We start from the raw sequence: 113,543 nt of genomic DNA, 5'->3' as shown, positions 1-113,543 counted from the left end.
CGAGCGCAACGGTGCCCGCGATCAGCAGCGGATGCCACGTCACGACCGTCTGGCCCACCGTGGTCACATCACCCGGCGCCACGACGTCTTCACGGCGGTGGCGGTCGAGTTCGCGGCGCACGAGGCCGGTGGCATCACCGGAGGCGGTGCCTTCGGCATCCGACGGGCGACGCGTGTCGTCGTCCCCGGGCGCATGCGCGACATCGGCGCGCTGCGTCGACAGGGCCTGTCGGGCTCCCGGTGCGGGAGCTGCCCAGGCGCGGATGAGGCGGCCGCCGCGCGTGCGGATCGTGAGCGCGAAGCGGGAGTCGATCGCGTCGATGTCGCTCCACGGCACGCGGTAGGTGCGAACGATGTTGCTCACCTCGACGAAGCCTTCGGAGACGCGAACGAACGGGCGCAGGTACAGCAGCCAGGCGCCCCAGCCGAGCAACACGACCGGCCACGCCCAGCGGGCAAGGTCGAGCAGTCCGCCGTCTACGGCGATGAATACGAGGGCCGCTGCCGTGATCACGAGGGCAAGCGTGGCGATGATCATGCCGCCGCGCGGGCGAAGAGTGACCGGTTCGGGCATGCGCCCATCCTGACACGGGAGAACGAACGATGACTTCTGATCAGCCGCGCACGGGCGGACGCCTGGGACGCAAGGAACGGGCCGCGCAGACCGCCGCGACGTCAACGGCAGGCCCCGCACTGTCGGTATCGAACCTGGGTGTCGAGTTCTTCGTCGGCGGTAGCTGGGTCGCCGCTGCCAAGCACGTCAGCTACGACCTCATGCCCGGCAAGGTCCTCGCGATCGTCGGTGAGTCGGGCTCCGGAAAGAGCACCAGCAGCATGGCCATCATGGGTCTGCTGCCCAAGAACGCCCGGGTCCACGGGAGTGCGAAGCTCGCCGGCAAGGAGATTCTCGGTGCGCGCCCCGAGGCTCTGCGGAAGGTACGTGGCGAGGGCATCGCCGCGATCTTCCAGGAGCCCATGACGGCCCTGAATCCCGTCTACACCATCGGCTTCCAGATCTCGGAAGCGCTGATGACCCACCGTCCCGGAATGACGCGCAAGCAGGCCAAGGAGCGCTCGCTCGAGCTGCTCCGTCTGGTCGAGATGCCGGATCCGCTGAAGGCCTTCGACTCCTACCCCCACCAGCTCTCGGGTGGGCAGCGCCAGCGCGCCATGATCGCGCAGTCGATCTCGCTGGAGCCCCGTGTGCTCGTCGCCGACGAGCCGACGACCGCGCTCGATGTGACGGTGCAGGCCGAGATCCTCGATCTGCTGCGTAACCTCCACACGAAGCTCGACTCAGCCATCATCCTCATCACCCACGACATGGGCGTGGTTGCTGACATGGCCGATGACGTCATGGTGATGAAAGACGGGGACGTCGTTGAATACGGGCCTGCAACGCAGGTCTTCGGTGAGGCCGAGCATCCGTATACGCGCGCGCTCATGGCATCCGTGCCCCACCTTGGCCTCGGGGAAGCGCGGGCCGAGGAGGAGACGCGACGCGACGACTCGACCGCGGCTCTGCGGCTCGAGAACGTCTCGATCGAATACCCCAAGCGCGGCCGCGTCCCCGCCTTCCGCGCGGTCTCGGATGCGACCCTGTCGATCCAGCCGGGCGAGGTGCTGGGTCTGGTGGGGGAGTCGGGGTCGGGCAAGACAACGATCGCCCGCGCGATCGTTGGACTGGTGCCGATCGCCGAGGGATCCTTGCGCGTTGCCGGTCAGGACATGGTCGGCGTGAACCCCAAGGAGCTGCGGGCGGTGCGCCGAAAGCTCGGAATCGTGTTCCAGGATCCCGGGTCCTCGCTGAACCCGCGCTGGCCGGTCGGTGAGTCGATCGGTGAGCCCCTCGAACTGGCGGGCCGCGACCGGAAGGAGATCTCGCAGCGCGTCGAGGATCTGCTCGATCTGGTCGAGTTGCCGCGCGATTTCCGCAACCGGTACCCGCATGAGCTCTCGGGTGGGCAGCGTCAGCGCATCGGTATCGCGCGCGCCCTGGCGCTGGACCCCACGGTGCTCGTGGCCGACGAGCCCACCAGCGCCCTGGATGTGTCGGTGCAGGCGCGTGTGCTCGAACTGCTGCAGGCGATCCAGAAGGAGAAGCAGTTCGCGACGCTGTTCGTCACTCACGACCTCGCGGTCGTGGACCTGCTGGCTGACCGCATTGCCGTCATGCAGCACGGACGCATCGTCGAGCAGGGGTCGAAGGAGCAGATTCTGCGCAACCCGCAGGATGACTACACCAAGCGACTCATCGCGGCAGTGCCGGTCCCTGACCCGGCCGAGCAGCGCGAACGTCGCGAGGCTCGGGCCGCTCTCCTGGCAGAGCAGAAGTCCGCGTAAGGCGCTCGCGACCACCGTTCAGCGGTGCCTCAGCGCTCCTGAGATATCCTGGAGGGCGCCGGCATCCCGGCCGCCTCCCCACCCGCAAGGATTCCCTCATGGCGCATGCCCTCCGTTCGGACCTCCGAAACGTCGCGATCGTTGCGCACGTTGACCACGGCAAGACAACGCTCGTGGACGCGATGCTGCGACAGACCGGCTCGTTCGGTGAGCACGCGCACGTCGAAGAGCGCGCGATGGACTCGAACGACCTCGAGCGGGAAAAGGGCATCACGATCCTCGCGAAGAACACCGCGATCACCTACAACGGTGTTCACACCGAGGTCCCCGTGACGATCAACGTGATCGACACCCCGGGTCACGCCGACTTCGGTGGCGAGGTTGAGCGCGGCCTGTCGATGGTCGACGGTGTCGTGCTGCTGGTGGATGCCTCGGAGGGTCCGCTGCCCCAGACGCGTTTCGTGCTGCGTAAGGCCCTGGAGGCGAAGCTTCCCGTCATCCTTCTCGTGAACAAGACCGACCGTCCGGACGCCCGCATCGCTGACGTCGAGGAGGAGAGCCACGACCTGCTGTTGGGCCTTGCCTCCGACATGGTCGACGACGTGCCCGATCTCGACGTGGACGCACTTCTGGATGTCCCCGTCGTCTACGCGAGTGGGCGCGCGGGAGCGGCATCCCGCAACCGCCCTGCCGATGGCTCCCTTCCCGACAACGACGATCTCGAGCCGCTCTTCGAGGCGATCCTCGAGCACGTTCCGGCGCCGTCTTACGACGATGAGGCGCCGCTGCAGGCCTGGGTGACGAACCTCGACTCCAGCCCCTTCCTCGGCCGCCTCGCGCTGCTGCGCGTGTTCAATGGCACCCTCAAGAAGGGTCAGACTGTCGCGTGGGTGCGCCACGACGGTTCGCACACCAGCGCGCGCATCACCGAGTTGCTGAAGACCCGTGCGCTGGAGCGCTATCCGGCGGAGTCCGCCGGCCCCGGCGACATCGTTGCGATCGCGGGCATCGAGAACATCACGATCGGCGAGACGATCGCCGACCCCGAAGATGTGCGCCCGCTGCCGGCGATCACGGTCGATGACCCCGCCATCTCGATGACGATCGGCACCAACACCTCTCCGCTGGTCGGCAAGGTCAAGGGTCACAAGCTCACCGCCCGTATGGTCAAGGACCGGCTGGATCGCGAGCTGATCGGTAACGTCTCGTTGAAGGTCGTTGACATCGGCAAGCCGGATGCCTGGGAGGTGCAGGGCCGCGGCGAGCTGGCGCTGGCGATCCTCGTCGAGAACATGCGGCGCGAAGGCTTCGAGCTGACCGTCGGCAAGCCTCAGGTGGTCACCAAGAAGATCGATGGGAAGACCTACGAGCCCTTTGAGCATCTGACGATCGACGCGCCCGAGGAGTACCTCGGGGCCATCACGCAGCTGCTCGCCGCCCGCAAGGGGCGCATGGACAACATGACCAACCACGGCACCGGCTGGGTTCGCATGGAGTTCGTCGTGCCCTCCCGCGGGCTCATCGGCTTCCGCACCGAATTCCTCACGACGACCCGTGGCACGGGTATCGCCAACGCGATCTCGCACGGCTACGAGCCGTGGGCGGGTCAGATCGTGACGCGCCAGAACGGGTCGATCGTCGCTGATCGCTCCGGCGTCGTGACCCCCTTCGCGATCATCGCGCTCCAGGAGCGCATGAGCTTTTTCGTGCAGCCCACGGAAGAGGTCTACGAGGGCATGGTCATCGGTGAGAACTCGCGCAGTGATGACATGGACGTGAACATCACCAAGGAGAAGAAGCTCACGAACATGCGCTCCTCCACGGCCGACACGTTCGAGTCGATGACTCCGCCGCGCTTGCTGTCGCTGGAGGAGAGCCTGGAGTTCGCGCGCGAAGACGAGTGCGTCGAGGTGACGCCCGAGAAGGTGCGCATCCGCAAGGTCGTCCTGGACGCGACCGAACGTGGCCGTGCCGCATCGCGCCTGAAGCGCCAGGACGCCAACGCCTGATCGCAATCCCGGGAGGGATCAGTCCGCGAGGATCAGCTCCTGCAACTGCTCGAACAGATGCGCCGGCAGATCGGGGTCTGGTCCGGTGGCGTTGACCACGATCGCCACCGCCGTCGCGGATTCCGGGTGGTACATCGCGAGGGCCTGGTAGCCGAGACCGTTGCCCGTGTGGCCGATCCACTTGCCGATCCGGCCGATGCCGAAGCCGTACTCGTCGTAATACGGGCTCGCCGGATCAGGGGCCGTGTCGTGCCACTCCGACACCCGACGTTCCTGTGCCGAGTCTGACACGAGCGAACCCGTCCCCAGCGCCTCGGCCCATCCCGCCAGGTCGCCGGCCGTGCCGAACAGGCCGCCGGCTGCCGAGAACGCACTCGCGCGGACCGTGGGAAGTTCTTCCACGGTGCCGTCAGCATCCACCTGGAACGGCGTCGCGGCATCCTCGGGGGGCAGGGCGTTGCCGGGATAGATCACGGAGTTCAGTTCGAGTGGTTCCAGGATTCCCGTGCGGACGGCTTCAGGCCAGCTCTGGCCCGACGCTGTGTCGATGATCTGCCCGAGCAGGACCGTGTTGGTGTTCGAGTACTCGTAGCTGGTCCCGGGCGGGAACTCCTCGGGGAGGCCGGCAGTCAACCCGTACAGGGTCGTGTCGGTCCAGCTGCGCGTCCAGTCCTCGACCAGGAGGTCGACAAGCCCTGCCTGCGTCGAGTAGCTGGGGACACCCGAGGTCATCGTTGCCAGCTCATCGATCGTCGCGGTGGTTTCGATCCCCGTCCCCGCGGCAGGCGCTGTGGCATCGAGGTCGAGGATGCCGTCATCGGCGAGCTGCAGGATCACCGTCGCGACGAACGACTTGGTGACAGAGCGGTAACCGAACAGGGTTTCCTCCGTGACGGGCGTGCCATCGGCATCGGCGACCCCGGCCGGATAGACCGTGGTTACTCCATCCCGACGCACCGCGATCGCCCCGCCGGGGACGGAGGCCGCATCCAGCGCCGCAGCGAACGCCTCGCCGAGCGGCGCTGCCGGCGGCGTGGGGCTGCACCCCGAGAGGAGTGCGGCGACGAGCGTGGCCGTGGTGGCGCTGACAGCAGTGATGCGGGTGGCTCCCGCGAGCGAGCGCCCGCGGCGTCGGGTTCGGCGGGTCATTCCCCCAGCCTACGGCGGCGCGGGGACGCGCCACTGACAGCAGAAAAGGCTCGCGGACTGCGAGGATGGCGAGCATGCGGCACGGTGAGGAGCCGTCGGAACAGGGCGGAATGGACGCCGCGCGCGGCGCATGGCGCCAAGGCGTCGGCGTCGCGCTGGCCACGAGCGCCTACGGCGTGTCGTTCGGCGCACTGTCGGTCGCGGCGGGTCTCGACGTGTGGCAGACGTGTGTCCTCAGCCTCGTGATGTTCACGGGCGGATCGCAGTTCGCCTTCGTCGGCGTCATCTCTGCCGGAGGGCTGGCTGCCATCCCCGCAGCCGTTGCCTCGGCTGCCCTGCTGGGCGCGCGAAACATCGCCTACGGCATCCGGATGTCGACGCTGTTGCCGCCGGGACGGTTCACACGCATCGCGGCGCCGCAGTTCACGATCGACGAATCCACGGCCGTCGCCCTGGCGCAGGGCACACCCCGGGCCCGAACCGTCGGTTTCTGGGTCACCGGCATCGGCATCTACCTCGGCTGGAACCTCTCGACCCTCGCCGGTGCGCTGCTGGGTGATGTGCTCGGCGACCCGCGCGCGTACGGGCTGGATGCCGCGGCCGCTGCAGCCTTTCTCGCCCTGTTGTGGCCGCGCCTGCGCGGGAGACAGCCGATCGTCGTCGGCATCGCGGCGGCGGTGGTCGCGACAGTGCTGACGCCGTCTCTCATGCCGGGTCTTCCGGTGCTCATCGCCGCCCTCGTCGCAATCGTCGTCGGGTGGGCCGACTGGGGAGGCGGCGCGGCGAAGGGCGGCGCAGGGCCCGCGGGTGGCCCCGGCGTCGACAGCAGTCTCGGATCCGATGGCCTCGACGAACCCGATGATCTTCCCGAGCGGGAGGGGCTGCCATGACCCTCTGGAGCGCTATCGCGCTGGCATCCGTCATCTGCCTGGCTCTCAAGGTGACGGGGTATCTCGTTCCCCCTCGCCTGCTCGAGGCGCCTCGACCCGCGCGCATCGCCGATCTGCTCACCGTCGCCCTGCTCGCCGCGCTCGTCGCCGTGCAGACGTTCGGGCTCGGGCAGGAGATCGTCGTGGATGCACGGGTTCCCGCGATCCTCGTGGCGGCGGGCCTCCTGCTGCTTCGTGCGCCGTTCCTCGTCGTCGTGGTGGCGGCAGCCGCGGTCGCGGCGGCGCTCCGGTGGTGGGGCCTGGCGGTGTGAGGTTTCGCACAGAGGCGCCGCGATACAGTGATGCGGTGCCGCGCTTCTCGTTTCTTCGCCTTGCCGGGTGGGTGGTCGCGCTGGTCGTCGGGGTGATCTACGGCGCCGCGGGCACCGTCAGTCACGCGTACCGCGTGTTCGGTCTTCCGGTGGGCCTCGTGCTGGCCATGGTCGCCGCGGGAGCGGTCATCATCGCGGTGCGCGCGCTCACCGCCGACCGGTGGGCGGCCCTTGCCACGGGTCTGGGTGCGATGGGTGTCGCGATCGTCCTGTCGGGCACCGGGGCCGGCGGTTCGGTGATCGTGCCGCAGTCGATCCTGGGGGTCGTCTGGACGCTGTGGCTTCCCGCCGTTACGGCGTTCGTGGTCGCGTGGCCAGAGCGTGTCGATCGCGGCCGGGCCGTCCGGACAGCCGACTAGACTTGCTCTCGTGACGTATGTGATCGCCCTTCCGTGCGTCGATGTCAAGGATCGTGCCTGCATCGACGAGTGCCCCGTCGACTGCATCTATGAGGGGGAGCGCAGCCTCTACATCCACCCGGATGAGTGCGTCGACTGCGGCGCCTGCGAACCCGTATGCCCCGTCGAGGCGATCTACTACGAAGACGACCTGCCCGAGGAATGGCAGGACTACTACAAGGCGAACGTCGAGTTCTTCGATGACCTCGGTTCGCCCGGTGGAGCGGCCAAGGTGGGTGTGATCCCCAAGGACCACCCGGTCATCGCCGAACTGCCCCCGCAGAACCACTGACCCGGGTTTCGACCGATGGGCGTCGCCGATCTGGCCGATTACCCGTGGGACGCGATGGCGCCCTACGCCGCGCAGGCGCGCTCGCACCCGGATGGGATCGTTGATCTCTCGATCGGTTCGCCGGTCGATCCGACCCCGGACGTGATCGCTCGGGCGCTTGCGGCTGCGACTGACGCTCATGCGTACCCGCAGACCGTGGGGACGGTCGCGCTGCGCGAGGCGATCGTCGACTGGTATGCGCGCCGACGCGGGGTTCCCGGTCTCACGGTCGACAGCGTGCTCCCGACGATCGGCTCGAAGGAACTCGTGGCCCTGCTGCCGCTGCTTCTGGGACTCGGGCCGGGGATGTCGTTGTGCATCCGGTCGCGGCCTACCCGACCTACGAGGTCGGAGCTCGCGTGGTCGGCGCCACCCCGGTCGCCGCAGAGGATCCGGCACAGTGGCCCGCGCAGACACGGTTGGTATGGCTGAACTCGCCCGGCAACCCGGACGGCGCCGTGCTGGATGTCGCGGCCCTGCGCGCTGCTCGCGACCGGGCCAGAGAGCTCGGAGCTGTGCTCGCGAGCGACGAGTGCTACGCCGAGCTCGGCTGGGATTCGCCCTGGGACCACGAGGCGATTCCGTCGGCGCTGGACCCACGCGTGACCGACGGCGACAACACCGGCGTGCTGTCGGTGTATTCGCTGAGCAAGCAGTCCAACCTCGCCGGCTACCGCGCCGCCTTTGTCGCGGGGGACGCGGCGATCATCGAGCCGATGCTGACAGCGCGCAAGCACTTGGGACTGATGCCCCCGCTCCCGTGCAAGCTGCCATGGCCGTTGCCCTGGGCGATGACTCCCATGTGGCCCGGCAACGGGAGCTCTATCGTCATCGGCGCGGGCTCCTTCGCCCCGCCGTCGAGAGCGCGGGGTTCCGCGTCGATCGGAGCGAAGCGGGACTCTATCTGTGGCTCACCCGCGGTGAGGATGCCTGGGCCTCGGTCGAGTGGTTCGCGCAGCGCGGCATCCTCGTCGGACCCGGGATCTTCTACGGTCAGGCCCATACGCACCACGTGCGGCTCTCGCTGACGGCAACCGATGAACGCATCGCCGCCGCGGTCGATCGGCTCCGGGCCGGTTAGCGGGCAGGCGGAGCAGTCGGTGGGCCGCGCTGCGAGGTTTTCTCCATCGAAACTGTCCCCGCTTTGGCTGTGCGCACAGTAGGCCGGACCGACTACTAGGCTGTAGGGGCAGCCCGGGCACCGACACGTGCTTGGACGGCTCCGCGAGGCGACGAACCCGTCCCGGGGGCCGACGACAGCCCCAGACAATGCAAGGAGGCGCCGTGGACGACGCGCAGACCCCGCAGCAGAAGGCCATCCTGACCGTCGGTGATCGGACCGCCGAGTTCCCCGTGCTCCACGGCACCGACGGGGTACCGAGCATCGATGTCGCGACGTTCACGCGGCAGACCGGGTACACGGCCCTGGACTACGGGTTCGTCAACACGGCCTCGACCAAGTCGGCGATCACCTATATCGATGGGGATGCGGGCATCCTGCGGTACCGCGGGTATCCCATCGAGCAGCTCGCGACCCACAGCACGTACCTCGAGGTGGCGTGGCTGCTCATCTACGGCGAGCTGCCGACCCCCGATGAGCTCGCGGCGTTCGATAACCGCATCCGTCGCCACACGCTGCTGCACGAGGACCTCAAGCGCTTCTTCGGCTCGCTGCCTCCCACCGCGCACCCGATGTCGGTGCTCTCGGCGGCGACGGCGGCCCTGTCGACCTACTACGAAGACGAGTCCGATCCGCACAACCCCGAGCACGTCGAGGTCAACACGATCCGCCTGCTTGCGAAGCTTCCGGTGATCGCCGCGTACGCCCACAAGAAGAGCATCGGTCAGGCGTTCCTGTACCCCGACAACGGGATGAGCTTCGTCGACAACTTCCTCAAGCTCAACTTCGGTGTGCTGTCGGAGCTCTACGAGGTCAACCCGGTCGTCTCCCGCGCGCTTGAGCGTCTGCTGATCCTGCACGAGGACCACGAGCAGAACGCGTCGACCTCGACGGTACGCCTGGTCGGATCGACCGGTGCAAACCAGTTCTCGTCGATCTCCGCGGGAATCAACGCCCTCTACGGCCCGCTGCACGGCGGGGCCAACGAAGCTGTCCTGTCGATGCTCGCGCAGATCCGGGACTCCGGCGAGAGCGTGCAGCGCTTCGTGGAGCGGGTCAAGAACAAAGAAGACGGCGTCAAGCTCATGGGCTTCGGCCACCGGGTCTACAAGAACTACGACCCCCGCGCCAAGCTCGTCAAGGAATCCGCCGACGAGGTTCTGTCGGAACTCGGCGTTCACGACCCGCTGCTGGACCTGGCGAAAGACCTCGAAGAGATCGCCCTCAACGACGACTACTTCAAGGAGCGTCGCCTCTACCCGAACGTCGACTTCTACACGGGCGTCATGTACAAGGCGATGGGCTTCCCGACGCGGATGTTCACCGTGCTGTTCGCGATCGGCCGTCTGCCGGGCTGGATCGCCCAGTGGCGCGAGGCGATCGGCGACCCGCAGACGAAGATCGGTCGGCCGCAGCAGCTCTACATCGGTTCGCCCGAACGGAACTACCCGGGCGTCTGAGTCCGTCTGCGTCCTTCGCGACGCCTGGGCACATTCACGACACCTGGGTCCGTGCGCAACGCCTGAGTCTGGCATTCTGAACGGATGCCGAAACTCCTTGTCCGTGTCCCGTCACCGCTGTTGGCCGACGGGGAGCTGACGCACCGTGACCGTGTCGCTGCGGACGCCGGGCTCGCCCTATCGCAGTGGCGCGACTACGTCGCGGTGTACCGCGACCGCGGCTGGCAGATCATCGACGTCGAGGCGGCGCCGACACAGCCGGACGGGGTCTTCATCGAGGACGCCCTGGTCGTCTTCGACGACCTCGTGGTGATCGGCCGCCCCGGGGCAGAGTCCCGACGCGGTGAGATCGACACGGCCCGGGCAGCGGCGCGCACGCTCGGTCTGCCGATCCACGAGATCGAGGCGCCCGGCACACTCGACGGCGGCGACATCCTCAAGGTCGGTCGCACGGTTTACGTGGGGGCGTCTTCCCGGACGAATGACGACGGGTTCGCGCAGCTCGAGACTCTGCTCACGCCGCGCGGCTGGAAGCTCGTCGCGGTGCCGGTGACCCGCGTGTTGCACCTCAAGAGCGCGGTGACCGCGCTTCCTGACGGAACCGTCATCGGCTACGAACCGCTCGTCGACGATCCATCGGTGTTTCCGCGCTTCCTTCCCGTTCCTGAAGAACAGGGGACTGCCGTTGTTGTCCTCGATCCGTCGACGGTCTTGATGTCGGCGGGCGCCCCGCAGACGGCCGCGCTGCTTCGCTCGCGTGGTCTCACCGTCGTGCAGACCCCCGTAACGGAGTTCGAGAAGCTCGAAGGATGCGTCACGTGCCTCTCGGTGCGCGTGCGCCGCTGACCTCTCCGTTCCCCGTCGCGGCGGGTCGTGGCGCGCGGGTCAGGCGTGGAGGGCTTCGTTGAGGGTGACGCCGACCCCGGCGCGCCGCACGGCCTCGATTGCACCCGTGACGGAGTTGCGGCGGAATAGGATGCCGTTCTGACCCGACAGGGCTGCGCCCTTCACAGTGGGGCGTGCGCCGTCCGCACCGGTGGTCTCGTCGGGGAGCACGATCTTCGACCCGGCGGTGACATACAGGCCCGCCTCGACGACGCAGTCGTCCCCGAGGGAGATGCCGATTCCCGCGTTGGCGCCCAGCAGCGTCCGGGCGCCAACGGACACCCGGTGCGAGCCGCCGCCGGAGAGGGTGCCCATGATGGAGGCGCCCCCACCGATGTCGCTGCCGTCGCCGACGACGACGCCCTGGGAGATCCGTCCTTCGACCATGCTCTGCCCGAGAGTTCCCGCGTTGAAGTTGACGAAGCCCTCGTGCATCACCGTCGTACCGGGGGAGAGGTAGGCGCCCAGCCGCACACGAGAGGCATCCGCGATGCGCACGCCCTCGGGAGGACGTAATCGGTCAGCCGCGGGAACTTGTCCACGCCCTGCACCTGGATGCCGGCGCGCTGAAGCAGAGGTCGCCGCGCCGTCAGGTCGGCCGGATGAACAGGTCCCGCGTTTGTCCATGCGACGTTGGGAAGCGCGCCGAAGATGCCGTCGAGATTCAGATCGTTTGGCTTGACGAGCCGGTGTGACAGCGCGTGGAGACGGAGATACGCGTCGGGAGTGTCTGTCGGCGCCGCGTCGAGGTCGATCTCGATCTCAATCTGAGTGATGGTGACGCCGCGCGTCTCATCCGCGCCGACCGCCTGCGCGACGAGGGCACGTGCTGCCTCGTGAGCGTCCGCGGCATCGGCCAGAGCGCCGGGCTGGGGTGACGGGTACCAGGTGTCCAGAACCGTGCCGTCTGCCGCGACCGTCGCCGCCCCGATACCGCTGATCATCCGCTGTGCACTCATCGTTCCAGGGTATCGAGTCGAATCCGGGGTGCTGAGCCCGTGACGCGGCGCCGGTCGGAGCTTCGTGGCCCCTGGCTAGACTCGAAGGGTGCTGGACTTGACCTCGAACGCTGTCGATCTCACCCGCGCGATCTGCGACATCCCCAGTGTCTCCGGAGACGAAGGGCATCTTGCCGACCTCATCGAGCAGGCCGTCCGCGCCCTGCCGCACCTCGAAGTCATCCGCGACGGTGACACGATCATCGCGCGGACCCATCAGGGGCGAGAGCGCCGGGTAGCCATCGCCGGGCACATCGACACCGTGCCGATCAACGGGAACGTGCCCACCCGCACCGTCGACATCGACGGGAGGAGTTCATCTGGGGGCGCGGCACTGTCGACATGAAGGCCGGCGTTGCCGTTCAGCTCAAGCTCGCCGCGGACCTGGTCGCACCAAAGGCTGACATCACGTGGATCTGGTACGACCACGAGGAAGTCGCCGCCGCGCTCAACGCGCTCACGCGCATCGCCGCGACGCGGGCCGACCTGCTTGCTGCCGACTTCGCCATTCTCGGCGAGCCCTCGAACGGGCAGGTCGAGGGCGGCTGCAACGGCCACATGCGCGCGATCATCAGAACGCATGGCGTCCGCTCTCACAGTGCTCGTTCGTGGGTCGGGGAGAACGCGATCCACAAGGCGGCGCCGATCCTGGAGAGGCTCGCCGCCTACACGGCGCGCGAGGTAGCGGTGGACGGGCTCGTCTATCGGGAGGGGCTCAACGCCGTCCGCATTGCGGGAGGTGTCGCGGGCAACGTCATCCCCGATCTCTGCGAGGTCGAGGTCAACTACCGCTTCGCCCCGTCGCGAAGCGGAGCCGAAGCTGAGACGCATGTCCGTGAGGTCTTCGACGGCTTCGAGGTCGAGGTCATCGATATGGCCGAGGGCGCGCGGCCGGGGCTGGACGATCCGCTGGCGCAGGAGTTCGTCGCCGCCGTGGGCGGCCAGGCCCGACCGAAGTACGGCTGGACCGACGTTGCACGGTTCTCCGCCCTCGGCATCCCCGCCGTCAACTACGGCCCGGGAGATCCGCTGCTGGCCCACCATGACGAAGAGCGCGTTGCGGTCTCTCAGATCATGGATGTCGAGCGCGGGCTGCGTGCGTGGCTGACCTAAGCACCGAGCGCACACCCGCGACCGATCTGTCCGTGTGGGACAGAGGCGGACGCATCGTCGTTCGGCTGGCCATCCTCTACTTGGTGTGCCGGCTCGCAACCTTCGCTTTCTTCATCCTCGCAGCGACGCTCGCGGAGGAAGGAAGCCGGTTCGGTGCAGCGCCGGCGGTCTCCGACATGCTCCTGGGATGGGACGCGCAGTGGTACTGGTTCCTCGCCGTCCACGGATACCCCGCGGAGTTGCCGCTGACTGACGCGGGACAGGTCGCGGAGAATCAGTGGGCGTTCATGCCCGTCTACGCGTATCTCGCCGGTGCGCTCGCGCCGCTGTTCGGCGGCTCCTGGGGTGCGGCGGCGGTGATCATCTCGCTGCTTTCCGGGTTCGGCGCGACCTACGTGCTGTATCGGATCCTGCGACCGCGCATCGGCCCCTCGGCCGCCTACTGGGGCGCCGGCTTCTTCGCAGCCGGGCCGCTCTCGGCGCTCTTTGTCCTGGGGTACGCCGAAGCGCTCTTCTTGTTGTGGCTCTTCCTTGCGCTCTGGGCGGTGACGACCCGGCGGTATGTCTGGGTGTATCCGCTCGTGATTCTCATGGGATACACGAGACCCGGGGTCCTCGCGTTCGCGCTCTTTCTCGGTCTGTTCGGCATCTGGCGCTTCTTCTCGCGCCGCACGGAGCCGCTTCGAACACCCGAGATCATCCACATCGTCGCTCTTGGCGCGCTCGCGACCGTTGTCGGGTTCTCGTGGCAGGTGATCGCGGCTGTCGTCACGGGCGATCCCGGCGCGTATCTCGCGACCGAATTGGCCTGGCGACGAAACTGGCTGATCAACGATGAGGGGGTCTTCGTCCCCTTCGATGCTTTCGTGCAGGGCGCGGCCTTCTGGGGGCAGACGTGGGGGTGGGGCAGCGTCGGGGGAGTCATTGTGCTCGTGGTTGTTCTGGTCGGGATCGCTGCGGCCCTGCTCTGGGCACCTCAGGTGCGCGCGTTGGGACCGGAGATTCGGCTGTGGGCAGTGAGCTATCTCGTGTACCTGCTCGCCGTGTTCTTCCCCCAGTCGAGCATCTTTCGACTGCTCGTTCCCCTTTCTCCGCTGTGGGGCGCGTTCGCCGTGCCGCGCTCGCTCGCGTGGCGTGCCGGAGTTCTCGTTGTCTGCCTTGCCGGGCAGTGGTGGTGGATCTACAACATGTACGCGCTCGGCAACCGTTTCTGGCAAATCCCCTAAGCTTGACAGGTAGACCACGACGAAAGGGAGCCGCCATGGCAGCCATGAAGCCGCGAACCGGAGACGGACCGATGGAGGCCGTGAAGGAAGGTCGCCTCATCATCGTGCGCGTACCTCTCGAAGGCGGTGGGCGCCTTGTCGTCTCGGTGAACGACGCCGAGGCCAAGGAACTGTACGACGTGCTCGGTGGGGTCGTCGGAGCCGCGTAGCGCGAGCCATCCTCTCAACACACAGGGAAGCGGCCGGTCCTGTGACCGGCCGCTTCCCTGTGTGTTGTATCGGACCGCTTAGGCGTGTGCCAGGGTCGTCAGCTGGAGGAGTCCTTCGCGCGCGGTGTTGAGCGCGCCGAGAACGGCGGGGGATTGCGCGACCTCTTGGATCAGCGAACGGTAGGCGGTGGTGACATCGTCACGCTTGACCGGATCGGCAACGGCGCCGCCAGCCAGTACGCGCGGGATCAGCACCGTGCCCCCGGGGCGGACCAGTCGCAGCCCGTGTTCGACGTATTCGATGACGCCCTCGGGCTCGGCGTCGACGAGCACGATGTCGTAGGAAGCCTCGTTCATGCGGGGGAGCACCTCTGCTGCTCGTCCCGTGATGAACCGTGCTCGTGCCGGCGGCACCTTCGCCTGCGCGAACGCCTGACGGGCCGCCGCGAGGTGCTCGGGCTCGACGTCGATCGTGGTGAGGGTCGCCTGCGGCGCGCCGCGCAGGAGCCAGAGCCCTGAGACTCCGCCGCCGGTGCCGATCTCAACGATGTTCAGCGCGCGCCCGACCGCGGCGATCGTGGCGCACTGCACACCCACGGCGGCGCTGATCGGGTCGGCGCCGAGCTCGAGCGCGGCCTCGCGGGCGCGGGCGATGGACTCGGGTTCGACCGTCACTTCTTCGACGAATCGATTGACCGCGTGATCTCCCATGCACTGCCCCTTCTCTGAGGGGAAAGCCTACGTGCGCGTGCCCGGAAATCCGCTGAGGCGCGAGGGGTAATCTTGACCCATGTTCAACGGGATCACGATCGAGAAGCTCTTGCTGATCGGTCTGATCGCGGGGATGATCATCGGACCGCAGCGGCTTCCGCGCTACGCGGCTGCTCTCGGCCAGTTCGTTCGCCGCGCGCGGGACTTCGCCCGGTCGGCCGGGTCCCGCGTGAAAGAGGAGATGGGCGAGGACTTCGACGACGTGGATTGGCGCACGCTCGATCCGCGCCAGTACGACCCGCGCCGCATCATCCGTGAGGCTCTGCTCGATGACCCGCCGACGCCGCCCGTCAAGCCGCAGTCTGCGAGTATGGCCGCCGCGGGAGGGGCTGCCACCAGTACGGTCGCCGCGGGCCAGACGGCGACGCGCGCGACGTCGCCGTTGGCGGTTGGCGAGCTGCCGCCGTTCGACGCAGAAGCTACCTGAGCACCCGGGTCGGCGCGCGGTTGCACCTGATCAGTCGCCGCGATTCACACTCATCGGGAGGGGGCGACCCGACAGGCTGCGACCGGAGGCCAGAACCGCATCCGCGACCGCTCCGATCGCTGCCGCGGCGGGATCGGACGCATCGGTGACACGGTGAACATCCCCGGCGTCGCCGGAGGCCCGGAGGACGGGGCTCAGAGGAATCGAGCCGAGCAGCGGGACAGGTTCGGCATCCGTCTGCAGTTCGTGTGCCACGAGGGCTCCGCCACCCGAGCCGAACAGGTCGAGCACTGTGCCGTCGGGGAGGGTCAGCGGTGCCATGTTCTCCACGACCCCCAGCAGGCGCTGACCGGTCTGCCGGGCCACGAGGCCCGACCGGATGGCGACGTCGGCAGCCGCTCGCTGAGGTGTGGTCACGACGATCACCTCGGCGTGAGGGAGGAGCTGACCGACGGAGATCGCGACATCGCCCGTTCCGGGCGGCATATCCAGCAGCAGGATGTCGAGGTCGCCGAAGTGGACGTCGGTGAGGAACTGCTGCACGGTGCGGTGGAGCATGGGACCGCGCCATGCCACGGCGCCCAGCGGCGCCTCCCCGGCTCCGCGGCGCAGGAACATCCCAATGGAGATCACCTTCACCCCGTGCGCGACCGGGGAAGCATGAGGTCATCGATCCGTGTCGGCTGCGGTGGCGCGCCGTCGGGGCCGAGCAGACCGAGGATGCCGGGAATCGAGAACCCGTGGACGTCGGCGTCGATGAGGCCGACGCGCAGGCCCCGCGCAGCCAGGGTCGTTGCCAGGAGCGCGGTAAGGGTGGACTTGCCGACACCGCCCTTGCCGCTGGTCACGGCGATCACCCGGGTGAGCGAGTCGGGCCCAAAGGGCATCGATCGTGCCGGACGACCCGCGCGGAGCATCTCGGTGAGGCGGCCGCGCTCCGTGGCATCCATCACGCCCACGACGATGTCTGCCGAGGAAACGCCGGGCACCGAGAGGGTTGCCGAGCGAACGTCGGACTCGATCCGGGCGGCGGCGGGGCATCCCGCGACGGTCAGGGCGATCTCGACCCGCGCTGCCCCGTCCTCGACCCGGGCGCCCCGCACCATGCCGAGCTCGCCGATGGGCCGCCGCAACTCCGGGTCCATCACGGCCCCGACGGCGCGAGTGACCTCGTCCGCGGAACTCCCCGTGTGGCCGCCGGTCACGCCGAGCCGTCCTCGCGCGCCACGCTCGCGTCAGCTGTCGCTGCGGCATCGGTCTGCCGCGTCTCGTCGCGTTCGTCGAGTTTCTTCAACAAGGACTTCAGCTCGGTGCGCAGCGTGTCTCGGGTGACGACCTCGGAGGAGATCTCGGTCAGGGCGATGCGCAGGGCGACAATCTCGCGGGCGAGATACTCGGTGTCGGCGAGGTTGCGTTCGGCGCGCTGGCGGTCCTGTTCGATCTGGACGCGGTCGCGGTCATCCTGCCGGTTCTGAGCGAGAAGGATGAGGGGCGCTGCGTACGAGGCCTGCAGCGAGAGCATGAGCGTGAGGGCCGTGAATCCGTTGGCGGCGGAGTCGAACCGGAGGTTCTCGGGCGCTGCCGTGTTCCACGCGATCCAGGCGACGCAGAACAGGGTGAGAGCGACCAGGAACCACGGGGTTCCCATGTTGCGGGCGATCCACTCGGTGGCCCGGCCGAACCGATCGCGGGACGGCTGGGGCGTGCGGCTGCGCATCGGCATGCTCGAGCGGCCGCGGGGCGCATCCAGCCCCCGGGGTGAGCGCGCCATCACAGCTTCACCGGGCCTGTCCAGGGAAACGACACCGGTCGCTGCTCGGTGGAGTGCGAACGCCAGTCTTCGGGCAGCAGGTAGTCCAGCACGTCGTCGACGCTCACGACGCCCACCAGGCGGTGGACCTGATCGACCACGGGAACCGAGACGAGGTTGTAGGACGCGAGGATTCGAGATACCTCGGCTGCCGACGCGGTCGAGGGCAGCGGCTCGATCGTGTCGTCGATGAGCGAGCCGAGCCTTTCGTGCGGCGGGTAGCGCAGCATCCGTTGGAAGTGCACGGTGCCCAGGAACCGTCCCGTGGGCGTCTCGTACGGCGGCAGAGTGATGAAGACGGACGCGGCCAGGGCCGGATGCAGTTCGTGGCGCCGGATGAGCGCAAGCGCCTCGGCAACCGTTGCCTCGGCCGACAGGACGATCGGCTCACTCGTCATGAGACCACCGGCGGTGTCGGGGCCGTACTTCAGCAGTTCGCGGACGTCCTCCGCTTCCTCGGGCTCCATGAGGTCGAGCAGCTGCTCCGACCGGAGCGCGGGCAGCTGCCCGAGCAGGTCGGCGGCGTCATCCGGCTCCATCGCATCGAGGATGTCGGCGGCTCGCTCGTCGCCGAGCTGTTCCAGGATGTGGGCCTGGTCGTCCTCGGGCATTTCCTCGAGGGCGTCGGCAAGACGGTGGTCGGGGAGTTCTTCGGCGACCTCGAGTAGACGCGCGTCGGGAAGATCGAGGAGCGTGTTGGCCAGGTCCGCGGGCTTCAGTTCGCTCAGCGTCGCGACCAGCTGCTCTGCCGACGGTTCCTGCGTCGAATCGAGCCGCTCGGTCACGTCCTCCCAGCTCGCGAGGGTCGTCGGGCCCTTCGTGAACGGGGACGCGCTCGTGCGGGGACGCCGCAGGAAGAGCTGCCCGATGTCCCAGGCACCCAGCCGGTCACGCTCGATCGCAGCATCCTCGATGACGGCCTCTCCCGAGCCGTCGCGGAAGTACACGCGGCGCCCCAGAAGTTCCGCGAGGACGCGGACCTCGCCGCCGCGCTGCTGGAACCGGCGAACGTTGATCAGGCCCGTCGTGATGACCTGGCCCGGGGCGATCGAGGTGACGCGCCCGATCGAGACGAAGACGTTGCGCCGGCCGGGGATCTCGACCACGAGCCCCACCACGCGCGGCGGATCATCGGCGCGGTAGACGACCACGACATCACGGACCCGTCCGAGCCGGTCGCCGGCAGGGTCGAAGACGGCGCAGCCCGACAGGCGCGCGACAAAGACCCGCTGCGTGTTCACCCGTCCAGCGTAGCCCGCGCCCACCGCCGTCATCCGCGGCTGCGGGTAGTGATTCCCTCCGACTCAGCGGATGGAAAGACGTGACGTGGGAGGATGGACGAATGAGCATGATGGGGGGCCAGTTCGCCCGCAATCTCGAGGATGTCGGGCAGACCGTCGCGACCTTCGAGCAGTACGAGGCCGCGCAAAAGGCGGTCTCGAAGCTCATCGCGGAAGACATTCCAGCGCGCGAGATCACAATCGTCGGCCAGGGGCTGCGCTCGATGGAGCGTGTCACCGGCCGGCTCGGCTACGCGACTGCCGCGCGCTCGGGCGCGATCAACGGACTGCTCCTGGGCATGCTGTTTTCCGCCGTCTTCGTGCTGGGGATGCCGAATGTGCCCATCCAGGCCTTTGTCGGGGTGCTCTTTGTCGGTATCGCCATCGGGATGTTGGCGAGCCTGTTGACCTTCGCCATCGTCCGCCGTCGCCGCGACTATGCCTCGATCATGCAGTTCGTCGCCGACCACTACGACATCGCGGTCGCGACTGGCAGCGCGGGCAAGGCCCGCCAGGTGCTCGGCCCGCAGGCGGCAGCGCCGGCGACGCCGCGCACGCAGGTGGTAGCCCCGCCTCCCGAACGACCGGTCGCGCCGCAGGAGCCACCTCGCTACGGCCAGCGCATCGAGGACGTAAAGCCACCCGAGGCGCCCGTCGACCCCTCCGCCGAGGCATCAGCCGACGTATCAGCCGACACGGGACCCGAAGACGTCGAGGCGGCGGAAGCCCCTGGGGTCGACGCCGCTGGGGTCGAAGCACCTCAGAAGGACGACCGGGGAGCGTAGCGGCAGGTCAGCTCGCGTGCGGTGCCAGCCGTGCGATCCAGGCCTCGACCTCGTCAGCAGTACGGGGGATCCCGGCTGACAGGTTCACGGGACCGTCGGCGGTCATCAGCACGTCATCTTCGATCCGCACACCGATCCCCCGCAGTTCTTCGGGGACCGTGAGGTCGTCGATCTGGAAGTACAGCCCCGGCTCGATCGTGAACACCATGCCGGGCTCCAGGATGCCGTCGTAGTACATCTCGCGGCGGGCCTGGGCGCAGTCGTGGACGTCGATGCCGAGGTGGTGGCTGGTGCCGTGCACCATGTACCGGCGGTGCTGACCGCCCGTGTCGGCAGCGAGCGCCTCATCCGCCGTGACCGGCAACAGGCCCCACTCCGCCGTGCGGGCCGCGATGACTGCCATCGCCGCTTCATGGACCGAACGGAACGTCACCCCGGGACGGGCTGCCGCGAACGCGGCATCCGCGGCCTCGCGGACCGTTTCGTAGACGCGTCGCTGCACCTCGGTGAACCTGCCGCTGACCGGCAGCGTCCGCGTGATGTCGGCTGTATAGAGACTGTCGAGCTCGACTCCCGCATCGATCAGGATGAGGTCTCCCGGCAGCACGGCGCCATCGTTGCGCGTCCAGTGCAGGTAGCAGGCGTGAGGTCCGGATGCCGCGATCGTGTCGTATCCCTCGCCGTTGCCGTCGCTGCGGGCCCGCAGGTGGAACAGGCCCTCCACGATCCGCTCACCGCGGGGGTGCTCGGCGATGAGGGGAAGATCGGCGACGATGTCATCGAACCCGGCAGCTGTCACCGCGACGGCCTCGCGCATCTGCGCGATCTCGTCTTCGTCCTTGATCAGGCGCAGTTCCGAAACTGCGCGGGTGAGGTCGACATCCGTGTCAACGACGCGCTCGCCGTCGACGGGGCCGAACGCGGCGATGTGTTCGGTACGGATCCCAAGATCGGCGGCGACGCCCGCCAGAGCGGGTCGGGGTCCGATCCAGAACTCGCCGACGGATGCGTCGGCGTAGAACTCCGCTGTCGTGCGGTCGGCGCGCTCGCGGAAGTACAGGACGGCCTCGTGGCCACCGCCAGGAGCCGGGTCCATGACGAGGATCGCGCCGGGCTCGGCATCCGCACCCCAGCCCGTGAGGTGTGCGAAAGCGGAGTGCGCGCGGAACCGGTAGTCGGTGTCGTTCGAGCGCTGCTTGAGCTCACCGGCGGGAAAGACGAGGCGCTCACCGGGGAACGCTGCCGAGAGCGCAGCGCGTCGCCGCGCCGCGAAGGCTGCCCGGGGTCGGGCCGGCGGGAGCGTCTCCGGGCGCTCTGCCCACCCCGTCGAGATCGTGTCGAGGAAGCCCTGCGGGAACGGCTGCTTGCGGTTTACCGTCCCGTCGGTGCTCGCCGGGGTCGTCGTCGTCGCCTCGTTGTCGCCGGTCGTGCTCATTCGTCCAGTCTCGCACGCGCGGGTCTGGCCGGTCAGGGGGTTGCGGGCTCCAGTTGGACGACGAGCGGCCGGTGGTCACTGCCGCTGCCGTCCACCGAAGACAGCACGAGCGATCCGGTCACCGTCCACGCGTCAGTGGTCATGACGTGATCGATGGGCGTGCCGAGCAGGGGCGGCCACGCGGTGCTCCAGGTACCGACGGCGCCGGTGCCGCTGGCTGCAGCCGCATCCCGACAGCGTCCGAGCTCGCCGCCGTCCACGCCGAGCCCGCCGAAGTGATCGAGGGTCGCGTTGAAGTCGCCGGCCATGATGACGTTGTCGGCCGCGCACTGATCGCCGAGCCAGCGCAGGTCGGCACGCCAGTCATCCATATAGTCGGCTCGCGGGGCGACGGCGTGCGCAGCAACAACGATCGGGCCCGCGCCTGAGACGGGCATCGCGACAGCACTCGGGACCGTCGAGGTCGTGCTGGTGCCCTCGACGGATGACTCGATCACGGCGTAGTCGCCGAGGTCGGGGGTGATCAGCAGGGTCGTCGACCCGGCATCCCAGGGTGTTGAGGGGTCTTTCGCATGGTGGGCCCACATGGGGTGTCCGAGCTCGCGCATCTCGATCGCGACCTGTTCGCCCGTTTCGATCGTCGTCTCGGGGAGGGCGACGATGTCGGCATCCATAGCGACAGCCAGGCGGGCGATTTCATCGGCCGAGGTCGCCGGCCCCGCGGTGTTCCACGTCATGACGCGAATCGCCTCGTCGGTCTTCGCCGGCAGGCTGTCGGTTCCGATGCCGCGGTTGACCATCGTGGCACCGCCGGCGGCTGCGCCGACAACCGCGACGATCAGAATCGTGACGGCAAGCGGGCGAATCGAGCGGGCGAATGACGCGAACAGGGCAAGGATCGCGACCGCGGCGAGGGCGAGGACGATCACCCCGCGGAACGCGATGATCTGAGCGATCGGGGTCAGGCGTTCGACGCGGAAGAAGTCGGGAACGGTGATCACCGCGACCGCGGCGATCCAGATCACCGCAACGAGGATCCCCAGAGCCCGACGCACGATCGCGAGCCTACGACAGGGGTCTGAGAGAAGCGTACGAACCGCGCCGCAGAGTCGAGCGCAGCGAGCTGGGGGAGCGGCGCTACGCTCGAACGATGGATGACGAGCGGCTCTTCGAGGGACCCGCCGACCTGCACCTGCACTCGAACCAGTCCGACGGGACCGACGCGCCCGCCGACGTCATGCGCGCAGCTCACCGCCATGGCTTACGCATCGCGGCCCTGACCGACCATGACACGACGGCGGGCTGGGCCGAAGCTGCCGATGCTGCAGCCTCGCTCGGCATGATGTTCGTGCCGGGTATGGAGATGTCAGCACGCGACGACTGGCGCAGCGTCCACGTCCTCGCCTACCTGTTCGATCCCGATGACGGGCCGTTGCGCGCGATGACCGAGCGGGTGCGGACCTCCCGGCTCGAACGCGCGCGAATGATCTCGGAGCGGATCGCCCGCGACTTCGACCTGGAGTGGGAAGACATCCTCGCGCAGACCTCGGACGGCGCCACCGTCGGGCGCCCGCACATCGCCGACGCGCTCGTCGCGCGCGGACACGTGCAGGATCGCGAGGAGGCATTCCGCAGCATCCTGAGCCCCCGGAGCCCGTACTACGTCGCGCTGTTCGCGCCCGACCCGGTCACCGCTGTTCAGCTCATCGCGGCGGCCGGGGGTGTGCCGATCCTCGCCCACCCCGCGGGGCGTGCGGGCCCGTTCCCGGCGCCGCTCGTGACCCGGATGCTGGACGCTGGCCTTGCCGGCTTCGAGCTCGGCCACCGCGACAACACGGCTGCCGGCATCCGCCAGCTCGAGTCCCTGGTCGCCGAGCGCGACCTCATCGTGACGGGCTCGAGCGACTATCACGGCCTAGGCAAACCGAACGTTCCCGGCGAGTTCACGACCGCGCCAGCCATGGTCGAGCGCATCGTCGCCGCGGCAACCGGCAGCGCCCCGGTCTACCCCTAGGCCGACGCCCCGCGCCAACTTCGCAGAATCGCGCGAACGTCGCACTCTTGGGCCAGAATCCTGCGAGGTTCGTGCGATTCTGCGAGGTTCGGATGCCGGCCACCCCGCACAGCACAGCGCCCCGCCTCAGAAGAGACGGGGGCGCTGGCGGTGAGTGTCGGATCAGCCGAGGGCCTTGGCCTTCAGCTGGTCGTACTCGGCCTGGGAGATGGAGCCGGCGTCCAGGAGCGCCTTGGCGCGGGCGATCTCCTCGGCGGGGCTGTGGGCCTTGCCGCCGGCGACCGACTGGATGTAGGCATCCTGGGCCTGCTTGATCTGTGCCGCTTCCTTCATGGAGCGCTCACCCATACCGCGGCCTCGCGCGATCAGGTAGACCAGAGCCGTGATGAAGGGCAGGAAGATCAGGAAGACGATCCAGACGGCCTTCCACCAACCATTGAGCTTGTGGTCGCGGAAGAGGTCGCTGATGATCGAGAACAGCACGAACAGGTACGCAACGAAGACGAAGATCCACAGGAACCACCAGATGATGTCCCAGAACGAGCCCCAGAATCCCTGGTACTCGTATCCCGTCGTCACAGCTTCAAGAAATCGCATGACAGCCTTTCGGGGTTTGCGCGGCGCGATGCCGCAGCCAACACCTTAGCGTGACCGGTTATCCGATTCGAGAACCGGTCGTCATGTTCTCACGCGCCTGCGACAGCCGGTGCCGCGGAGCGGACGTCAGGCTGCGTCGGGACGGGGTCCGCGTCGACGACGGCGACGACGCGGCGTCGTCGTGCCGTCGCGGTGCTCGGCGCCCCCGCCATCGTGCGTGCCCGCGCCGTCAGCCGAGCGAGTCGGGGTACCCGAAGACCCGTGCGACCCGCTCGCGCCGGATGACCCGGATGAGCTGCCGCGCGACCGTCGACGACGTGACCCGGACCGACCGTCGGACGACCCGCCCTCGACCGTCGAAACGGTCTCGGTGCGGGGAGCCGTCACGATGCGGCCCTTTGTGCCTGCCGGGATGTCGAGATCGGCATACAGGTGCGGGCTCGAGGAGTAGGTCTCGGTCGGCTCCGGTTGCCCGAACTCCAGCGCCCGGTTGATGAGCGCCCACTTGTGCAGGTCGTCCCAGTCGACGAACGTCACGGCGATACCGGTGCGCCCCGCGCGGCCGGTCCGGCCGGCCCGGTGCAGGTAGGTCTTCTCGTCATCCGGGATCGTGTGGTTGATCACGTGTGTCACGTCATCGACGTCGATACCGCGGGCCGCAACATCCGTGGCGATGAGCACATCCTTCTTGCCCGCCTTGAACGCGGCCATCGAGCGCTCGCGTGCTTCCTGGCTCATGTCGCCGTGCACAGCTACGGCGGAGAAGCCGCGGTCTTGCAGTTCGTCGACGAGCTTCTGGGCCGCGCGCTTGGTGCGCGTGAAGATGACGGTCTTGCCCCGGCCCTCGGCCTGCAGGATGCGGGCGATGACCTCATCCTTGTCGAGCGAGTGCGCGCGGTAGACGAGGTGGCGGATGTTGGCCTGCGTGAGCCCCTCATCGGGGTCGGTTGCCCGGATGTGGATCGGGTTGCTCATGAACCGGCGCGCCAAGGTCACGATCTGACCGGGCATCGTGGCCGAGAACAGCTGCGTGTGGCGGACAGCGGGAACACGCTGGAAGATCTTTTCGATGTCGGGGAGGAACCCGAGGTCCAGCATCTTGTCGGCCTCGTCGAGGACGACCTCGGTCGCGTTCGAGAGGTCGAGCAGGCGCTGCCCGGCGAGGTCGATGAGTCGCCCCGGGGTGCCGACGACGATCTGTGCGCCGGCCTTCAGTTGCTCGATCTGGCCCTCGTATGCCTTGCCGCCATAGATCGCGACGACCGAGGTCGACCGGTTCTTGGTCAGCATGTCCATGTCTTCATAGACCTGGACGGCCAGCTCACGCGTGGGAACCACGATGAGCGCCTTCACGCCCGGCTCGGGGCTCAGGCCGAGCCGCTGCACGACGGGGATGCCAAAGCCAAAGGTCTTGCCGGTACCGGTCTTTGCCTGGCCGATGATGTCTTGGCCGGGAAGGCCCAGCGGAATGGTCTGCTCCTGGATGGGGAACGCGTCGACAATTCCGCGATCGGCGAGCGTATCGATGATGTCTTGATCCACGCCGAGATCGGCGAAAGTCGTCACAATAGAAGCCTGTCTGGCAGCCCTGCTGCCGCTGGTGTCGGATCCACGCCCTTCACTCAGCCGCAGGCGCGGGGCCCCGGTCCAATGCCGGAGACCTTTGTAGTCTACCGGCGAGCGCTGAAGGGCCCCTCGGAGCGGGTCTGCTCGGCGGGTCGCCCCGCGCTGGGCCTAGGCTGTGTGCGTGGTCGACTGGAAGTTCTGGCGTAAAAGCCGTCCGCTCGCCGCGACGCTGTCGTTGCGGTCCCGGGGCGACTTCGGCGATGCCCACCGCGTCGATTTCGAAGAGCTCGCTCCCGACATCGATGTCTTTCTGGGGCAGGCCGCCTACCTGCAGCTCGGGTTCTTCGAGACGCTGAGCGAGCTCATCGCGCTGACGCCCTCGCTCGAGAAGAAAGAGGCCCTCTCGCGCGCTGCGGGAGCGGCACTGACCAAGCACGAAGCTCTCGTGGGTCTCATCCGTGATCGCGGAGACGACCCGACTGCCCTCATGCTTCCTTTCCGCGAGCCGCTCGACCAGTTCCGCCGCGCTACCCACGGCGTGCGGCCGCAGGAGACGATGCTCTCGGTGCACATCATCGCGGGCATGCTCGACGACTTCTATCTCGCGCTGGCTGCCAGCTATGGCGACACGGGGCGTCGGGTCGCGCGCATCCTCGGCGCGGATGCCGACCGGCAAGCCGTCGTCGAGATCCTCACCGAGACGATCGACAGCGACGACGAGTGGCGCTCACTGCTGGCCATGTGGGGCCGTCGCCTCGTGGGCGACACGCTGTTGGTCGCCCGTGCCGCTCTTCGGCCGAAGCAGCTCCAGCTGCAGGACGAGCAGAAGGTCGAGCCGGTTTTCACCCAGCTCATGGCAGCGCATTCGCGCCGGATGGATGACCTGGGACTCGCGGCCTAGCGGGCCGCGGCGCGGTCAGGCGACGAAACCGACGCGGCGCGCCTCTTCGGTGCCGACCTCGACGTAGGCAAGTCCCGCGGTCGGGACGATGTAGGCGTTGCCGCGGACGTCGGTGAACGTGACGTGGGTCGCGCCGGAGTCCAGCGCCTGCGCGACGGACTGGCGCACGTCGGCGGCGGAATCGTTCGTCTCGAAGTTCAGCTCGCGACCCGAATTCGTGATGCCGATGCGAATCTCCACGTTCCCGCCTTTCTGATGCTGCCCTGCGACCGATGTCGTCGGCGCATGGCAACTCTACGACACCGTGATGTCCTCGGGCTGGGTAGCGTCGTTGTTATGGATTCCTCGCAGGCTCGTGTCGTCGCGGCGCCCGCGGATACCAGCGGTCTGGTGCTCGGCGCAGCCGGTACCGGCAAGACCTCCGCCATCCTGGCGCGAACCTCCCGGCTGCTTCGGGACGGCGAGGTGGGGCCTGATGACGTGCTTATCCTTACGCCGACGCGACAGACCGCGACAGACCTCCGCGACCGGGTCACCGCCGACCTCGACATTGCGACGCCGGGGCCGTTGGCGCGATCGGTCGCGTCGTTCGCGTTCCAGATCGTGCGGGCACGCGCCGTGGCAGCGGGCGATCCCCTCCCGCAGCTTCTGACGGCGCCCGAACAGGATGCCGTCATCGCCGATCTGCTCGAGGGTGACGAGGCTGACGCGGAGGACGGCGGCGCGTCTCGGTGGCCGGAGTCACTGGGCACAGCGGTGCGGCGTTCACGGGCGTTCCGGTCGGAACTTCGTGCACTGTTCGCGCTCGCGACCGAGCTCGGTCTCGCACCCGCCGACCTGGAGCGGCTCGGCGCCGAGCGGAACAACCCGGTGTGGTCGGCTGCCGGGTCGTTCTGGAGTGAGTACCGCTACGTGCTCTCGCGGCTTCGCCCCACCCACCGCGACCCTGCCGAGATGCTGCGCGAAGCAACCGAGATCCTCCATCGGGCCCCGGTCGCCGGAGTGCCGCGCGTGCTCATGGTGGATGACGCCCAGGAACTGAGCTGGGGCGCGGTCGCGCTTTTGGAAGCGGCGCGGATACGCGACATCGCTGTTCTCGCGTTCGGCGATCCCGATGTCGGTTCCGGTGCGTTCCGCGGCGCCGGCCCCGAGACCTTCGCGCGGCTGGCCTCGATGTTCTCCGAACGGTTCGTGCTGCAGCATCCGTATCGGTCCCGATCCACCCTCGTGCGCGTCGCGCGTACCGTCGCCGGGTCGATCGGGACAGCCGGGGCGGCCGGGCACCGTATGGCGCCGGATGCCGGGCTCCCACCGGCCGAGCGCGATGATGTGCCCGGTGCCGACGGCGAGATTTCGACGATGTGGGCATCATCGCCGCACGAAGAGTTCGACGGGATCGCCCGCGCACTGCGCTCGTGGCACGTCACCGAGGGCCTGCCGTGGCACGCGCTCGCGGTCATCGCGCACGACACACGCCAGGTCGCGCGGCTCACCGCCGAGCTCGCGGCGCGCGAAGTGCCGACCCGCGCGGCAAGTGCGGCCCGGCCGCTGGGAGAAGAACCCGCGGTTCGGGGACTGCTGCAGCTCGTGCGATTGGGGATGGCCCCGCCGAGCGAGCGACCGGCGGAGGAGCTGGCTGCGGCCCTGACCTCTCCCTTCGGCGGTCTCGACGCGATCGGGTTGCGGCGCCTTCGCGCCGTTCTGCGCACACAGGAATTCGCGGGGAGAGCAGGCGAGCTGCAGCCGAACTTCTCGCCGAAGCGATGGCGGAGCCTGCTGCGCTGCTGCTGATCGATACCCCGCAAGCGCGGACGGCGCACCGCCTTGCGCTCACGCTCGCGCAGATCCACGCCGGGGCGCGCCGCGGCGACTCGGCGCACGAGCTGCTGTGGACGGCGTGGGACAGGTCGCAGCTGGCGGGTCCCTGGCGTGAGCGGGCGCGTCTGGGCGGAGCGGAGGGGGCGGAGGCCACCCGCTCGCTGGATGCCCTTGTCGTGCTGTTCGCTGCCGCGAAGCGCTCCGCCGAGCGCGAGGACGAGGATCCGGCACGGTTTCTTGCCGACATCCTCGGCAGCGAGGTCCCGGAAGACTCTCTTGCGGGGACGCAGCGCCGTGACGTCGTCGAGATCCTCACCCCGGCGGCGTCGCTGGGCCGCGAGTTCGAGGCTGTCGTGATCGCGGCTGTCCAGGACGGCGTCTGGCCGAACACCCGTCTGCGCGGCAGTCTCCTCGACGGGTGGCGACTCGCCGACGAGTCCGAGGCGTGGCGCCGCGGTGGGGAACCGGTAGCCCTCGGCGTGCTCGATCGTCGCCGCAGCGTGCTGCATGAGGAGCTGCGGCTGTTCGAGCGCGCTCTCACACGGGCACGGTCCCGCGTGCTCGTGACCGCGCTGGATGACGAGGATCAGTCTCCGAGCGCGCTGTTCTCGTACCTCCCCGAGCCGCCACCACGCCGCGCCGACCGGCATCCGCTCACCCTCCGCGGCGCCGTTGCCGCCTACCGTCGACAACTCCTGGAAACGACCGACCCCCGGCAGTCGAGTATGCGGCCACCCAGCTCGCAGCTCTCGCCCGAGCCGGTGTTCCCGGAGCCGACCCGGACTCCTGGTACGGGGTTGCCGAGCGCACGGGCGCGGGCGGCATCCACGATCTGAGCCGGGCTCCGGTGTCGATCTCACCGTCCCGCGTCGAGGCCTTCGAGGAATGCGGACTGGACTGGGCGATTCGTGAGCTCGGCGGCGACGCCCGGACCTTCTCGGCGGGCCTCGGCACGATCTTGCACGCGGCGATGGAGTCTGCCCCCGACGGGACCTTCGAGCTGCTCGACGCCATCGTCGAGGAGCGGTGGGGTGAACTCGACTTCGAAGCCGATTGGCTCTCGCGGCAGGAGCGCCAGTGGGCGACGACGCTCACGGCCCGGCTCGCGAGCTACCTGCGCGCGTTCGCTGCACGCGGCGGCGAGGTGGCGGGTGCCGAGGCTCGTTTTCGCATCGCGATCGTGGCCGGCGGCGACGGCCCGCGCGTTGTCGCGCTCACCGTTCCGGGTGCGCCACCCGAGGGTGCTGTCGCGATCATCAGCGGCTCCATCGACCGCGTCGAGCGCTGGGTGGAACCGTCAGTCGCCGCGGACGGGAAGCCGACGGCGGATGCCGGCGCGCGGGTCGCGGTGGTTGATCTGAAGACGGGTCGATCCGAGGCCCGGGTATCGGATGAGAAGGTCGCGACTGATGCGCAGCTGGCTGCCTACCAGCTGGCCGTGGGAGCCGGAGCCGTGGCCGGAGCTGACGCCGGGGATCTCGTGGGGGCCCGTCTTCTGGTCCTGTCGAAGACCCTGAAGGGGACCGATTACCGGATCGCGCAGCAGCAGCCGCTGGACCCAGACACCCGGGGCGACCTCCTGGACCGGATCGTCGCGGATGCCGAGGCGATGGCCGCCGACAGCTTCATCGCCTACCCCGACGTCCACTGCAACGACGATCACTTCGCGGTGTGCCGGCTCCATACCGTCAAGGCGGTGAGTGCTCCGTGAGCGAGGTCGGCCCCGGTCGGCCCTTTCCTACCCCGCAGCTGTCGGCGCTGCAGATCGCTGAGCTCCTCGAACTGCCGCCGCCCACCGAGCCGCAGCAGCGCGTCATCGAAGCGCCCCTATCGCCGGTCCTGGTGGTGGCCGGCGCCGGAAGCGGCAAGACGGAGACCATGGCGGCGCGGGTCGTCTGGCTCGTCGTCAACGGCATCGTCCGCCGCGATGAGGTCCTCGGCCTGACCTTCACACGCAAGGCCGCCGGCGAGCTTGCCGAGCGCATCGATCGGCGCCTTGCCCGCATCGACGCGCTGACCCGCGAGGGCCGGATCGACGCGAGAGCCGAGACGGATGCCGAGCACATGCTCCTGCGTCCGCGGGTCTCGACCTACAACGCCTTCGCTGACTCCCTCGTGCGCGAACACAGTGCCCGGATCGGACGAGACCCCGACGCCGCGCTATTGAGCCCCTCAGCATCCTGGCTGCTGGCCAGGCGTATCGTGATCTCCTCCCGCGATCCACGGCTCTCGGACCGCGAAGACCGTTTCGGCACGGTCGTCGACAGCGTGCAGCGACTGGCCGGTGAGGTCCTCGATCACGGCGTCGACCTCGACGAGCTCGCGGCGTACGGTGATCGCGTCGCCCGCGGCATCCAGCCGGCGTGCAACCCGGCCCTGGCAGGCCCCGGCGACATCGAGAGATTCCACACCGCGATGAGCGCTCTTCCGGTGCTCGCCGGACTGGTCCGCGCCTACGCGCAGGCGAAGGCTGCGCAGGGAACTGTCGACTTCGCCGATCAGGTCTCGGGTGCGCTCGAGATCGTGACAGCTGCCCCCTCTGTCGCCGACGAGGTTCGCGGTCAGTACCGTGTCGTGCTGCTCGACGAGTACCAGGACACCTCGGTTCAGCAGACGCAGCTGCTGGCCGAACTGTTCGCCGACGGTGCTGTCATGGCTGTCGGCGACCCGCACCAGTCGATCTACGGATGGCGCGGCGCCAGCGCCGACAACCTCGCGTCGTTTCCCGCGGCGTTTGCCCGCAGCGTGGCCTGTACGCACGTCGCTCTCATGACCAGTTGGCGCAACGACAGCCTGATCCTCGACGCCGCCAACGCGCTGATCGCAGACCGTGGCACGCGCGGCATCCGGATTCCGCCTCTCGAACCCCGGCCCGGTGCGCCCGCGGGACGCGTCGGGCACGTGTACGCGAACACGATCGATGACGAAGCCGCCGAGGTTGCGGACTTCTTCGCTCGGGTGCGCGCCGAGCGTCACGTGGCGGGGAAGGGAGAGAGCGCAGGAGCCGCTGCGGCCGCGCCGCACTCGGGTGCGATTCTCTTCCGAACCAAACGCCACATGACGGTGTTCGCCGATGCGCTCGCCGAGCGCGGCATCCCGCACCGCATCCTGGGGCTCGGCGGGCTCCTCTCGACTCCTGAAGTGGTCGATGTCGTCGCCGTGCTGCGCGTCCTGGATGATCCTCGGCAGGGCTCCGCGCTCATCCGCATCCTCTCGGGCCCGCGCTTCGGGGTCGGGCTGTCTGACCTGGCAGCGTTGCGCCGTCTCGCCGACACGCTCGCGCGGCGAGCCGCCGACCTCACGCCGCTGGCGCCCGACGTGCTCGCCCGGATGCGGGACTCGGTCGGGCCCGACGAGCAGTCCTCGATCGTCGATGCCCTTGACAGGATCCGGTCGCTGCGGCCCGGCAGCGGGCTGCTCTCGGAGTTCAGCGCGGAGGGTGCGGAGCGGCTTCGCGGCGCCTCCGCCCTGTTCCACCGGCTGCGCGGCGTGCTGGGCGGCCCGATCCCCGAAGTGATACGAGCCATCGAGCGGGAGCTGCTGCTTGATATCGAGCTGGCTGCGAACGAGACCCGCGGTCCGGCGGGACTTGCGACGGCGCAGCTGCGCTCGTTCCTCGATGAGATCCAGGGTTTTCTGGCGGTCGACGAGCGGGGTTCGCTGTCGAGCCTGCTCGCGTGGCTCGATCACGCCGAAGAGACCGATGAGCTGATGCCGCGCACCGAGCCGCCCGAGCCCGGGGTCGTGCAGCTGCTTACCATCCACGGTGCTAAGGGTCTGGAGTGGGACGCCGTCGCGGTGGTCCGGATGGTCCAGGACGAACTGCCCGCCCGGCCCCGGTCGACGCAGGGATGGATGGGGTACGGCACGCTGCCGTACCGGTTCCGCGGTGACCGTTCGGCGCTGCCCGTGCTTGCCTGGGAGTCCGCGACCGACCGCAAGGCGCTGCGGGGCGCGATCACGGACTTCAAGGCATCCGTGAAGGAGCATCTTGCCGCCGAAGAGCGGCGGCTGGCGTACGTCGCGGTCACACGCGCACGCAGCGACCTGCTGGTGACCGGGTCGCGGTGGGGCGGGCAACGCGAGCAGCGTGCACCGAGTGTCTTCCTCGACGAGATCGCCACGGCCCTCGGGTGGGAATCCGCCGGTTCGCGTGACGACAGCGCGAACCCGTATGAGGGCCGCCGAGGCCCCGCGGTGGCCTGGCCCATGGACCCGCTCGGCTCACGGACAGACCGGGTTCATCGCGCCGCGCAGCGTGTCAAGCGCGTGCTCGAGCGGTGGCAGACCGACCCGGCCGACGAGCCGGACACCGATCCTGCCATCGTTCAGCTGCTGGCCGAACGTGATGAGCGTGCCGCGACGAGCCTGGGTGTCGGCGACGGGCCGCGGCGGGTCGCGGCGTCACGCTTCAAGGACTTCGTTGCCGAGGGCGGCGCGGCACTGGATGAGTTCGTTCGCCCCATGCCCGAACGTCCCTACCGCGCGACGACCCTCGGAACGCGCTTCCACGCCTGGGTCGAGTCCCGGTCGGGTCAGACCGGCCGCGGGCCGTCCATCGACGATGCGCTGTGGGAACTCGATCTGGGCGAGGACGACGGCCTCGCTCCCGCTGACGACACGGCTCCTGTTGACGGAAACACAGGGCAGGCTGCCGAGTCGGAGGACGCCGCCCTACGCCGACTGCAGGAGACGTTCCTGCAGTCGGAATGGGCCCAGCTCGCGCCGCTTGAGGTCGAGACCGAGATCGACATGTCGCTGCGCGGCGCGGATGGTGTTGAACAGATCATCTGCAAGCTGGATGCGGTCTATCGTCGTGAGGATCGCGGCGGACGGATCGAGATCGTCGACTGGAAGACCGGCGCTCCACCCCGGTCCTCGGTCGACCGGAGCACTCGGATGCTGCAGCTCGCGCTCTATCGCCTCGCGTACCACAAGCGCACGGGCGTGCCCCTGGATCAGATCGACGTCGTCCTCTACTACGTCGCCGACGATCTCTCGATCCGATCCGATCGGATCTACTCGGAACCCGAGCTCGCCCACCTCTGGAACGCTGCGCGGGCGGCCCGCGCGGGTTCATCCGCGTCGGAGCCGTCCTCGGACGCGGTGAGTGTCTCTCCGCCGGCCGCGGGCAGAATGATCGGCGCGGTGACCAGGTCGGACGAGGCGTCAGCCCCGGTGGGTTCGTCGGCGACCGGCGGCTCGGCCTCTGGATCGGGGCCGTCCGAGGAGTCCTCGCGCGAGCTCTCTTCCGGGCAGGAAGCCAGGTCGCCAACTCCTCGGGGTCGTAGGCGTCGGTGTGCATCGACGTATCCGCGGGCTGCATCGCCGCGTCGGTCAGCGTCGAGGAGGTGTCGGGCACACTGTCGAGCACCGCCATCGCGTCATCCATGCCCGACGCGACGCGGACGACGAGGTCTTCGGCGCCGACAGTGTCGGCAAGCGACGACAACAGCGACTCGGCGTCAGCCATGATCGCGCGGTCATCCGTGTCGTGACCGTGCACGAGCCAGGCGGCGAACTCGAGCTCGGCGTGCAGTCGAGCACGGGAGCGCAGCAGGCCGTCGGCGGCGCGGCTGCTGGCGGCCACGTACGCGTTCAGAACGTCGACCGCAGCTGCCGGTGCCGAGGCAAGCCACTGCAGGTCGATGGCCGGATCGCCGACGGCGACGGCATGCCAATCGACGACGCCGACGACCGTGGGAACGCCGCCCGGATCATCGAGGAAGAAGCTGGATGAGGATGCCCCGCCCAAGACCACCGTCGGTTCGAAGCGCCACAGGTCGTCGTCGGCGATCGCCCGGCGCCACCGGGACACGAGGGAGCGCGGCATCCGCTTGGTGTGTTCGGCGCGGTCGACCAGGCGCGAGACCTCGTCCCTGACCTGCTCCGCCGAACGGACGACCAGGCCTGCCTCGCGTGCCCATGACACCGGGAGGGCATGGGTGGCAGCGAGCGCTTCGGCCAGCGCCGGCGCCACGCCCGGACCGGCGGGGATCTCACCCGGGTCGACGCGGTAGCCGGCGACGAAGCTCGTGATCACGGCGGTGTCTTCGCCCAGAGGCACTTCTCCGAGGAGCTCGGGCGCGGCATAGGGCAGCAACGCCCGCACGCCCGGTGTGAGCGCGCGCAGCGCCCGCGCGTCAGCACGCACGGCGTCGGCCGACTCCGGATCGGTTCCCACACGGATGACGACATGGGCGCCGGTGTCCAGGGTCGCTCGAACGGCATCCACCCGACCCGAGGCGTTCTCGGTCAGGGGTGCGACGGCGACGATGTCGGCATCCGGCGCGACGGCAGAGACAGCCGCGGCTAGAGTGAACAGGGTGCGCGCCATGTGCCCAGGGTAGGTCTGGCAGGCGCCGCAGCCGTCGCGCCACGCCCTTGAGGGAGGTCCTCGTTCCCATGCGCCCCTCCGCTGTCCCGCCGCTGGCTCGCGGCGGATTCGACCGCGCTGAGCACCGTCGCGCGGCGCTGGGATCGGCTCCGGATGACGGCGCGCTCGTTCTTTTGGTCCATCGCGACAGTGCCCCGGTGGCCGGCGAGGACGGCTCACGCCCTGTTCTTCAGTGGTGGGCAGGAGCCGATCCCGCGCTGGTGAACACGGACGGTGAATACGCCTTCCTCGGTGTCGGGCCCGACGGCGTCGACCGCTGGGTGCTCGCGCTGCGCGAGGTCCCACCGACCCTCGATGAGCAGTTCTCCTGGGGGTCGTTGCGCGTCATCGGGGGAGACCTCGACGACGCCGACGGTGACGCATTCGTCACTGCCGTCAGTCTCGGGCGGTGGCTGCTGGACTCGGCTCACTGCCCGCGGTGCGGATCTGTCGCCGCTGTGCAGACCGGTGGGTGGTCCCGTCGATGCGCATCCTGCGAGCAGGACCTGTTCCCCCGGACGGACCCAGCCGTCATTGTCGCCGTTACCGATCGCGCCGGAGCCCGGCTGCTGTTGGGGTCGCATGTCGCCTGGGGAATGGGGCGTTTCTCGTGCTTCGCGGGGTTCGTCGAAGCCGGCGAATCGCTCGAAGCCGCCGTGAAGCGGGAACTGCTCGAGGAGGCGGGGGTCCACATCGAGGACATGAGCTACGTCGGGTCGCAAGCGTGGCCCTACCCGCGTTCGCTGATGGTCGGCTTCACGGCTGTCACCGGCACCGACAGCCCCGTCGCTGACGGGGAAGAGATCATCGAGGTCCGGTGGTTCGATCGTGCCGAGATCGGAGCAGCGCTTGCCGGGGACGCGGATGTGCAGCTTCCGGGACCGAGCTCCATCGCTCGCACCCTGATCGACCAGTGGTACCGGTCGGCGCAGCCGTGAACGCGCTCGACGGTCTGGATGAGCAACAGCGGGAGGCGGTGACAGCGCTGCGCGGGCCCGTCTGCGTGCTGGCCGGCGCGGGCACCGGCAAGACCCGGGTGATCACCCGCCGGATCGCGCACGGCGTCGACACCGGAGCGTATTCGCCGGGACGCGTCATGGCTCTCACCTTCACCAGCAAGGCCGCCGGTGAGTTGCGAGGCCGGTTGCGCGCCCTCGGTGTCGAGGGGGTCGCCGCCCGCACCTTCCATAGCGCGGCGCTGGCTCAACTCAACTACTTCTGGCCGACGCTTGCCGGCGACCGGCCCCCGCGATCATCGACAACAAGGTGCGTGTGCTTGCGCACGCCGCGGACGGCATTGGTCGGGATCTCGATACGCCGACGCTGCGCGATGTCGCCGCGGACATCGAACGGCGCAAGGTGACGATGTGCACGATCGATGACTATGCGCGCGTACGTGCTGGTGCGACGATCGGGAGGCTCTCGGCCAGTGCGGTGATCGACCTCCATCGCGCGTACGAGGCGCTCAAGGACGAGCGACGACAGATGGACTTCGAAGACGTGCTGCTCGCGTGCGCCGGGATGCTGGAGACCGAGGCGCACGTGGTCGCCGCCGTCCGTGAGCAGTACCGCCACTTCACCGTTGACGAGTATCAGGATGTCTCCCCGCTCCAGCATCACCTGCTCGAGCTGTGGGTAGGGGATCGGCGCGACCTGTGCGTGGTCGGCGACGCGAGCCAGACGATCTACTCCTTCGCGGGCGCAGACCCGCGATTTCTCATCGACTTCCCGCACCGCTGGGAGGATGCCCGCGTCGTGCAGCTGCACCGCAACTACCGCTCGGATGCTGCGGTGCTCGCGGTAGCCAACGACCTCATGCGAGAGCGCCCGGGAGCGGTCGAATTGACCGCCGTGACCGAGAGCGCGTCGGGGCCTCGGCCCCGACGGTGAGCGCATACCGCGACGAGGTGGATGAAGCACGCGGGGTGGCTGCCCATATCTCCGAGCAGCTTCGCGCGGGCGCCGACGCGACATCCATTGCGGTGCTCTATCGCACGGGAGCTCAGTCGGCCGAGCTCGCGGCGGCGCTGGCCGACGGCGGTATCGCGACCACCGTCCTCGGGGGAAAGCGGTTCTTCGACCTTCCCGAGGTGCGTCAGGCGGTGCTGGCGCTGCGCGGAGCATCCGTGGCGCCGCTGGAGCGAGGCTTCGTCGAGGCCGTCCGCGACATCCTCCGCTCCCTCGGGATGACCGACGAGGCGCCGCCAGCCGGTGGCGCGGTGCGCGAATCGTGGGAGGCGCGCTCGGCCATCCTGCGCCTGGCCGAGGAAGCACCCGCCGGGACCACGATGCGCTCGTTCACCGACGACCTCATGGCTCGCGCGCGGACGCAGGACGAACCCGCTCTTCGCGCCGTCACGCTGGCGACGCTGCACGCCGCGAAGGGCCTGGAGTGGGACCACGTGCACCTGGTCGGCCTTGCCGAAGGTCTGCTGCCGATCGCATACGCCACCCACTTCGATCAGATCGACGAGGAGCGCCGCCTCGCCTACGTCGGTATTACGCGGGCACGGCGATCGCTGTCTCTGTCGTGGTCGGCCGGCTCGCGCGGACGTTCGCCGTCACGATTCCTCCAGGAGATTCGCACGAGCACTCGGGATGCCGCTCCCAGTGCCGGTGCTCGGCGCCGGTAGCCAGCGTCAGCCGCAGGCTGAGTCCGCCCCGACCGGTCAGCAGAAGCCTGCCCGCGTGCAGCGCCGCTTCGGCGGCAAGCCCCGCGGGTCCCACGGGGTCTTCCCGCCCGATCAGCTGCGCCGTCACCAGAGGCCACGCCGGATCCCGATCCCGCTCGTGCGCCGCCACGCAGCTCAGGCATGCGCTCTGACCCGGAAGCACGAGGGGGCCGACCTCTGCCTCGCCCGCACCCAGGACGATTCCGACGTGCGGGATATCCTCGCGCATCCATGCCGCTCCGCGCCGCGGATGCAGCGCCTGCGCAGCCACCAGGACGACCGCGTCCGGTTCCGGTGCGTCGGCCAGCGAGGCATCGAGTCCGACATCGCGCAGCCCGTCGCGGATGCGCGCACCGTAGCGGGCCGCCGGATCATCCACGACCTCCACCGCGACACGCAGGACCCTCCCGGTGCTGACGATCACGGGGCTCAGCGTCGCGATCAGTGCATCGACGTCGACAGCCGCGACACCGAGAGATCGCGCGAGGGCTGTCACACCGACCTCAGCTACCCCCTTCGACAGCTCGCGGATGACCTGGAGCTGCCACAGGGCGGGGTCCTCGAGCCGTGCACGATCACTCCTGCCGAACTGGAGCGTCGTCGGGGTCCGCCACAGCGGCGGATGGGCGGGGTCGATGCGGAGCATGCCCCGATTGTGCTGCGCGAGCACGGCGCCGGTTGGTCTCTGTCCACAGAAGCGCGGGCACTGCCTGCGACGGGAGGCTGGGGAGGAGCGGGCGGGCGTAAGCTGCGAGGAGACTCAGACGGGTCGCTCGTCAGGCCCGTCCGTATCAGGGCCTTCCGTGTCAGAGCTGTTCGTATCAGGGCCGTCCTCGTCGGCCGGGCCGTCGGATGGCGCGCCGCCGATGTCTTCGCCCGACAGCAGCCGCGCGAGAGCATCGTCAAACTCGTCCTGCGCGGGCTCTTCGCCGCGGGCGTGTGCCTCAAGACGCGCAATCAGAGCGCTCGGATCGTCGATGTCGGCGGCCGTGGGCACGAGATCGGGGGAGTCCCACAGCTCGTCACGCGCGTCGACGCCCACGGCATCCGTGATCGCTCGCCACATGCTGGCTGCCTCACGGATTCGGCGGGGACGAAGCTCGAGTCCCACGAGAGTCCCGAGCGCCTGCTCGGCCGGCCCGCCGACGGCGCGCCTGCGGCGCACGGTCTCGGCAATGCGATCCGCGGCAGGGAGCCGGGTCGTGGCCTGCGCGGTCACGACATCGACCCAGCCCTCGATCGTCGCGAGGGTCGTCTCGAGCCGAGCCAGGGCCGCCTGTTGCGATTCGGACCGCTCCGGCAGCAACGCTCCGCTTTCCAGCGCCTCGCGAAGCTCCTCCGGATGCTGCGGGTCGAACCGACCCGCGAGTTCCTCGAGCGCTCCGGTGTCGACACGCACCCCGCGGGCGAAGTCCGACACCTGCGAGAGCACGTGCAGCCTCAGCCACCGTGCGTGACGGAACAGGCGTGCGTGCGCCAGTTCTCGGGTCGCGATGTACAGGGCGAACTGGTCGTCGGGGATCTCGAGATCCTTGGCCAGCTGCGCGTAGTTCTGGGGCACGACGGCGGCCTGGCCATCGGGGAGCAACGGGATGCCGACATCGCCGCCGCTGACGACCTCGGTCGAGAGGTTTCCGACCACCGTCCCGAGCTGCGCGGCGAAGAGGGAACCGCCGATGGTGCGCATGACCCGCCCGGCTCCGGCGATCATCTGCTGCATCTCAGGGGGCGACTGCTCCTGCAGCGCCGTGGTGAAGGCATCCGCGATGCTCGTCGCGACCGGCTCCGCGAGCTCCTGCCACACCGGCAGGGTGGCCTCGACCCATCCACCACGTGTCATCGTCACGCCCGGACCCGGAAGATCGGAGATCGTCGTGGCCTCTCCGAGCCACAGGGCAGCCAGCGTGAACGCGTCGTCAGCTGCCGACCGGTCGGCGGCGGTGATACCCGCGCCGTCCTTGTTCGCGATGTGCAGCGCCTGCGTCGTGGCGGCATCCCAGGAGATTCCGCCCTCGCCGGCCGACGCCATCGCGCCCTGCAACTGCTGCATCGCCCGCTGGATCATGGCGGGGTCGAACCCCATCTTCTGCAGTTCGGCGAGCTGTTCGCCGCCCATGCCGGCCTGGCCGAACAGCTGTCGGAACAGTTCGGGCAGGTCGTCGTCGGGGTTCCGGTCGTCGTCAGCCACGGGTGCCGCCTTTCAGCCGGTTCTTGAGGTTGGCATCTACGCTAGTCGCACGATTGATCGCACCCGTGGGCCCCACCTGAATCGCCTTACGCCGGTCGCGAACGACGGCCGAGAGGATGACGTGGCGCTGTTCGACGAGAACGTATCGGTGACGCCTGCCCGGCGGCCCCCATCAGCCGCCGGACGCGCCTGGGCCTGGGGGCGCTGGTGGTCGCACTGCTTGCACTGCTGGCGATGTCGTTTCTGCCGACCGCCTATGTCATTCAGCTTCCCGGCCCGGTGTACAACACCCTCGGCACCGTCACCACGAGCGATGGTGAGGATGTTCCGCTCATCGAGGTCTCGGGTGCCGAGACCTATCCGACCTCCGGTGCCCTGGATCTGCTGACTGTTCAGATCGCGGGAAGCCGCGAGCGTCCACCCTCGTGGTTCGATCTCGCGGTCGCCTGGTTCGACCCCTCGCGCGCCGTCGTGCCGATCGACGCGGTCTTTCCGGACGGTCAGACCAGCGAGCAGCGCAGCGAGCAATCCGCCGCGCTCATGGTCGACTCCCAGGAGGAGGCGACGGCTGCCGCGCTGACCGAGCTCGGCTACGACGTCGGGACGCAGGTCACGGTCGTCTCCGTCGGCGAGGATGCTGCAGCACGCGGAATCCTGGAGGAAGGCGATGTCGTCCTGCGCGCCGACGGCGATCCGGTCACGGATGCCTCGGCGCTGCGCGAGCAGGTCCAGCTGAGCGAGGGCGGTCCGCTGAGTCTTGACATCCTGCGCGACGGCGAACCGATGACGGTCGAGGTCACGCCGGCTGCCACCACCGTGGATGGGCAGACGCTGTGGATCATCGGGATCACGCTCATCACCAACTACGACTTCCCGATTGATGTCACGATCCAGCTCAACAACGTCGGGGGCCCGAGTGCGGGCATGATGTTCGCGCTCGGGATCATGGACACCCTGACCCCGGGAAATCTCAACGGCGGTCAGAACGTCGCCGGCACGGGCACGATCACCGCCGACGGGACTGTCGGGCCGATCGGCGGCATCCAGCAGAAGCTGTGGGGCGCCTCCCGTGCAGACGCCGACTACTTCCTGGCGCCGGCTGCCAACTGTCCGGAGGTCGTGGGTGAGATTCCCGGCGACCTCGAGGTCTTCTCGGTCGCGACCCTCGATGATGCACTGACGGCCCTCGACGTCATCAGCTCGGGCGGCGACGTGTCGCAGCTGCCGACGTGCGGCTGAACGACCGGTTCGCGCCGGCGTGGTCGCTGAGGGCGAACACGATCAGGGCATCTGCACGGCGATCGCTCAGAAGCAGCCACCTAGGATGAAATGGTGACCACGACCTCAGCGCCGAACAGGGCCACGCCTTCGCCGTCCCGCCGCATCCTCGCCATCTCCCTCGCGATCATCGCCGCGCTCGTCGTCGGCTTCTTCATCTTCGCGAGCCTGTACGCCGACTGGCTGTGGTACGAACAGCTTGGTTTCCAGGAGGTCCTGCTCACGCAGTGGGTCGCCCGCGTGATCATGTTCGTCGTCGGGTTCTTGGGGATGGCAGTTCCGGTCTGGGTCGCCATCCAGCTCGCCTACCGGCTGCGCCCGGTCTATGTGCGCCTCAGCTCCCAGCTGGATCGGTACCAGGAGGTCGTCGAGCCGCTTCGCCGACTCGCTATGTGGGGAATCCCCGTCTTCTTCGGCTTCTTCGCCGGGTTCGCGGCATCCACGCAGTGGCAGACGACGTGGCTGTGGCTCAACGGGGTGACCACGGATGTCACGGATCCGATCTTCAACCTCGACACCGGCTTCTACATGTTCGCGATGCCGTTCTACAGCGCACTGCTCGGCTTCGTCTCGGCAGTCCTGCTGGTGAGCCTGCTCGTGACCGTCGTCGTGTCCTACCTCTACGGCTCGGTGCGCGTCGGGCAGCGTGAACTGCGCATCTCCAAGGCCGCGCGCATCCAGATCGCCGTCATCGCGGGCCTGTACGTCCTGGTCCAAGGCGCCAGCCTCTGGCTCGACCGCTACCTGCTGATGGTCCAGAACGACGACCGCATCACCGGACCCGCTTACACGAGCGCAAACGCCGTCATCCCGGGTCTGTCGATCCTGGCCATCAGCGCGATCGTCGTCGCGCTGCTGTTCTTCGTGACCGCCATCATCGGACGCTGGCGCTACCCGCTGGTGGCAACCGCGGTGCTCGTTGTCGCGACAGTCGTGGTCGGTGTCGGATACCCGTGGGTCGTCAACACCTTCCAGGTCACGCCGAACAAGATCAACTACGAGTCGCAGTACTACCAGTACAACATCGACGCCACGAAGGCTGCCTACGGAGTGAGTGGCCTGGAGCAGATGGACTTCTCGGCGGCGACGGATGCCGAGGAGGGCCAGTTGCGGTCGGACGCGGCCACGACCGCGCAGATCCGCATCATGGATCCCGCCATCATCCCCCCGACCGTGCGACAGCTCGAGCAGTACCGTGCGTACTACCAGTTCCACAATCCGCTCGACGTCGACCGGTACGAGGTCGATGGCGAGTCTCAGGACACGATCGTCTCGGTGCGGGAGCTCGACGTTGACCAGCTGGATGCTGCAGCGCAGACCTGGCAGAACACGAGCTTGATCTACACCCACGGGTATGGGCTCGTCGTCGCCAAGGGCAACGACCGCACCACGGACGGTGAGCCGGTCTTCCTCGAGCGCGGCATCCCGGCGTCGGGGTTCCTCTCCGATCAGGAGGACTTCGAACCCCGCGTGTACTTCGGGGAGATGTCGCCGCAGTACTCCATCGTGGGAGCCCCCGCGGGCACCGCCCCGATCGAGTTGGACTACCCGACCGGCGCCGACGGCGCGAGCGAGACCAAGACGACGTTCGAAGGCAACGGCGGACCGAGTGTCGGGAACGTGTTCAGCCGCCTCATCTACGCACTCAAGTTCCAGTCGGAGCAGATCCTGTTCTCCGACGACATCAACGACGAGTCGCAGATCCTCTACGACCGGGACCCCGCGATGCGCGTGCAGAAGGTTGCCCCGTACCTGCAACTGGACTCCGACCCGTATCCGAGCGTCGTCGACGGCCGCATCGTGTGGATCATCGACGGGTACACCCGGAGCGCGAACTACCCCTACTCCTCGACGGTGAGCCTGCAGGAGGCGATCTCGGATTCGAACACCGCGCAGCAGCGGTTCGGCCTCGACAACATCAACTACATCCGCAACTCGGTGAAGGCCACGGTCGACGCCTACGACGGCAAGGTGACCCTTTACGCGTGGGACGAGACCGACCCCGTGTTGCAGACGTGGCAGAAGGTGTACCCGTCGACGCTCAAGCCGGTCTCGGAGATGTCGGCAGACCTCATGAGCCACGTGCGGTACCCCACCGACCTCTTCAAGGTGCAGCGTGCGGTCCTCGGGTCTACCACGTGAGCGACGCGCAGTCGTTCTACCAGCGCGACAACGCGTGGGAGACGCCGAACGACCCGCAGAACGACTCCGAACTGCAGCCGCCGTATTACCTGAGCATGCAGATGCCGGGTCAGACGTCGCCGACGTACTCGATGTTCACGACCTTCATCCCCTCGTCCGAGGCGGGTAACGCCCGAAATGTCCTGATGGGCTACCTGGCGGTCGACTCGAACGCGGGTGATGTCGCAGGCACGCCGCGGGACGATTACGGGAAGCTGCGGATGCTCGTCATCTCGGCCGATACGACGGTTCCCGGTCCCGGACAGGTGCAGAACACCTTCAACGCCGACCCGTTGATCTCGTCGCAGATCAACCTGCTGAAGCAGGGGCAGTCCGACGTGCTCAACGGCAACCTGCTCACACTCCCCGTGGGTGGCGGCCTGCTTTACGTGCAGCCGGTGTTCGTGCAGTCCTCGGGAGCCACGAAGCTGCCGACTCTTCAGAAGGTCCTCGTTTCGTTCGGTAACGACATCGCGTTCGAAGACACTCTCACCGAGGCTCTGGATGCGCTGTTCGGCGGAGACGCCGGTGCCGCCGGCGGCGACAACGACGTGACGCCCACTCCGGGTGCCACGACGGAGCCGACGCCTGCCCCGACGCCGACCGAGACCACGACGCCGACCGAACCGACGACGCCGACCGACGCCTACGACGCCGCGCTGCAGGAGGCTCAGCAGGCGATGCTGGACCGTGACGCGGCCCTGAAGGCGGGCGACCTGACGGCGTTCGCTGAGGCCGACGCGCGGCTGACAGCGGCGGTGGAACAGCTCATCGCCCTGGGCGGGCAGTAAGCCCGCTCAGGCGGTGAGGATCCACCACCAGATCAGCAGCAGCGTCACGACGAAGCCGGCGAACTGGTTGATCCACAGGAATCGGCGCCATCCGACGGTTGCCCGCTCGGCATCGGCGTCGCGGATCGCCCGGTACGGCCACACCGCAACCAGGTAGGGGATCGCGGCGATTGCCGCCAGCGGGCCCGGCCACGCCGTGCCGAGCATGACAAGACCCGAGAGGGCGTAGCAGGTCAGGGCGAACCGCACGGTCCACCGTGCACCGCGGGCGGTGGCGATCGACGAGATCCCAGCCTCGCGGTCGGCCACGACATCCTGGACCGCGCCGAAGGCGTGCGAGGCGACACCCCACAGAGCAAAGGCAAGGATGATGAGCCCGAGCTGCCACGTCCAGGTGGCGCCGGCCAAGACGAGGCCGTAGACGGCCGGCGAAAAGAAGTGGATGCTGCTGGTCACCGAATCGGCGAACGGTCGCTCCTTCAAGCGCAGCGGCGGAGCGCTGTAGAACACGACGAAGAACAGGCTCAGAGCGAGCACGAGCCACGACAGCGGCGACCCGACGATCGCGAGATAGACCACGAACGGTACGCAGGACAAGCCAGCTGCCCACAGCGTGATGGCGTGCATCCGGCGATCGAGCACCGCGCCGTGCGCGCCCCCCTTGCGGGGATTGCGCAGGTCTGACTCGTAGTCGAAGACGTCGTTGATCCCGTACATCGCCAGGTTGTAGGGGATGAGGAAGAAGAGGGTTCCGATGACGAGCGTCGCGTCGATCTGCCGGGTCGTGAGCAGGTAGGCCGCCGCGAACGGGTAGGCAGTGTTGATCCAGCTCACCGGACGCGACGAGACGAACAGTTCCCGGATCACCCGCCCGGGTCCGAGCGCCGGTTCAGCGGTGCTCACGCGGGGCTCCAGAGCGCGCCTTCGGCAGCAGGACGTACACGGCCGGCACGAGGTAGGCGGCGCAGATCGCGTACGAGAAGTCCTCGATCGGGGCGACCCCGATACGGATGCCGCTCGAGGTGCCCTCGGGGTAGGCGACGAGCCCCGCAGAGATGATCACGTTGTCGAAGATGGCGGTGAGGACCACGAGAATTGCCGCACTGATCGTCGATGCGAGCATGCGCTGTTTCATCCCCGGCTGGGTCATCGACAGCAGCGTGACGACGAGAGTCAGCAGGGCGAACGGAATGATGATGAGCGCGTACGTCATCGGTCGCTCACCGCCTCATCCGTACCCGTGCGCGCGGCGCGGGCGTCGAGGTAGCGCAGCGCAGCGGCGTAGAGGACGAGCCCGAGGTAGCACAGGAAGGCGAGGAAGAACGGCTCTTCCAGGGGAAGCTCGGGTGCGAGGTCGATGCCGACGAACAGGCTGCTGCCGCCCTTGATGAAGGCGCGGGTCATGATGCCGACGGCATCCCATGCGAGGAAGAACATGACCCCGATCGCGACGGCAGCGAGCGTGCGCACGGGAGCGGCGAAGGCTGCCAGGCGCCACCGCGCGTCGATGACCGCGATTCCCGCAGCAGAGACGAGGATCGCGAGCAGATACAGCCCGGGCATTTCAGACGGCCGCCGGTTCGGCGATCGGCCCGGGGAGCGGTCGCCGCGCAGGCGCTTGACGACGAGCTCGGCCGAGATGAGACACATGGGCAGTCCGATTCCGGGCAGCGCCGAGGCGCCAGCGTACGCGAGCGCGTCGACCTTCTTCGAGGCGTTGCGCGGGCGGAAGACGGCGCTCTGGCGCAGCGTGTGGGCAAGACCCAGGGCGTTGCCGCGCCATGCGTGGAAGTCGTGCTCGAAATCTCCGGGTGCGATCGTGCGACGCACGGTGATCCTCTCGGCAAGATCGGGGATGCCGCACCACTGCGAGATCTGCTCGATGACCCGATCGGCGGCAGCTTCGATGCGCGGGGAGCCGCCTCGGTCGACGCCCCCGTGTCCGAGACTCGGGTCTGCGGGAATCGGAACCAGGACGAACAGGTTCTCGCTGCCGTCGGGTGCGACCGTCGGGTCGGTCGCGGAGGGCTTGCAGACGTAGATCGACGCCGGATCCGGGATGCGGGTGTGCTCCCCGAAGATGTCGTCGAAGTTCGCGTGCCAATCCTCGGTGAACAGCAGGGTGTGGTGCGCGAGCTGCGGCAGTTCGCCGTCCACGCCCAGCAGCAGCAGGAGAGCGCCGGGGCTGGGAGTGCGCTTGTCCCACCACCGCTGCGGGTAGGTGCGCAGTGGCTCGGGAAGCAGCTGTGTCTCGGTGAAGTGCAGGTCTGCCGACGAGACGACAAGATCGGCATCCACCCGCCGCCCATCGGCGAGCGTGACTCCCGTCGCCTGGGCGCGCCCGCCGGCGGTGGGGGTCGTGACGATCGAGGTGACCTCGGCTCCCGTCTCGATGGCGACGCCTTCGGCGCGCGCGACGCGTTCGACCGCGCGGATGACTTCGTAGAGCCCTCCGCGCGGGTACAGGACACCGTCTGCCAGATCGAGGTGACTCATGAGGTGATAGAGGCTCGGCACACCGTACGGGGAGCCGCCGAGGAACACGGCGGGGTAGCCGAGGACTTGCTGGAGGCGCTTGTCACTGAAGCGGCGCTCGACGTGACGCGAGAGGGTCGTTGTCAGCAGTGGCGCAAGCTGCGGCATCCGGCGCAGCAGCGCGGGGTCGCGGAGCCCGGCCGTCGTCTCGTACGTGTCGTAGAGGAACCGGGTGACGGCGAGGTCGTAGGCATCCTTCGCGGAGTCGAGGTAGTCGGCAAGGACCTCACCCGCACCCGGCTCGATGCTCTCGAACAGCTGCGTCGACAGGTCGCGGCCCGAGCGGATGTCGAGCGGCTCGCCGACCGTGCCGGTGGGGGCTCGCTGTAGACGCGGTAGGCGGGATCGAGACGGACCAGGTCGAGCTGTTCGGCTGTTGTCGTGCCGAGCAGCCGGAAGAAGTGGTCGAACACCTCGGGCATGAGGTACCAGCTCGGGCCCGTGTCGAAGCGGAACCCGTCGGTCTCCCAGACGCCGGCGCGACCTCCCACCTCGTCACGAGCCTCGAAGAGCTTCACCTCCCACCCCTCGCGTGCGAGCAGGGCGGCAGTTGCCAGGCCCGCGATGCCCCCTCCGATGACGACGGCCTGACCGGCATCCGTTCGGGGTCCTTCGGGTCGGGCGCTATCCGTCTCGCTCATGCGGAGTCCTCATTCGTTGGGCGGGTGGCTTCGGGGGCGACGCGAACGGGGCGACGCCGGTCAGGGGCTGGTTCGGCGCGGCGCGGCGCCCACCAGGGCACGGGCGATGAGCCCTGCCTTGACGATATCGGGGACCCGCACCCGCGCGGTCGGTGCGGGATCGGCGCGCAATCGCCGCGACAGCTCAGCGAACAGATCGTGTGCTGCTGTCACGGCGCGACGGCAATCAGCGGGCAGCTGGGGGATGACAGCGGCTGCCGCTGCCAGGTCAGCGTCGATGCGGTCGAGGACGGCCTCGCGGTCGTGATCGCCGGTCGCGATCCCGAGGTAGTCACGGCCGAGAGCGGCCTCGTCGTGGTCGAGGTCGCGCAGGAAGTTGACATCCTGGAAGGCCGCGCCCAGGCGCCGTGCGCCGTCGACGAGCTCTGACGAAGCGCCGGGCGGGGGGACCTGGTCGGCGTTGACGAAGACCTGCAGACACATGAGCCCGACGACCTCGGCCGATCCGTAGACGTACGAGTCGTGGGAGGCGTCATCGTGGGTGGCAACGGTGAGGTCAGTTCGCATCGAGGCGAAGAACGGATCGATGAGGTCTGCTCCGATGACGCACTCGCGGGCCGTTCGCGCAAAGGCGTGCACGACGAGGTTGCTGCTGAAGCGTCGGTCGATCGCGGCCATCGTCTCGTCGTGCAAAGCGTCCAGCAGCGTGGCGGCGCCCGCGGCATCCAGTCCCGCTTCCATGGCAGGACCGTCGACGATCTCATCGGCGACGCGAACGAGCGCATAGATATTGCGCACGTGCGTGCGCGCACGCGGCCCGAGAAGGCGCGTGGCCATGCCGAACGAGGTCGAGTACGCCGCGATCACCGCTGCCGCAGCATCGTCGGCGGCTGTGTCATAGAGCGCGATCCCTGTCGGCTGGTGACTCACGGAATCCGCTCCTCCACCGCCGCTGCGAGCGTGTCGGCGAGCGTTACCGCCCGGGGCGGGAGTGTCGAGCGGGATGCGCGTCGGCGCACATCCGCGAGATTCTCGGCGATGAGCTGGTGCAGCCGTTCGCGGGCGCCGCTGGCTTCGAGAGCGGATTGGGCTTGCCGCACCGCGATCGGTCCCGTGTGCGCCACCGCGAGCGTGCTGGTCACGAGCGGCCACTGTGCGCTCTCGCGAGCGAGGGCGATCAGTGGTGTGCGCTTCGACTCGCGCAGGTCGCTTCCCGCGTCCTTCCCTGCTTGCTCTGCCGTGCCGAACGCGCCGATGAGATCGTCCACCAGCTGGAACGCGAGGCCGAGGGAGCCGCCGATGCGCTCGAGGTCGGCTATCCACGGTGAGGGGGCGCCGGCGAGAATCGCGCCCGCGCACAGCGGGGCAGTGAACGAGTACACCGCCGTCTTGTTGTAGGTGGCAGCGAGGATGTCGGCCTGCTCCGCGAGATCGGGCGTGACGCTGTTCTCGACGTCGGCGAGTTCACCGGCAGCGGAGACGAAGACCGCATCGTCGAGAAGGTCGAGCAGCCGAGCGCGCTGGGTATCGGGGACATCGGCCAGCGCGACCATTCGGGTCGCTTCATGGAGCAGCAGGTCACCGGCGAGGATCGCTGCTGCGTCGCCGAGCAGTGCCGCGCCGCGGGCGTCGGCTCCCTGAGCCTTGGCCCGGATGCGGAACCGACCTGCCACGTTCGGGACACCGCGTCGGGTCACATCGTGATCGATGACGTCGTCATGGATCACGAACGCGCTGTGCAGCAGTTCGAACGCGGCGGCGACCGACGACAATCCGGGCGCGCGCTCCAGGTCGCCTCCGACGGCGAGAAAGGAGGCAACGACAAGCTGTGGTCGCAGCCGTTTGCCCCCGGCGGTAGCGTTGCTCACGGCCGCGGTGAGCGCCGACATCGACTCTCCGTGTGTCGTTGCCCGGTCGGCCAGTCGCGCGAGAGCGTCGTCGATTGCGGTGTCGACGGCGATTCGAGCGGCGTCGGGGATCATGACGCTCGTCGCTGCAGCTGCGGTGATTCGAAGAGGCGAAGTTGCTGTGACTGGAGGACGAGCCACGGGCTGAAGGCCCAGGGTGTGGTCACCAGCGACGAGCCGAGCTCATCGGGGTCCACCCAGCGGGCTTCCACCACCTCGTGGGGATTTGGTGCCACCTCGTCGTCGGTGCGTGCGATGTAGACCGGGCAGATCTCGTTCTCGACGATTCCGCCCGCGTCGACGGCGCGGTACCGGAACAGCGGAAGCGCCAGTTCGATGTCGGTCACACGGATGCCGAGCTCGAATTCGCCGCGACGTTGCACGGCCGACAGCAGCGGCTCGGCAGGGCGGGGGTGACCGCAGAACGAGTTGGTCCACACCCCGGGCCACGTCTTCTTGTCCAGCGCGCGGCGCGTGACGAGAACCTGGCCTTCGGCGTTGAGGACGTGGCACGAGAAGGCAAGATGAAGTGCGGTCTCGGTGCCGTGCACGCTGCTTTTGGGGGCGGTCCCTACCGGATTGCCCTCGTCATCCAGCAACACCACATGGTCGCCATCCGTCATTTTTCCTCCTCCTATATCGCTAGCTTAGCTAGCGATATCTCCCGTCCGATGATAACAAGGAGTGGAAAGGGGTGTCCATCATGACCACGCCGTGGGTTCCGCAGACTCCGCACCAGCAAGCGGTGCTGGACGTGTTGCTGAACATCCGTGCGCTCAATGATGCCATGGACCGTATGAACGGCGGCATGAAAGACGACATGGACATGAACGCGACCGATCTCGCAGCTCTTCGCATGATGATCGTGCGTGAGCAGCGGGGCGAGCCGGTGAGCCCGCACGAGGTCGCAAAGCACCTGCGGATATCGACCGCATCAACCACCAAACTGATCGACCGGCTCGAGACGGCCGGTTACATCGAACGCCACCCGCATCCCCGTGACCGCCGTGCGCGCATCCTGACCTTGACAGCGCACTCGCGGGCTACCTTCTTCCGCCACTTTTCCGAGCACCTCGAGCAGATGCGACAGGTGACCGAGCCGTACACCGAGGACGAGCTGAGGCTCATCGGGAAGTACTTGGCCGACCTCGGCCAGGCGATCGACCCGGCCTGACGAGCGCGGCGAGACGCTGTTCTCACAATGCAGAAGGCCCCGGATCTTGTGGATCCGGGGCCTTCTCTTGGTTGCGGGGGCAGGATTTGAACCTACGACCTCTGGGTTATGAGCCCAGCGAGCTACCGAACTGCTCCACCCCGCGGCACAAGGATCGACTCTAGCACGGTTCTCATGACCTCGCATCTCAGGCCTGCGAATGGGGACCCCGGTTGCTCCACTCGTGCAAGCCCGAGAGGATGGCGGCATGGCGATCTCCCGAGGCGACACCCGGACCGATGAGGCGGATCACCGATGACCCGGATGCCGGCACCGGCCGTTGCCGTTGCGATCGCGCAGTTCGCGCCGTCTGTCGATAGCGAGGCCAACGCCCGCCAGATCGATCGGATGGCCGGCGTGGCGGCGGAGCGCGGCGCGAAGCTCGTGGTCTTCCCCGAGTACTCCAGCTTCTTCGTGGACCCGTTCGACGAAGCACTCGCGCGCCACGCGCAGAGCCTTGACGGGCCCTTCGTCACCGCGCTCCACCAGACCGCAGAGCGCACCGGTGCCGTGATCGTCGCGGGGCTCATCGAGACGGCAAGCAACCCGGCGAAGGTGCGCAATGCCGTCGTGGCCGTCGGGCCGAGCGGTGTGCTCGCGGTGTACCGCAAGCTCCATCTCTACGACGCGTTCGGACACCGCGAGTCGGACTGGGTCGAGGCGGGCGAGATCGCGCCGCCGCAGACTTTCGAGGTCGGCGGCCTGCGCTGGGGGCTCATGACCTGCTACGACCTGCGATTCCCCGAGGTCGCACGAACGCTCGCGGATGCCGGTGTGCACGGCATCCTCGTTCCTGCCGCGTGGGTGCGTGGTCCGCTCAAGGAGTTCCAGTGGCAGACGCTGCTGGCGGCGCGGGCCATCGAGAACACCGTGTTCGTCGCGGCAGCCGACCATCCGCCGCCGCTCGGTGTCGGAGCTTCCCTCGTGCTCGACCCGCAGGGCGTGGCGATCGCCGGGATCGGGACGGGCACGGATGTCGCCGTCGGCTACGCGGATCCGGATGTCGTCGACCGGGTTCGGCGGGTCAATCCCGCCCTCCAGCTGCGTCGTTTTGAGGTCGCACCGCGCGCGTGAGCGACGCTGGCCGGGGCGGCGTCGAACAAGACCATGACGACTGCATAGACGGCTCCCGACTCAGCCATAGGATTCACACAGCATCCGACGGCACCGTGGTTGGTGCTTGGAAGGAGCATCCATGAGCACCGAGAACACCGCAGAGCCCGCCGACCACGAGCAGTCCGCTGACCAGCAGGGACCCGCTGACACCACCGCGGGGACCGACGCCGCCGCGCAGGCCGGGGCGACGCAGCCGACTGAACCGTTGCCGCCGGCGCCGGAGGCAACCCCTCTGGCCATGCCCGTCGGTGCAGCGCCGTCCGCGGGAGCCACGACGTCGCCGACGTGGGCTCCGCCCGCGGCAGGGACGCACCACCCGCATTCCCCGTACGCGCAGGCCCCCTACACGGCCCCGAGCGCGTCGGGGCAGTACGCTTTCGCTCCCGCCACCCCTGCTGCGCCGCGCGTCAAGGTCGGTGCCGGGAAAGTCGCCGGCATCATCGTTGCTGCTGCACTCGTCGGTGGCGCCGCAGGCCTCGGCGGCGCCTACGCCGGCGTCGCGATGTTCGCCCCCGAGACCGTGACGACGGCATCCGGTCCCGCCAACGTCACGGTCAACGACACCTCATCGGTCACCCAGACCACGGGGATCGCGACAAAGGTGCTCCCGAGCGTCGTGACCATCGAGGCGACCTCGTCCAACGGCGGCGGAACAGGCTCCGGTGTCGTCCTGACCTCCGACGGCTACGTCGTCACGAACACCCACGTCGTCACCCTGGATGGTGCGACCAGCGACGCGAAAGTCCGGGTCACGACCGCGGACGGACGCGTCTATGACGCCGAGGTCGTCGGTACCGACCCGACGTACGACCTCGCCGTGATCAAGCTCGTCGGCGCAGAGGACCTGACGCCGATCGAGTTCGCCGACTCGTCAGCGCTCAACGTCGGCGACCAGACCGTGGCCGTCGGCGCTCCGTTGGGGCTGTCGAACACGGTCACCACGGGAATCGTCAGCGCGCTGAACCGGTCGATCCAGATCTCGTCGTCTGCCCCGCCCAAGGCAGACGAGAGTGCCCCGAACTCCGAAGGCCAAGGCACGGAGGGGCCGTTCTACTTCGACTTCGGTCAGGGGGGTCGCCAGAGCGCTGGACCCACCCAGTCGATCTCGATCGCTGTCATCCAGACGGATGCTGCCATCAACCCCGGAAACTCCGGTGGCGCCCTCGTCGACTCCGACGGTCGCCTCATCGGCATCAACGTCGCCATCGCGTCTGCGGGTGGCTCCTCCGGCCAGGCTGGCTCGATCGGGGTCGGATTCTCGATCCCCTCGAACGTCGTCGATCGCGTGACGCAGGAGATCATCGAGACCGGCTCGGCAACGCACGGTCTGCTCGGGGCCAGCGTGCAGGATGCGGCAATGATCCAGGATTCGACGATCACCGGCGCCTACGTCGCCGAGGTCACGGGCGGCGGAGCTGCTCAGCGCGGCGGCCTGCAGGCCGGCGACATCGTGACGGGCTTCAACGGTGTGCCGATCTCGGATGCGACCGACCTCACCGCCCAGGTGCGGGCGGCTGCGGCCGGAAGCGATGCCACGGTGACCTTCGTCCGCGATGGCAAGACCCGCACGATCGAGGTCACCCTCGGGCAGCTCGGGTCGTAACCGTGGCCTAAGAGCCGGTCATCACGGACCCGACTGACGCCGCCCTGGATTACTCCGGGGCGGCGTCAGTCGTTTCGGCATCCGTATCGTCGTCCGCGTCTTTGTGCGGCCGGCGGGTGATGCTTCGAGCTGCACCGCTGATCGCCGTCGTTCCTCGGGATACGCCGTTGCCGACGGCTGTCGCGCCCCTGCTCACGCCCGTGCCGACGACAGAGCCCGCGCGCCGGACCGCGGAGACGGCCGAGTGCTCGAGCCTGCGGGCGCCGGGGAGCGGTTCGGTCTCGGGTGGCAGCGCCCGCGGTGGGATGCCGAACGCTCGTCGGGATCCCGCGAGAACCCGGCGCCCCAGGATGTGGTTTCCGGTGCCGCCGATTGCCGCACCGATGCCGAACGGGAGGGCTTTGCCGATCCAGGACGCCCCACCCTTGGCGGCGAACTGGCGGACGAACGTCGTCTTCAGGCGATCGACGATCGGGCCCATCGCCGCCTTCGGGATCGTCTTGGTGACCATCTCACCCCAGTACGTGGATCGGGTGGGTCCGCGCCCCGTCGCCTGGTTCGCCAGCTGTGAAACGAGGTCGACGCCCTCTTGGCCGAGCATCAGCATCAGCACCAGAGCGCGAGCACGGTTGGGGTCGGACACGGGGATGCCGTGGACTTCCGCGACGGACTGCGCGAACAGCGTTGTCGCCTCGAGGAAGGCGACAGTCTCGACGCCACTCAGGGCGAGAGTGACGCCGGTACCGATTCCCGGAACCACGGCCGTGGCGCCCACTGCCGCGCCTCCCGTGGTCACTGCAGCGAGGTAGCGACGCTCGAGAGTGCGGATGATCTCGGTGGAGGTTGCGTTCGGCTGGCGAAGGCGGATGCTACGCAGATGCGCAAGCACAACCGGCCGCTGTATCGACAGGACGCGATCGAGGGCCCGGATGAACATCGGATGCTCGTCCGATCCTTCCGGGGGCAATCCGCCCGACCACGGGGCGTCGTCCGGCAGCGAGTGGATCTGATGGACCTTGTCGGCCATAGGGCGATCCTAGGCGGCTCGGCTGAGCATCCGCCTGGCATGGAGTGTCATCGGCGGTCGGATGAGCGGGTCGATTGGTAGTTTGGAGCGGTGACTGACGCGACGGATCTTCCCGACGAGTCCTCCGGCGAGTCCGGCGAGACCCCGGGGGAGGGATCCGCACAGAAGTCGACAGCGCCGCGCGCACCCCGCGCACCTCGTAAGACGTCGACGTCGCGCACCTCCGCCGCCAAGTCGTCGGGCTCCGCTGGTCGGACGCCCCGCAAACCTGCGGCGAAACGGCCTGCGTCGCCGCGCACCCGCCCGGCGACCGCCGCGAAGAAGGCAGCGGCCGCGGCCGAGACGCCAGCCGATTCCGCTGAGGCGCCCGCGGTCGACACGACGACGCCGGTCGACCCTGCGCTGGAGTCCGCCCTGGAGTCCGTGAAAGCCAGTGAAATCGGCGAGGCGACTGACTCTGCCCACGAGGCGGAAGCAGTCCCCGAGGCCGAGGCCGATACCGACGCCCCCGAAGCCGATACCGACGCCGCCGACGACGGATCTGACGCGCCCGACACGGCTGCCGAGGCAACGGATGCTGACGAGCCGAGCGATGGGGCAGAGCCGACGGATGGGGCAGAGTCGGCGGACGCTGACGAGCCCATGGATGCCGCAGAGCAAGCGCTCGCGACGATCACGGGAGCCACCGAGATCGTGCCCGTCGATGCGGAGCCCGCGCCCGCGCTCGTGCTGCGCGACATCCGGAAGTCCTTCGGCGACCTCCAGGCGCTGGATGGGATCAGCCTCGAGGTCCCTGTCGGCAGCTTCTACGGGCTCGTGGGGCCCAACGGTGCGGGCAAGACGACGACCCTCTCGATCATCGCGGGACTGCTTCGCGCCGACTCCGGTGCGATCTCGATCGCGGGAGTGGATGCCGCGGCCAAGCCGCTGGCTGCCAAGCGGCTCATGGGTGTGCTGCCCGACCGGTTCCGCACCTTCGACCGGCTGACCGGCCGTCAGCTGCTCTACTACTACGGCACCCTGCGCGGTCTGCCGCCGGCCGAGGTCGATCGCCGCACGACGGATCTTGCGCGCGCGTTCGATCTCACCGAGTCGCTGGGCCGCGTTGTGTCTGACTACTCGGCGGGCATGTCCAAGAAGATCATGCTCGCAGGCGCCCTGATCCACTCGCCGCGTGTGCTTGTCCTCGATGAGCCGTTCGAAGCCGTCGACCCCGTGTCCAGCGCCGCAATTCTCGACATCCTGCAGGCGTACGTCGCTCATGGGGGCACCGTGATCCTCTCGAGCCACGGGATGGAGCTGGTCGAGCGGGTGTGCTCGCGCGTCGCCGTCATCGTCGCGGGCGCTCTCGTCGCCGAAGGCACGGTCGACGAGGTGCGCGGCGAGGGCAGCCTCGAGGAGCGCTTCGTGGAGCTCGTCGGCGGGGCAGGCGAGCTGGAGGGCCTCGAGTGGTTGCACACGTTCTCCGACTGAGGCTCGCGCTGCTGCTGGGCGCGTTCCGCGGAGACCCGCAGAAGGTCACGCGGGGCGTTGTGGGCATGGTCCTGCTGGCCGCGGCCACCGCCGCCGCCTGCTGGGCGTTCCTCAGCGTTCAGAACTCGTCGACAGCCGCTGTCGGGGCCATCACGATCTTCTGCGGTGCGGCACTGACCCTCGCTTTCGCTCTCGCGCCGATCGTGGCGGCGGTGACCGATCCGCTGGATCCGCGACGCTTCCGCGTGTTCGCGCTCCCCGCCGATGCCCTCGCGGGGGCACTCGCTCTGGCTGGACTGTTCAGCGTTCCGGTCCTCGGGCTGATCGCACTGGCCGTGTGCGCGGCAGTCTCGTGGGTCGCGGCCGGAGCCACCGTCGTCGCGGCGATTCTCGCCGTCGTGATCGGCGTTGCCACCTGTGTGCTCTTTGCCCGCGTGGCGCTCGGTGTCGCCGGCATCATCTTCGGCGATCGACGGTCGAGGGAACTGTCGGGGCTGCTTCTGGTCACGGTCCTCGTCATCGTCGTCCCCGTGGGCGTCTTCCTGGCATCGCTCGACTGGCGGGGCACCGTCCCGGGTCCGTTGCAGCAGGTCGTCGACGTCCTGAGCTACACCCCCATCGGTGCGGCCTGGGCCTTTCCCCTGCTGTTCGCGCGGGGGGACGCATCCGGGGTTCTCGCTCTGATCATCGCCCTCGCGACACTTGCGGCGCTGGGGGGTGCGTGGCTCGCGCTCGTGCGCCACTTCCTTTCGACGATCGAGAAGCCGCTGACCACACGGGAACGGGGAGGCCTGGGGTGGTTCAGCGTCGTTCCCGGCACACCCGGGGGAGCCGTCGCCGCCCGAAGCCTCGTCTACTGGCTGCGCGACCGGCGGTATCTCGTGAACACCCTGGTGATCCCCTTCGCGGCGGTAGCGACAGTTGTGCCGCTCCTCATCGCCGGCGTTCCCGCAAACGTCGCGGCGCTCGTTCCGATCCTGTTCGTCGCCCTGTTCTTCGGATGGCTGCCACACAACGACCTCGCGTACGACTCGACGGCGATCTGGATGCATGTCGCCAGCGGATTGCGCGGCCTTCCCGATCGTGTGGGACGTCTGGTGCCGATCCTCGTGATCGCCATCCCGGTGCTGGCTATCGGCATCCCCGTCTCGGTCGCCCTCCACGGGCGCTGGGCGATCGCGCCGGCCATCGTCGGTGCGTGCGCATCGCTGTTCTTCTCGGGGCTCGGCCTGTCGAGCATCGCCTCGGCAGCATCGCCCTATCCGGTCACCCCGCCCGGCGAGAGTCCGTTCCAGCAGCCACAGCGAACCGGGTCGAGCGGCGCCATACCGCAGGCCCTCGTCATGCTCGGAGCGCTCGCGGTGTCAGCACCAAGCCTGTGGTGGACCTGGTTGGCGCTGACCCGCACGATCGAGGCAGCCTCTCTGGCCCTCTGGGCGGGCGTGGCGACGGGTCTTGTCGTCCTCGTGCTGGGGGTCACGATCGGCGCGGCAGTGTTCACCCGCCGGACCGGGCGGATCATGGAGTTCGCCGAGGCATCCTGACGGCGCGTGCCCGCGCGGCATCCATCGACCCGGCATAGACCCGGGGCGGCCCGAGCCGAGGCCAGATGCCGGGACTACACTGACTGACCATGAGCACTCCGCTGGACAGCCCTGACCAGGGCGGACTTGCGACCCTCGACCGCGAGCTTGAGGAACTGCTTCGCGAAGAGACCGTCGAGCCGGGGGACCACGAGCGGTTCTCGCACTACGTCAAGAAAGACAAGATCCTCGAATCGGCAATCACCGGCAAGCCCGTGAAGGCGCTGTGCGGCAAGAAGTGGACGCCGGGTCGCGACCCCGAGAAGTTCCCGGTGTGCCCGACCTGCAAAGAGATCTACGAGCGGATGAAGAACTGAACCCGCACGCAGACTGCGCTCAGCCTGCGTGATAGGTCGTCCCGAGAGCGGGATCTGAGCGGCTCAGAGCGCGTGCCGTGATGGGCAGTTCGGCGCGTGCTCGAGCGTGGTGCTCCCGCGCAGCGATGACTCCCCCGGCCCCTCGGCGGCGGAGTCGATGTCGCCATCGACCACGAGCGGAACCTGGAGCGCGCGGGCGTTCGGATGTGGCGCCGACGCATGGCGCTCCTCGAACCCCTCGGCAACCACGATGATCTCCTCGCGGGCGAGACCGTCCTCGATGGCCCGGAAGGCGGTCTTGCGCCCACCCTGCGACCCCTTGGCCGTCGACGTCTTCGCCACCGGAATCCAGGCACCGTCGGCATCCTCACGAGCAACGAGCTTGTAGACGAGTCCGGCCGTCGGGGAGCCGGAGCCGGTGGCCAGCGCCGTGCCGACGCCGTACGCATCCACGGGCGATGCAGCCAGCGCCGCGATCGCGAACTCGTCCAGGTCGCTGGTGACCGTGATGCGGGTCTCGCGCGCCCCGAGCGCGTCGAGCTGCCGCCGCACCTGCGCGGCGACGATCGGCAGGTCGCCCGAATCGATGCGTACGCCGCCGAGCCGAGTGCCGGCGACCTCGATCGCCGTTGCGACGCCCGCTTCGATGTCGTAGGTGTCGATGAGGAGAGTCGTCTGGTCCCCGAGGGCGCGCAGTTGCGCTGCGAAGGCATCGGCTTCGCTGTCGTGCAGCAGCGTCCAGCTGTGTGCTGCCGTTCCCATCGTCGGAATGCCCCACCGGCGTCCCGCTTCCAGGTTGCTTGTCGCACCGAACCCCGCGATGAACGCCGCTCGGGCCGCGGCAACAGCCGAAAGCTCACCGGTTCGCCGTGATCCCATCTCGGCCAGCGGCCGATCACCGGCTGCGATACTCATGCGCGCCGCGGCTGCGGCGACCGCGGAGTCGTAGTTGAGGACGCTCAGGGCGAGGGTCTCGAGGATGACCGCCTCGGCGAAGGTCCCCTCGACAGTCAGCAGCGGCGACCCGGGGAAGTACAGCTCGCCCTCCCGGTACCCCTGGATCGAGCCGGTGAAGCGGTATCCCTCGAGAAAGCGCAGCGTCTCGGCATCCACGACCCGCTCATCGCGCAGGAACCGTAATTCGTCGTCGCCGAATCGGAAGTCGCGCAGCAGGCTCAGGAGCCGTCCGGTTCCTGCCACAACCCCGAACCGGCGCCCGCCGGGCAGACGGCGCGCGAACACATCGAAGACGCAGCGGCGGGATGCGGTGCCGTCCTGCAAGGCGGCATCGAGCATCGTCAGTTCATACCGGTCGGTGAGCAGCGCCGTGCTGACGGATGCGGTCATGGGCGCCAGCCTAGTGATGCTGCCACTCCGGCATCCACGGCGCGCACCGCCTGCGAAGGCACGGCGGGCGCTGGCGTAGGCTGGTGCACCGTGAACAACGCGGCGATCGGGATCTTCGACTCCGGCGTCGGCGGGCTCACCGTGGCGCGTGCCATCTCGGATCAGCTGCCCCGCGAGTCGCTGCTCTACATCGGCGACACCGCGCACTCGCCGTACGGACCCAAGCCCATCGCCGATGTGCGTCGCTACTCGCTCGAGGTCCTCGACACGCTCGTCGCGCAGGGCGTGAAGATGCTGGTCATCGCCTGCAACACCGCCTCGGCCGCAGTACTGCGCGACGCCAGGGAGCGCTACGACGTTCCGGTCGTCGAGGTGATCGGGCCCGCCGTCCGCACCGCGATGTCGACCACCCGCTCGGGGCGGATCGGCGTCATCGGCACCAGCGGCACGATCGGCTCGCGTGCCTACCAGGACATGCTCGAGGTCAACGACCGTCTCACCGTCTTCGCGCAGGCATGCCCCCGTTTCGTCGAGTTCGTCGAGGCCGGCGAGACCGATACCCCCGAAGTGCTGGCTGTCGCCGAGGAGTACCTCGCGCCCCTCCGCCACTCGGGCGTCGACACCCTCGTGCTCGGCTGCACGCACTACCCGTTCCTCAAGGGGGCGATCAGCTACGTCATGGGGCCGGATGTATCGCTGGTCTCCAGCGATACCGAGACCGCGAACGACGTGTACCGGCAGCTCGTGAGCCGCGACCTGCTGGCGGGCACGGATGCCGTGCCGAGCCACACCTACGAAGCAACCGGTGACTCCGCTGATGAGTTCGTCCGGCTCGCGCACCGCCTCATGGGCCGCGAGGTGCGCGATGTGCGCCTCGTACAGACCGGAGCCATCGACCTGCGGCCCTGACCCGCCGCGCCGACCGACGCCCCGCCGCCGCGGAGCGCCCGACCCGAAAGAGAACTCTCATGAGCGAGATCACCCGCGCCGACGGTCGCAGCGTCGACCAGCTGCGCCCCGTCACGATCGAACGAGGCTGGAGCGCACAGGCCGAAGGGTCAGCGCTGATCAGCTTCGGCGGCACGCGCGTGCTGTGCACGGCATCCTTCACCAACGGTGTTCCGCGCTGGCTCACCGGCAAGGGAAAGGGCTGGGTCACGGCGGAGTACGCGATGCTGCCGCGCGCGACCAACGACCGCAACAACCGGGAGAGCGTCAAGGGCAAGATCGGTGGGCGCACGCACGAGATCTCGCGCCTGATCGGTCGCGCGCTGCGCGCTGTCGTCGACACGAAGGCCCTCGGTGAGAACACGATCGTCATCGACTGCGACGTGCTCCAGGCCGATGGCGGCACCCGGACCGCTGCCATCACGGGCGCCTACATCGCGCTCGCCGACGCGATCGAGTGGGGACGACGCAAGAAGTTCATCGGGCAGAAGTCGCAGGTGCTGCTGGACTCGGTCGCCGCCGTCTCCGTGGGCATCATCGATAGTGAGCCGATGCTCGACCTCGCCTACGTCGAGGACGTTCGTGCCGAAACCGACATGAATGTCGTCGTGACGGGGCGCGGTCTGTTCGTCGAGGTGCAGGGCACCGCCGAAGGCGCGCCGTTCGACAAGCGGGAGCTCGACGCGCTCCTCGAACTGGGGCTGGCCGGCTGCGCGACCCTGCGCGACATCCAGACGGAGACGCTCGGGGCTGGGGAGTGACGGGATGACGCAGCAGATCGTCCTGGCAACCCACAACCCCCACAAGGTCGCGGAGTTCGCGCGGATCGTCGCGGCAACCCGGCCCGACCTGCACGTGATCGGATACGACGGCCCCGAGCCGGTCGAAGACGGCGTCAACTTCGCCGAGAACGCGCTCATCAAGGCGCGGGCGGCGGCCCGTCACACGGGTCTTGCGGCGCTCGCCGATGACTCCGGCGTTGCCGTTGCCGTGATGGGCGGCGCTCCGGGGATCTTCTCGGCGTACTGGGCGGGGCACAAGAAGGATGCCGTCGCCAACATGCACCTGTTGCTGGACCAGCTCTCGGACATCGCGGACCCGCACCGCAAGGCATCCTTCGTGTCGACGATTGCACTGGTCGTCCCCGAGAAGGGATCGACGGCGTTCGCGATGGAGCACGTCGTCGAGGGGCGCTGGCACGGTCGCCTTGCCACCGAGCCCCGCGGCGACGGCGGCTTCGGCTACGACCCGATCTTCATCCCGGACGGGCAGGAGCCGGGCGCTGAGCGCACCGTCGGGGAGTGGAGCCCGGAGGAGAAGGCCGCTGCGTCACACCGCGCCCAGGCCTTCATCGCGCTCGGACCTCTCCTCTCCGCTCTCTGAGGCGGGCTGTCGCAAGCGAGAATCAGACTCGTTCCCGATTGGGCGCTGAGCCCTCCTCCCGGGCCTTCCCGCCTCTACGCTGGGTGCCGTGCACGATCACGCTCCCGGCATCCGTGGCGCGAGCAACCGTCGGCTGCTCACGGTTTCGCTCACGATAACGTCCGTCGTTCTCGTTGTTCAGGTCATCGGCGCCTTCTTGAGCGGCTCGCTCGCCCTGCTCGCCGACTCCGTGCACATGCTGACGGATGCTGCAGCTCTCGTGATCGCGCTGATCGCGAGCATCGTCGCCGCGCGTCCCGCCACGGATCGGCAGACCTACGGCTACCAGCGCGCGGAAGTGTTCGGGGCGCTCATCAACGCGGTCCTGCTCATCGGTTTGTCGGTGTGGGTGGTCATCGAGGCGATTCAGCGCCTGCTCGATCCGGGCGAAGCCGAGGTGCGCGGCGGGATCATGCTCGTCGTTGCGATCCTGGGCCTGCTGGCCAACGCCGTCGCGATGTGGCTGCTTTCTGCAGCGCAGCGCACGAGCATCAATGTCCGCGGCGCGTATCTCGAGGTCCTCGGCGACCTGCTCGGATCGGCTCTGGTCATCGTCGCGGCGGTCGTGGTGCTGCTGACCGGATGGCAGGCGGCGGATGCCGTCGCGTCGCTGCTGATTGCCGCGCTCATCGTGCCGCGCGCGATCGGGCTTCTGCGCGAGGTCTTCCACGTCCTGTCGGAGTCGGTCCCGAAGGGCACCCACGTTGCCGAGATCCGCGAGCACATCCTCTCTGCCGACGACGTTGTTGCCGTGCACGACGTCCACGTGTGGCAGCTCACACGCGGGGCGCCGGTCTTCACGGCTCACGTGGTCGTCGACCCCGCGGCGATCGAGGCCGGGCGTGCGGGGGAGATCCTCTCGCGTCTGCAGACCTGCCTCGCCTCGCACTTCGACGTCGAGCACTCGACCTTCCAGCTCGAACCGGCCGGTCACGTCGATTCGGGCCACGCGACCCACGCCTAGGCGCGGCCCCGCGGGGCTCCGTCGCGTGCCGAACGCAGGAGCAGTTCGTGTTCTGCCGAGCCGGGATGGCGTGAGGGGGTGTTGATCCTGCAATCGGTCCGGTCGTGCGGTGCGAAACGGACTAGGGCGTGTCCTCGAGCACCACGTCGTCGGGGGAGCGATCGGGACGAAGCCCGCGCCAGCGGGCGTGCCGCAAGATACCGCCGGGCGTGAACTCCGCGAACTCGACCTCGCCGACCAGCTCCGGCCTCACCCAGATCGCGTCCCGAGCATCCGCCGCGGGGACTCCGACAAACGGCATCTCGTCAGTCCCGAGCGGGGCGAGGAGGCGGCCGAGCACGGTGAGGGAGGCATCCGTGAAGCCTGTTCCCACGCGGCCCGCATAGTGCAGGCCGTCCGGGCCCGGGATGCCGACCAGGAGCGATCCGATCGTGCCCGACCTCCCGCCTTGGCCGGGCCGGATGCCGCCGATCACGACATCCTGGGTGCGGGTGAGCTTGATCTTCACCCAGTCCGGCGAGCGCTCGCCCGGCCGGTAGCGCGACGCAGGGTTCTTGACGACGACGCCTTCGAGGTCGGCCTCGCGCGCCGCAGCGAGGGTCGCATCCAGGTCATCGAAGACCGGGGGCACGGCGATCCGATCGGCCGCGCCGTCGGCGAGGCGCTCCAGCAGGGCGCGGCGGTCGGCGAGCGGGAGAGCCGTCGCGTCCTGCCCATCGATCTCGAGCAGATCGAACAGGTAGTACCGCACTGGGGTGCGGCCGACTTCCCGGGTGATCTCGGTGGGCTTCGCGAGGTTCATCCGCTTCTGCAGCAGCGGGAAGCTCGGCCGGCCCCGTTCATCGAGAGCGACGATCTCGCCGTCGACGACGCACGGCGCCGTGCCGAGGGCGGCATCCTGCAGATCGGGGTACGTCGCTGTGAGGTCGTTTCCGCTGCGGGCCCGCAGGGTGAGTGCGGTGCCGTCCCAGCTTCCGACCGCGCGGATGCCGTCCCACTTCATCTCCACCCACGGCTCCCCGCCCCAGCGGGTGATCGCGCCCGCGGCCAGCCCCGGAGTCGCGGGCGTCGCGAGCATCGGGGCGAGGCTCCCATGATGGTCTGGGGTTTCGCGGGAGCGACGCACCGTGGGCGGGGCGGGGGTCGTGCCAGGCGCCGCGTCCTTCATCCGGTGCAGCAGCCACTGCGACTTCTCGCCGTCGCCCTCGGTGCGGATGAGGGCGAAGCGCGCGTCATCCATGGCACCGCCGGGAGTCCCGTGGGTGCGGACGATGATCTCGTCTGCTCGCCACTTCTCGGTCTCGTACGTCCCGGTGTCCCACACCGTCATGGTGCCCGCGCCGTACTGACCCTTCGGGATCGTGCCGTGAAAGGTGAGGTACTCGAGGGGGTGGTCCTCGGTCATCACCGCCAGGTTGTTGCGATCGGGTGTTTCAGGGATGCCGCGGGGGACCGCCCAGCTCACCAGCACGCCGTCGCGCTCGAGCCGCAGGTCGAAGTGCAGGCGCGACGCATGGTGCTCCTGCACGACGAACCGCGGGGCGGCCTCGTCGGCGCGCGCCTCGGGCGGCGCGCCGCGCTCCGGCACCGGTTCGGGGGTGCGCGCCGCATCCCGCTTCTCGCGGTACCGGTCCAGCGGTGCGGAGCCGGCATCGGGCGTCGGTCCGGTCTGGCCGAGGAAGCGGGCGATGTCTGCTGCGGCGCGCTCAAGCACCTCGGTGAACAGCAGCTGGCGGAGGTCCGGCTCGGCGAGTTCCTCCCACGTCCGTGGTGCTGCGACCGTGGGATGCTCCCGGCCGCGCAGTGAGTACGGGCTGATCGTCGTCTTCTTGCCGTTGTTCTGGCTCCAGTCCAGAAACACCTTGCCCGGCCGAGCCGCCTTCGACATCGAACTGACGACGAGGTCCGGATGATCGGTTTCGAGCGCGCGGGCGAGTTCTCGTGCAAGGTTCGAGGCACCACCGCTGGTGAGTGTGCCCGGCAGCGGCGCATAGAGGTGGATGCCCTTGCTGCCGCTTGTCACCGGCACAGCTTCCAGCGACATCCCGAGCAGGATGTCGCGCACGAGCCGGGCGACCTCGGCGCACTCAGCGAGGCCGACCTCGGGTCCCGGGTCGAGGTCGAGTACTAGCCGATCCGGGTTCGCGGGAGTTCCGTCCCCAGAAAAGCGCCATTGGGGAACGTGCAGTTCCAGGCTTGCGACCTGGCCGAGCCAGACGAGAGCCGCCTGTGAGTCGATGAGCGGGTACGTCTTCGTTCCCGACGAGTGCTCGATCGGCATCCGGGCCAGCCACTCGGGTGCGCCGCGCTCGAGGTCTTTCGTGAAGAACGACATTCCCGGATGCTCCGCGTCGCCCACACCGTCAGGCCACCGCTTACGCGTGACGGGGCGCCCGGCAAGCGCAGGCAGGATCGCGGGGGCGATACGGCTGTAGTAGTCGATGACCTCGCCCTTGGTCGTGCCGGTGCTCGGATACAGCACCTTGTCGAGGTTTGTGAGGCGCAGCCGGTGCCCCTGAACCTGCACAGTCTGCTCCCGGCCCGCCATGGCCCCAGGCTAGACCGCAGCGCCCTCGTGAGCCCGGATGCTGGCTCTTGAGGCTGCAAGCGTGTGTACTGGACTGATGAGGTCCATCTGGAAGGGCGCGTTGACGTTCGGACTCGTCAATGTTCCGGTCAAGGTCTATGCCGCGACCGAAGACCATGACGTGTCGCTGCATCAGGTGCACGCCGCTGATGGTGGCCGTATTCGGTATCAGCGCGTGTGCGAACTCGACGGTGAGGTCGTGCCGTACAGCGAGATCGACCGGGCCTACGACGACGGCGAGAAGACCGTCATCCTCACCAAGGAGGACTTCGCGGCGATGCCGTCTGAGCGCAGCCGCGAGATCGAGGTCGTCGAGTTCGTGCCGAGCGACCAGGTCGACGTGCTGACCCTCGACAAGGCGTACTACCTTGAGCCGGACTCCACGTCTCCGAAGGCGTACGTCCTGCTGCGCAAGACCCTCGAGCAGACCGACCGCACCGCGATCGTGCGCTTCTCGCTGCGCCAGAAGACGCGGCTGGCGGCCCTCCGCGTGCGCGGTGACGTCCTGGTCCTGCAGACGCTGCTCTGGGCCGACGAGGTCCGCGAGGCGGCGTTCCCGTCCCTGTCGGAGTCGGTCAAGATCTCCGACAAGGAACTCGAGTTGTCGGCATCCCTCGTCGAAAGCTTCTCGAGCGACTTCACCCCCGCCGACTTCGTCGACGAGTACCAGCAGGAGCTGCGAACCCTTATTGAAGCGAAGCTCGAGAAGGGCGACGCGCTCGACACCTCCGAGACCTTCGGCGAGCAGTCCGAAGACCAGGGCGGCGAGGTCATCGATCTCATGGAGGCCCTGCGCGCGAGCGTCGAACGCTCACGCGCGGCCCGTGAGGGTGGGGCAGGGGCGCAGAAGAAGTCCGGCTGAGCAGAGGTCGCGTCCGCCCCGTTCGTTGAGCGAGCGTAGCGAGACGAAACGCCTCGATCAGGACGAACCGGGAAAGGCCGCGGCGAACAGGGCGTTCGCGTCAGCCGTGAGCGCTTCCGTCTGTGCACGAAGGGCGGATGCCGCAGCTTCCTGCTCGGTGATCGCCGGCTCGCGCGCGGCGAGGTCGGCTGCCAATCCGTCCAGTTCGTCGGCACGGAAACGGAGATACTCCTCCCACGAGGACTGCCGGCGCTCGCCGGTGAACGTGGTGAAGGTCACGACATACGATCCCCGCTCGGCTTCCGGTGTGGCATCAAACTGCGCGTGATCGCTCTCGTATCGCGCGAGAGCCTGGTCATACCAGCTCTGGTCGGCGCTCCATTGCGCCCGTGCCTGACCCGCGGCAGCTTCGGCATCCGCGACCTGCGACCACGCCGCATCGACGTCGGCCCGCACGCTGTCGAGAAGGGCGATGGACGCACTGTGCACCCCGACCAAGGCGGTGCGATCGGCGAACGTTTCGGCGTACAAGGACTCGAGTTCGGGGGAGAAGCCGCCATCGAGCTGCACCTGCGAGCCGAGATACGCGAACTGCTCGTTGCCTCGGCGTGACTCGTCGTCGCCGACCGAGGCGTCGATCTGCGCGAGCACCGGATCGCCCGCGGGGATTCTCGCGACCTCCGCGGCGACGAGCGTGTCGACCTCGCGCTGCTGCTCGGGGGACATGCGTCCGTAGACGGCGTGCAGCAACTCGTGTGCCGCGAAGGTCACGGTGAACCCTGCGAGGCGCTCGTCGGCGGGTTCGAAGAGAAACATCCGGTCGGTACGCGGTCGATAGCAGCCGAGCGTCACGGCATCGCCGCCCTCCTCGGCATCCGGTGACGGCGCAGGTTCGCCGCCATGGGCGCCTGCGCACAGTGTCAGGATCTCGTCGCCGACGAGTTCGGGTTCGGTGCGGAAGAACACGTCCCGGCCGGATGCCGTGAGTGACATCCGATCGGCCAGGGCTGCGACCTCGGAGGACGGTTCGGGTACCGGCCCCCAGTCGCCCGAGAGGTCCAATGTCTGCGCAACCCAGCCCTGGGCGGGTAGGAGCCAACCACGCGCCGGCTCGGGCAGGTGCTGAGCGAACATGACGCTTGCGCCGAGCGCTGTTGCGACAACGAGCGCACCAAGGGTGATCCACCAGGCGGTTGCGCTGCGCGACCGCGGTGGGTTCGGCAGCGCTGAGGGCTGATCAGAGTCGGCCGGCTCCGGTTCTGGGAAGAGGGTCATCGGTACCGGCCCGCGGATCGCTACTGGCCGGCGTCGTCGGCGCGGTTCTCGAAGATCTCGGGCTCGAGCGCGAGGTCACGCGCTTCGTCGGCGTCGGTGTCGAGGTCTTCGCCCGCCGCCGCCTCCTTGCGTGACTTCCACTTCTCGCTGAAGTAGTGGTACGCGACCACCAGTGCGGTGCCACCGACGGCGACGAGCAGGATGATGTCGATGTACTCGGTGACGAGGTCACGAACCCACGGGATGTAGGCGATGAGGTAGCCGACCATCGTGAGACCGAAGCCCCACAGCAGCGCGCCGATGAGGTTGTAGAGGGTGTACCTGCGCCACGGCATGTGTCCGACGCCCGCAGCGACGGGAGCGAAGGTGCGCACGATGGGGACGAAGCGGGCGAGGATGACGGTGATCCCACCGAAACGCTCGAAGAACGCGTTGGTCCGCTCGACGTTGCGTTTGCTGAAGATCCCCGATTCCTTGCGCTCGAAGACCGCGGGTCCGCCCTTGTGTCCGATGTAGTAGCCCACCTCGCCGCCGATGAAGGCTGCCAGGGCGATCAGTGCGCAGACGACCCAGATGTTCACGCCGAACACATCGTTGGTGTGGGTGAGGAGCCCAGAAATGATGAGCAGGGTGTCGCCCGGGAACAGGAACCCGATCAATAGCCCGGTCTCGGCGAAGATGATGAGGCACACGACGAGGAGAGCCCAGGGGCCAGCCGCGGAGATGATCGTCTCGGGGTCGAGCCAGGGGATGAGAGCCAGTGGGTGCACGTGGGTTCCGTCGGTGTCGGCGGTCAAGGGCGCGGCGGGATGCCTCGCGTGCGGAAGGTGGGACTTGAACCCACACGCCCGAAGGCACAGGAACCTAAATCCTGCGTGTCTGCCAATTTCACCACTCCCGCGGGTGCGATCAGTCTACTGAGGCCGATGACGAGCTCGAGTACTTGCAATGGCCGTTCCCTCGCGACAGTGTGTGCAGTAGCACTGCACCAGCAGTGTCGCCCGTATGGAGGGAGTGATCGTGACGACGGAACAGGTTGAGAGGTGGCTGGAGGGCTATCGGGACGCGTGGGAGACGCGTAACCCGGATGCGGCTGCCGCGCTCTTCACGCAGGATGCGCTGTATCGCGAGCAGCCGTACGAAGAGCCGTACCGCGGACGAGACGGCGTGCACGCGTACTGGTCGCGGGTGACGGCGACGCAATCAGACATTCGCTTCCGGTATGGGCGCGCCGTGGTCAGTGGATCCCATGCAGCCGTTGAATGGTGGGTCACGCTTCGCAACGACGGCGCGGAGGCGACGCTCGCGGGGGAGTTCTTCCTCGTGTTCGACGCGGACGGCCTCGTTCGTGAACTGCGCGAGTACTGGCACTTCAGCCCCGGACTGCTCGAGCCGCCCGCCGGCTGGGGGCAGTGAATCACCCTGCTGGCAACGGATTGGTCACGGTCGCTGAGCTCGCGATCTCCATGCTTGCGTTAAGTGCCACGACACGGCAGAGTGTACGCCAGCACTGAACACTGTCCAGGCCGGCTTTCGCGAGAAGGTCGCGATGGCAGTTCGTCCGCGCACCAGATTTCAAAGGAGAAGTCATGCCATTCAGCACAGCATCCCCACGGCGCAGGGGAGTTCTCGCCGGGGCGGGGATTGCCGTTGCCGCCCTCGCCTTGGCGGCCTGTTCGTCGGGGACCACCGACACGTCCGGCTCCGGCGAGTCGTCGGCGCCCACTGACGAGACCTTGCAGATCGCGTACATCTCGTTCGCCGTCGCCAACACCTACGACGAGCCGATGTTGGCAGCCGCAGAGGAGGTCGCCGCCGCCAACAACGCCGAGATCACCGTGTTCGACGGAAACCTCGACCCCGCGACGCAGGCAACGCTGATCGAAGATGTCATCGCCTCCGGCGACTACGACGGCATGATCGTCCAGCCGATCTACGGGCCGGCGATCATGGACGTGGTGGCCGAGGCCATGGATGCCGGTCTCACGGTGGTCAACATCGACCAGATCCTCGGTGAGGACTTCACCTCCGGTGCCACGCAGTTGCCGGGCTTGGCATCGAACATCGTCTTCGTTCCGACCATCCTCGGTCAGAAGCTCGGCGAGCAGACCGTCGAGGCGTGCGCCTCGATGAACCTCGACCCGTGCAACGTCGCCTATTTGCACGACCTGAAGACCTCGAGCGTGAGCATCGCCCTGTGGGATGCCTTCAGCGAGGCGACGGCGGGAACACCCGTCACGGTCGTTGCCGAGGGAGAGACGTTCTGGAACCCGGCAGCGGCACAGACCGCGGTCGCCGACATCCTGACGGCCAACCCGGACATCGATGCGATCGTCACCTCGGACCAGGGGTTGCAGGGTGCCGTTCTGGCGATCGGAGACTCGGGAGCTGCAGTCGGTGACTACCTGCTGGTCGGCTACGGCGGCTCGCAATGGGCGCTCGACGCGATTTCGGACGGCATGGTGTACTCCGACGTGATCATGGCTCCCGCGACAACGGGTCGCCTCGGGATGGAAGCGATGATCGCGGCCCTCCGAGACGGCACAGACATGGGAGATGTCGATCCCTTCGCCGACTTCCCCAACAACGGGGTCATGACGCCCGACACCGTCACCCAGTTCACTGGCGAGTGGCCTGGTTGATCCATGCCGCACCAACCGGCTGACGCCGGCGTCCCGCAGCTCACCGTCGAGCTGCGGGACGTCGGCAAGTCCTTCGGCGGACTGCCCGTCCTCCGCCACATCGACCTCACGATCCGTCCCGGGACCGTACACGCCCTGGTCGGCGAGAACGGTGCGGGCAAGTCCACGCTCGCCAAGATCATCGCGGGTCTGTACAGCGCGGATGACGGCGAGGTTCTGGTCAACGGCGAAGGCGTGCACTTCGGATCGCCACGGGAGGCATTGGACCGCGGGATCGCGACGATCGCCCAGGAACTCGCTCTCGTGCCGGCCCTGTCGGTGGCCGAGAACGTCTTCCTCGGGCGCGAGCCGCAGCGCGTCGGATTCATCGGGCGCAAGCGCCTGGCCGCCGAGTACCGAGCGTTGAGCGAACGCACCGGATTCGGGCTGCCCCCGGACGTGCCCGTCGGTGCGTTGCGCACCGCCGACCAGCAGAAGGTCGAGATCCTGCGTGCCCTGGCTCGGGGCGCGTCGGTGATCATCATGGATGAGCCCACGGCTGCCCTCTCGGGCGCTGACGCCGACCTCCTGCACACCGTGGTGAGGCAGTTGGCGGCATCCGGTCACACGGTTGTACTCATCTCGCACTTCCTCGGCGAGGTACTCGATCTGGCCGACGAGATCACGGTTCTTCGCGACGGTCGCCTGATTCGCACGGCGCCTGCGGCGGACGAAACCGAGGCAAGCCTCATCGAGGCGATGCTCGGCCGGACCCTGGGCGCGGTGTTCCCCGAACAGTCACCGGCGCCGACCGATATCGAACCGGTGCTGACTGTCTCTGACCTGGTCGCGCCGGGAGTGCGCGGGGTCTCGTTCTCGGTGCGGCCCGGCGAGATCGTGGGCCTGGCGGGCCTTGTCGGTGCCGGGCGCAGCGAGATCGTGCACGCGATCTTCGGTGCCGCGGGGCGCCACGGCGGCACGGTCGAGATCCTCGAGCCCGGCGCCGGACAGACCGGGAAAGGCGCGGCGGTGGGGCAGTCGGTGCCCGCTGCCCTGCAGGCCGGCCTGTTCCTCATCCCCGAGTCCCGTAAAGAGCAGGGGCTCGTGCTCGGCCGACCGATTCGAGAGAACGTCACCCTGTCGAACCTTGCCGCGTTTGCGCGCGGTGGCTGGGTACGCACGCGCGCCGAGAGACAGGATGCCCGGGCGATGCTCGACCAGGTCACCGTCGCCGGTGATGACCGCCGCAACGTCTCGAGCCTGTCGGGTGGCAATCAGCAGAAGGTGCTGTTTGCCCGAGCGCTGCAGCGCCCCCGGAAGGTCCTGATCGCCGACGAGCCCACACGGGGCGTGGATGTCGGCTCGCGCCGCGCGATCTACGACCTCATCGTCGCGGAGGCCGCACGCGGCATCGGCGTGATCGTCGTGTCGTCGGATGTCGAAGAAGTGCTCGGGCTCGCACACCGCATCCTCGTCATCCGCAGCGGTCGGATCGTCGCCGAACTCACCGGCACGGACCGCACCGAACAAAACGTCCTCACCGCGGCTTTCGCGGATCCGATCACGAGTGGGAAACAATGACACTGACCACCGGCACCGTGCCCACCCAAGCCCAGCAAAGCGCCCTGTCGCGCATACCGTGGCGGTCGGTGGCGATCGTCGTTCCCTTCCTCGCGGTCTTCATCGCCCTCTCCATCGGCAGCCCCGCGTTCTTGTCGTTCCAGAACATCGGGAACGTCCTCGACCGTCAGTCCGGCATCCTGATCATTGCCGCAGCCAGCACGCTCGTGCTCATCGCCGGCGGCATCGATCTCTCGGTCGGAGCCACCTACATGTTCACCGCCGTGGTGTGCGGCACCGTGATCATCAAGGTGGGCGGAACCGAGGGAGCCGTGCTCGGCATCCTCGCGGGGGTGCTCTCGGGACTCGCGGTCGGCATCATCAACGGCGTGATCAGCACGTATCTGCGCATCAACCCCTTGATCGCAACCCTGGCGATGAGCTTCATCATCCTGGGTGCGACCAAGCTCGTCTCGCAGGCGGGCAAGGAGGGGATCGGACAGATCCGCGTCGATGTGCCGGAGTTCACCTGGATCGCCAAGACCGAGCCGCTCGGGATGTCGCTGCCGATCTGGATCGCCCTGGTCGTCGTCGTGGCCCTGGGCATTGTGCTGTGGCGCACGACGTTCGGCCGGTATGTCTATGCCGCGGGTGGCAATGCGGAGGCGGCGCGGCTGGCGGGCATCCGGGTCAACCTCGTGCGGATCGCCACCTTCGCCCTCACCGGTCTCGGTGCCGGCCTCGCCGGTGTGATCGATCTGGCTCGCACCCCGTCTGTTCCTGAGAACGACGCGATCGCGACGACGCTGACCTTCACCGTGCTGGCGGGCATCGTCGTCGGCGGCACGTCCATCCTCGGCGGGGAAGGGGCGGTGTGGCGGACGGTGCTGGGCATCCTGTTCATTGCGATGCTCTACAACGGCTTCACGCTGCTGAGGATCGATCCGCTGTTCCAGGGAATTGCGCTGGGAGCCATCATCCTGCTCGCTGTCGGCTTCGACGCCTGGTCGCGGCTGAAACGACGGTGATGGCTGTCGCCGGCGGCGCGGCGATCAGCGTTTCGGTGCGAAGAAGAAGTAGATGAGCGGCCCGATTCCGCCGAGCAGGATCACGAACGCCCACAGCGGCTTCTTGCCGTTGATCTTGTTGTCGGGGCGCAGATAGAGGTCCCAGAACGCCAGTCCCGCCCACGCAGCACGGATGACGCCCCCGACCAGTCCGCCGACGATTCCGGTGCCGGTCTTGCGTGCCACTTGGCTCGGTGTCTTGATCGTCATGCTGTCCATCCCCTCGTGCCCGCGCGCGTTCGTTCTCGTGCCATTGTGCAACGGCTGCGGTCTCGGCGACAGCGGTAGCGCGCCGGCCGGGGCCATCGCTATCCTCCGCGGGGTGCTCCTCGTTGGACGGCGCAGCGGAGGGACCAGTTGCCCTGGTGTGCAGCGGTGTGCCCTCCTAGGCTCGTGATGCCGACACGGATGCGGCGCGCAGCCAGCACGGCGATGGCGGGCGAACCCGTGGCGCGCAGGAGGTCCTCATGAGGTATCTGCGCTGGATCTGGGCGTATCCGCTGGTCACGGCTACCGCGCTGATCCTTCTCACCGTCGGGGTGCTGGAAGCGTCCGGGTTGCCCGACCCGGCGCGCTGGGTGGCGACGATCTGGGTCGCGGGCGTCATCGTTTGGACTCTCGTGGGCATGGTGCGCGACGTGCTGCGCGGTCACGTCGGGCTCGACGTGCTCGCGGTCACGGCGATGATCGCCACGCTTGCTGTCGGGGAGTACCTCGCGGCGCTCGTCATCGTGCTGATGCTCGCCGGCGGCGCCGCGCTCGAGGACATTGCCGGCAGACGTGCGCGCCGGGATCTTCGCGCGCTTCTGGATCGGTCACCACAGACGGCGCACGTGGTCACGGACGGGCAGCTCGGCGGCGGCGAGGTCATGACAGACGTTCCCGTCGACGAAGTGACCGTCGGTGACATCCTGCTCGTGCGTCCCGCCGAGATCGTGCCCGTGGATGCCGTGCTGCTGAGCGCAGACGCGGAGTTCGACGAATCGTCGCTGACGGGTGAGAGCCTTCCGGTGCAGCGTGGCGAAGGCGACGAGGTGCTCTCGGGGGCGATCAATGGATCGCGGGCCGTGCGGGTGCGAGCGGCGCGGCGGAGCGCCGACAGCCAATACCAGCAGATCGTCGCGCTCGTCCACGCTGCGGAAGACTCCCGGGCACCCGTCGTTCGCCTGGCCGACCGGTTCGCGGTGCCCTTCACGGCGGTCTCGCTCGTGCTGGCGGGCACGGCCTGGGCTCTCTCGGGCGACCCGGTGCGCTTTGCCGAAGTGCTGGTGCTGGCGACCCCGTGTCCGCTGCTGATCGCCGCACCCGTCGCGTTCCTGGCGGGACTGTCGCGGGCGGCCAAGGCGGGAGTGATCATCAAGAGCGGCGCGGTCATCGAGCAACTCGCTCGGGTGCGCTCCGCGGCGTTCGACAAGACCGGCACGCTGACCTGGGGACGCCCCGCTTTGGTCGACGTGCGGCCGGCGACGGGTTTCACCGCCGACGAGGTGCTGCAATTGGCGGCATCCGCCGAGCAGTACTCCACCCACGTGCTGGCAGACAGCGTGCGTCGCGCCGCCGTCGAGCGCGGGCTCAGTCTTCTGCCCGCCACGGATGCCTTCGAGGAAGCTACCAACGGCGTGAGCGCCTCGGTGCAGGGCCGCTCCATCACTGTCGGAAAGCCCGCCTATGTCGCAGCGCTGACGGGAACTGCCGCCCAGGAGCGTCTGGAGACGGGCCAGGCCGCGGCCTATGTCGCTGTCGATCGACGGTTTGCGGGAACGATCATCCTCGCCGACGACCCGAGACCCGACGCGGCGGGCGTCGTCTCCTGGCTGCGGGAGACGGGCGTGAGCCGGGTCGCGATGTTCACGGGTGACGTGAGCGCGACTGCGCAGTCGGTTGCCGCAGCGGTGGGGATTGATGAGGTGCACGCCGAGCTGCTGCCCGGCGACAAGGTCGAGTTGGCCGCGGGTCTGCAGCCCCGCCCGATGATGATGGTCGGCGACGGGGTCAACGACGCGCCGGTGCTCGCGGCATCCGATATCGGGGTCGCCATGGGCGCACGGGGGGCGACAGCTGCCGGGGACGCGGCGGATGTCGTCATCCTGTTGGATGCCCTCGCTCCGGTCGCCGACGCCGTCGCGATCGCCCGTCACACCCTTCGGGTCGCGCTGACCGCGATCGGTGTGGGTATCGGGCTGAGCATCGCCCTGATGCTGGTTGCCATGACGGGCGTGATCCCGGCTGTCGCAGGCGCCCTCACCCAGGAGCTCGTCGACGTCGCGACGATCCTCTACGCGCTGAGGGCGCTCGGCGCACCGCGCGCGGCTGTCTGACCCAGTCTCCCGCCCGCAGGCTGAGGGGACTGACGCCTCGCTGTGGATAACTCCCGCGGCGAGGCGCGCGGCCTTGTCAGGATGCACGGGTGACCCTTACCTCGTCCGCCGACCCGACCGTCTCGGTCGTCGCGCGGGTCCGTGAGTCGCTCCGGGCGGCGCAAATCGACCCGCAGCGCGACCCGGATCGGGCGAGCCAGATCGCGAGGTCTGAGGTGCGCCGGCACAACGACTTTGCGCTGGCGCGCGGCGAGCGAACCCTCGATGACGAGGCCCTTCACGTCCGTGACATCCTCGCCCAGCTCTCGGGATTCGGGCCGCTGCAGGCCTACCTCGACGATCCCGAGGTCGAGGAACTGTGGATCAACGCTCCCGACCGCATCTTCATCGCCCGAGCCGGGGTCGCATCACGGGTTCCACTCGCGCTGACCGATACCGCGGTGCGGGACCTCGTCGAACGGATGCTGCACGCGACGGGTCGCCGCGTCGATCTGAGTCAGCCGTTCGTGGATGCTTCGCTTCCCGACGGAAGTCGCTTACACGTCGTGATTCCCGACATCACGCGGCGGCACTGGGTCGTGAACATCCGCAAGTTCCTCCCGCGCTACCGGTCGCTCGACGATCTGGTCCGTGCGGGGAGTGTCGGGGCTGCTGAGGCCGATCTGCTCGCGATCGCGATGCGCGACGGCAGAAGCATCCTCGTGTCGGGCGCTACGCACGCCGGCAAGACGACGCTGCTCGGAGCGCTCATCGCCGCGTGCGCGCCGTCGCAGCGCATCGTCACCGTCGAGGAGACATTCGAGCTCGCTGTGGAAGCTGTCGATCTGGTCGCGTTGCAGGGGCGCCAGCCGAGCCTCGAAGGGGGAGGGGAGGTCACGCTGCGTCGCCTGGCGAAGGAGGCGCTGCGGATGCGACCAGATCGGCTTGTCATCGGAGAGGTCCGCGACGCAGAGGCCCTCGATCTCGTCCTGGCACTCAACACGGGGGTGCCCGGCGCCGCAACGATTCACGCGAACTCCGCGACCGACGCGCTCCGCAAGCTCTGCTCCCTGCCGTTGCTGGCCGGTCGCAATATCGACAGCAGTTTCGTGGTTCCGGCCGTTGCGGCATCCGTCGACCTCGTTGTGCACTGTCAGCGCGATGCGACAGGTAGACGGCGGATTGCCGAGATCGTTGAGCCGACGGGGGTCGAAGACGGCGTCATCCAGACCCGTCCGGCCATTCGGCGCGCATCGCAGCCCCTGACGAGGAGTCACGACCGATGACGCTGCTCGTCGGGGCGATGCTCGGCGCAGGGATGCTGCTTGTTCTCTCGCCGTGGCTGTGGCCTGCCCGGCGCGACACGTCATCGCCTGCGACGACCTCGGCGCTGACCCGACTGATCGGTGAGGCAGGGTTCGCCGAGCGCGCGACTGCACGCACCGTCGTGGTCTGCGCGGCCTTTGGTGGTGCGGTTGCCGCAGCGCTGGCGTGGCTGATTTTCCCCGTGCTGCCGCTGTGGAGTCTCGCTGGTCTCGTCGGGGCATACGCCCCGATTGCGTGGCTGCAGTCTCGGGCACGGCGGCGCGCGAAAGAGCGCCGTGGCCTCTGGCCCGACGTGTGCGACCTGCTGGTCTCGTCGGTTCGGGCCGGGATGTCGCTCGCGGATGCCGTCGCGAGTCTTGCCGTCTCGGGCCCGGAGCGCCTGCGACCCGACTTCGCCCGTTTCGCGCGGGATGTCGCGGCCTCCGGTCATCTGGATGCTGCACTCGCTGGGCTCAAGACCCGACTGGCCGATCCGATTGCCGACCGCATCGTCGAGACGCTGCGGATGGCGCGCGAGGTCGGCGGCACGGAACTGGTTCCAACGCTGCGCGCTCTGGGGTCGGCGGTGCGCGCCGACGCCACCTTGCGGGCCGAGGTCGAAGCACGCCAGTCGTGGATTCGCGCGGCCGCAGTTCTCGGCGCCGTCGCCCCGTGGGTGATCCTCGGGCTGCTGGCGCTTCGGCCGGAAGCTGCTGCCGCGTACGGCTCGCCGCAGGGGATCGCACTGATCCTGGGCGGAGCGGTTGTGACGGTGGTCGCGTTTCGCCTCATGCTCCGCGTGGGTAGGCTTCCCGAGCCGCGGAGGTGGTTTGCGTGAACCCCACCGACATCGCGCTCGCTGTCGTTCTCGGGGGAGGACTGGCCGGAGGCCTGCTCCTCGTGTTCTCCGCGTCGCCGCGCTGGCGCGCCCGTGGCCTGACTGCCCGCCTCGCCCCGTATCTGCGCGATGTCACTGACGGCGATCCCGCTCGCGCGTTCAGCGCAATCACGGTCCCCGTTCTGGGCGCTGCAGCCCCGGCCTGGGATGCCGCGGCCGAGGGGCTGGCACGTGTCCGGAGTTCCTGGCACCGTTCGCGCGCTGTCGTGTGGGCACTGCTGGGAGCCGGCGGGGGAGCAGCGCTGGCGACGGTCGTTGCTCTGACGCAGGGACCGCATCCGGCTCTCCTCGCCCTGCCGCTTGTCGCTGCTGCCGCCGCGGCGGTGGGAGAGCAGTCTCTGCGACGTTCCGGTGAGCGGGCACGGGAACGTCGCCTGCAGGAAGAGCTGCCGGTCGTCTTGGAGTTCCTTGCTCTCTGCTTGTCTGCGGGGGAGGGGCTGCTGGATGCGCTGCGGCGCGTGGGCAGCCGCGGAACCGGTGAGCTTGCCGCCGGCATCCGGGAGGTCGTCGTCGAGGTCGGCACCGGATCGGCGCTCACGGATGCCCTGCTCTCGTTCGCGCGTCGGGAAGACAGCCCCGCGCTCTCCCGCGCTATCGATCAACTCGTGGCGGCGGTGGAGCGGGGCACGCCACTCGCGGATGTGCTGCACGCCCACGCCGCTGACGCGCGGGCGGGTGAACAGCGGGAGCTCATCGAGCAGGCCGGGCGCAAGGAGATCGCAATGCTCGTGCCGCTCGTGTTCCTGATCCTGCCCGTGAGCGTGCTGTTCGCGATCTTCCCGGGCGTCGTGATGCTCGACCTCGGATAAGTGCCCACCACAAGAGAAGACCGAAACCGAAGGAGATGATGACGATGAGACGGATGCTGGACCGCCTGCGCGAAGCAATCGCGCCGCGCGAGGGGATCGATCTTGAGGATGCCGGCGTGGCCGCCGCTCTGCGGGAAGATCGCGGCGATGTTCCCGGATGGGTGCTCATTGCAATCCACATATGACGCCTGACCCACCTGTCCATCGATGGAATCGTGGCTGGCAAAATCTACCTGTGTATCCCGACGACGTGCAGTGGCTGGATGGGCGATGGCTCGCGCTCTCGGATGGCTCTCGCGACTCCGGCTACGTCCAGTTCAAGGTCGTCGTAAGCGGGCCGGGATTCACCTGGGAGCGAGGGCGCTTCCTTGGTCGTATCCGTCGGGTAGCTCCTGAACTGGTCGTTGAGGAGAAGCACTGGTCGCTCGACGACAGAGGAGTCCTGAGGCTGGATGCCGACGGCTGGGATGAGATCGACGACCTCGACTTGGCGGACCCGAGGCTCTCGGTGGAAGGCGTCGCGGTAGGCGCTTGGTCGGTTCGCTGGATGAGTGACGAAGAGGTAGCTGCCGTGTGCAAAAAATCGCCTCTGACCTGTGGATAACTTCAACTGACCATCGATTGGCCGGTGCAGGCTCGATGCATGATTGAAAGAGTCCGTTCCTACTTCCGAGAATTCGCCGACGACCAGGTCGGTGATGTACCTGGCTGGGTGTTGATCACGCTGATGACGGCTGGGCTGGTGGTGTTGATCTGGGCGCTCGCGGGGCCCGCGCTCTCGGGCCTGTTCGAACAGGCGATCGCGCGCGTGTCGGGCTTCTGAGGCTGCTCGTTGTGAGTGACCGTGGCGTCTGGGATGAGGATCGGGGCTCTGCTCCGGTCGAGTTCGTCATGGTCGCCGCCCTGCTCACGGCCCTCACCCTCGGCGTCATCCAGCTCGGCGTCGCAACCTACGTGCGAAACGTCGTGCACGACGCGGCGGTCGAAGGTGCCTATCACGGTGCTCTCGCCGACACCTCGACCGCGTCGGCGGCCGATCGTACGCGCGAGGTCATCACGCGCGCGATCGGGCCCGAGTACGGCGCTGATGTGGGAACACGCGTGATCGCGATCGACGGGCAATCGGTCGTTGAGGTCACAGTGCGGACCGGCATCCCGCTGGTCGGACTGTGGCCGAGCGGTCTGCAGACGGAGGTGACCGCGCATGCTCCGCTGGAGTCGTTCGATCGCTGACTGTACTCTGCGGACCCGTATTGCCCGAGTGATCCGCGAGGAGCGAGGCTCGGCGTCGCTGGAGTTCCTCACGGTCGGGCTTCTCATGCTCGTGCCCCTCATCTACGTCGTCGTCGCGCTCGGGCAGATACAACACCAGGCGCTCGGCGCCGAAGCCGCCGCGCGTCACGTCGCCCGAGCCATCTCGCTGTCGACGGATGCGGCATCCGCCCGGTCGAGCGCATCCGACGTGCTGTCCGCGGTGATGCGCGAGTACGACCTGGATGCGTCCACGACAGCGTTGTCGATCTCGTGTGTCCCCGCGTCGGGCTCATGCCCGACCGCGGGGGCAACCGTCCGGGTCTCCGTCGCGACGCGGGTCTCGTTGCCCCTCTCGCCGCCGGTACTGGGACTCGATCAGATCGCGACAGTCCCGGTCGAGGCAAGCGCGGTGCAGCGGGTGTCGAGGTTCTGGAGCGGGGGATGACGGCGCTACGGAGACGGCTTCGCCGGGCAACGGAGGTCGGGAGCGACGACGAGGGCAGCATCCTGCCGCTCGTTCTCGGGTACGCGATGCTCGCGATCGTGCTGATCCTCGTGACGGTGGATGCGACGAGCCTCTACCTCGCGCAGAAGCGGCTCGACAGTGTTGCCGATGCCGCCGCGCTCGCCGGCGCCGACGGATTCACCCTCACCATTACGGCCGGTGCGCCGCGCGCCGAACTGTCGTCGGGCGATGTGTACGCCCAGGCGAGCGCGCTGCTGGCGCAGTCGGATGCCGACGCGAACCTGGTCTCGGCATCCACCCCCGACGGAGTCTCTGCGCGCGTGACGGTTGCGGGGCAGTGGCACCCGCCGGTGTTCAGCCTCTTCGTGCCCGACGGTGTCGCGCTACAGGCCACCGCCACCAGCCGCAACGCCCTGCGGTGACGCCGAGAGGTATCACGGCGACGCCCGAGAGTGGCTTTCCCGCGGCGATATGCCGCCCCGGCAGGCTTCGCCCGATTCGGACGCCACTCGAGCACGGTGAGGTGGAGCACGAGCCGGACGACATCGCACCGGGGACGAACCGCAGCGACTCTGCTACGTTTCGACGCATGTGCACGAACTTCAAAATGAAGCAGGCCAAGGACGGTTCCGTGGTTGTGGGACGGAGCATGGAGTTCCCTGGCCTGATCGATTGGTCGCTGGCGGTGGTTCCGCCGGGGACGGAAGGGCGGGGCAGGACTCCCAAGGCCGGGCAGCGGTCGAAGACCTGGACCACGACGCACGGAATCGTCGGGATTTGCGCGTTGGGCGACCCGCTTCTGGTCAACGACGGCATCAACACCGCGGGACTGTCCGCGCACGGCCTGTATATGCCCAATGGGTTCTGCACATACGCCGAGTTCGCTGGTGACGGCAACGACCTGTCGGAGGAGGATCTCATCACGTTCCTCCTGGGCACGTGCGCAACCCTTGATGAGGTCAAGGAGGCAGTCCAGTCGATCAGCGTGTGGGGGTGGGATCCCGGGGTGGGTTTCGTGCCTCCTCTGCACATTCTGATGCACAGCGAGGAGGGTTCGCTGGCGATTGAGTTTCACCCGGACGGCATCCATGTCGTCGACAACCCGACAGGGGTGGGCACGAACGCGCCGTACCTCGATTGGCACCTGACGAACCTGAACAACTACGTGGGGCTGAGCCCCGACGTGGCACCCGGTGAGGATGTTCTCGGCGTGCGCCTCTCGCAGTTTGGTCAGGGCGGCGGACTCATGGGCCTGCCGGGGGACTACACCGGGCCGTCGCGCTTCGTTCGGGCTGCGGCATTCGTTGCGCTCTCCGAGCAGCCCGTGGACTCCCAGGGCGCGGAGCTGCAGACCATGCACGTGCTCAATGCCTTCGACATCCCCGCGGGCATCATCGAAGAGAGCCTGCCGGACGGGAGGCGGGTTCCGGAGATCACCGATTGGGTAGCCATCAGCAACCTCTCCGACAAGCGGTACATCTACCGCACGCCGAGTGACCCCCGTCTCTACTCGATCGACGTCGCGACGGTTGATTACTCGCAGGGCCTGCGACACGTCCCCTTCACGACAGCGTCGCCGTACGTGGAGATGACGGTCTAGCAGGCATCGGGAGGCGCGCCGGGCGACGACTACCAGCGTGTGCGCGCGGCGGTTCAGCTCAGGGGCGCAAGCCACGCATCGGCCACTGCGGCCACGGCATCCTCGTCGGCGTCGACGAGCGGCTCGAGGTGGAAGAAGTGACGGGCGAGAGTGACGCCGAGGATGCTCGAGACCATGAGTGCCGCGCGCAGTTCCGCATCGTCGCCGGTCATCGCTGAGGCAAGGTTCTCGGTGCGCTCGCGCAGATAGTCGCGCATCACGGAAGCCGCTTCGGAAGACGTGAGCATCGAACGCATGAGGGCGCGTGTCGCGGGGGAGAGCTCTTTCAGTCGGATCTGGATGACCTCGGCCAGGTGGGCGGTGACGTCGTCTGCGCTCAGATCGGGCGCGGGGCGGACCGCCAGAGCAAAGAGCGCCTGTTTCGACCCGTAGTGCTGCAGCACGAGGGAGGGATCGACCCCCGCGCGCTGAGCGATGCCGCGGATCGTCGCGCCGTCCTCGCCATGAGCGCCGAACTCGGCCTGCGCGGCGTCAAGGATCCGCGCTGCTGTCGCTGCACGGCGCTCCGACCGCGTCAACCCTGGTTCCATCTTTTCACTCTACATGTGTTGAGTGAGGTGTAGGATCGCTCAACAGGTGATGAGCGAATCGCGCGACCGCCTCTCCGTGGAAGGGAAGCACCATGAACGGAACGGCCCAGCCAGCATTACCTCACCTCCTGCGCCTGGTCGATCCGATCGATGCGCAGCACGGGGAGGCGCTCGCATGGTGAAGCTCATCGGCATCGAAGAGCACTGGACCCTCGGCCGTGTTGACGAGGCCTTGCGGGCCCTCCCGCCGACAGACGTGGATGAGAGCCTCGCACTCAACGAGCACGGCGATAGCGCGGGACGTCTCGCCGACCTCGGCGCCGGACGCGCGGCCGTGATGGCGGCTCAGGGCGTCGACATGCAGATCCTCTCTCTGGCTCCGCCCGGCACGCAGGGCCTTCGCGCCGCGGATGCCGTTGCCATGAGCCGGGATGCCAATGACGCGGTGGCTGCCGTGGTTCGTGATCATCCGACTCGGTTCGGTGCAATGGCCACCCTGCCTCTGGCGGACCCGGCGGCTGCGGCTGCTGAACTCGAATGCGCGGTCGGACTCGGCCTTGCCGGGGTCATGGTCTACGGCCGGGTCGGTGACGTGCTCCTGGACGATCCCCGATTCGACGATGTGTGGGCTGTCGCCGAACGGATGCGGCAACCCGTCTTCATCCATCCGCAGATCCCGGCTGAGACCGTGCGCGGCGCCGTCTATCGCGGACTCGACGCATCCGCCGACCTCGCGCTCGCGACCTACGCGTGGGGGTGGCACCTCGAGGCGGGCACGGCGGCACTGCGCCTGATGGCTCGCGGAGTGCTCGACCGCTATCCGGGCCTGCGCCTGGTCCTCGGCCACTGGGGTGAGCTGCTGCTCTTCTGGCATCAGCGCGCGAACGGTATCGCGCGCGCCGCGCAGCTCGAGCGCTCGGTCACGGAGTACCTGCAGCAGAACGTGTGGATCACGGCCTCGGGGATGCTCGATCCGGCGATGCTCGCTCACGCCCTGAGCGTCACGACGTCGGATCGGATTCTCTTCTCGACCGACTACCCGTTTCAGCAGCCTACGGCCGCGCAGATAGACGAGTTCCTCACGCACCTCCCCGACGATGAGGCGCGTGAAGCGTTCGCCCACGCGAATGCCGAGGCTCTCTTCGGGCTGTGAGCGCAGGGGAGTTCCCTACCCCTGATAGCCGATCAGCCAGGCAACGCCGAAGCGGTCTTTCACCATGCCGTCGTGGTCGCCCCAGGGGCGCAGCTGGAGTGCATCTAGCACCGTGCCTCCGTCGGCGAGTGCGGCAAACCACCGCGTGAGCTCATCGGGCGATGCGGTGCCGAGCAATGAGAACTCCATCCCGGCCATCGACACGGATGCTTCGCCGGGCGCGGCATCCGCGGCGAACAGCGTCACGAGGCCCGAGAGGGACCCGTGCGCGATCGCATCCTTCGGTCCGTCGGTGCGCGAGAACTCGCCATACGTGAACAGTTCGAGCTCGCCGCCGAACACGGACTGATAGAAGGTCAGTGCGTTCCGCGCGGTGCCGTCGAAGTGCAGGTAGGGGACAAGGCCGCTCATGCCGCGACTGTATCCCCAGCGGTGAGCTGCGACAACGGTGCGACCGTTTCGCGCGAGTGGCTCAGTCCTGCGGTGGCAGGAGAGCGACCCTCACGAAGAGATCGGCGAGGGCCGAGAGCTGCGCATCCGGATCGGGTTCGCCGGTGACGGCGCCGTCCAGGCGCAGGGTCGCGTATCCGTGCAGCATCGACCACAGGCCCATGGCGCGCGACTTGGCCGCGATCGGGTCGGCGGGTGGGGCATCCGGGACAGGGATCCTGCTGGTGACCTCGCCCATCGCCTCCGCGCGGAGCGTGTCGAGGTCGCCGAAGCGTGCGGCGTCATGAAACAGCCGCGACATCATGAGGCGGTAGCACCCCGGGTTGGCCAGCGCGAAGTCGAAGTAGGCATGAGCGATCTGCCGCAGCTGCGCAGCGATCGGATCATCGCGGTCGACGGCGCGGATGCGGGTGGTGAGGTCTGCCCATCCCACGCGCGCGCACGCGGCGAGCAACCCGGCCTTGTCGCCGAAGTGGTGGTAGGGCGTGCCCGAGGAGACGCCCGCGCGCCGGCTCACCTCGCGGATCGAGAGGTCGTCGGGGTGGTCGCGGTGGAGGAGTTCGAGCGCACAGGCGACGATCCGCTCGCGTCCGTCCGCACGCTCGGCGGTGGTGCTCGCCGACATGGCAACTCCTCTCTCATGAGCCTCAGCCCATGCCGGGGCTGGTGAAACTGATCACTGCTCAGTAGTATGGCAGCACCCCGCACTGAGCAGTGCTCAGTAACCGACGACTCGGAGCACTCATGACCCCTCGCGACTATCCGCCCCCGCCGTCCCGCTACTACGACCAGGTCGTCGAGACGCTTCCCCGCCTCGACGGGCTGACTGTGGCCGTCACCGGTTCGACCAGCGGCACCGGCGAGGTCTACGCACGCACCGCCGGTCGGCTCGGCGCGCGTGTCATCGTGCTGAACCGGCCCTCGGCCCGCGCGGATGCCGCCACCGACCGCCTGCGCGACGGAGGCGTCGACGTGGTGCCGGTCGCGTGTGACCTGCAGAGCTTCGAAAGCGTGCGGGACGCGGGGGAGCAGGTGCGTGCGGTCGCCGTCGGAGGACTCGACGTGCTGTGCAACAACGCGGGCGTCATGGGGCTACCCGACCAGGCGACCCCGGACGGCTGCGATGTGCAGATGCAGACCAACCACCTCTCGCACTTCCTGCTGACCTCGCTGGTGTGGCCCGTCCTCCAACGGGGCGCCGAGGCCCGAGGACGCGCACGTGTCGTGAGCCACTCCAGCGGCGCGCGGCGCGGTCCCGCACTGAAGGCCGAGTACCTCGAGCGCCGCGGCGGCCATCTGGGCGGCGACGGATTCCCCGGCTTCGGAAAGTGGCGCCGCTATCAGCAGTCCAAGCTCGCGAACCTGCTGTTCTCTTACGCCCTCCTCGAACGGATGCCGGCAGAAGACCAGGCCCGCGGCATCCAGGTGCTCACCGCTCATCCCGGCCCGACAAACTCCGGACTTCAGGCCAAGACGGGACGCGCCGGCGGCACGCGGATGCTCGACCGCGCCATCCTGAATCGCACGCTCAAGGTCGCGCATTCTGTGGAGGACGGGGCGCTCGGCATCATCCGCGCCTCCTTCGATCCGGCCGCTCAGACCGGCGAATTCTACGGTCCCGCCGGTCGCGGCGAGCCAGGCCCGCCGGTGCTGATGGAGCCCGAGCGTGATCCCGCCTCGGAGAAGATCCTCTGGGAGACGAGCCTGGCAACCACCGGTGTCACCGACTTTTTCGGGGTGCGCACAGGCCTCACCTGAGTGAGCGGCGGATGAGCTTGTCGACCTCGACCACGATCGGGGGATCAGGGCGAGTCCGATCGCGAGCCACCACTGCGCGGCATCCAGCGGCGTCGTCATCAGCAGGGCGTTCATGAAGTCCAGCTCGACCGAGAGCACTGTGAGCACGATGGGGATCCACATCCACTTCAGAGCGTTGGTGATCGGTGCGGCAAGGCCCGAACCCGGATCGCGGCGCATCGCGAAGCCCGCGAGCACCGACCCGAGACTCAGCACGACGAAGGTCATCGTGACGGGAACCGTCGGTTCGGTCTGACTCGGGGTACCGGGGGAGAGGAGCATCGCCGCCAGCGCGACGGCGAAGATCGCGACGCCGTACAGCAGCCACTGGCCAATCGAGCGCGCGTTCGCGAGCGGGATCTTCGTGTCGCGCGGAGGCTGGCTCATGAGCCCCGTGGGACTCGGGTCGAGGGTGATGACGATGACGGGGAAGAAGGTGATGAAAAAGCTCAGGAACAGCACCATGAGCGGCGTGATCGGGGTGCCGTTGTTGATGTCGAGCAGGCTCGAAACGAGGAACAGCAGCACGAGGGAGAACAGCGTCGCCATCTGGTAGCGGACATAGCTGACGATCTTGTCGTAGATCGTGCGGCCGAGCCGGATCGCCTCGACGAGGGTGCCGAAGTTGTCGTCGGTGAGGATCATCTTGCCGGCCTGCTTCGTCACCTCGCTGCCCGATCCCATCGCAACGCCGATGTCGGCCTGCTTGAGGGCTGCGGCGTCGTTGACGGCATCCCCGGTCATCGCCACCACGTCGCCGCGCTCCTGCATGAGCCGGGCGATCCGCAGCTTGTCTTCGGGGGTGACCCGGCCGAACACGTGCAGTTCGGGGAGGCGTTCCGTGAGTTCCTCGTCGCTGAGCGCGCGCAGTTCGGGGCCGCTGATCGCGCCGGGGCCAAGACCGAGCTGGGCGCCGATGGCGGCGGCGGTCACGGCGTGGTCGCCGGTGATCATGCGCACCTCGATGCCCGCCTCGCCCGCGATGCGCACGGCCTCGATCGCCTCGGGCCGCAGGGGGTCGATGATGCCGACGAGCGCCACGAAGGTGAAGTCCTCGGCCAGGCTCATCGGATCGGACTTCGCCGCGGCCTCCTGACCCGCCAGGTCACGCACCGCGATCGCGAGGACCCGCAGGCCGTTGCGGCTGAGCTCCGCATTGGCCTCCAGGATGCTGTCTTTCGCGTCAGCAATCGGCACGACACCGTCAGCAGTCACGACGTGCGAGCACCGGTCGATGACGACATCCGGCCCGCCCTTCATCGTCGCGAGGAACGTCTCGGTGCCCTGCAGCGGCGCGTGGTGGAAGGTCACCATGAACTTGTAGGCGGAGTCGAAGGGCACTTCGGCTTCGCGCGGATAGGCGCGCCGGCTCTCCTCTGCGTCGACGCCCAGCTTCGCGGCCAGCACGACGAGGGCGGCCTCGGTGGGATCGCCGACGACGACCCCGGCATCCGAGACCGTCGCGTCGGAGTTCAGGCACAGGCCGTAGGCCAGCGGCGTGAAATCGGGAACATCCTTGCCGGCGGCGTGCCGCAGTGCCCCGGTCTTGCGGTAGCCCTCGCCCTCGACGGTGAACCACTGACCGAGCGCATACAGCTTGGTCGCGGTCATCTGGTTGAGCGTGAGCGTGCCGGTCTTGTCGGAGTTGATGGCGGATGTCGCTCCCAGCGTCTCGACATCGCTGAGGTTCTTGACCACCGCGCGGTGCTCGGCGAGCTGCCGGGCTCCGTACGCGAGCATCCCCTGCACGAAGGTGGGCAGGGCTGACGGAATCGCGGACACAGCCATCGCGATACCGACCAGAAGGACTGTCGCGATCGTCTCGCCGCGCAGCAGACCCAAGATGATCATGATCGCCACGGCACCCCACGCGACGAAGCCGAGCACCTTCGTGAGGCCGTCGAGTTCGCGCTGCAGCGGCGACTTCGAGGGAGCGACGGCGGTCAGCATCGCCGCGATCTGACCCATCTGGGTCGACATCCCGGTTCCGGTGATGACCATCGCGGCGGTCCCTCGCGTGACCGTCGTGTTCTGCCACAGCATGTTCGCGCGGTCGCCGAGAGCGACGTCGTGCCCGTCGATCGTCGTGACGTCTTTGTCGACCGGTGCGCTCTCGCCGGTGAGGGCTGCCTCCTGTGTCTGCAGGTTCGCGGAGCGCAGGATGCGGCCGTCTGCCGGAACGAGATCGCCGGCCTCGAGTTGCACGAGATCACCGGGCACGATTTCGGGAGCGGGGACCTCGCGCAGCGATCCGTCGCGGATCACCTTCACATGGGGGATCTGGAGTTTGGAGAGACCGTCGACGCTCGCGCGGGCGGCGAGTTCTTGCCGCGTGCCGAGCACGACGTTGAGCACGATGAGGGCGGCGACGATGAACCCGACGGCGAACTGGGCGATGATCAGGCTCACCACCACGACCGCAACGAGCATGAGGTTCATGGGGTCGGCGAGCATCCGCAGCGCGATCGTCCACGCGCTCGGGGCCGGGGGAGCGGGGATCGTGTTGGGTCCACCGGTGGCCAGACGCCGTGCGGCATCGGCCGAGGTCAGGCCGTTCGCGGCATCCGTCCCGAGGCTGCGCACGACGGCATCCGTATCGAGGGTCCACCACGCGGTGGTGTCGGATGCCCGCACGGGCCTGTTCTGGGTGGATTGTGCTTTGGTCTGCTCGGTCATGCCGGTCCCTTCGCCGCGCCCGATCCTATCGAGCGGTGCGGGTTCGCCGACAGGCCTGGGCGCGCACCGGTGGAGCGAATGCCCAGCAATCTCACGGCATGGTTCCGAGCCTCCTCATAACCGTCGGACGTACCGTCGAAGTGTGCGTCTGGCAGTACACGAGTTCGGCAGCGGTGACCGTACCGCGGCCATCGTTCATGGCATCAGCGGTTCGGGTCTTCTCTGGCAGGACTTCGCCGAGCGGCTCTCGCGTCGCCACCGGATGCGCGTGCTCGCCGTCGACCTGCGCGGCCACGGATCCAGCCCCCGGGCAGAGCATTACCGGCTGAGCGACTTCACCGACGATCTGATCGAGACGCTGCCGAGCGATCTCGACCTCGCCATCGGCCACTCGCTGGGAGGCCGGGCGCTCGCGGACGCGGCTGAGCACCTGCAGCCGCGTCACGCCATCTATCTCGACCCCGCGCTTGACGTGGACGCCGGTGTTGCCGGACGCCGACTGCTCACCTACCGGATGGCGGGCCCCGTCGTGGCACGGATGCTGTCGGTCGTCGATCCCGCGGTCCCGGCGCCCCTGCGTCGCAGGCTCCGCGCGAGTACGCGCCGGTGGGACCGCTTCATGGCTCTCTCGGTCGTGCAGGAACTGGATGCGCATCGGGTTGAGCCCGCGCCGCCACCGGTCCCGTCCACGGTCGTGAAGGCGACGAAGTCGCGGCTGCTTCGGGAACGCTATCTTGAGCGGCTGAAGGCAGCCGGGTGGGACGTGCGCGAATTCCTCAGCCGTCACGAAATGCAGCTGCTCAAGCCGGAGGCGTTGCTGGACGCGCTCGAGGACGTGCTGCGAGCGCCGACGCGGGCGCTGAGCTCGGTCTGACCGATGGCAGACCGGCCCTCTTGGCTGGTTGGCGTCAGTCGAGGTCGATGCTCTGGCGTGCCTCCGGGATGCCCAGCGCATTCGGTGCAGCATCCGCTGACCTGCTCGCCGGTATCCCCGGGCACCACCCGGTGATCGCCATCGCCACAAGGCCGAGCGCGCCGATCGTGGCGGGAACCGCGAGTGCCCATGCGCCAGCGGTGACCGCGCTTCCGGCGACCGCTGCCACGAAGACTGCCGCCACCCACCGCGCGACCCGTTCAGCACGCGAGATGGCGCAGACCCGGAAGAGGCTCACGGCGTGCTCGGGGCGTCCTGCGCAGCGTTCTGCTCCGCGACCTGCCGGCGCACGTCGTCCATGTCGAGACCCTCGACGGCGGTGATCACCTGTTCGAGCTGGGGTGCAGCGAGTGCGCCGGGCTGAGAGAACACGAGGATGCCGTCGCGAAAAGCCATGAGCGTCGGGATTGAGGTGATGCGAAAGCCGGCTGCCAGCTGTTGCTGCGCTTCGGTGTCCACTTTCCCGAAGACGATGTCGGGGTGAGCCTCGGAGGAGCTCTCGAACACCGGCCCGAACATGCGGCACGGACCGCACCAGGCTGCCCAGAAGTCGAGGAGCACGATCCCGGGTTCGCTGATGGTCTTCTCGATCGTCTCGAGGGTGATCTCACGTGTTGCCATGGACAGTAGTATACCCTAGGGGGTATCACATCGGTCGTCTATCGTCCCGTCTGGAAAGGACCCTCCATGCGACGCATCCGCATTCTCTTCGCCGCGCTTGCCGCTGCCGTGCTCGTCACGAGTCTCGCGGCGTGCTCAACGACCCCGTCGGTCGAGGTTGCCGACGACGCGGTGATCATCGATGTGCGCGCACCCGAAGAGTACGCGGAGGGTCACCTCGAGGGCGCTATCAACGTCAATCTCCAGTCGGGCTCGTTCGACCAGGAGATCGCCGAGCAGCCCCTCGACGGGGCCTACGTGGTCTATTGCCGGTCCGGAAACCGATCCGCGCAGGCCGCCTCGATCATGACCGAGCTGGGCTTCACCGATGTCACGGATGCCGGCGGCATCACCGAGGCATCCTCGGCTACCGGCATCCCGATCGTCACGGGCTGACGGTTTCAGCCCGCTCGCCCCGAACGCGGAACGAACCGCGGAACCCAGCGGACGAAGGCCGCAGCACCGAGGAGGCCGAGCACACCCACCGCGCCGGTCGCGACTGACAGGGTCGACAGCGCCGCGATCCCCGAGACCAGCAATGGCGCCGCGGCCCCGCCGGCATCGGTGAACATGCGCCAGGACCCCAGGAACGGTGCCGGGTCGGTCCGGGGCGCGACATCGGCGCCCAGAGTGAGCAGGATGCCGCTGGAGAGCCCATTGCCGACACCGAGCACCGCTGCGAACACCGCGAACCACATCGCCGACGAGTCGAGCTCGTGTGTGAACGAGAGCGCGAGAAAGCCCAGGCTCATGAGGAGCATCGCCGGAAGTGCTGCCCAGAGCCGCCCGAAACGGTCCATGACCTGTCCGCTCGCGTAGAAGAGCGCGAAGTCGATCGCTCCGGAGATGCCGACGACAAGAGCAATCGTCTGCGCGTCGAGCCCGATCGAGACGCCCCACAGCGGCAGAACCACTTGGCGCGCCGAGCGCACAGCAGACAAGGACGCGGCTGCGACGCCGAGGCGCGAGAGGACCTCGCGGTATCGCCACGCGACCACGAAGACGCTCTCGCGTCGCCCCGGTACGCGGATGCTGCCCGTGATCGCCTCGCCCGTGTCCTCGCCTTCGAGTTCGCGCACCTCTCGCTCGCGCTCAGCCTCGGAGGACACCTCGACGGGAGGCGCGGCGAAGCGTTGTTCGGGATCGGGGCCGAACACCACGAGGATCACGGTCGCGGCCAGGCACACGCCGAAGAACCAGATGGCGGCGTGTTCGTCGCCGAAGATCGCGAGCAGCGCCGCTGCCACGAACGGGCCGACGAACATCCCCAGCCGGAACGTGCCGCCCAGCAGCGACATCCCGCGCGATCGGAAGGAGAGAGGCACGCGTGTGGTCATGAACGAGTGGCGAGCAAGCCCGAACGCCGCCGCGCACAGCCCGATGAGCAGCACGGATGCCGCGAACACGCCGAGCATCGGCGCCACGATCATGCCGGCCACCCCGACCATCGCGAGCCCGCCAGCCACTCCCATCGTGATGCGCTCGCCGAAGCGCGCGACCGCCCAGCCCGCTGGGAGGTTTCCCGCGAGCTGTCCGACGACCAGGGCCGACGCGACAAGGGCTGCCCCCGCGACATCCGCGCCCAACTGGGCCGCGATGACCGGAATCAGGGGGATGACAGCGCCCTCGCCGAGCGCGAACAGCACCGTGGGGAGGTAGACCATCGGACCGAACCGCCACAGCACATCCCGCGCGCGGATCGGGACGGGGGGATCGGTCATCGGTTCCACGTTAGTCTGGACTGTCATGCTCGAACTCGATCTGTCCGCCGACATCCAGGCCCTGCGCTCCACATTCAACGACATCCGCTCGGTTGTCGACGTCGACGCGCTCGCTGCGGAGATCGCCCGGCTGAGCGAGGAGGCCGGTGCGCCCGACCTGTGGGACGACCCAGAGAAGGCGCAGAAGGTCACCAGCGCCCTCAGCCATCGGCAGTCTGAGATGTCTCGGATCAACGCCGTCGCGCAGCGTCTCGATGACCTCGAGGTGCTCGTGGAGCTTGCCAACGAGATGGACGACGAAGAGTCGGCAGGTGAGGCCCGACGCGAACTGGCCGAACTCGAGCAGGTCATCGGTGACCTCGAAGTGCAGACCCTTCTCGACGGGGAGTACGACGATCGCTCGGCAGTCGTGACCATCCGCTCGGGTGCTGGGGGAGACGACGCAACCGACTTCGCCGAGATGCTCCTGCGCATGTATTTGCGGTGGGCAGAGCGTCACAAGTACCCCGTGAAGGTCATGGACACCTCCTACGCCGAGGGCGCGGGCATCAAGTCCGCGACGTTCGAGATCGACGCCCCCTACGCCTACGGCACGCTCTCGGTCGAGGCGGGAACGCACCGCCTCGCTCGCATCAGCCCGTTCGGTTCGGCCGACAAGCGGCAGACGTCGTTCGCCGCCGTCGAGGTGATCCCGGTGATGGAGGAAGCCGTCGAGGTCGAGGTGCCCGAAAGCGACATCCGCGTCGACGTGTTCCGTTCGTCCGGTCCCGGTGGTCAGTCGGTCAACACCACCGACTCGGCAGTGCGCATCACCCACATTCCGACGGGCATCGTCGTGTCGATGCAGAACGAGAAGAGCCAGATCCAGAACCGCGCTGCAGCGATGCGCGTGCTGCAGACGCGCCTCATGCTCTTGCAGCGTGAAGAGGAAGCAGCGAAGAAGAAGGAGCTGGCGGGCGTCATCACGGCCAGCTGGGGCGACCAGATGCGCTCCTACTTCCTCTACGGTCAGCAGCTCGTGAAGGATCTGCGTACCGGCCACGAGGTCGGAAACCCCGCGGTCGTCTTCGACGGCGACCTCGACGGATTCATCGCGGCCGGCATCCGGTGGCGCAAGCGCAAGGATGACGACGACTAAGTCGTTCGTCACGGCATCCGTCTGATCGAATTCGTCACGGCATCGTCTGATCGAAACCGATCCGACGCGGAGTGCTGCCGCGGCGGGTGTCGCACCCGGCGCTGATCGCCCTCGCGCTTAGGCTCAGATGGCCATGATCCGGTTCGAGAACGTCACCAAGAGATACCGGGGCACCGCGAAACCCGCCCTCGACCAGGTGAGCTTCGAAGTGCTCCGCGGCGAGTTCGTGTTCCTCGTTGGCGCGTCGGGGTCTGGCAAGTCCTCGTGTCTGCGCCTGATTCTGCGTGAGGATGTCGCCACCTCCGGCAACGTGCTCGTGCTCGGACGCGACCTGCGCACCCTCGCCAACCGCAAGGTTCCCTACTTCCGGCGCCACGTCGGCGCGGTCTTTCAGGACTTCCGGTTGCTGCCGAACAAGACGGTCTTCCAGAACGTCGCGTTCACGCTGCAGGTCATCGGGTCATCGCGCGGCTTCATCAAGCAGGCTGTGCCCGAGGCGCTCGCCCTCGTCGGTCTCGCCGACAAGCAGAAGCGGATGCCGCACGAGCTCTCCGGTGGTGAGCAGCAGCGCGTCGCGATCGCCCGTGCACTGGTGAACCGCCCCCAGGTGCTGCTGGCCGACGAGCCCACGGGAAACCTCGACCCGGGAACCTCAATCGACATCATGCAGCTGTTGGCGCGGATCAACGCCGGTGGCACCACGATCGTGATGGCCACGCACGAGGCCGGATTCGTCGACCAGATGAAGCGCCGCGTCATCGAACTGCGCGGCGGCCAGATGATGCGTGATGAGCGGCACGGTGGGTACGGCGACACGTCGGGTCTGCCACGCCTTCAGCCCGAGCAGGTGCGCGGTGCTGCGGCGGCTGCAGCACTCACGGCGGTGCTCGAACTGCAGCGCGAGGTCGGGATCGAGCCCACCGTCACGGATGCCGAGATCGCTGTGGCAGCTGCCGTGGACGTCGTCGACGACCCGGCGACGGCGCCGTTCGCCTCGGCGCTCGCCGAGGTGCGCGCCGCACCTGTGGATCCAGAAACCCCCGCTCCCGCCGTCGCTGAAGCCCCATCCGGCGACGCAGCCGCGCCCGCGCAGGCCGACGATTCCGCGGCCGCACCGCGTGCCGCATCCGTTCCGCCGGAGTGGCAGGTGCCGGCCGCGCAGTCGCCCCAGCAGCCAGCCGCACAGCCGCCTGCCGCGCAGCCGGCCCCGCGTGCCGCAACCCAGCCCGTACCCGTCATCGACATCCCCGAGGTCGACGTCGAGGAGCTCGGACTCGCCGAACGTCTGGGTCTGGATGCCGAGCATCGCGACGATGAAGTCGGGCCGACCTCATGAGGGCCGGGCTTGTCCTCGGTGAGGCGTTCAGCGGCCTGCGCCGCAACGCGTCGATGGTGATCTCGGTCGTCCTCGTCACCTTCGTGTCTCTCACCTTCGTCGGCGCCGCGATGCTCATGCAGCTGCAGATCGGCACAATGCGCACGTTCTGGGCCGACCGCGCCCAGGTGCAGATCTACATGTGCAGTTCGCTGTCGCAGGTCGACACGTGCGCGAACGGAGTCGCCACCCAGGAACAGATCGACGCGGTTCAGGCCGAGCTCGACTCCGACTCGCTTGCTCCGCTGATCAGCGATCTGCAGTTCGACAGTTCCGAGCAGGTCTACGAGGATGCGCTGAGCGTTCTCGGAGACGAGTATGACGGCATCCTCAGCGAGGACCAGTTCGGAGCGAGATTCCGCATCACTCTTGCCGATCCGAGCAAGTCAGCCGTCATCTCCGAAGCGTTCGGGGGAGGGATGGCATTGAAGAGGTCAAGGACCAGCTTCAGTACCTTGAGCCGTTGTTCTCCGCCCTCACCGTCGCGACCTACGTCGCGGTGGGGATCGCCGGACTCATGCTCATCGCTGCCGTGCTGCTCATCTCGACGACGATCCGATTGTCCGCGTATGCGCGACGGCGTGAACTCGGCATCATGCGGCTCGTGGGGGCATCCAACCGGTTCATCCAGACGCCGTTCATCCTCGAGGGAGTGCTAGCCGCGCTTATCGGCTCGGTGCTGGCGAGCGTGGCCGTCGTGGCGGGCGTGCAGTTCGGCGTGCAGGAATACCTGCGCTCGCGCATAACGTTCGTGGCGACGTGGGTCGACACCGCCGACGTCCTGATCGTCATTCCCGTCCTCATCGGCATCGGCATCGTGTTGGCCGCGTTCTCGGCGGGCTTCGCGATCAGACGCTGGCTTCGGGCCTGAGTCGGCACCGAGAGGGGGCAGGTCGATGGCACCGGACTCGCGAGCGGCACAGCCGGTGCGTTCCGCGCCCGCCTGGGGTATCGCAGGGATCCTTCTCGGGCTCGGCCCGCTGCTGCTGTTCGCGGTAGCCGCGCTGGCAAACCTCGGTGGTCCGCTCATCTCGGTAGCGGTGTTCGGGATCCCGGTTCTCGCGACCACCGTGTTCGCCATACTCGTTATCCGTCGCCTGCTGCGTGCCCGGCAGATCGGCTGGGGCTATTCGGTGGCCGCCGTCACGATCTTCGCCGGCGTCGTGGGATACCTCCTATGGCTTTTCCTCGCACTGCTGGCCATCCAGTTCGGCAACGGCCCGCTCTAACCCGCAGCCGGCGAGGGCTGACCGCTCGTCCGCGGACGACGGCTTGGTACACTGGTGGGCTGCGTCGAAAGGAGGAGCCATGCCACGCGAACGCGGAGAAAAGGTCATCGCGACCAATCGTCGTGCGCGACACGAGTACTCCATCGAGAAGACGTACGAGGCGGGACTTGTCCTCACCGGCACCGAGGTCAAGTCGCTGCGCCAGGGGCGCGCGAACCTCAGCGACGGATACGCCTATATCGATGGCGGTCAGGCGTTCCTGGATTCGGTGCACATCCCCGAGTACTCGCAGGGGCATTGGACCAACCACTCGGCCAAGCGGGTACGCAAGCTGCTGCTGCATAAAGACGAGATCATCAAGCTCAGCCACGCCGTCTCGGCCGGCGGCTACACGCTCATCCCGATGAAGCTGTACTTCTCGGACGGGCGCGCGAAGGTGGAGATCGCCGTCGCCAAGGGTAAGGCGGAGTACGACAAGCGTCAGACCCTGCGGGAGCGGCAAGACAAGCGCGAGGCAGAGCGCGCCATGCGCACCAAGAACCGCCTGGGGGAGTAGGCGGCGCCGGTGCCCGTCAGCGGGCGCTGAACCGCGCTTCCACGGCGGCGGTGACGACGATGTCCGCCGGCTGCAGCTCGAGTGAGACCCCCGCGTCCATCGGGCTTGCCGCCATCATCATCCGTGGAGCGGGTCCGGATGCCGCGACCGGCGCACCGCCACCGAGAAGGCCCACGTCGGCGACCTCGACAGCCGTGACCTCGGCGAGCCCGAGGGCTGCGGCATAGGCGGTAGCCCGTGTCATCGCGACGCGGACGGCATTCGCCGACACATCGGCTTCGACGGCAGCTCGTGTCGCCTCTGTCAGCATCCACCGCACCCCATCGACGTGGATCGCGTCGAGTTCGGAGACTTCACCGAGCCACCCCGAGAGCGCGTCGAGATCGGCGAAGGTCGCCGAGACATCGAGCGAGGCGTGGTGGACGAGTGGCAGCTGCTTGCCCTCGTTATTCCACGGGCGCTCGGAGCGGACGCTGACGCGGCCGGTCGACCACTCGCGCACCTCACCGGCGTCCTGGCGAGCGGTGAGCGCGGTACGAAGGATGCTCGCGGCATCCGTCGCCTGCGTCATGACCGAGGTCCGCTCCTCGCCCTCCGTGCGGATGGTGAGCCGCGCCACGGCCTCCTCGGGAGCGACCCGGGTCTGGTGTTCGCCGCGGACGGTGATGATGACATCGCGCATGACTGCGACTCTACGTCGTGCGACTGTGCGCGCGGGGAATGCGCCGCATGCGGCATCCGTTGTATCCTGGGAAGCTCGGATGCCACGGCATCTGCGAACCTTCGAAACTCCACAGTGTGACAGCGGCCCCTCACGTGAGGGAACAGCCTCTCTTGAGGCACATGGGGATGATCGGTTTCGACATCGTCTGCGAATTCGCGAGAAGCGGGCCGAGGATGCGGGGTTATCTCGTAAACGCCCCCTGCAAACAAATAACTGCCAATAAGAAGCAGTCTGACTTCGCCCTCGCTGCCTAAGCAGCGAGCCCGAGTCCGTTAGCCCGTAGGCGATCCCGCTACGGTTCCTAGCGTCATCTAAGGGATCTTGCTGCGTGACGGCGCCTGGACGTCACGCGGGACTTTATCCAGGCTGGGCTTGTCGACTTAGGTGTCTGTGACAAAGGTCGGAGCCGAGTAGAACGCTTTCACAGAATGCGCCCGGAGAAGGCGCGATGACCCAGCGATGGACGGGGGTTCGATTCCCCCATCTCCACTGCCGCTGTCACGGAGTTGAAGCCCCCGCGATCCCTTACGAGAGTAGGGATCGCGGGGCTTTTCTTCGCCCGTGGATGAGCGGCGCGATACCGAGTCGCCCACAAATCGCCCACAAGCTTCTGGCGCATATAGGTCGAAAAGCGTGTCCGAAAGCCGCTAGTTGCAGTTCATGCGCCGTCGGTCGTTGAGCGAGCGCAGCGAGACGAAACGCCCCGTCAGGTCTCCCAGAGCCGCGCGACGTTCGCGTTGAGCCCACCCTGATTCATCCGTTCGGCCACGTCGGCGAGGTCGTCGTCGAAGAGGTCGGCGTAGGTGTCGAGCGTCATCGCCGCCGACTTGTGTCCCAGCATCCGCTGCACGGCCTTGACGTTCGCACCCGACGAGATCGCGAGGCTCGCGGCGGTGTGACGCAGGTCGTGCGGAGTCAGCCGCTCGATGTCGGCGAGGTCGAGCGCCGTGGTGAACCACGAGTTCACGCCGTGCTGCGTCTTCGCGCGGCGCAGATGCTTGCCCTGCAGATCGGTGAAGACCAGATCGTCGGCGCGCTTGCCGCGACACAGCTGCTCCAGCGGCTCTTCCAGGAAGGCCGGGAATGGCACCAGCCGGCGCTCCCAGTTCTTCGGTGTGCCGAGCACGATCTTGCCTTCGACCTCGACCGCCGCTCGCTGCACCTGAATTCGGTGTCTCGGGAAGATGATGTCGCTCACGTGCATGCCGATCGCTTCGCTCCACCGGAGGCCGCAGTACGAGAGCAGAAGGATCAGCGTCCTATGCGTGTCGTTGTTGGTCGCCTCGGCGAGGCGAACGACCTCGCTGTGGGTCAGGTAGCGACGCGGCTTCTGGGACTGTTTCGGGGGCAGATTCTGAGCGCCGCGAGCGACGTTTCGAGGGATGCGTCCGTCGCGCACAGCTGTGTCAAGGATGCCGGCGAGCACGCCGAGCGCGCGATAGACGACGCTTGCAGACCGGGGGCTTGCGCCGGCCTTCGCGCTCTTCGTCCGCGTCGTCGTCGCGGTGCCCTCCGACAGCTCTCGGATCCACTGCTCCACGTGCGACGCGCGAATGTCTCCGATCCGAACGTCGCCCCAGCGGGGGAGGACATACACCCGCCACGACGTGTTCAAGGAGCTGAACGAGGAAGCCTTGAGTGCGTGCTTCTTGTTGCGCAGCCACTCGACGCCCAGCGCTCCGACAGTGATACGCGCCTCACCGGGGTCGGTATAGGAGCCGTTCGAGCGCGAGACCTCGGTGTGCGCGAGGTAGAGCTCGGCGTCCTTCTTGGTGCGGAAGCCCTTCTTCTCGACCTGCTTCTGCTGGTCATCGCGCCAGCGCACGCGGTAGCGCTTGCCCGCCGCGATCTCGTACGCCGTGATGCTTCCCATGGGTGACCTCGGGGTCAGGGTAGCGCCGACCGCGGACGCTGGCGGGTGCGCTCGAGCTGCACCAGCGTGTCTTGCGGACAACTGTCGGTATTTGCATGATGGGCGACCGGTGACCTCGGGTAGTGGCCCGGAAGAGGTGGGTGGGGTACGGCCAGGATGGTGCACGATTGAGGCTCCGTCGTGCGCGCTCGGATCGGCGTCGGAGAGGGCGCGTTGGGAGCACCGCAGAGGGCTCAGGTGGCCGATGCTCCGTTGCGGTGTTGTGTGGAGAGAGTCTCGTACATCCTCCCGGCGACGATCGCGGCGACGACCGCGGAGATCGCTGCGGCGACCCACAGTGCGGCCTGCAGGCTGAGGAGGTCGGCGACGATTCCGCCGATGACTGCGCCGACGGCGTAGCCGAGGTCCCGCCAGACGCGGTAGACGCCGACGGCGCGTGCGCGCCACGCGGGGTGCGCGACGTCGCCGACGACGGCGAGGAGGGTCGGGTAGACCATCGCCGTGCCCAGGCCGAGAAGGATCGTCCCGGTGGCCCAGGCACCGAGCCCGCTGCCCGCGCCGATGATGATCAGGGCGATGGCCTGGAGGGCCATGCCGCCGGTGACGAGGTGCTTGCGGCCGATGCGGTCCGACAGGGCGCCGGTGAACAGCTGCCCGATGCCCCACACGCCCGGGTACAGCGCGAACAGGAGCGCGATCTGCGCGGTGGAGAGGTCGCGGGTGGCGAACAGCAGCGGAAACAGCCCCCATGAGAGGCCGAAGTTCAGGTTGTTCACGAGCCCGGCGGCGCTCGCGGAGGCGAGGGCGGGTTCGCGGATGCTCGCGAGGAACCAGATTCGCCGGTGCGTCAGGTCCGCGTCCTGGCGGGGCCGGCTGGTGGCGGGTGCGAGCTGTGCGGCCTCGGCGCGAGCGTGCCCGTGGGTCTCCCGGACGAAGATGCCCGTGATGATGAGCGCGAGGGCGGTGTAGGCGATGCCGAGCAGGAACGGTGCGGGACGCAGCCCGTACTCGCTGGCGAGGTACCCGGCCAGGAGGGAGGAGACGGCGACGGCGCCGTAGCCGGCGGCTTCGTTCAGTCCCATCGCGAGACCGCGCTGGCGGGGGCCGACGAGGTCGATCTTCATGACCACGGTCGTGGACCAGGTCAGGCCCTGGCTCACCCCGAGGAGCGCGTTCGCGGCGACGACCCATCCCCAGTCGGGTGCCCAGATCAGCATCAGCGGGACGGGCACTGCGACGAGCCACCCGGCCAGGAGCACCGGTTTGCGTCCGAATCTGTCCGAGAGGGTGCCGGCGAACCAGTTCGAGATCGCCTTGGTGACTCCGAACACGGCGACGTAGCTGAGCACCATGGTGTATCCGGTGATCCCGAACACGTCGCGCGCGAGCAACGGCAGGACGGTCTGCTCTTGACCGACCATGCCCCCGACGAGTGCGTTCACGGCGACGAGCAGCGCGAACTGCGGAGCGTTCTCCCGCAATCCGAGGCGCGGCGGCGGCGTAGCGGCGGTCATGCGATTCGTCGCGGCACTCGTCTGCCCGCGGGCTTCCCGCTGGGTGCTCGGCGCGCGGAGTCCGCCATGATGGGCGAGCAGTCAGCTGCGGAGCGGGATGCGGCGGGGGAGGCGCCTGTTGTGCGGGGAGGCTGGGCGTAGTCGAACAAGGGGGCCTCGTGGGTTGCTTCTGAGGGGTGGTCTCGAGTCGCAGTCGGGTCGTCAGGACTGTTGCGACAGCGAGGTGGTGGCAAGCTCGCTGAGGACCTCGTCGGGGGTGATGTCGCCGCTGATCCGAACCCTGCGGCGTCCGGGTTCGTCGTGCAGTTCCACATTGGTGATGCGCGAGACGAAGGTGTCGCCGCACCCGCACGCGCCGACGTTGCACGAGGCCACGAACGCGTCCAGTACCTCCAGCGGTGTCTCACGGGGAGGAGCAGGTCGACGCCTCCGTCGACGGTGAGAGCAGTCGGCGAGATCTGGGCGGTCATCGGATGGTTCCCTTTCGGCTGGTGTTCGGGGTCGGCGGTGGGGGAGATCGAGATCACTCGGCTGGCTCGCCGCCGGCCAGACCTTGGAGGACGTCAAGAGCGTCGCGGATGCCCTCGGTCGCGAGGCAGTAGTAGACGTATCCGCCGCGCCGCTCCCCGACCACGAGACCGCGGTCGCGCAGGATGCGCAGGTGGTGAGACACGGTCGGCTGGCGTTCCCCGGTGGCCTCGACGATCGCGGTGACCGGCACGCACACGCCGTCCAAGGCGGTCAGGATCCGCAACCGGGTCGCGTCGCCCAGGGTGCGCAGGAACTCGGCCAGGGCGGACGCCTGGCCCGCCGCCATCGGCTCGTTCCCGCGAACGGGCGTCGTCTTCATCGTCACAGTGTGCTCCTCAAGGGCATAAGTATATCTACCTATCTAGATATACCCACATCGTGGGTGGGATGCGGCAATGGCTGTTTCCGTCGACAACAGGCTCTGACTCGGATCCGCCCAGTCGCGCCTCTTTATACCCCATACCCCTAGCGGGTACATTGGATGGTGCGACGGAGGTGCGGGATGGCACACGGATATTCGGGCGACAAGCAGGCGCTGCTGATGAGGTTGCGTCGGGCCGAGGGCCAGGTGCGCGGGATCGCGCGAATGGTCGACGAGGAGGCCCACTGTATCGACGTCCTCACCCAGGTCTCCGCGGTCACGTAGGCGTTGGAGTCGGTTGCGCTGACTCTGCTGGAAGACCACCTCGGACATTGCGTCGCGGAAGCCGTCGGCGAAGGCGGGCCGGTCGCGCAGGAGAAGCTGCGTGAGGCGAACGCGGCCATCGCGCGCCTGGTGCGCTCATAGAAGCGCGCATCTCACATTCACTCAACGCTCGCGAAGGGAGCACATCATGGCCGGACAGGGATTGCGGGACCTCGGACTGCGGTCGACCAACGGTGGCGGCTGCGCGTGCTGCAGCCCCACCTCCCACAGCACTGCGACCAAGGACGCGGCCGCCCTCGTTGCGGAGCCGATCGAGGGCGACGAGGTGTCGGCTCAGTTCCTGGTCGAGGGCATGACCTGCTCGCACTGCGTGCGCAGCGTCACCGAGGAGGTGTCCGCGATCGATGGTGTCTCCGGTGTCGACGTCGATCTGAAGGCGGGCGGCGTATCGACGGTGACCGTGACCAGCACGGCGCCGGTGGATGCGGTGCAGGTGCGGCATGCGGTCGAGGAGGCCGGGTACAGCCTTGCGTCCACGTCATGAGCACGGGTCGGTGATGCGGTCTCCACAGCAACGGGGTGACTCCGCGGGCTGTTCAGTGATGGCGACCACGGGCTGACTCGACGAACGGCGCTCCCCTCGGGATCTTTGCCTGAGGGGAGCGCCGTTGCCGTCTGCGTGGTGATTCGCCGGGTGGCGTCAGCGGCCGAGGATCGTGCGGGCGCTGTTCGCCGGGGTGAGGTCGAGGCGCCGCAGCAGCTGCGCGTTGAGGGCGACCACCACCGTGGACAGCGACATCAGGATCGCCCCGACGGACACGGGGAGGACGAATCCGATGGGAGCGAGGACGCCGGCGGCGAGGGGCACGGAGATGAGGTTGTAGCCGGCCGCCCACCACAGGTTCTGCTTCATCTTCCGGTAGCTCGCTCGGGACAGCTCGATCACCGACAGCACGGACCGGGGATCGTCGCTGGCGAGGATCACGCCCGCGGAGGCGATGGCGACGTCGGTGCCGGCGCCGATCGCGATGCCGACGTCCGCTCGGGCGAGGGCGGGCGCGTCGTTGACGCCGTCTCCGACCATCGCGACGCGCTTGCCTTCGGCCTGCAGCTCGGCGATCTTGGCGGACTTGTCCTCGGGGCGCACGCGCGCGAACACCCGGTCGACGCCGAGGTCCTCGCCGACCGCGTGGGCGACGGCTTCGGCGTCGCCGGTGATCATCACGACCTCGATGCCGAGGGCATGGAGCGCGTCGACGGCATCGCGCGACTCGGGACGGACCTCGTCGGCGAGCTTGAGGCCGCCGATGGCCCGACCGTCTCGGACGACGTGGAGGATGATCGCGCCTTCCGCTCGCCACGCGTCGGCATCCTCGATCTCGTTGAGGCCGAGCTCTTCGAGGAGAGCGGGGCCGCCGACGCGGACTTCATGGTTCTCGACGGTCGCGGTCACCCCGACCGCGGGGACGAGGTGAAGCCGGCAGCGGACGGGATGGTCAGATCCTTCTCGCGGGCAGCTCGCACGATGGCCTTGGCGAGGGGGTGTTCGCTGTCGGCTTCGGCGGCGGCCGCGAGTGCCAGAACGGTCTCGGCGGAGTCGGAATCGGCGGTGGAGATGCCGGTGACGGTCGGCTCGCCCTTGGTGAGGGTGCCGGTCTTGTCGAACAGGACCGCGTCGATGGTCCGCATGCTCTCCAGGGCGAGGCGGTCCTTGACGAGAACACCGCCGCGGGCCGCGCGCTCGGTGGCGATCGACACGACCAGGGGGATGGCCAGACCCAGCGCGTGGGGGCACGCGATCACCAGCACGGTGATCGTCCGGATCACCGCGGTGTCCGGGTCTCCGACGAGCGTCCAGACGAGCGCGGTGAGTGCGGCGGCACCCAGCGCGAACCAGAACAGCCAGCCGGCGGCGCGGTCGGCGATCCGCTGCGCCCTCGAGGTCGAGTTCTGCGCGTCGGCGACCAACCGCTGGATGCCGGCGAGGGTGGTGTCATCGCCCGTAGCGGTGACCTCGACCCGCAAGCCTGAATCTGTTGCGACGGTTCCGGCGGTCACCGTGTCGCCCGCGGTCCGGCTGACGGGGCGGGATTCGCCGGTGACCATGGATTCGTCCATGTCGGCGCGGCCCTCCACGACCCTGCCGTCCGCGGGGACGCTGCCGCCGGGGCGGACGACGACCACATCGCCGAGTCGGAGGTCGGCGGGGGAGACGGTGACGACCTGGTCGCCTTCGACGCGTTCCGCTTCGTCGGGCAGGAGCGCGGCGAGGGAGTCCAGTGCGGAGGTGGTCTGCGCGAGGGACCGCATCTCGATCCAGTGGCCGAGCAGCATGATCACGATCAGCAGCGCGAGCTCCCACCAGAACTCGAGCTCACGGTGGAGGAGTCCGAGGGTGGCGCCCCAGGATGCGAAGAATGCGACGGTGATCGCGAGACCGATGAGGAGCATCATCGCGGGTTTGCGGGCTCGGAGTTCGCTGACCGCGCCGCTGAGGAACGGCCAGCCGCCCCAGAAGTACATCACGGTGCCCAGCACGGGAGAGATCAGCTGTGCTCCGGGGAACGAGGGAACCGAGTAGCCCAGGACCATCCCGAACATGCCGGAGAACGCCACGACCGGGACGGCGAGGATCAGGTTGATCCAGAACAGCCGCCGGAACTGGGCGACATGATGTGCGCCATGTCCGGCGTGCCCGCCATGGCCCGCATGCTCCCCGTGGTCGGCGTGGCTGTCATGACCGGCATGCTCCCCGTGGCTGTCATGTGCACCGTGGTCGGCGTGCGCGTCGTGGTCGGCGTGCGCACCGTGGTCGGCGTGCGCCTCATGGCCGCCGTGTCGGGCGTGCTCGTCGTGGACGGCCGCGTCGGTCGGCTTGGCCGCCGGGTCTGGGTGGTCGGTGGTGGTGCGCGCGTGGTGGTGGTGCGCGTGTGGGTCGGTCATGGTGTGCTCCGTAAGTTGTTAGTCGGCCCGGGTGGGTCGGATGTGGCTGATGGTGTTTTGTCCTTGGTGGCTCCGAGGGAGTGGCCGTCCGGCTCTCCGGGGCGCTCTGGCCGCTGATTGAGATCCGCGTTCTGGTCGCTGTTTACGGAGATGTCGGCGGGGCGTTCCTCGGGCTGACCGATGGTGGCCGAGAACGAGGAGGTTCGGATGATGGCCGCTGAACTGGAGGCAGCAGGGCCCCGTTTGTGGGCGGGTATCGATGCGGGCAAGGGTCATCACTGGGTGTGCGTGGTCGACGGCGCCGGGGAGACCGTGTGGTCGGGGAAGGTGATCAACGATGAGACGGTGATCCTCGACACCCTGGGAGCGGTCGTCGCGCTCGGGGGTGAGATCACGTGGGGCATCGACATCACTGGTACTGCGTCCGGGCTGCTGTTGACGTTGCTGGCCGCGCATGCGCAGACCGTCCGGTACGTGCCCGGGCGCACGGTTAACCGGATGTCTGGCGCCTATCGGGGTGAGGCGAAGACCGATGCTCGTGACGCCTACGTCATCGCCGAGACCGTCCGCCATCGATCCGACCTGGCGCCGGTGGAGGTTCCCGCGGAGATCGTCGCCGAGCTGCGGCTGCTGGTCGCGCTGCGCGCGGACCTCGTCGCCGACCGGGTGCGGCTGATCAACCGCCTCCGGGACACCCTCACCGGGTACTTCCCGGGCCTGGAGCGCGCGTTCGATTTCGGTCGACGCAAGGGAGCGATCGTGCTGCTGACCCGATATCAGACCCCGGACGGACTGCGCCGGGCAGGTCGCGTCCGGGTCGCGTCCTGGCTCGCGAAACGGAAGGTCCGCTCGGCGGCGGAGATCGCCGACACCGCGCTGGACGCCGCAGACGCTCAGCACACCACCGTCCCAGGGCAGAAGATCGCCGCGCAGATCGTGGCCGAACACGCTCGCGCCCTGCTTGCCCTGGACGCCCGGATCACCACGATCGACGCCCAAGTCGATGACACGTTCCACGCCCACCCGCAGGCCGCGATCATCGAATCGATGCCCGGCATCGGCCCGATCCTCGGCGCGGAACTCATCGTCGCGGCCGGCGACCTGAGCGCCTACGCCGACGCGGGCCGGCTCGCGTCGGCTGCCGGCCTGGTCCCCGTTCCCCGGGACTCCGGCCGCCGCACCGGCAACATGCACCGCCCGAAGCGCTACAACCGGACCCTGAGACGCGTGTTCTACCTGTCCGCGCAGACCGCGATCGTCCGAGACGGACCAAACCGCGACTTCTACCTGAAGAAACGCGCCGAAGGCAGCAAGCACGTCTCCGCGCTCCTCGCACTCGCCCGCAGACGAGTCGACGTCCTCTACGCGCTTCTGCGAGACAACCGCACATTCACGATCGAGGACCCAGCGAAGACCGCGACCGCGGCTTGACATCTTCATTGAGACTCCCTCGCTTTGGAGTGGGATGGGTGATGCCCACTCGTCCCTCACAAGACTTGCTCACCCCAACCACGATACCCCCTAGGGGTATTCCCTCGGGAGGGGATCCACGTCGGGTGCGGGGACTGCTGTGTCGTCAGATGGGGAGGGGGACGCTCAAGAACACGCCTTGCAGGTTCGACATCAGCGCGGTCCACAGGCCCGTGACCATGAGCGTGCCGAGCGCGATGAGGAGTGTGCCGCCGATGATGTTGATCAGGCGGATGTGGCGGCGCATCACTCCGACGGATCGGGTCGCCCAGCCGAATCCGAAGGCGAGGAGGATGAACGGGATGCCGAGACCGAGCGAGTATGCGAGGCCGAGGAGCGCGCCGCGTGCAGCGGATGCCTGATCGAAGGACATCCCGAGGATGACGGCGAGGGTGGGGCCGATGCAGGGTGTCCAACCTATGCCGAGAGCGATGCCCAGCAGGGGGCTCCCGCCAATCCGATCCTTCCGCGCACGCGTGGCCGCATGGTGCGTTGCGCGAACCGGAGGCCGCCGATGAAGACCACGCCCATGATGATGATGAACGCGCCGAGGACGCGGGTGATCGGGTCGGCGTATTCCAGGAGGAGCCTTCCGGCGGTGCCGCCGAGCATAGCCACGCTGATGAACACGACGGTGAATCCGGCGATGAACAGCACCACGCCGATCACAACACGGTGCCGACCGGTCGTGAGAGTCGCGGTCGGGGTCGGAGCGGCGGATACCGGGGCGGCCGCGGTCGGGTCGTGGCACTCCGCGTCGGTGGTGCTGTCCGGCTCGTCGAGGTGTGCTCGAGGCGCGGGTGTGTGTGTCGTGCGGGGTGCTGCGGCGGCGCCGATGTAGCCGAGGTAGCCGGGCACCAGGGGAAGGACGCAGGGGGAGAGGAAGGACACCAGCCCGGCGAGCACGGCGATCGGGATGGCGACGAGCAGGGATCCGCCGGCGACGGCGTCGACGAGGGTCACGATTCGTCCAGTGTCTCGGAGATGAGTGTTTTGAGGATCGAGGCGCTGCTGAGCTGGCCGATGATGCGGGCGGCGACCCTGCCCTTGCGGTCCAGCACGATCGTCGTCGGGACGGCGTTCAACGGTGTCTCTTCCGCGAATGCGAGTTTCACGGACCCATCCACGGTCGCGAGGGCGCTGGGGTAGGTGATGCCGTAGGTGTCGGCGAACGCGGTCGCGGCGGCGGCGCTGTCGTAGATGTTCACGCCGAGGAAGGACACGTCATCGTCTGCGAACGCCTCGTGCGCGGCTTCGAGCTCCGGCGCCTCGACACGGCACGGCGCGCATGCGGCGTACCAGAAGTTCACGACCACGACATCGCCGGCGTACTCGTCGCTGGTGACGGTGTCGCCGGTGTCGAGCACTCCCTGGAACGTGACGGGTCGACTGCGGTCTGCTGTGGGGATCTCGACGACTCGGAAGCCGTCGGCGGCGATGAACCCCTTGTTGTCGCCCGCCCGGTACTGGTCGGAGAGGGGTTGTCGGAGCAGGATGCCAGGGAGGCTGTGAGGACGAGGGCAACGCTGGCGGCGGTGAGACGCCGCAGTGTCGTCGGTGTGCGTCGGGTCATCGGTCGCTCGTCTCGGTTCGGTGCCGACGGGTGACGACCCATGCCTGTGCGGCGAAGATCACGGCGGCGAGGCCTGCCGCGACGCCGACGGTGAGCAGGTCGGACTGCACCTTGCTGATCGTGAACGCGGCGAGGATCGCGACGTCCAGCACGATGGTGGCGATGGGCAGCCAGCGGTGCGCGTCGATCTTGTCGCGCAGGCGACGGAGCACTCCCCATTGCACGGCGATGTCCATCGTGAGGTAGAGGAACACGCCCAGCGCTGCGATGCGGCCCAGGTCGAACACCGCGGTGAGGACGATCGCGGCCGCGGCGGTGATCAGCAGGGGCTGGTGGGGCACCCGCGCGGGCAGCGCGGGTGCCTGCTTCATGTCCTGCAGCATCCCGTACAGGCGCGACACGGAGAACAGGCTGGCGAGCAGTCCGGAGAGGGTCGCGATCACCGCGACGGCCACGGTGATGCCGACGCCCCACGCGCCGAACAGCGGGTCGGCTGCTTCGGCGAGGGCGTAGTCGCGGGCGTCGATCGCGCCGGATGCTCCGATGCTCGCCCCGACCGACAGGGTGATCAGCAGGTACAGCACGGCGCAGATCGCGATCGAGATCGTGATGGACCGGGCGATATTCCGTTTGGCGTCCTTCAGGTCATCGCCCTGGTTGGTGATCGTGGTGAAGCCCTTGTACGCCAGCACACACAGCGCGACGGCGGCCACCACCCCGAGCATGCCGTCGCCGCTGTCCGAGCTGTGCGAGAAGAACCCCGCCCCGGTCGCTGCTGCACCGATGAGACCGGCCGCTGCGAGCACCGCGATGCCGACGATCTTCAGGACGGCGGTGACGAGTGCGGAGCGTTCGACGAGCTGGTTGCCGACGAGGTTGACCGCCGCGGCGGCCGCGATCGCGACGATGCCCAGCAGCGGCACCAGCACGACGGAGTCCTGGAGCCCGAAGGGCCGCAGCAGGTAGGTGCCGAAGGTGCGGGCGAGGAGGCTCTCGGCGACCACCATCGACACGTACATGAACAGCGAGAACGACCCGGCGACCACGCCCGGTCCGTAGGCGTCTTTCAGCAGCATCGCGATGCCGCCCGCCGACGGGTTCACGCTCGAGTACCGTGCGTAGGCGTACGAGCTGACACCGGCGACGGCGGCGCCGGCGATGAACGCCACCGGGAACCAGTCGCCGGCGAGTCCGGCGACCTGTCCGACGAGCGCGAAGATGCCCGCGCCGATCATCACTCCCGTGCCGAGCGCCACCGAGCCGACGAGGCTGATCTTCGTGTCCTGCTCGCTCACGTGCGCCTCCCGATTCGCAGGTTCCGGATTACTGGTCGCCGCCGAGGAGCCGGAGCCCGCTGTCGTCGGCCACGGCGATCTCTCCCGACGAGGTGAGAGCGACCGCCTGCGCCTGACCGTCCGCACTGCCCGCTTCGACCCACGATGCGGCGGCGTCCGCGCTGGTCCAGATCGTGCCCTCGACGTCGACGCCGACCAGTGTCGAGTGGTCGGGGGCTGCCGAGAGCAGATACAGTGCCGGCGCATCCGCGATGGGCGCGAAGGTGGCTGCGCCGTCAACGCTGAACAGAACCCCGCCGGGGGTGGTGGCGTAGACGGTGCCGGTGTCGTCGACGGTGAGCGCGTACGCGGAGATGTTCGCGCCTGCCGCTGTCCAGGTCGAACCGCCGTCTGTGCTGGTCAGCACAGCCGGCTCGTCGGTGGAGAGCCCGTACAGGGTGCCGTCGGGTCCGGCGGTCAGGGCGTGGAAGTCCTTCTCGCTCGTGTACGCGATGGGGGACCAGGTCTGGCCGGCGTCGTCGCTGCGGATGATGCCGAGGTGCGGGGATCCCCACTCTGCGGGGGTGTTCGCGCCGGGGTGGCCGGACGCGACGAAGGCGTCGCCGGTGACGGCGAGCCCCATCGCGTCGAATTCGTACCCGCCGATCGGGTCCCCGACGCCGCCGTCGGCATCGACCGGGAGGAGACCGTCGTGGGTGCCGAGGATCGTGGTGCCGGTGGCCGGGTCGGTGATGATCGCGTGGATGTGTGTGGACAGGGCGGACGAGTGGGAGTCGCCCGCGGTCGTGGTCTGTGCGGTGCAGGCGGTGAGGGTGAGGGTGGCGACAGCGGCAAGAGCCGCCGCCGCGCGAACGCGGAAGTGCATGGGGTTTCTCTCTATCAATGTGAAGGGGTGGCGCCGAAACGGCGAAGACCGGGTGGGCCCGACACGTCGGGCACTCCCCTCACGTGCGGCTGATCGAAAGCGCCGTCAGATCCGGCGAGGAGGGGCGCGCACTCGCGCGCATCGCGCCCCGCAGCCGGCTGAGGGCCATCGCAGCGACTTCGATGCGCACCTCTCTGGGCAGAGCTCGAACGGCGAGCAGAACGATGAGGATCAGCGCGGTCACGCACATCGCCGCGACATCATGGCTGCCGACCGTCGCACACCCCGCGCAGTCGGCGCTGAGATCGGCGGGCGCCGACAACGGTGCCGACGCGGCCACGGATGCCGACGTGGCAGCGGCGTCGTGGTCTCCCCCGGTCGAGTCGACCGCGATCAGCGTCGACGTCGTTCCGGCGTGTGCTGTCGAGGACCCGGTCCACAATGCGTGCATGCCGACCAGCCCGGCCATCAGCAGCGACACCACGATCACGGCGAACCACCGGCGGTAGGCGCTGCCGCCACCCGCTGCGTTCGACCACTCGTTCATCCGCTGCCCCTTCGGCACCCAGCCATCGTAACCGCGCTCGGCCGGCGGGCGAGCCCGCGGGGCGAGCGCGGGGTTACGCGGCGTCGACGACGCCCATCATGCCGAGGTCTTCGTGGTCGAGGATGTGGCAGTGGTAGACCGTCTGGCCGGGGAACCGGTCGAACGCGATCCGCACCGTGACCGACGTCCCCGCGGGCACGTCGACGACGTCTCGGACGTCGAGACCGGTAACGTCGGCGCCTCCCGTGCGGAGGACCTGCATCGGCCAGACATGCAGGTGGAACGGGTGGTCCATCGGCGACACGTTCACGATCGTCCAGTCCTCGACGGTCCCGATCGTCACACTCTGATCGGTCCGGCCCGCATCGAACGCGCGCCCGTCGATCAGGAACCGCATGCCCGCGCCGCCGCCCATGCCCATGCTCATCGTGAGCGTCCGCGTGCCGTCGACCGCGGTCTCGCGAAGGTCGCGGCGGGCACTGACGACCGGGTCGGCGACCACGGGGGCGTCGCTCCGGCATCCGGGACCACGGTGAGCACGACAGCCTCGGAAGACGTCGTGGAACCACCGCCCATCATCCCCATCCCCGCCTGCCCTCGGTCGTAGGCGGCGGCGATCAGGTCCGTCGCCGCTGTGGGAGTGGTGATCACGACATCGGCGCGGTTCCCCGGGGCGAGGACCAGCCGATCCGCGGACTGCGGGGTGCGGCGGTGTGAGTCGATACCGCGCACCCGGGCGTCCAGATCGCCCAGTCGCAGGTCGAGGTAGCGGCTCGTGCACGCGTTGACGATCAGGAGTCGCTGCTCCGATTCCGCGGGCGCGGGAAGCGTCGGGGAGGGCTGGCCGTTGACCAGCAGCACCTCGCCGGTGCGTCCCAGCATCCGCTCGACTCCCGACACCGATGCGACAGCGCCGCCTGAGACGGTCACGTCCGAGACGACCACGACCCGCGGGGGCGTGACCGTCCAGTCCTCCTCGTCCACGACGATCGCCCCGTACAGGCCTGCGAACACCTGATCGGCGACCAGCTCGTGATGATGCGGGTGGTACCAGAACACTCCGGCCGGGTGATCGTCCGGGAGCTGGATCTCGTAGTCGAAGCTCTCCCCGGCACCGATGCGCAGGAACGGGTTGTCGCTGTTGTCGGATGCCGACACCAGCAGACCGTGCGTGTGCAGATTCGTCGGGTCGGTGAGGTCGTTCTGCAGCCGCACCCGCAGGAGATCACCGGGACGGAGGTGAAGCGTGGGTCCGGGAACGGTGCCGTTGTAGGTCAGCATCCGCACCGACGCGCCACCGACCTCCACCTCCCGCTCGGCCGCCTGCAACGTGACATCGAGCACACCGTCGACCGACTCCAGCACCGACGGCTCGACCCACCCGGCCGCCCCCGACGTCGCGGTCGCCGTTCCGCTCCCGGAGGTCTGCGATCCGACCGTCGTCCACACCAACCCGGTCGCGCCGATGCCGAGCGCGCCCACACCGAGAGCGCCGATCGTCAGAGCCTGCCGGCGTGTGATCCCCCCGCTCATGCGCCGTTGAGAGTACGCATACGTTCGTTGAACTCATCCGTGTCGATCTCACCGCGCGCGTACCGCTCCTCGAGGATCCGCCGCGCCGACGACACCTCAGCCACTGGGGCCGGCGTGCCGACCGCGGGAGGTGCGGCGGCGGGCGGGGCCGCGTTCGTGCGCGTGCTCAGCCGGATCGCCACGAACACCAGCAGCCCGATCCCGATCAGGATGAGGATGACCCACAGCCAACCCCAGCCCCAGCCCATGCCCATCCCGAAGCCCATGTCGTAGCCGCCGTCGCCGTCATCCCACATCATCAGAACACCACTCCTTCTGGACAGGTCACCAAGACCTGCGATGACCTCGCGCATACCCTGGGTGGGTATCGAGGACACGTCCACCCTACGTCCGATACGGACGGCGCAGGTCGGGACGAACGTCCCGACCTGCGGCCGCGCACGGGCTAACACTGAGTGGCCGGAGACGTGATCGACGCGGGTGGTAGCCTGGCCGCACATCCCCGGGATCGCTCGCCCGAACGGCTCCGGCACGTGGGAAACGTTTGGGAAGAATCGACCGCAAACGACCGTCACTGAGCACAGCGTGGAATGCAGTGATTCCGCGGAATCATGCGGGACTGTGGCCGTCGAAATGTTGGAAATGTCGAACCTTCAGAGTTCAAATCCCTCCGTCTCCGCCATGAAAGCCCTTTCCGACATTTCAGAGCATTGCTCGGTCACGCTCGACGACGGAAACTAGCGCTAATCTGGCCGTTTGAGATTTCAAAGACGAAGGGATCGCGCTTCTCAATCGGGAGCTCTCCCGCGAGATTCCGCAGTTCTTGCTGTTCCAGCGGCCGCTTGGGAAGAGTTTGGGAAGAGCTGGAGACGGAGGTGTCTGGACCCTCGGTTCACGAGATCACTCGGCAGCGGCGTCGTCTTGTCGGACCGCGTGGTGAACGGCGCCCATAGACGCCGTAGTTCTCCGCATGCAGCCTCGCGACCTCCGGCACCAGCAGTTCGTCCTTCAGCTGTCGGGCCGACGGGGCGCGGTCTTTCGCGCCGCGCGGTAGCCGCGGGAGGTGAGGAAGCCCTGCACTGCCGGTCGCAGGACACGGCAGATGAGCTCGACCCGAAGCGATCCCGGTACTCGTCGATGAACCGGATCATCTCGGTCAGGGGCGGTCGAGCTCCTTCGCGAAAAACACGCTCGCAGCCTTGAGGATCTCGTTCGCCTTCCGCAACTCCGAGACTTCCTTCTCCAGCTGCTTGATCCGTTGAGCGGCGTCGGTCGAGACGCCTGGCTTGGTGCCGGCGTCGACCTCGTAGCGGCGCCGCCAGAGGCGCAGCGTCTCCGGGCTCATCCCGAGCAGACCGGCGACATGACGGACCGCGCTCATCATGTTCGGGTGCTCCGGCCGCGCCTCCGCGAACACCCGCAACGCACGCTCACGCATCTCCGGCGAGTACTTCCTGTTCATCGAGTTCCATCCTTGCTTGAAGAACGGAACGAAAGTGCAGCCGATTCACTCTGCCAGCCGGCTGAAGTGCGACTACGTGATAGGTCAGCACAAACTGTATAGTCATCGCGTGCTGACTATTGCCACGCGAGTGGATGTGATGAACCGGCTCGGCAGGGCCATGGCGGACCCGACGCGTTCACGGATCCTGATGACTCTGCTGAATGGGCCAAGCTACACGGCTGTGCTTGCGCGGGAGCTTGAGCTGACCCGGTCAAATGTGTCCAACCACCTGGCGTGTTTGCGTGACTGTGGCATCGTGGTCGCCGAGCCTGAGGGCCGGCAGACCCGGTACGAGATCGCCGATCCGCATCTTTCCCACGCGCTGACCTCGTTGCTCGAAGTGACGCTCGCGGTGGACGAGAGCGCACCGTGTATCGACCCGGCCTGTACCGTTCCTGGCTGCTGTGTGCAGGATGTCCAATGAGCGCGGCGATCACGGCTGATCGCCGCGTGACGCTGCACCGGCGGGTGCGACTGATCGTCGCGTTCACGATCACCTACAACATCCTCGAGGGCATTATCGCGGTCGCTGCGGGTGCGGCCGCGTCGTCGGCTGCGCTGATCGGGTTCGGTCTGGACTCATTCATCGAGGTCCTCTCGGCCGTGGCGGTGGCATGGCAGTTCACCCGGAAGAATCCCGAACGGTGGGAGAAGCCGACCGTCCGGGCGATCGGCATCGCGTTCTTCGCGCTTGCCGTGTACGTCACCGTCGACGCGATCATCGCCCTCGCCGGCGTCGAACCGGTTGAGCACAGCCCGCTTGGCATCGGTATCGCGGTCGCGAGCCTTGTCGTCATGCCCGCACTCGCGTGGTTCCAATTCCGGACCGGCCGCGAACTCGGGTCCAAGAGCGTCCAGGCAGACGCCAAGCAACTGCTGCTGTGCATCTACCTGTCCGGCACCGTGCTGATCGGCCTGCTGCTGAACTCGCTCTTCGGCTGGACGTGGGCCGACTCGATCGCCGCACTGATCATCGCTGCGCTCGCGATGCGCGAGGGAATCGAGGCCTGGCGCGGCGACATCGAATCACCGTTCGAATTGCTCCAGAACGACGACGGCGATCAAGAATTCGAAGCAGAGGAGGTGTCGTGATTAGTTACTGTTGCGAGCCCTTCAGCTGCCCGCCTGAACTGTGTGACCAGGACTGCTGCTAGGCAGTGTTACCCATCCGTGCGTTGAACTAGTGGAGGGTCCTTGACCGGGCGCGTGGAGGGGGTCGGCAAGGGCATGCCGGCGATGGGCGACTTCGGTCGCCAGATCCGCCGCGACACCGTCGCCGCGTCGTCCCAGTGCCGCGTTGCTATTGCCCGGCCGATGGAGTGCCCGCCCTGCTCCGGGCGACTGCGGGCACCTCGCTGGAGCAATGAGTGGGCCTCCCCGCTGCCGAGCTACCGAAACGCGACCGCGAGATGATCGCTCTAGGCTTCCGAACGGACTCGCCGCTGCGAGACAGGGGGCTCCGACACATCGCGACGCAGTGCCGCGACGAGGTGACCGAACGGCGAAGACGAGCATCGAACTGATCACCTGGCGAATGACGATGCACGCAGGCATCACGGGATGACCGCGGCCGGTCCGCATGCACAAATCTGCATCCGCCGCCACTTGGCTACACTTCGGAAAAATCCCTGGATAATCGAGAAAACCGGTCGTACCCTGGCGCCATGAGAGGTGGCCTGGAGCGTTGGAAACGGGGTGCTAATTCGCGCGGGGTCCGCCACGCGATCGCGTACGCGATGGAGGGCACCTGCGATGCTCACCTCCCGCACCTTTACGGTGTCGAAGCGCTCGAGAACTACAGCGATGTCTCAGGTGCGACCGTATCGAGATTCATCGTGGAGAACGGTGCCATCTCGAGCGACGAGTTGACCGCCGGTGGACTCCGCGTATGGCTGACCGGCCACGATCCGATCACGGGGGAGGAACGAGGCCGTCAGCGGTTGAGTCCCGACGCTGACTTGGTGCTCGACGGGACGATCAATCACCCGAAGTCCTACAGCATCGCCGCGCTTCTGCATCCTGGGCTCGCACGAGAGTTCGAAGCGCTGCAGGACCGGCTGAGAGACCAAGTGCTCCTCACCTGGCAGCGGCAACTCAATGCCCGACGTGGACACAACGGGCTCATCCGCGAAGACATCACCCGGCTCGAGGTTGTCG

101 protein-coding genes, 2 tRNA genes, 1 other RNA gene and 14 pseudogenes (2 of these 118 running past the window's edge) are annotated in these 113,543 nt (G+C 68.2%); 67 read left to right on the top strand and 51 right to left on the bottom strand.

From position 1 onward, the window contains the following. On the bottom strand, window positions 1–574 hold the 5' portion of the coding sequence (locus IT882_RS10525) for a PH domain-containing protein (protein WP_195691815.1). It extends 41 nt beyond the left edge of the window; 574 of the gene's 615 nt are visible here — the first part of the coding sequence; its start codon is at window positions 572–574; its stop codon lies beyond the left edge, outside the window. Between the two features lie 29 nt (window positions 575–603). Here IT882_RS10525 and IT882_RS10520 point away from each other — a divergent pair, with 29 nt between their 5' ends. Both IT882_RS10520 and typA read left to right on the top strand, forming a co-directional pair. Then, window positions 604–2,343 (top strand): ABC transporter ATP-binding protein, encoded by a 1,740-nt coding sequence (locus IT882_RS10520; protein ID WP_195691814.1) that lies wholly within the window; start codon window positions 604–606, stop codon window positions 2,341–2,343. A gap of 98 nt (window positions 2,344–2,441) precedes the next feature. Then, the gene (gene typA / locus IT882_RS10515) at window positions 2,442–4,352 is read left to right on the top strand and encodes a translational GTPase TypA (RefSeq protein ID WP_195691813.1); all 1,911 of its coding nucleotides are present in this window, start codon (window positions 2,442–2,444) and stop codon (window positions 4,350–4,352) included. Window positions 4,353–4,370: 18 nt separating this feature from the next. On the opposite strand, the gene IT882_RS10510 is transcribed toward typA, so the two are convergent. Further along, complete coding sequence (locus tag IT882_RS10510) at window positions 4,371–5,501, bottom strand: serine hydrolase domain-containing protein (protein WP_195691812.1); 1,131 nt, start codon at window positions 5,499–5,501, stop codon at window positions 4,371–4,373. A 74-nt stretch (window positions 5,502–5,575) separates the two neighbouring features. On the opposite strand from IT882_RS10510, the gene IT882_RS10505 reads away from it, so the two are divergent. From IT882_RS10505 to ddaH, 7 genes and pseudogenes are all read left to right on the top strand, one after another. After that, complete coding sequence (locus tag IT882_RS10505) at window positions 5,576–6,391, top strand: AzlC family ABC transporter permease (RefSeq protein ID WP_229382065.1); 816 nt, start codon at window positions 5,576–5,578, stop codon at window positions 6,389–6,391. Continuing rightward, the gene (locus IT882_RS10500; RefSeq protein WP_195691811.1) at window positions 6,388–6,702 is read left to right on the top strand and encodes an AzlD domain-containing protein; all 315 of its coding nucleotides are present in this window, start codon (window positions 6,388–6,390) and stop codon (window positions 6,700–6,702) included. The genes IT882_RS10505 and IT882_RS10500 overlap by 4 nt, the downstream gene beginning before the upstream one ends. A gap of 35 nt (window positions 6,703–6,737) precedes the next feature. After that, window positions 6,738–7,121: a histidinol dehydrogenase gene (locus tag IT882_RS10495; protein ID WP_195691810.1), complete on the top strand. Its 384-nt coding sequence runs from the start codon at window positions 6,738–6,740 to the stop codon at window positions 7,119–7,121. A gap of 10 nt (window positions 7,122–7,131) precedes the next feature. Next, window positions 7,132–7,452, top strand: coding sequence for a ferredoxin (gene fdxA / locus IT882_RS10490; protein ID WP_195691809.1), 321 nt, complete (start codon window positions 7,132–7,134; stop codon window positions 7,450–7,452). 15 nt (window positions 7,453–7,467) lie between these two features. Then, window positions 7,468–8,572: pseudogene (dapC, locus tag IT882_RS10485) on the top strand (succinyldiaminopimelate transaminase). A gap of 203 nt (window positions 8,573–8,775) precedes the next feature. Beyond that, window positions 8,776–10,071, top strand: coding sequence for a citrate synthase (locus tag IT882_RS10480; RefSeq protein ID WP_229382064.1), 1,296 nt, complete (start codon window positions 8,776–8,778; stop codon window positions 10,069–10,071). 84 nt (window positions 10,072–10,155) lie between these two features. Beyond that, window positions 10,156–10,917 carry a dimethylargininase gene (ddaH, locus tag IT882_RS10475; protein WP_195691807.1) on the top strand — a complete coding sequence of 254 codons (762 nt, stop codon included), beginning with the start codon at window positions 10,156–10,158 and terminating at the stop codon, window positions 10,915–10,917. Between the two features lie 39 nt (window positions 10,918–10,956). On the opposite strand, the pseudogene dapD reads toward ddaH, so the two are convergent. After that, window positions 10,957–11,915, bottom strand: a pseudogene (gene dapD / locus IT882_RS10470) (2,3,4,5-tetrahydropyridine-2,6-dicarboxylate N-succinyltransferase). Between the two features lie 88 nt (window positions 11,916–12,003). Here dapD and dapE point away from each other — a divergent pair. From dapE to IT882_RS10455, 3 genes and pseudogenes are all read left to right on the top strand, one after another. Continuing rightward, window positions 12,004–13,067, top strand: a pseudogene (gene dapE / locus IT882_RS10465) (succinyl-diaminopimelate desuccinylase). Continuing rightward, window positions 13,055–14,293 carry a hypothetical protein gene (locus IT882_RS10460; protein WP_229382063.1) on the top strand — a complete coding sequence of 413 codons (1,239 nt, stop codon included), beginning with the start codon at window positions 13,055–13,057 and terminating at the stop codon, window positions 14,291–14,293. Before dapE ends, IT882_RS10460 begins: the two are co-directional and overlap by 13 nt. Window positions 14,294–14,328: 35 nt before the next feature. Next, window positions 14,329–14,502: a DUF3117 domain-containing protein gene (locus tag IT882_RS10455; RefSeq protein ID WP_076490128.1), complete on the top strand. Its 174-nt coding sequence runs from the start codon at window positions 14,329–14,331 to the stop codon at window positions 14,500–14,502. Window positions 14,503–14,580: 78 nt separating this feature from the next. Here IT882_RS10455 and IT882_RS10450 read toward each other — a convergent pair whose 3' ends face one another. After that, entirely contained in the window at window positions 14,581–15,213 is a 633-nt protein-coding gene (locus IT882_RS10450; RefSeq protein ID WP_195691806.1) for an O-methyltransferase, read from the bottom strand. Window positions 15,214–15,292: 79 nt separating this feature from the next. On the opposite strand from IT882_RS10450, the gene IT882_RS10445 reads away from it, so the two are divergent. Continuing rightward, a complete protein-coding gene (locus IT882_RS10445) occupies window positions 15,293–15,700 on the top strand; it encodes a Sec-independent protein translocase TatB (RefSeq protein WP_195691805.1) in 408 nt (135 codons plus the stop codon). A 30-nt stretch (window positions 15,701–15,730) separates the two neighbouring features. Here the strand turns inward: IT882_RS10445 and IT882_RS16530 are convergent. From IT882_RS16530 to IT882_RS10425, 3 genes and pseudogenes are all read right to left on the bottom strand, one after another. Beyond that, a pseudogene (locus IT882_RS16530) lies at window positions 15,731–16,845 on the bottom strand (P-loop NTPase). Between the two features lie 56 nt (window positions 16,846–16,901). Next, window positions 16,902–17,471, bottom strand: a complete 570-nt coding sequence (locus IT882_RS10430) for a DUF1003 domain-containing protein (RefSeq protein WP_195691803.1) — start codon at window positions 17,469–17,471, stop codon at window positions 16,902–16,904. Further along, window positions 17,471–18,751 (bottom strand): magnesium transporter MgtE N-terminal domain-containing protein, encoded by a 1,281-nt coding sequence (locus IT882_RS10425; RefSeq protein WP_195691802.1) that lies wholly within the window; start codon window positions 18,749–18,751, stop codon window positions 17,471–17,473. Before IT882_RS10425 ends, IT882_RS10430 begins: the two co-directional genes overlap by 1 nt. Window positions 18,752–18,852: 101 nt before the next feature. Between IT882_RS10425 and IT882_RS10420 the strand changes: the two genes are divergently transcribed. Beyond that, window positions 18,853–19,575: a general stress protein gene (locus tag IT882_RS10420; RefSeq protein WP_195691801.1), complete on the top strand. Its 723-nt coding sequence runs from the start codon at window positions 18,853–18,855 to the stop codon at window positions 19,573–19,575. 7 nt (window positions 19,576–19,582) lie between these two features. Here IT882_RS10420 and IT882_RS10415 read toward each other — a convergent pair whose 3' ends face one another. After that, the gene (locus IT882_RS10415; RefSeq protein WP_195691800.1) at window positions 19,583–21,010 is read right to left on the bottom strand and encodes an aminopeptidase P family protein; all 1,428 of its coding nucleotides are present in this window, start codon (window positions 21,008–21,010) and stop codon (window positions 19,583–19,585) included. Between the two features lie 32 nt (window positions 21,011–21,042). Next, complete coding sequence (locus tag IT882_RS10410; RefSeq protein WP_195691799.1) at window positions 21,043–22,065, bottom strand: endonuclease/exonuclease/phosphatase family protein; 1,023 nt, start codon at window positions 22,063–22,065, stop codon at window positions 21,043–21,045. Between the two features lie 95 nt (window positions 22,066–22,160). On the opposite strand from IT882_RS10410, the gene IT882_RS10405 reads away from it, so the two are divergent. Next, the gene (locus IT882_RS10405) at window positions 22,161–23,024 is read left to right on the top strand and encodes a PHP domain-containing protein (RefSeq protein WP_195691798.1); all 864 of its coding nucleotides are present in this window, start codon (window positions 22,161–22,163) and stop codon (window positions 23,022–23,024) included. Between the two features lie 162 nt (window positions 23,025–23,186). On the opposite strand, the gene IT882_RS10400 is transcribed toward IT882_RS10405, so the two are convergent. Together IT882_RS10400 and IT882_RS10395 are read right to left on the bottom strand one after the other, a co-directional pair. Then, on the bottom strand, window positions 23,187–23,621 hold the full coding sequence (locus tag IT882_RS10400; RefSeq protein ID WP_195691797.1) for an SHOCT domain-containing protein: 435 nt from the start codon (window positions 23,619–23,621) through the stop codon (window positions 23,187–23,189). A gap of 126 nt (window positions 23,622–23,747) precedes the next feature. Beyond that, complete coding sequence (locus tag IT882_RS10395) at window positions 23,748–25,187, bottom strand: DEAD/DEAH box helicase (RefSeq protein ID WP_195691796.1); 1,440 nt, start codon at window positions 25,185–25,187, stop codon at window positions 23,748–23,750. A 181-nt stretch (window positions 25,188–25,368) separates the two neighbouring features. On the opposite strand from IT882_RS10395, the gene IT882_RS10390 reads away from it, so the two are divergent. Beyond that, window positions 25,369–26,088 (top strand): ferritin-like fold-containing protein, encoded by a 720-nt coding sequence (locus tag IT882_RS10390; protein ID WP_195691795.1) that lies wholly within the window; start codon window positions 25,369–25,371, stop codon window positions 26,086–26,088. Window positions 26,089–26,103: 15 nt separating this feature from the next. Here the strand turns inward: IT882_RS10390 and IT882_RS10385 are convergent, their stop codons facing one another. After that, the gene (locus tag IT882_RS10385; protein WP_195691794.1) at window positions 26,104–26,328 is read right to left on the bottom strand and encodes a DUF3107 domain-containing protein; all 225 of its coding nucleotides are present in this window, start codon (window positions 26,326–26,328) and stop codon (window positions 26,104–26,106) included. Window positions 26,329–26,424: 96 nt separating this feature from the next. Between IT882_RS10385 and IT882_RS16525 the strand changes: the two genes are divergently transcribed. From IT882_RS16525 to IT882_RS10370, 5 genes are read left to right on the top strand one after another with little or no spacing between them, the layout of a single operon-like run. Then, a complete protein-coding gene (locus tag IT882_RS16525) occupies window positions 26,425–27,879 on the top strand; it encodes a UvrD-helicase domain-containing protein (RefSeq protein WP_229382062.1) in 1,455 nt (484 codons plus the stop codon). Next, window positions 27,852–28,742, top strand: coding sequence for a 3'-5' exonuclease (locus IT882_RS16520; RefSeq protein ID WP_229382061.1), 891 nt, complete (start codon window positions 27,852–27,854; stop codon window positions 28,740–28,742). Before IT882_RS16525 ends, IT882_RS16520 begins: the two co-directional genes overlap by 28 nt. Before the next feature lie 11 nt (window positions 28,743–28,753). Next, window positions 28,754–29,617 carry a RecB family exonuclease gene (locus IT882_RS16515; protein ID WP_229382060.1) on the top strand — a complete coding sequence of 288 codons (864 nt, stop codon included), beginning with the start codon at window positions 28,754–28,756 and terminating at the stop codon, window positions 29,615–29,617. Next, entirely contained in the window at window positions 29,614–33,381 is a 3,768-nt protein-coding gene (locus IT882_RS10375) for an ATP-dependent DNA helicase (protein WP_195691793.1), read from the top strand. The genes IT882_RS16515 and IT882_RS10375 overlap by 4 nt, the downstream gene beginning before the upstream one ends. 19 nt (window positions 33,382–33,400) lie before the next feature. Then, complete coding sequence (locus IT882_RS10370; RefSeq protein ID WP_195691792.1) at window positions 33,401–33,646, top strand: hypothetical protein; 246 nt, start codon at window positions 33,401–33,403, stop codon at window positions 33,644–33,646. Here IT882_RS10370 and IT882_RS17380 read toward each other — a convergent pair. Beyond that, window positions 33,542–34,243: pseudogene (locus tag IT882_RS17380) on the bottom strand (phosphotransferase); the annotation flags it as partial. The gene IT882_RS10370 and the pseudogene IT882_RS17380 overlap by 105 nt on opposite strands. A gap of 68 nt (window positions 34,244–34,311) precedes the next feature. Between IT882_RS17380 and nudC the strand changes: the two are divergent. Beyond that, window positions 34,312–35,220 (top strand): NAD(+) diphosphatase, encoded by a 909-nt coding sequence (gene nudC / locus IT882_RS10360; RefSeq protein ID WP_195691790.1) that lies wholly within the window; start codon window positions 34,312–34,314, stop codon window positions 35,218–35,220. Next, window positions 35,217–36,915, top strand: a pseudogene (locus IT882_RS16510) (ATP-dependent helicase). Before nudC ends, IT882_RS16510 begins: the two are co-directional and overlap by 4 nt. 799 nt (window positions 36,916–37,714) lie before the next feature. Here the strand turns inward: IT882_RS16510 and IT882_RS10340 are convergent. Beyond that, window positions 37,715–39,142, bottom strand: a complete 1,428-nt coding sequence (locus tag IT882_RS10340) for a zinc-dependent metalloprotease (protein ID WP_229382059.1) — start codon at window positions 39,140–39,142, stop codon at window positions 37,715–37,717. A gap of 207 nt (window positions 39,143–39,349) precedes the next feature. Here IT882_RS10340 and IT882_RS10335 point away from each other — a divergent pair, with 207 nt between their 5' ends. Both IT882_RS10335 and IT882_RS10330 read left to right on the top strand, forming a co-directional pair. Further along, window positions 39,350–40,381, top strand: coding sequence for a PDZ domain-containing protein (locus IT882_RS10335; RefSeq protein WP_229382058.1), 1,032 nt, complete (start codon window positions 39,350–39,352; stop codon window positions 40,379–40,381). A gap of 90 nt (window positions 40,382–40,471) precedes the next feature. Further along, window positions 40,472–43,392, top strand: a pseudogene (locus tag IT882_RS10330) (UPF0182 family protein). A gap of 6 nt (window positions 43,393–43,398) precedes the next feature. Here IT882_RS10330 and IT882_RS10325 read toward each other — a convergent pair. The 7 genes and pseudogenes from IT882_RS10325 to idi all read right to left on the bottom strand — a co-directional run bounded on the left by IT882_RS10325 (window position 43,399) and on the right by idi (window position 49,098). Beyond that, window positions 43,399–44,295: a prenyltransferase gene (locus IT882_RS10325; protein ID WP_195691786.1), complete on the bottom strand. Its 897-nt coding sequence runs from the start codon at window positions 44,293–44,295 to the stop codon at window positions 43,399–43,401. Next, complete coding sequence (locus tag IT882_RS10320) at window positions 44,282–44,605, bottom strand: lycopene cyclase domain-containing protein (protein ID WP_195691785.1); 324 nt, start codon at window positions 44,603–44,605, stop codon at window positions 44,282–44,284. The genes IT882_RS10325 and IT882_RS10320 overlap by 14 nt, the downstream gene beginning before the upstream one ends. Continuing rightward, complete coding sequence (locus tag IT882_RS16505) at window positions 44,602–44,955, bottom strand: lycopene cyclase domain-containing protein (protein WP_229382391.1); 354 nt, start codon at window positions 44,953–44,955, stop codon at window positions 44,602–44,604. The genes IT882_RS10320 and IT882_RS16505 overlap by 4 nt, the downstream gene beginning before the upstream one ends. A 3-nt stretch (window positions 44,956–44,958) precedes the next feature. Further along, window positions 44,959–46,568: pseudogene (gene crtI / locus IT882_RS10315) on the bottom strand (phytoene desaturase family protein); the annotation flags it as partial. A 60-nt stretch (window positions 46,569–46,628) separates the two neighbouring features. Next, window positions 46,629–47,498, bottom strand: coding sequence for a phytoene/squalene synthase family protein (locus IT882_RS10310; protein WP_229382057.1), 870 nt, complete (start codon window positions 47,496–47,498; stop codon window positions 46,629–46,631). After that, a complete protein-coding gene (locus tag IT882_RS10305; RefSeq protein ID WP_195691784.1) occupies window positions 47,495–48,550 on the bottom strand; it encodes a polyprenyl synthetase family protein in 1,056 nt (351 codons plus the stop codon). Before IT882_RS10305 ends, IT882_RS10310 begins: the two co-directional genes overlap by 4 nt. Then, window positions 48,547–49,098 (bottom strand): isopentenyl-diphosphate Delta-isomerase, encoded by a 552-nt coding sequence (gene idi / locus IT882_RS10300; protein WP_195691783.1) that lies wholly within the window; start codon window positions 49,096–49,098, stop codon window positions 48,547–48,549. The genes IT882_RS10305 and idi overlap by 4 nt, the downstream gene beginning before the upstream one ends. Window positions 49,099–49,178: 80 nt before the next feature. On the opposite strand from idi, the gene IT882_RS10295 reads away from it, so the two are divergent. Continuing rightward, entirely contained in the window at window positions 49,179–49,649 is a 471-nt protein-coding gene (locus IT882_RS10295) for a MarR family winged helix-turn-helix transcriptional regulator (RefSeq protein WP_195694290.1), read from the top strand. Between the two features lie 68 nt (window positions 49,650–49,717). Here IT882_RS10295 and IT882_RS10290 read toward each other — a convergent pair. Then, window positions 49,718–49,794: transfer RNA gene (locus IT882_RS10290), tRNA-Met, on the bottom strand. A gap of 158 nt (window positions 49,795–49,952) precedes the next feature. On the opposite strand from IT882_RS10290, the gene IT882_RS10285 reads away from it, so the two are divergent. Together IT882_RS10285 and IT882_RS10280 are read left to right on the top strand one after the other, a co-directional pair. Next, window positions 49,953–50,762 carry a carbon-nitrogen hydrolase family protein gene (locus IT882_RS10285; RefSeq protein WP_195694288.1) on the top strand — a complete coding sequence of 270 codons (810 nt, stop codon included), beginning with the start codon at window positions 49,953–49,955 and terminating at the stop codon, window positions 50,760–50,762. 121 nt (window positions 50,763–50,883) lie between these two features. Next, entirely contained in the window at window positions 50,884–52,407 is a 1,524-nt protein-coding gene (locus tag IT882_RS10280) for a S1C family serine protease (protein ID WP_195691782.1), read from the top strand. A gap of 49 nt (window positions 52,408–52,456) precedes the next feature. Here IT882_RS10280 and IT882_RS10275 read toward each other — a convergent pair whose 3' ends face one another. Further along, the gene (locus tag IT882_RS10275) at window positions 52,457–53,434 is read right to left on the bottom strand and encodes a hypothetical protein (protein ID WP_195691781.1); all 978 of its coding nucleotides are present in this window, start codon (window positions 53,432–53,434) and stop codon (window positions 52,457–52,459) included. Between the two features lie 90 nt (window positions 53,435–53,524). Between IT882_RS10275 and IT882_RS16500 the strand changes: the two genes are divergently transcribed. The 3 genes from IT882_RS16500 (at window position 53,525) to IT882_RS10260 (ending at window position 56,807) form a co-directional block, all read left to right on the top strand. Then, window positions 53,525–54,907, top strand: coding sequence for an ATP-binding cassette domain-containing protein (locus IT882_RS16500; RefSeq protein WP_229382056.1), 1,383 nt, complete (start codon window positions 53,525–53,527; stop codon window positions 54,905–54,907). Next, window positions 54,883–56,451 (top strand): hypothetical protein, encoded by a 1,569-nt coding sequence (locus tag IT882_RS10265; RefSeq protein WP_195691780.1) that lies wholly within the window; start codon window positions 54,883–54,885, stop codon window positions 56,449–56,451. The genes IT882_RS16500 and IT882_RS10265 overlap by 25 nt, the downstream gene beginning before the upstream one ends. A gap of 89 nt (window positions 56,452–56,540) precedes the next feature. Then, window positions 56,541–56,807, top strand: coding sequence for a DUF3039 domain-containing protein (locus IT882_RS10260; protein WP_195691779.1), 267 nt, complete (start codon window positions 56,541–56,543; stop codon window positions 56,805–56,807). Window positions 56,808–56,826: 19 nt separating this feature from the next. Here the strand turns inward: IT882_RS10260 and IT882_RS10255 are convergent. Continuing rightward, window positions 56,827–58,154 (bottom strand): annotated as a pseudogene (locus IT882_RS10255) (nicotinate phosphoribosyltransferase). 90 nt (window positions 58,155–58,244) lie between these two features. Here IT882_RS10255 and murI point away from each other — a divergent pair. From murI to IT882_RS10235, 4 genes are all read left to right on the top strand, one after another. Then, window positions 58,245–59,063, top strand: coding sequence for a glutamate racemase (gene murI / locus IT882_RS10250; protein ID WP_195691778.1), 819 nt, complete (start codon window positions 58,245–58,247; stop codon window positions 59,061–59,063). A gap of 59 nt (window positions 59,064–59,122) precedes the next feature. Then, window positions 59,123–59,863: a ribonuclease PH gene (gene rph / locus IT882_RS10245; protein ID WP_195691777.1), complete on the top strand. Its 741-nt coding sequence runs from the start codon at window positions 59,123–59,125 to the stop codon at window positions 59,861–59,863. A gap of 4 nt (window positions 59,864–59,867) precedes the next feature. After that, window positions 59,868–60,485: a non-canonical purine NTP pyrophosphatase gene (locus IT882_RS10240; RefSeq protein WP_195691776.1), complete on the top strand. Its 618-nt coding sequence runs from the start codon at window positions 59,868–59,870 to the stop codon at window positions 60,483–60,485. An 88-nt stretch (window positions 60,486–60,573) separates the two neighbouring features. Continuing rightward, window positions 60,574–61,488 (top strand): cation diffusion facilitator family transporter, encoded by a 915-nt coding sequence (locus tag IT882_RS10235; RefSeq protein WP_195691775.1) that lies wholly within the window; start codon window positions 60,574–60,576, stop codon window positions 61,486–61,488. A gap of 121 nt (window positions 61,489–61,609) precedes the next feature. On the opposite strand, the gene IT882_RS10230 is transcribed toward IT882_RS10235, so the two are convergent. Beyond that, a complete protein-coding gene (locus IT882_RS10230) occupies window positions 61,610–64,036 on the bottom strand; it encodes an ATP-dependent DNA ligase (RefSeq protein ID WP_195691774.1) in 2,427 nt (808 codons plus the stop codon). Between the two features lie 76 nt (window positions 64,037–64,112). On the opposite strand from IT882_RS10230, the gene IT882_RS10225 reads away from it, so the two are divergent. After that, window positions 64,113–64,937 carry a Ku protein gene (locus tag IT882_RS10225; protein WP_195691773.1) on the top strand — a complete coding sequence of 275 codons (825 nt, stop codon included), beginning with the start codon at window positions 64,113–64,115 and terminating at the stop codon, window positions 64,935–64,937. Window positions 64,938–64,994: 57 nt separating this feature from the next. On the opposite strand, the gene IT882_RS10220 is transcribed toward IT882_RS10225, so the two are convergent. The 3 genes from IT882_RS10220 to IT882_RS10210 all read right to left on the bottom strand — a co-directional run bounded on the left by IT882_RS10220 (window position 64,995) and on the right by IT882_RS10210 (window position 67,113). Next, a complete protein-coding gene (locus tag IT882_RS10220; RefSeq protein WP_195691772.1) occupies window positions 64,995–66,212 on the bottom strand; it encodes a hypothetical protein in 1,218 nt (405 codons plus the stop codon). A gap of 20 nt (window positions 66,213–66,232) precedes the next feature. Next, window positions 66,233–66,982 carry a DedA family protein gene (locus IT882_RS10215; protein ID WP_195694284.1) on the bottom strand — a complete coding sequence of 250 codons (750 nt, stop codon included), beginning with the start codon at window positions 66,980–66,982 and terminating at the stop codon, window positions 66,233–66,235. Between the two features lie 49 nt (window positions 66,983–67,031). Further along, a tRNA-Leu gene (locus IT882_RS10210) sits at window positions 67,032–67,113 on the bottom strand. A gap of 119 nt (window positions 67,114–67,232) precedes the next feature. Between IT882_RS10210 and IT882_RS10205 the strand changes: the two genes are divergently transcribed. The 4 genes from IT882_RS10205 (at window position 67,233) to IT882_RS10190 (ending at window position 71,421) form a co-directional block, all read left to right on the top strand. Beyond that, entirely contained in the window at window positions 67,233–67,628 is a 396-nt protein-coding gene (locus tag IT882_RS10205) for a nuclear transport factor 2 family protein (protein ID WP_195691771.1), read from the top strand. 173 nt (window positions 67,629–67,801) lie between these two features. Next, window positions 67,802–68,854 carry a sugar ABC transporter substrate-binding protein gene (locus tag IT882_RS10200; protein WP_195691770.1) on the top strand — a complete coding sequence of 351 codons (1,053 nt, stop codon included), beginning with the start codon at window positions 67,802–67,804 and terminating at the stop codon, window positions 68,852–68,854. Between the two features lie 3 nt (window positions 68,855–68,857). Further along, on the top strand, window positions 68,858–70,414 hold the full coding sequence (locus IT882_RS10195) for a sugar ABC transporter ATP-binding protein (protein ID WP_195691769.1): 1,557 nt from the start codon (window positions 68,858–68,860) through the stop codon (window positions 70,412–70,414). After that, a complete protein-coding gene (locus IT882_RS10190) occupies window positions 70,411–71,421 on the top strand; it encodes an ABC transporter permease (RefSeq protein WP_195691768.1) in 1,011 nt (336 codons plus the stop codon). The genes IT882_RS10195 and IT882_RS10190 overlap by 4 nt, the downstream gene beginning before the upstream one ends. A gap of 24 nt (window positions 71,422–71,445) precedes the next feature. Here the strand turns inward: IT882_RS10190 and IT882_RS10185 are convergent, their stop codons facing one another. Then, complete coding sequence (locus tag IT882_RS10185) at window positions 71,446–71,670, bottom strand: PLDc N-terminal domain-containing protein (protein ID WP_195691767.1); 225 nt, start codon at window positions 71,668–71,670, stop codon at window positions 71,446–71,448. Window positions 71,671–71,927: 257 nt separating this feature from the next. Between IT882_RS10185 and IT882_RS10180 the strand changes: the two genes are divergently transcribed. From IT882_RS10180 to IT882_RS10130, 11 genes are all read left to right on the top strand, one after another. After that, window positions 71,928–73,778: a heavy metal translocating P-type ATPase gene (locus IT882_RS10180; protein WP_195691766.1), complete on the top strand. Its 1,851-nt coding sequence runs from the start codon at window positions 71,928–71,930 to the stop codon at window positions 73,776–73,778. Window positions 73,779–73,867: 89 nt separating this feature from the next. After that, entirely contained in the window at window positions 73,868–75,043 is a 1,176-nt protein-coding gene (locus tag IT882_RS10175; RefSeq protein ID WP_195691765.1) for a CpaF family protein, read from the top strand. After that, entirely contained in the window at window positions 75,040–75,900 is an 861-nt protein-coding gene (locus IT882_RS10170) for a type II secretion system F family protein (RefSeq protein WP_195691764.1), read from the top strand. The genes IT882_RS10175 and IT882_RS10170 overlap by 4 nt, the downstream gene beginning before the upstream one ends. Continuing rightward, window positions 75,897–76,769 (top strand): type II secretion system F family protein, encoded by an 873-nt coding sequence (locus IT882_RS10165; protein ID WP_195691763.1) that lies wholly within the window; start codon window positions 75,897–75,899, stop codon window positions 76,767–76,769. Before IT882_RS10170 ends, IT882_RS10165 begins: the two co-directional genes overlap by 4 nt. Before the next feature lie 35 nt (window positions 76,770–76,804). Continuing rightward, complete coding sequence (locus tag IT882_RS10160) at window positions 76,805–76,954, top strand: hypothetical protein (protein ID WP_195691762.1); 150 nt, start codon at window positions 76,805–76,807, stop codon at window positions 76,952–76,954. Between the two features lie 50 nt (window positions 76,955–77,004). Then, window positions 77,005–77,373 (top strand): hypothetical protein, encoded by a 369-nt coding sequence (locus tag IT882_RS10155; RefSeq protein ID WP_195691761.1) that lies wholly within the window; start codon window positions 77,005–77,007, stop codon window positions 77,371–77,373. 39 nt (window positions 77,374–77,412) lie between these two features. Next, window positions 77,413–77,592: a hypothetical protein gene (locus IT882_RS10150; RefSeq protein ID WP_195691760.1), complete on the top strand. Its 180-nt coding sequence runs from the start codon at window positions 77,413–77,415 to the stop codon at window positions 77,590–77,592. Between the two features lie 11 nt (window positions 77,593–77,603). Further along, entirely contained in the window at window positions 77,604–78,002 is a 399-nt protein-coding gene (locus IT882_RS10145) for a TadE/TadG family type IV pilus assembly protein (protein ID WP_229382055.1), read from the top strand. A 28-nt stretch (window positions 78,003–78,030) separates the two neighbouring features. Beyond that, on the top strand, window positions 78,031–78,468 hold the full coding sequence (locus IT882_RS10140; protein WP_229382054.1) for a TadE family protein: 438 nt from the start codon (window positions 78,031–78,033) through the stop codon (window positions 78,466–78,468). Continuing rightward, window positions 78,465–78,911 carry a pilus assembly protein TadG-related protein gene (locus IT882_RS10135; RefSeq protein ID WP_195691759.1) on the top strand — a complete coding sequence of 149 codons (447 nt, stop codon included), beginning with the start codon at window positions 78,465–78,467 and terminating at the stop codon, window positions 78,909–78,911. The genes IT882_RS10140 and IT882_RS10135 overlap by 4 nt, the downstream gene beginning before the upstream one ends. A gap of 167 nt (window positions 78,912–79,078) precedes the next feature. After that, entirely contained in the window at window positions 79,079–80,089 is a 1,011-nt protein-coding gene (locus IT882_RS10130; RefSeq protein ID WP_195691758.1) for a linear amide C-N hydrolase, read from the top strand. Window positions 80,090–80,142: 53 nt separating this feature from the next. Here IT882_RS10130 and IT882_RS10125 read toward each other — a convergent pair whose 3' ends face one another. Beyond that, a complete protein-coding gene (locus IT882_RS10125) occupies window positions 80,143–80,679 on the bottom strand; it encodes a TetR/AcrR family transcriptional regulator (RefSeq protein WP_195691757.1) in 537 nt (178 codons plus the stop codon). Window positions 80,680–80,854: 175 nt separating this feature from the next. On the opposite strand from IT882_RS10125, the gene IT882_RS10120 reads away from it, so the two are divergent. After that, window positions 80,855–81,832, top strand: a complete 978-nt coding sequence (locus IT882_RS10120) for an amidohydrolase family protein (protein ID WP_229382053.1) — start codon at window positions 80,855–80,857, stop codon at window positions 81,830–81,832. Between the two features lie 15 nt (window positions 81,833–81,847). Here IT882_RS10120 and IT882_RS10115 read toward each other — a convergent pair whose 3' ends face one another. Both IT882_RS10115 and IT882_RS10110 read right to left on the bottom strand, forming a co-directional pair. Then, window positions 81,848–82,243, bottom strand: a complete 396-nt coding sequence (locus tag IT882_RS10115; RefSeq protein WP_195691756.1) for a VOC family protein — start codon at window positions 82,241–82,243, stop codon at window positions 81,848–81,850. A 61-nt stretch (window positions 82,244–82,304) separates the two neighbouring features. Further along, complete coding sequence (locus tag IT882_RS10110; protein WP_195691755.1) at window positions 82,305–82,907, bottom strand: TetR/AcrR family transcriptional regulator; 603 nt, start codon at window positions 82,905–82,907, stop codon at window positions 82,305–82,307. 119 nt (window positions 82,908–83,026) lie between these two features. Here IT882_RS10110 and IT882_RS17375 point away from each other — a divergent pair. Then, window positions 83,027–83,470 (top strand): annotated as a pseudogene (locus IT882_RS17375) (SDR family NAD(P)-dependent oxidoreductase); the annotation flags it as partial. On the opposite strand, the gene IT882_RS10100 reads toward IT882_RS17375, so the two are convergent. Next, window positions 83,375–86,755 (bottom strand): cation-translocating P-type ATPase, encoded by a 3,381-nt coding sequence (locus tag IT882_RS10100; protein WP_229382052.1) that lies wholly within the window; start codon window positions 86,753–86,755, stop codon window positions 83,375–83,377. The pseudogene IT882_RS17375 and the gene IT882_RS10100 overlap by 96 nt on opposite strands. A gap of 142 nt (window positions 86,756–86,897) precedes the next feature. Here IT882_RS10100 and IT882_RS10095 point away from each other — a divergent pair, with 142 nt between their 5' ends. Next, a complete protein-coding gene (locus IT882_RS10095) occupies window positions 86,898–87,629 on the top strand; it encodes an alpha/beta fold hydrolase (RefSeq protein WP_195691753.1) in 732 nt (243 codons plus the stop codon). A gap of 34 nt (window positions 87,630–87,663) precedes the next feature. Here the strand turns inward: IT882_RS10095 and IT882_RS10090 are convergent, their stop codons facing one another. Together IT882_RS10090 and IT882_RS10085 are read right to left on the bottom strand one after the other, a co-directional pair. After that, window positions 87,664–87,927, bottom strand: coding sequence for a hypothetical protein (locus tag IT882_RS10090; protein WP_195691752.1), 264 nt, complete (start codon window positions 87,925–87,927; stop codon window positions 87,664–87,666). After that, entirely contained in the window at window positions 87,924–88,310 is a 387-nt protein-coding gene (locus tag IT882_RS10085; protein ID WP_195691751.1) for a thioredoxin family protein, read from the bottom strand. The genes IT882_RS10090 and IT882_RS10085 overlap by 4 nt, the downstream gene beginning before the upstream one ends. Window positions 88,311–88,376: 66 nt before the next feature. On the opposite strand from IT882_RS10085, the gene IT882_RS10080 reads away from it, so the two are divergent. Next, on the top strand, window positions 88,377–88,745 hold the full coding sequence (locus IT882_RS10080; protein WP_195691750.1) for a rhodanese-like domain-containing protein: 369 nt from the start codon (window positions 88,377–88,379) through the stop codon (window positions 88,743–88,745). A 5-nt stretch (window positions 88,746–88,750) separates the two neighbouring features. Here the strand turns inward: IT882_RS10080 and IT882_RS10075 are convergent, their stop codons facing one another. After that, window positions 88,751–90,070 carry an MFS transporter gene (locus tag IT882_RS10075; RefSeq protein ID WP_229382051.1) on the bottom strand — a complete coding sequence of 440 codons (1,320 nt, stop codon included), beginning with the start codon at window positions 90,068–90,070 and terminating at the stop codon, window positions 88,751–88,753. Window positions 90,071–90,095: 25 nt separating this feature from the next. Here IT882_RS10075 and prfB point away from each other — a divergent pair, with 25 nt between their 5' ends. From prfB to smpB, 5 genes and pseudogenes are all read left to right on the top strand, one after another. Then, the gene (prfB, locus tag IT882_RS10070; RefSeq protein WP_195691749.1) at window positions 90,096–91,208 is read left to right on the top strand and encodes a peptide chain release factor 2; all 1,113 of its coding nucleotides are present in this window, start codon (window positions 90,096–90,098) and stop codon (window positions 91,206–91,208) included. Between the two features lie 133 nt (window positions 91,209–91,341). Next, complete coding sequence (gene ftsE / locus IT882_RS10065; RefSeq protein ID WP_195691748.1) at window positions 91,342–92,544, top strand: cell division ATP-binding protein FtsE; 1,203 nt, start codon at window positions 91,342–91,344, stop codon at window positions 92,542–92,544. Further along, a pseudogene (ftsX, locus tag IT882_RS10060) lies at window positions 92,541–93,454 on the top strand (permease-like cell division protein FtsX). Before ftsE ends, ftsX begins: the two are co-directional and overlap by 4 nt. A gap of 25 nt (window positions 93,455–93,479) precedes the next feature. After that, the gene (locus tag IT882_RS10055; RefSeq protein ID WP_195691747.1) at window positions 93,480–93,812 is read left to right on the top strand and encodes a hypothetical protein; all 333 of its coding nucleotides are present in this window, start codon (window positions 93,480–93,482) and stop codon (window positions 93,810–93,812) included. A gap of 79 nt (window positions 93,813–93,891) precedes the next feature. Next, window positions 93,892–94,368 carry an SsrA-binding protein SmpB gene (smpB, locus tag IT882_RS10050; protein WP_195691746.1) on the top strand — a complete coding sequence of 159 codons (477 nt, stop codon included), beginning with the start codon at window positions 93,892–93,894 and terminating at the stop codon, window positions 94,366–94,368. A gap of 16 nt (window positions 94,369–94,384) precedes the next feature. On the opposite strand, the gene IT882_RS10045 is transcribed toward smpB, so the two are convergent. Continuing rightward, entirely contained in the window at window positions 94,385–95,050 is a 666-nt protein-coding gene (locus IT882_RS10045; protein WP_195691745.1) for an SIMPL domain-containing protein, read from the bottom strand. A 163-nt stretch (window positions 95,051–95,213) separates the two neighbouring features. On the opposite strand from IT882_RS10045, the gene ssrA reads away from it, so the two are divergent. Then, window positions 95,214–95,584, top strand: a transfer-messenger RNA (tmRNA) gene (gene ssrA / locus IT882_RS10040). Between the two features lie 214 nt (window positions 95,585–95,798). On the opposite strand, the gene IT882_RS10035 is transcribed toward ssrA, so the two are convergent. The 4 genes from IT882_RS10035 to IT882_RS10020 form a co-directional block, all read right to left on the bottom strand. After that, a complete protein-coding gene (locus tag IT882_RS10035) occupies window positions 95,799–96,965 on the bottom strand; it encodes a tyrosine-type recombinase/integrase (RefSeq protein WP_194385019.1) in 1,167 nt (388 codons plus the stop codon). Window positions 96,966–97,198: 233 nt separating this feature from the next. Then, window positions 97,199–98,479 (bottom strand): MFS transporter, encoded by a 1,281-nt coding sequence (locus IT882_RS10030; RefSeq protein WP_194385020.1) that lies wholly within the window; start codon window positions 98,477–98,479, stop codon window positions 97,199–97,201. 201 nt (window positions 98,480–98,680) lie between these two features. Continuing rightward, window positions 98,681–98,854, bottom strand: a complete 174-nt coding sequence (locus IT882_RS10025) for a hypothetical protein (protein WP_195691744.1) — start codon at window positions 98,852–98,854, stop codon at window positions 98,681–98,683. 148 nt (window positions 98,855–99,002) lie between these two features. Then, entirely contained in the window at window positions 99,003–99,329 is a 327-nt protein-coding gene (locus tag IT882_RS10020; RefSeq protein WP_194385022.1) for an ArsR/SmtB family transcription factor, read from the bottom strand. Between the two features lie 183 nt (window positions 99,330–99,512). On the opposite strand from IT882_RS10020, the pseudogene IT882_RS10015 reads away from it, so the two are divergent. After that, a pseudogene (locus tag IT882_RS10015) lies at window positions 99,513–99,797 on the top strand (metal-sensitive transcriptional regulator). Between the two features lie 46 nt (window positions 99,798–99,843). After that, window positions 99,844–100,200, top strand: coding sequence for a heavy-metal-associated domain-containing protein (locus IT882_RS10010; protein WP_195691743.1), 357 nt, complete (start codon window positions 99,844–99,846; stop codon window positions 100,198–100,200). 156 nt (window positions 100,201–100,356) lie between these two features. On the opposite strand, the pseudogene IT882_RS10005 reads toward IT882_RS10010, so the two are convergent. Next, window positions 100,357–102,599 (bottom strand): annotated as a pseudogene (locus IT882_RS10005) (heavy metal translocating P-type ATPase). A gap of 210 nt (window positions 102,600–102,809) precedes the next feature. Here IT882_RS10005 and IT882_RS10000 point away from each other — a divergent pair. Further along, window positions 102,810–104,030, top strand: coding sequence for an IS110 family transposase (locus IT882_RS10000; protein WP_195694275.1), 1,221 nt, complete (start codon window positions 102,810–102,812; stop codon window positions 104,028–104,030). A gap of 145 nt (window positions 104,031–104,175) precedes the next feature. Here the strand turns inward: IT882_RS10000 and IT882_RS17100 are convergent. The 9 genes and pseudogenes from IT882_RS17100 to IT882_RS09960 form a co-directional block, all read right to left on the bottom strand. Continuing rightward, a pseudogene (locus tag IT882_RS17100) lies at window positions 104,176–104,999 on the bottom strand (cytochrome c biogenesis CcdA family protein). A 29-nt stretch (window positions 105,000–105,028) separates the two neighbouring features. Further along, on the bottom strand, window positions 105,029–105,436 hold the full coding sequence (locus tag IT882_RS09990; RefSeq protein WP_229382050.1) for a TlpA family protein disulfide reductase: 408 nt from the start codon (window positions 105,434–105,436) through the stop codon (window positions 105,029–105,031). Window positions 105,437–105,638: 202 nt separating this feature from the next. Further along, window positions 105,639–106,937, bottom strand: coding sequence for an APC family permease (locus IT882_RS09985; protein ID WP_194385027.1), 1,299 nt, complete (start codon window positions 106,935–106,937; stop codon window positions 105,639–105,641). A 28-nt stretch (window positions 106,938–106,965) separates the two neighbouring features. Then, a complete protein-coding gene (locus IT882_RS09980; protein WP_228480985.1) occupies window positions 106,966–107,802 on the bottom strand; it encodes a F510_1955 family glycosylhydrolase in 837 nt (278 codons plus the stop codon). A 79-nt stretch (window positions 107,803–107,881) separates the two neighbouring features. After that, window positions 107,882–108,367, bottom strand: a complete 486-nt coding sequence (locus IT882_RS09975; protein ID WP_195691742.1) for a DUF6153 family protein — start codon at window positions 108,365–108,367, stop codon at window positions 107,882–107,884. A gap of 55 nt (window positions 108,368–108,422) precedes the next feature. Next, window positions 108,423–108,776 (bottom strand): multicopper oxidase domain-containing protein, encoded by a 354-nt coding sequence (locus tag IT882_RS16490; protein WP_229382049.1) that lies wholly within the window; start codon window positions 108,774–108,776, stop codon window positions 108,423–108,425. Beyond that, window positions 108,773–109,882 carry a multicopper oxidase family protein gene (locus IT882_RS09970; protein WP_229382048.1) on the bottom strand — a complete coding sequence of 370 codons (1,110 nt, stop codon included), beginning with the start codon at window positions 109,880–109,882 and terminating at the stop codon, window positions 108,773–108,775. Before IT882_RS09970 ends, IT882_RS16490 begins: the two co-directional genes overlap by 4 nt. Beyond that, window positions 109,879–110,259, bottom strand: coding sequence for an SHOCT domain-containing protein (locus IT882_RS09965; protein WP_229382047.1), 381 nt, complete (start codon window positions 110,257–110,259; stop codon window positions 109,879–109,881). Before IT882_RS09965 ends, IT882_RS09970 begins: the two co-directional genes overlap by 4 nt. 779 nt (window positions 110,260–111,038) lie before the next feature. Next, window positions 111,039–111,344 carry a transposase gene (locus IT882_RS09960; RefSeq protein WP_194385030.1) on the bottom strand — a complete coding sequence of 102 codons (306 nt, stop codon included), beginning with the start codon at window positions 111,342–111,344 and terminating at the stop codon, window positions 111,039–111,041. 109 nt (window positions 111,345–111,453) lie between these two features. Here IT882_RS09960 and cmtR point away from each other — a divergent pair, with 109 nt between their 5' ends. From cmtR to IT882_RS09945, 3 genes are all read left to right on the top strand, one after another. Next, window positions 111,454–111,810: a Cd(II)/Pb(II)-sensing metalloregulatory transcriptional regulator CmtR gene (gene cmtR, locus IT882_RS09955; RefSeq protein WP_195691741.1), complete on the top strand. Its 357-nt coding sequence runs from the start codon at window positions 111,454–111,456 to the stop codon at window positions 111,808–111,810. After that, window positions 111,807–112,478 carry a cation transporter gene (locus tag IT882_RS09950; RefSeq protein WP_194385031.1) on the top strand — a complete coding sequence of 224 codons (672 nt, stop codon included), beginning with the start codon at window positions 111,807–111,809 and terminating at the stop codon, window positions 112,476–112,478. The genes cmtR and IT882_RS09950 overlap by 4 nt, the downstream gene beginning before the upstream one ends. Before the next feature lie 572 nt (window positions 112,479–113,050). Next, on the top strand, window positions 113,051–113,543 hold the 5' portion of the coding sequence (locus tag IT882_RS09945) for an AAA family ATPase (protein WP_194385032.1). The gene runs 2,252 nt beyond the window's last position; the window shows 493 of its 2,745 coding nt (coding positions 1–493); its start codon is at window positions 113,051–113,053; the stop codon falls past the right edge of the window.

This window comes from Microbacterium schleiferi (assembly GCF_015565955.1).
GTDB lineage: Bacteria > Actinomycetota > Actinomycetes > Actinomycetales > Microbacteriaceae > Microbacterium > Microbacterium schleiferi_A.
Note: the sequence above shows the minus strand (reverse complement) of the source record. Positions and strands in the feature narration are given on the sequence as shown.

Coding starts and splice junctions, on each gene's coding strand:
- IT882_RS10520 (WP_195691814.1), top strand. CDS start 604: ATGACTTCTGATCAGCCGCGCACGGGCGGACGCCTGGGACGCAAGGAA.
- typA (WP_195691813.1), top strand. CDS start 2,442: ATGGCGCATGCCCTCCGTTCGGACCTCCGAAACGTCGCGATCGTTGCG.
- IT882_RS10510 (WP_195691812.1), bottom strand. CDS start 5,501: ATGACCCGCCGAACCCGACGCCGCGGGCGCTCGCTCGCGGGAGCCACC.
- IT882_RS10505 (WP_229382065.1), top strand. CDS start 5,576: ATGCGGCACGGTGAGGAGCCGTCGGAACAGGGCGGAATGGACGCCGCG.
- IT882_RS10500 (WP_195691811.1), top strand. CDS start 6,388: ATGACCCTCTGGAGCGCTATCGCGCTGGCATCCGTCATCTGCCTGGCT.
- ddaH (WP_195691807.1), top strand. CDS start 10,156: ATGCCGAAACTCCTTGTCCGTGTCCCGTCACCGCTGTTGGCCGACGGG.
- IT882_RS10455 (WP_076490128.1), top strand. CDS start 14,329: ATGGCAGCCATGAAGCCGCGAACCGGAGACGGACCGATGGAGGCCGTG.
- IT882_RS10450 (WP_195691806.1), bottom strand. CDS start 15,213: ATGGGAGATCACGCGGTCAATCGATTCGTCGAAGAAGTGACGGTCGAA.
- IT882_RS10445 (WP_195691805.1), top strand. CDS start 15,293: ATGTTCAACGGGATCACGATCGAGAAGCTCTTGCTGATCGGTCTGATC.
- IT882_RS10430 (WP_195691803.1), bottom strand. CDS start 17,471: ATGGCGCGCTCACCCCGGGGGCTGGATGCGCCCCGCGGCCGCTCGAGC.
- IT882_RS10420 (WP_195691801.1), top strand. CDS start 18,853: ATGAGCATGATGGGGGGCCAGTTCGCCCGCAATCTCGAGGATGTCGGG.
- IT882_RS10415 (WP_195691800.1), bottom strand. CDS start 21,010: ATGAGCACGACCGGCGACAACGAGGCGACGACGACGACCCCGGCGAGC.
- IT882_RS10405 (WP_195691798.1), top strand. CDS start 22,161: ATGGATGACGAGCGGCTCTTCGAGGGACCCGCCGACCTGCACCTGCAC.
- IT882_RS10400 (WP_195691797.1), bottom strand. CDS start 23,621: ATGCGATTTCTTGAAGCTGTGACGACGGGATACGAGTACCAGGGATTC.
- IT882_RS16525 (WP_229382062.1), top strand. CDS start 26,425: ATGGATTCCTCGCAGGCTCGTGTCGTCGCGGCGCCCGCGGATACCAGC.
- IT882_RS16520 (WP_229382061.1), top strand. CDS start 27,852: ATGGCGGAGCCTGCTGCGCTGCTGCTGATCGATACCCCGCAAGCGCGG.
- nudC (WP_195691790.1), top strand. CDS start 34,312: ATGCGCCCCTCCGCTGTCCCGCCGCTGGCTCGCGGCGGATTCGACCGC.
- IT882_RS10320 (WP_195691785.1), bottom strand. CDS start 44,605: ATGACGTACGCGCTCATCATCATTCCGTTCGCCCTGCTGACTCTCGTC.
- IT882_RS16505 (WP_229382391.1), bottom strand. CDS start 44,955: ATGCCCGGGCTGTATCTGCTCGCGATCCTCGTCTCTGCTGCGGGAATC.
- IT882_RS10305 (WP_195691784.1), bottom strand. CDS start 48,550: ATGATCCCCGACGCCGCTCGAATCGCCGTCGACACCGCAATCGACGAC.
- idi (WP_195691783.1), bottom strand. CDS start 49,098: ATGACGGATGGCGACCATGTGGTGTTGCTGGATGACGAGGGCAATCCG.
- IT882_RS10295 (WP_195694290.1), top strand. CDS start 49,179: ATGACCACGCCGTGGGTTCCGCAGACTCCGCACCAGCAAGCGGTGCTG.
- IT882_RS10285 (WP_195694288.1), top strand. CDS start 49,953: ATGCCGGCACCGGCCGTTGCCGTTGCGATCGCGCAGTTCGCGCCGTCT.
- IT882_RS10280 (WP_195691782.1), top strand. CDS start 50,884: ATGAGCACCGAGAACACCGCAGAGCCCGCCGACCACGAGCAGTCCGCT.
- IT882_RS10275 (WP_195691781.1), bottom strand. CDS start 53,434: ATGGCCGACAAGGTCCATCAGATCCACTCGCTGCCGGACGACGCCCCG.
- IT882_RS10260 (WP_195691779.1), top strand. CDS start 56,541: ATGAGCACTCCGCTGGACAGCCCTGACCAGGGCGGACTTGCGACCCTC.
- rph (WP_195691777.1), top strand. CDS start 59,123: ATGAGCGAGATCACCCGCGCCGACGGTCGCAGCGTCGACCAGCTGCGC.
- IT882_RS10240 (WP_195691776.1), top strand. CDS start 59,868: ATGACGCAGCAGATCGTCCTGGCAACCCACAACCCCCACAAGGTCGCG.
- IT882_RS10230 (WP_195691774.1), bottom strand. CDS start 64,036: ATGGCGGGCCGGGAGCAGACTGTGCAGGTTCAGGGGCACCGGCTGCGC.
- IT882_RS10225 (WP_195691773.1), top strand. CDS start 64,113: ATGAGGTCCATCTGGAAGGGCGCGTTGACGTTCGGACTCGTCAATGTT.
- IT882_RS10220 (WP_195691772.1), bottom strand. CDS start 66,212: ATGACCCTCTTCCCAGAACCGGAGCCGGCCGACTCTGATCAGCCCTCA.
- IT882_RS10200 (WP_195691770.1), top strand. CDS start 67,802: ATGCCATTCAGCACAGCATCCCCACGGCGCAGGGGAGTTCTCGCCGGG.
- IT882_RS10195 (WP_195691769.1), top strand. CDS start 68,858: ATGCCGCACCAACCGGCTGACGCCGGCGTCCCGCAGCTCACCGTCGAG.
- IT882_RS10190 (WP_195691768.1), top strand. CDS start 70,411: ATGACACTGACCACCGGCACCGTGCCCACCCAAGCCCAGCAAAGCGCC.
- IT882_RS10185 (WP_195691767.1), bottom strand. CDS start 71,670: ATGACGATCAAGACACCGAGCCAAGTGGCACGCAAGACCGGCACCGGA.
- IT882_RS10180 (WP_195691766.1), top strand. CDS start 71,928: ATGAGGTATCTGCGCTGGATCTGGGCGTATCCGCTGGTCACGGCTACC.
- IT882_RS10170 (WP_195691764.1), top strand. CDS start 75,040: ATGACGCTGCTCGTCGGGGCGATGCTCGGCGCAGGGATGCTGCTTGTT.
- IT882_RS10160 (WP_195691762.1), top strand. CDS start 76,805: ATGATGACGATGAGACGGATGCTGGACCGCCTGCGCGAAGCAATCGCG.
- IT882_RS10150 (WP_195691760.1), top strand. CDS start 77,413: ATGATTGAAAGAGTCCGTTCCTACTTCCGAGAATTCGCCGACGACCAG.
- IT882_RS10135 (WP_195691759.1), top strand. CDS start 78,465: ATGACGGCGCTACGGAGACGGCTTCGCCGGGCAACGGAGGTCGGGAGC.
- IT882_RS10130 (WP_195691758.1), top strand. CDS start 79,079: ATGTGCACGAACTTCAAAATGAAGCAGGCCAAGGACGGTTCCGTGGTT.
- IT882_RS10125 (WP_195691757.1), bottom strand. CDS start 80,679: ATGGAACCAGGGTTGACGCGGTCGGAGCGCCGTGCAGCGACAGCAGCG.
- IT882_RS10120 (WP_229382053.1), top strand. CDS start 80,855: ATGGTGAAGCTCATCGGCATCGAAGAGCACTGGACCCTCGGCCGTGTT.
- IT882_RS10115 (WP_195691756.1), bottom strand. CDS start 82,243: ATGAGCGGCCTTGTCCCCTACCTGCACTTCGACGGCACCGCGCGGAAC.
- IT882_RS10110 (WP_195691755.1), bottom strand. CDS start 82,907: ATGTCGGCGAGCACCACCGCCGAGCGTGCGGACGGACGCGAGCGGATC.
- IT882_RS10100 (WP_229382052.1), bottom strand. CDS start 86,755: ATGACCGAGCAGACCAAAGCACAATCCACCCAGAACAGGCCCGTGCGG.
- IT882_RS10085 (WP_195691751.1), bottom strand. CDS start 88,310: ATGGCAACACGTGAGATCACCCTCGAGACGATCGAGAAGACCATCAGC.
- IT882_RS10080 (WP_195691750.1), top strand. CDS start 88,377: ATGCGACGCATCCGCATTCTCTTCGCCGCGCTTGCCGCTGCCGTGCTC.
- IT882_RS10075 (WP_229382051.1), bottom strand. CDS start 90,070: ATGACCGATCCCCCCGTCCCGATCCGCGCGCGGGATGTGCTGTGGCGG.
- prfB (WP_195691749.1), top strand. CDS start 90,096: ATGCTCGAACTCGATCTGTCCGCCGACATCCAGGCCCTGCGCTCCACA.
- ftsE (WP_195691748.1), top strand. CDS start 91,342: ATGATCCGGTTCGAGAACGTCACCAAGAGATACCGGGGCACCGCGAAA.
- IT882_RS10055 (WP_195691747.1), top strand. CDS start 93,480: ATGGCACCGGACTCGCGAGCGGCACAGCCGGTGCGTTCCGCGCCCGCC.
- smpB (WP_195691746.1), top strand. CDS start 93,892: ATGCCACGCGAACGCGGAGAAAAGGTCATCGCGACCAATCGTCGTGCG.
- IT882_RS10045 (WP_195691745.1), bottom strand. CDS start 95,050: ATGCGCGATGTCATCATCACCGTCCGCGGCGAACACCAGACCCGGGTC.
- IT882_RS10035 (WP_194385019.1), bottom strand. CDS start 96,965: ATGGGAAGCATCACGGCGTACGAGATCGCGGCGGGCAAGCGCTACCGC.
- IT882_RS10030 (WP_194385020.1), bottom strand. CDS start 98,479: ATGACCGCCGCTACGCCGCCGCCGCGCCTCGGATTGCGGGAGAACGCT.
- IT882_RS10020 (WP_194385022.1), bottom strand. CDS start 99,329: ATGAAGACGACGCCCGTTCGCGGGAACGAGCCGATGGCGGCGGGCCAG.
- IT882_RS10010 (WP_195691743.1), top strand. CDS start 99,844: ATGGCCGGACAGGGATTGCGGGACCTCGGACTGCGGTCGACCAACGGT.
- IT882_RS10000 (WP_195694275.1), top strand. CDS start 102,810: ATGGCCGCTGAACTGGAGGCAGCAGGGCCCCGTTTGTGGGCGGGTATC.
- IT882_RS09980 (WP_228480985.1), bottom strand. CDS start 107,802: ATGCACTTCCGCGTTCGCGCGGCGGCGGCTCTTGCCGCTGTCGCCACC.
- IT882_RS16490 (WP_229382049.1), bottom strand. CDS start 108,776: ATGAGCATGGGCATGGGCGGCGGCGCGGGCATGCGGTTCCTGATCGAC.
- IT882_RS09970 (WP_229382048.1), bottom strand. CDS start 109,882: ATGAGCGGGGGGATCACACGCCGGCAGGCTCTGACGATCGGCGCTCTC.
- IT882_RS09960 (WP_194385030.1), bottom strand. CDS start 111,344: ATGAACAGGAAGTACTCGCCGGAGATGCGTGAGCGTGCGTTGCGGGTG.
- IT882_RS09950 (WP_194385031.1), top strand. CDS start 111,807: ATGAGCGCGGCGATCACGGCTGATCGCCGCGTGACGCTGCACCGGCGG.